Raw genomic sequence first — 83,939 nt, 5'->3', positions numbered from 1 at the left:
GGCGCTTGAGAGAACTCGGGTGAAGGAACTAGGCAAAATGGCACCGTAACTTCGGGAGAAGGTGCGCTGCCGGTGGTGAAGGACTCGCTCCGTAAGCTGCTGGCAGTCGAAGATACCAGGCCGCTGCAACTGTTTATTAAAAACACAGCACTCTGCAAACACGAAAGTGGACGTATAGGGTGTGACGCCTGCCCGGTGCCGGAAGGTTAATTGATGGGGTTAGCGCAAGCGAAGCTCTTGATCGAAGCCCCGGTAAACGGCGGCCGTAACTATAACGGTCCTAAGGTAGCGAAATTCCTTGTCGGGTAAGTTCCGACCTGCACGAATGGCGTAATGATGGCGGCACTGTCTCCACCCGAGACTCAGTGAAATTGAACTCGCTGTGAAGATGCAGCGTATCCGCGGCTAGACGGAAAGACCCCGTGAACCTTTACTGTAGCTTCACACTGGACTTTGATGTTGTTTGTGTAGGATAGGTGGGAGGCTTAGAAGCAGAGACGCCAGTTTCTGTGGAGCCAACCTTGAAATACCACCCTGACACCATTGAGGTTCTAACTCAGGCCCGTGATCCGGGTCGAGGACAGTGTGTGGTGGGCAGTTTGACTGGGGCGGTCTCCTCCCAAAGAGTAACGGAGGAGCGCGAAGGTACCCTCAGGCTGGTCGGAAATCAGCCAATGAGTGCAAGCGTAGAAGGGTGCTTAACTGCGAGACGGACAGGTCGAGCAGGTACGAAAGTAGGTGCTAGTGATCCGGTGGTTCTGAATGGAAGGGCCATCGCTCAACGGATAAAAGGTACTCCGGGGATAACAGGCTGATACCGCCCAAGAGTTCACATCGACGGCGGTGTTTGGCACCTCGATGTCGGCTCATCACATCCTGGGGCTGAAGCCGGTCCCAAGGGTATGGCTGTTCGCCATTTAAAGTGGTACGCGAGCTGGGTTTAGAACGTCGTGAGACAGTTCGGTCCCTATCTGCCGTGGACGTTGGAGATTTGAGAGGAGCTGTTCCTAGTACGAGAGGACCGGAATGGACGAACCGCTGGTGTTCGGGTTGTGATGCCAATCGCATTGCCCGGTAGCTATGTTCGGACGGGATAACCGCTGAAAGCATCTAAGCGGGAAGCCCCCCTCAAGATGAGATCTCCCTGGATCTTGAATCCTCTGAAGGGCCCTTGAAGACCACAAGGTTGATAGGTGGGGTGTGTAAGTGCTGTGAGGCATTGAGCTAACCCATACTAATTGCCCGTGCGGCTTGGCCATATAAGCTAAGAGACTTGGTTAAGCACTGGATAGACGAAGAGATTTTGTGATCGTCGCAAGCGCATGAAGATGCGAATAATCAAATTAGAGCCACCCTTATTTGAGTAAACCGGCGGCTGTGAGCACACGTAGAGTGAGCGAGCAGAGGAAGTAAGTCCGAGAGACTCAGCCAGAATTGCCTGGTGACCATAGCGACGTGGAACCACCTGATTCCATCCCGAACTCAGAAGTGAAACGCGTCAGCGCCGATGGTAGTGTGGGGGTTCCCCATGTGAGAGTAGGTCATCGCCAGGCATCTAATTACGCTCATGTAGCTCAGTTGGTAGAGCACACCCTTGGTAAGGGTGAGGTCGGCAGTTCGAGTCTGCTCATGAGCTCCATATAGAATGAAGCCCCTGATGAAAATCAGGGGCTTTTTCTTTTTCTACTCCGACTACACTTCTACCAGTAATCTGCAGTCAGCTCTCAGGAGGTGAAACATGAAGCAGACGCTGCTGGACTGGTGGCGCATTGTCCGGAGTGTGCTCTCCGCATTTCTCGGCGTGCAGAATGAGCATCGTCGTCAGAGAGACTTTGCCTCCGATAGCCCTTGGCCATTCATTATTGCTGGTGTTGTTCTGGCCTTGATACTGGTTATTGCGCTGGTTCTGATAGTCCATGTTGTTCTTGCATCTGGCTGATGTATAGAAATTGGACAACTATTGATCACTGTCTATACTCCAAAAATACTAGCACTGAGCTGAATGTTGTGGTCGCCGTTGCTAGTTCAACGGACGCTAGCCTGCGCCTGTTTATAACAAGAACAAGATCAGAGTAGGTGACATATGGTGGAGCTCAATCTTACGAAGGGCTATTGGCTCTTTATTGCTCTTTACCTTGTTGTACCTCAGGTATCAGCTGACTTGAAGTACAACATGCCTGTCGGAGTAACAGAGGTCAGCCACGCAGTTCACAGCCTTCACATGACTATATTCTGGATATGTGTTGCGATTGCTGTAATTGTGTTTGGTGTGATGTTCTGGTCTATTTTTCATCATCGTAAATCCAGAGGCGCGAAAGCGGCTCAGTTTCATGAAAATGCCCTGGTAGAAATTATTTGGACGCTAATTCCATTAGTGATTCTTGTTGCTATGGCGGTACCTGCCACGGCGACGTTAATAAAAATGTACGATACTTCTGATGCTGATGTTGATATCCAAATAACGGGTTATCAATGGAAGTGGCATTACAAATACGTCAACGACGATATTGAATTCTTTTCTACTTTATCCACTCCAGCAGATCAGATTAAAAATGAAGCACCTAAAGATACCAACTATCTATTAGAAGTGGATCAGCCACTGGTATTACCTGTAGGTAAAAAGGTGCGCTTTCTGGTGACCTCTAATGATGTTATCCACTCTTGGTGGGTACCTGATCTGGCAGTCAAAAGAGATGCCATTCCCGGGTTTATTAACGAAGCCTGGACCAAGATCGAACGGCCGGGTACTTACCGTGGGCAATGTGCTGAACTTTGCGGTAAAGACCATGGTTTTATGCCTATTGTGGTCGAAGCAAAGTCAGAGCAGGAGTACAGCGCTTGGGTTGCTAACAAGCAGGCAGAGAAGGAGGCTGCAAAGCAAGCTGCTGCTGCCTCGGCAACAAAAGAATGGAGTCATGATGAGCTGATGACAGAGGGGGAAAAGGTTTATGCCCGAATCTGCGCAGCGTGCCATCAGCCGACCGGAATGGGAATCCCCTCGGTGTTCCCTGCACTGAAGGGAAGCCCGGTAGCCACTGGGAATGTGCAGGAGCATATCAACATTGTTCTGCATGGACGACCGGGTACGGCAATGCAGGCCTTTGCCCAGCAGCTCAGTACAACAGAGCTGGCAGCAGTCATAACATATGAGCGGAACGCCTGGGACAATAACACCGGCGATACCGTATTACCGCAAGCCATTCAAGCCGTGTTGGACAAACAATAACAGGAGGCCATCATGGATGTAGCGAGCGAACACAGTACTGATCACGACGCCCATCATGGTCCAGCTAAAGGCTTCACCCGCTGGGTTTATACAACTAACCACAAAGATATTGGCACGATGTATCTGTGGCTGGCGTTTGCCATGTTCCTTATCGGTGGCTCAATGGCAATGGTCATTCGGGCAGAGTTGTTCCAACCGGGACTGCAATTAGTCCAGCCAGGCTTCTTTAATCAGATGACGACCATGCATGGTCTGATCATGGTTTTCGGTGCGGTAATGCCTGCCTTTGTCGGACTGGCCAACTGGCTGATTCCCATGATGATCGGTGCGCCTGACATGGCGTTGCCAAGGATGAATAACCTGAGCTTCTGGATCTTGCCCTTTGCGTTCGGACTGCTGCTGTTGACGTTGTTTATGGATGGGGGAGGGCCAAACTTCGGCTGGACATTCTATGCACCTCTTTCTACTCAGTATGCGCCGCCCAGTGTGACGTTCTTCATATTCTCCATTCACCTGATGGGTCTGTCATCGATCATGGGGGCAATCAATGTCATTGCTACCATCATCAACATGCGTGCGCCGGGGATGACCTTGATGAAAATGCCGCTGTTTGTATGGACCTGGTTAATTACCGCTTTCTTATTGCTTGCTGCCATGCCAGTACTGGCTGGCGTGGTGACGATGATGCTCATGGATATCAACTTTGGCACCAGCTATTTCAGTGCAGCGGGTGGTGGCGACCCGGTACTCTTCCAGCATTTGTTCTGGTTCTTCGGGCATCCCGAAGTTTATATAATGATATTGCCCGCGTTCGGAATTATTTCTCATATTGTTCCTGCCTTCAGTCGCAAGCGGCTATTTGGCTATTCCTCGATGGTTTATGCCACTGCCTCAATTGCTATTCTGTCTTTCATGGTATGGGCCCACCATATGTTTACCGTGGGATTGCCTCTGGCGGGTGAATTGTTCTTCATGTACGCGACCATGATGATCGCCGTGCCCACCGGGGTGAAAGTATTCAACTGGATTAGCACTATGTTCCGTGGTTCCCTGACATTTGAAACGCCAATGCTGTTCGCTATCGCATTTATTGTGTTATTTACTATCGGTGGTTTTTCTGGACTGATGCTGGCTATTTCACCTGCAGACTTTCAATATCAGGACACCTATTTTGTTGTAGCGCATTTTCATTATGTATTGGTGCCAGGTGCAATATTCTCCATTATTGCTGCTGCCTACTTCTGGCTACCTAAATGGTGTGGCCGAATGTATGACGAGAAGCTGGGCAAGATTCATTTCTGGTGGTCTTTCGTTGGCTTGAATCTGACGTTCTTTCCTATGCATTTCGTGGGGCTGGCTGGAATGCCAAGGCGTATACCAGACTATGCACTGCAATTTGCTGACTTCAATATGATTTCTTCTATAGGTGCTTTCATATTTGGTACAGCTCAATTGTTTTTTCTTTATATCGTAGTGAAGTGCATATTGACGGGTGAGAAAGCGCCAGCGTGCCCATGGGAGGGAGCTGAAGGTCTGGAATGGACGCTGCCATCACCCGCGCCTTATCACAGCTTCACTGTTCCTCCGAAGTTTGAGGACTGACTGGTGGATGCCCGCACTCAGCGGTCTCTTGTATGGCTGGTGTTACTGCCGGTAGCCATGTTTGGTTTCGGCTTTGCGTTGGTGCCGTTGTATGACGTGTTTTGCCGGGTGACGGGATTGAACGGTAAGGTGAACACCAGCCCTCTGGCAATGCCTGTATCGGCAAAGGTTGATTTGTCTCGCAGTATCAATATCCAATTTGTTACCCAGAATAATGCCAACATGCCGTGGACATTTCAGCCTCTGAGTACAGAAATGGAGATTCACCCCGGAGCGGACAGCCGGGCGGTATTTAGGGTGAGAAATGTCACAGACCATCCAATGAGTGCCCAAGCTATACCCAGTATCAGCCCGGCAGAGGCCGCACAGTATTTTCACAAGATTCAGTGCTTTTGCTTTAACCAGCAGCACTTGGCTGCCAGAGAGTCGCTGGATATGCCAGTCATTTTCTATGTTGACCCAGAGCTACCGGACTACATTCATACCATTACGCTGGGCTATACCCTATTCGATGTAACCAAACTAGCGGCCAGAGCCAACTAGTTTGAAAGAGATGTAAAACAATCAGTCAGGATGACCTTTACAAGCCGGGATGACTTCAACAGGCCAGCAGCTCATGCTGACCGGAGGGCTTGGATATGAATCACCAGCACTACTACGTTCCTGAGCAAAGTCACTGGCCCATAGTCGCTGCCTTTGCCCTGTTTTTCCTCGCTGCGGGTACCGCACACACCATTATTCACGGCCAGCCACTGCTTCTGATTATTGGTCTGGGGGCGATTGCCTATCTGTTCGTCGGCTGGTTTGGCGAAGTGATCAGAGAGAATCAGGCAGGCCTGCTTGATAACGATCAGGTTGATCGTTCATTCCGGTTAGGCATGGGCTGGTTCATCTTTTCGGAAGTGATGTTCTTTGCCGCCTTTTTCGGCGCCCTGTTTTATATTCGCCACTTTTCTGTGCCGTGGCTGGCTGGAGAAGGAGCGAAAGGGATATCCCATATGCTGTGGCCTGCTTTCGAGGCTAGCTGGCCAGTCATGTCACCCCCTGACAGTGCCCGCTTCCCGGGCCCTGAGGAAACTGTCGACCCCTGGCACCTGCCCTTCATCAATACCCTGCTGCTGGTGTCTTCCAGTATCACATTGACGATTGCTCACCATGCCTTGAAAAAAGGCCATCGTGCGGTGGTCATTGCCTGGATGTTTGTCACCGTAGCCCTGGGGGTATCGTTCCTGATTGTACAGGGCTACGAGTATCACGAAGCCTATACCCAGATGGGGTTGACCCTGCATGCCGGAGTCTATGGTGCCACGTTCTTCATTCTTACCGGGTTTCACGGGATGCATGTCACGTTGGGGACCATCATCCTCATCGTGATGCTGAGCCGGATTCTGCGTGGCCATTTCTCTGCACGACGTCACTTTGGCTTCGAGGCCAGTGCCTGGTACTGGCACTTTGTCGATGTCGTGTGGCTGGGGTTGTTTATCTTTGTCTATGTGCTCTGAAGCCAAAGTAAAGTGAGTCTGCTTGTGGTTACCACGGCGCCTGACTATGCAACTGGCCGGTGTAGAAGCCATAAAAGATAAGCAGCAGAAGCAGGGCTGCAAGCGTGACGCGTAATGTAAGGGAGGTCAGCAGGCGCTTTTGATGAGCCTTACCCTGATCAACCATCAGAAAGTACAGGCCGCTACCCAGACTGATCAGCATGAGCACTACCAGCAGGATAATAAGAGACTTCAGGAACATGGCTGCTACCTCGTTACGATCCTGGGGTGATAGAGCATGAGTATAGCCGGGGATAGGAGACTTAACCTGTGGCTATTAGGGTTGCTGCTATTAGGTGCTGCAGGTGTGGCTCTGGGGAGATGGCAATGGCATCGGGCTGAGCAGAAGTTGTTGTGGGAGCACACACTGACTTTGCCGATCATGTCGTTTGAGACCCTTAAGACTGACTGGCAGGGCGCCGATCAGTGGCTGGGTCGACAGGTAAGGGTAGAAGGGGAGTTGATGCCATACGCCGTCGCTTTCATTGACAACCAGTTGCTCAATGGTCGGCCCGGTCTGGATGTGCTTGGGGTGATGCGGCTGAATGATGGTCGTTATGTACTGGTCAACAGGGGGTGGTTAGCCTGGTCGGAACGTAACACACTCCCAAGCGTAGTCGTGCCTGCAGGGCACGTTGCAATAAGTGCCAGGGTTTACCCGTTTAGCCGACCGGGTCTGGAGCTGGGGGATTACCCTGATGTGAGCAGTGGACTGCAGGGCGTTCGCCTGCCGTGGGTAGATGGTGACAAGCTGGGAGCTGCACTGGGAGTCTCCCTGCTGCCGGTTGAGCTGAGGGTTGAAGACAGCCAGCCAGGTATGTTTCAGGCGCATTGGAAGATATCGGCAATGTCGTCTGCCACTCACCGCGCTTATGCCTGGCAGTGGTGGGGATTAACAACAATGACGTGGAGTTATGCGCTATGGCTGTTTCTACGACGTATAAAGCAGACCTGCAGGCAGCGCGCGGCAGAAGTAAACTCTTCATCCTCTTACTGATAGGGTTTGCCCCGGTGGTCATGGCCTGGGCACTGTTTTTGAGCGGTTGGCGGCCAGTGCATACAGTTGCCAATGGGCAGCTGCTGACGTCTCCTCTCACCATTGATCAATGGTGGCGGGGAGGCGCAGAAAAGTCGGAGTGGATGGGACACTGGTCTCTGGTCATGGTGTTACCTGAGCAGTGCAGCAGTGAGTGTCGTCAGCGGCTGGATGTGTTAACCCGTATGCATATGGCGCTTGGCAAGGATGCCAGTCGGGTGCGCAGGGTCTGGCTTGGTCAGGTCAGCTGGCAGGCAGATCCGTATCTCTCTATCTATCCGGAATACCAGCTTGGTGTTAGCGGGGAGCCGACTTGCTTTGTTGTCGACCCGCTGGGTAACTTGATTTTGGTGTACCAGAAGGAGCAGCCAGCCAAGGATATTTTGAAAGATCTGAAGAAACTGTTGGCAGCTTCAAACATCGGTTAGCGGGATTCTGCTATTCGGACCCGGTACTAACTGCTCTGCAACTCTCCATTCATAACCATAATGAGTGATGGAGGTGGCCGATGACCGCGAAACAAGTCATCCCGTATCGAGCCTGCTGGTTGGCTGTGGTGCTGGCGTCTATTGTCGTTGCACTCGGCGCCTATACCCGTTTGTCAGATGCCGGGCTGGGGTGCCCTGACTGGCCTGGGTGTTATGGCTTCGCCATTGTTCCGCACAGCTATGAGCACATGGTGCTGGCTGCCGAGCGTTTCCCGGGCGTGCCTGTCGAGTCGGCCAAAGGCTGGGCAGAAATGGTTCATCGCTATGCCGCAGGTGGCTTAGGAGTACTGATTTGCTATCTGGCGGCGGTCGGTTTGTCTCGTAATGATCCACGTTACCCACGCTGGCACAGCCTGATACTACTTTGCATGGTGCTGCTGCAGGCGATGTTTGGCATGTGGACGGTGACACTCAAACTTTGGCCCCAGGTAGTGACAATGCACCTGCTTGGAGGCGTCTCGTTACTGACGTTGCTATTTCTACTGTTATTGCGGCTTCGTACGCTGATGCATGTCAGAACTGCCCTGTCTGCACAGGTGGCCTCGCCGCTGCTGGAGTCGGATATTTCGCTGCGCTGGTTACGTGGCCTCGCCTGGGCCGCCTTGTTCATGCTGATCATACAGGTCGCCCTTGGAGGGTGGACCAGCTCCAATTATGCCGCCATGGCCTGCCCTGATTTTCCTACCTGTCAACAGCAATGGTGGCCAGCCACGATGGACATTGGCCACGGGATGAATGTGCTGCAGCATGTGGGGCCCAACTATCTGGGAGGCCAGCTGACAGGGCCCGGTCGTGTGGCAATACATGTGCTGCACCGAGTGGGAGCGCTGCTTGTCAGCGGTAGTGTCATTGTCCTGGTGGTGTTGCTATGGCAGGCAAGGGTGCAGGCTATGGCAGTCACACTCGGGGCGATGCTGGTGATGCAGGTGTGTCTGGGGGTCGCCAATGTGTTCTGGCAGTTCCCGATTTTTCTTGCACTGGCTCATAACACCGGGGCGGCCCTGTTGATGCTGACGCTGGTGTCAGTGCTTTATCACCTCTACCGTCTACGCCAGTTATAGGGGGATATCATGAGGGAGACTGTACGTGGAGGGGCTTCTGCCATAGGTGTACCGCTTGCTACGCTCTGGCATGATTACTACGCCTTGACCAAGCCCAGAGTCGTGGCAGTGATGCTACTGACGGCGGTGGTGGGGATGCTGCTGGCGACTCAGGATGGCGATATGCCCTGGCATGCGCTGTGGTGGGGAACGCTGGGCATCGGACTGGCTGCCAGCTCAGCCGCTGCGATCAATCAGATTGTGGATCGTCGTCTGGATGCGCTGATGGCTCGTACCCGCCAGCGGCCTATCCCTCAGGGTCATATCCCAGCCCATCATGCTTTGCTGTTTGCGGCAGTGTTAGGTATAGCGGGCATCGGTATTCTGGCCATTCTGGTCAACCCTCTGACTGCCTGGCTCACTCTGGGTTCGCTGCTTGGGTATGCGGTTGTCTATACGGCTTTTCTTAAACGTGCCACTCCTCAAAATATCACTATTGGTGGCCTAGCGGGTGCGGCGCCCCCGCTACTTGGCTGGACCTCTGTCAGCAATCAGATCGTGCCGGAAAGTTTGCTGCTGGTACTGATCATTTTTGCCTGGACGCCACCCCATTTCTGGGCGCTGGCGATTCATAAGAAGGCCGAGTACGCCAAAGTAGGGATACCCATGCTGCCGGTCACCCATGGTGAAGCGTTTACCCGCCTGCACATCCTGCTTTATACCCTGCTGATGGTGCTGTGTACCTTGTTGCCTTATCTCTACGGTTGCAGCGGCGTAGTGTATCTGGTTGGGGTGCTGATCCTGAATGGCCTGTTCCTGCAGAAGGCGCTGTGGCTGTGGTTATATCGCCGTCCTGCTGATCCCTATGGGCTTTTCCGTTATTCGATTAACTACATCATGCTGCTGTTCGTGGTCCTCTTGCTGGATCACTATCTGGCCCTATAAGAACCGAAAGGTCTCAGCTGTACCTGACAAGACTGAGGAGGTCGCCACAAAGGTAAGCACTGTACAAAGACGACGGTTGGGGCCGAAGAAGACGTACCGACAGAGACATTGGCGCAGGAATGGTCGTCAAGTTGTCGGACGGTTATTACTCTGGGACGAAAGAAGTGGGGAAGTAACTGACGATGAGAACATCTGGAGGCGCCTATGTTCTTTCAACACATGTTCGGGCTGATCTATCACCCGAAGCAGGAGTGGGATTCCATCCGTGAAGAGAAATACACGCTTGGTTATCTCTATAAGCATCACATACTCTGGCTGGCTGCGATTCCAGCATTGTCTTTGTTCATTGGCACCACTCAGATGGGGTGGAGCATTGCAGGTACCAACTACGTCAAGCTGACCGTATTGAGCGCCATCCCTATTGCGGCGGCATTTTATATCGCCCTGATGGTTGGCGTGGGGCTGATGGCCTGGGGCGTCTTCTGGATGGAGAAGACCTACGGTGCCGATGCCAGCTTTGACCGCTGTATGGTGCTTACCACCTTTACCGCTACCCCCTTGTTTATGGCGGGTCTGGCTGGGTTGTTGCCCATCCTCTGGTTTGACGTCTTTGTGGTGCTGGGCGCTGTGTCCTACACCGTCTATCTGCTGTACGTCGGCGTGCCTATCGTCATGCGTATCCCGGAAGAGCGCGGCTTCATGTTTTCCACCTCGGTGCTGACGGTTGGGCTGTGCCTGTTGGTGGGGGGATTAGCGATGACTGCAGTGCTGTGGGGAAGTGGTCTGGGGCCGGTATTTACCCGCTGATTGCAGTAATGCCGAATGCAGACGCCTGATTTCTCACGGGTATGAGTGGATCAGTGATGATTGTGAGTTGGGCCCGTTATGCGCGAGTATAGCGGGCTTTTTATTTGAGCCTTACGGAGCAGCAACATGGTGGGACAGCTATCAGTACCGCGATTGACAGGTGAAAGGGTCCGGTTGTCTGCCGTCCAGTGTGCCGATGTTCAGCAGGTGCTGGATTACTACCAGCGTAATCGCCAGTTTCTGCAGCCCTGGGAACCGCTGCGTGATGCGCATTTCTATACCCATGATTTCTGGATGACAGAGCTGGCTGCGCGTGAGCAACGCCTGCTCGAGGGCACAGGAATAAGCTTGGGTGTGTTTCATCAGCGCAACAATGAGCTGATAGGATTTTGCAATTTCTCCAATATCGTACGCGGTGTGTTTCAGGCATGTCATCTGGGCTATGCCCTTGATCAGCACTTTGAAGGGCAGGGGTACATGTCGGAAGCGCTGGCACTGGGGATGGGGTATGTGTTTGAGCAGCTGCACCTGCATCGGGTAATGGCCAATTACATGCCAGCCAACCTGCGCAGTGCAGCCGTGCTGGCAAGGCTGGGGTTTGTCAGAGAGGGATATGCCAGTCGCTATCTGAAGATCAATGGTGTCTGGGAGGATCATATTCTCACGGCATTGATCAATCCTGATCCGACCTTGTGACACGTAATCAGCTATGCAGGCCAAACTCCTTCAAGCGTTTATAGAGTGTGGTACGACTGATGCCAAGATGGCGGGCCAGCATGGAAATATTGCCCTCATAATGCTGATACAGCTCAGGGAGTGACTGTTCAGGAAATGACTGCTCGCTGGCATATGTGCTTTCTGCCTCAGGCGCTCCAGTTTTTTCTGCCGTTTCTACAGCCATCTCTGTATCCAGCGTGGCGGGCACTGTCGCCTGAGATTGTTCCTGCAGGTCGGCGAAAAAATCATCAGGAAGATGCTCGGCGGTAATCAGATCGGTATCTGCCATTGCCAGGGCAATCTGCAGTACGCTGACCAGCTGGCGGACATTCCCGGGCCAGGGGTGGCGATGAAATAAGTCCAGTACTTCTTCGCTCAGGCCTGCCTCCTGATCTGCTTCGCGGTAACGATCCCAGAGCGCATGGAACAATGCGGTCTTGTCCTGGCGCTCACGCAATGGTGGCAACTCCAGGTTGAGGCCGGTTACCCGGTAGTAAAGATCCTGACGGAACAGCCCCTGTTCGACATCAGTCTTCAGCGACCGGTTCGTGGCTGACACCAGCCGGATATCTACCGGGTAAGACTCTGTGCTACCCAGTGGCGTGACCTTGCGCTCCTGTAATACCCGCAGCAGACGCGCCTGTACCTTTAGTGGCATATCTCCCAGTTCATCGAGAAACAACGTGCCTTTGTGGGCTTTGCGAATAAGCCCCATGCTGCCTTTCTGACTGGCGCCGGTGAAGGCGCCTTTCTCATAACCAAACAGCTCTGACTCCACCAGATCTCCCGGAATGGCTGCACAGTTAACGGCAACCAGCGGATAGGCCGCACGGTCACTGGTTTCATGCAGAGCCTTGACGAAAACCTCTTTGCCCACCCCGGTTTCGCCATGAATCAGAATGGGAATGTCTTTATCCAGAATACGCTTGGCCTGTCGCACAGCTTTGCTGATACGCGGGTCTCCGAGGTCAATGGTATCCAGAGTAAAGGGCTGATTGGCTGGCAGGCGTTGGTGCTGGGCAAGCAGGTTAGGCAGAGGTACTTCCCTCAGAGGTAAGGATGGTTTGGCGGGCTCCGTGGTAGCTGCCCGGTGATTCTGGCGGAAGTCGCGAGGGATCACTCTGACATGGACCGGCCGTTTGACGGTGGCATAGAAACGGTACTTGCCACTGGCTGTCAGCTGCATCGGCAAACCTTCAGGGTGGTTGATGAGATTACGCAGGGTCGTGTCGAACAGGCTTTCAATGTTGACCATCGACAGCTCCAGACCAAGCAGGATATCTGCGCGCCGGTTGGCGGAAATGACCTGCCCCTGCTCGGTGAACACCAAGATGCCTGCCCATTGACTGTCCAGACTGTCCAGATTGGTGTTAAAGGTCAGGAAAAAGTGTTCACCCTTGAACAGGTTGATGATCAGACGGTTCTCCACCGACTGGGTCATCATCTTCACCATGCCGAGTGTATGGGTCTGTGGCAGATAGGTATCGCTCGATACGTCCAGCACGCCAATCAGGCTGCGGCTGGCATCGAAGATCGGTGCCGCAGAGCCGGTCATAAAGCGATTGGCCTTGAGAAAGTGTTCATCGCGGTGAATCTGGATGGCCTGCCCCGTCGCCAGTGCCGTACCTATGGCATTGGTGCCGGTATAGCGCTCGATCCAGCTGGTGCCCGCCTCGAAGCCCTGGGTGTATCCCGGCTCCAGAAAACGCTGGTCACCCCATGATTGCAGCAGCTGTCCACGGCCATCTGCCAGCATGATCAGGCAGTGGGAGTTGGACAGAATATGCTCATAGTAGGGCAGCACCTCATGATAGGTGGTTTGCACCAGAAACTGGTGAGCCTCAAGCAGCACGCCGACATCACCGGCAGAAGGACGGTGCAGCTCCGGTTGCGTACTGGGGGTCAGGCCGTAGTCACGGCAGCGTGCCCAGGAGTCGAGAATCAATTTTTCATGGTTGGCGCCGTCGGAATGCGGAGCCACTGAATTGCTGTTACTCACGTCGTGCCTTCGCCTCTGTACAGCATATGCCTGTGTTTATTGTTGTATTGGCGGTTGTCCATTCGTGTTCAGCCTGAAGTGGCAGCTGAACAGCATCCATGTGCAGATGAACAACTGGACAGATTCTGTAAAGAGAAGTGTTCAGTGTCAATGTGTTTCTGTTCTTTCTGTCGTAAAACGAACATTCAATTTATTCATGTGAAAATTGAAGGTTGAATCTATCTTATTGAAAATTAATGGTTTTAATTTTTTTTGGAGTGAAATAGCTGGAGTGTGGTCACTTTTGGCATGGTGTTCGCTTTCGTATAGGTACATTTGTCTTCTGGACAGTCGGTGTGGACACAGTCTGACTGCGTTGATGCCGGTGCGATAACAAAAATAAGGACACGCCATGTCGTTAGTACTTGAGCATGTCAGTCGGAGGGTGGATCGCACTCTCTATATTGACGATGCAAACCTGACCTTTGAGCCAGGGTCTTTCAATGTTCTGCTGGGGCGTACCCTGGCAGGAAAAACCTCACTGATGCGTCTCATGGCAGGTCTGGATCGGCCAACCGCTGGACGCATTCTGATGAATGGCGCCGATGTGACGGGCGTTCCGGTGCGTCAGCGCAACGTCTCCATGGTCTATCAGCAGTTTATCAACTACCCCAACATGACGGTGTTCGAGAATATCGCCTCGCCGTTGCGTCTGTCGGGTGAGTCCAATGCGGTGATCGACCGCAAGGTACGAGAAACCGCTGAAATGCTGCGTATCGACCCCTTCCTCAGCCGCCTGCCGCTGGAGTTATCGGGGGGACAACAGCAGCGCACGGCCATGGCGCGGGCGCTGGTCAAAGAGGCGGACATCATTTTATTTGACGAGCCGCTGGTCAACCTCGATTACAAGCTGCGCGAAGAGCTGCGTCAGGAAATGCGCGAGCTGTTTAAGGCACGCCGCACGATTGCCATCTATGCCACCACGGAACCCAACGAGGCGCTGGCGCTGGGGGGGACCACCACGGTATTGCATGAAGGTCGCATCGTGCAGAGCGGCCCCACTGCCGAGGTTTATCACCGGCCTAACTCTGTGCTGGCTGCTGAACTGTTTTCAGAGCCTCCCATCAATTTACTTGAAGGGCGCATTACTGACAGTGAAGTGACCTTTGATGAAACCGTGCACTTTCCCCTGAATCAGGATCTGCAGGGCATCGGCGCTGGCCAGTATCGTTTTGGCGTACGACCAAGCCATCTGGGGCTGGTGCCTTCCAATGATGATGATCTGGAGCTGTCGGTACTGGTCGAGCTGGCGGAAATCAGTGGCTCGGAGACCTTCCTGCACGTCCGTAATGATCATTTCTCCCTGGTGCTGCATTTGTCCGGTGTTCACGAGTATGACGTCGATGAACCCATCCGGGTCTATGTGCCGACCCACAAGCTGTTTGTCTTTGCACAGGACGGACGCTTGATTCAGGCACCACAGCGGCAGCGATAAGGAGGCACCATGGCAGAAATACGTTTACAGGCGCTGGCGCACAGCTATAGCCGCACCCCTCAGGGGCCGCAGGATTACGCCATTCGGCAGATGACCCATGTCTGGGAACAGGGAGGCGCGTTTGCGCTGCTGGGTCCCTCCGGTTGTGGTAAGTCGACACTGCTCAACATCATTTCCGGTTTGCTCAGCCCGTCCGAAGGCAAGATTTTATTTGATGGCCGTGAAGTCAATCGCCTGTCGCCGGAGCAACGCAACATTGCTCAGGTGTTTCAGTTCCCGGTGGTGTACGACACCATGACGGTGTTCGAGAACCTGGCATTTCCTTTGCGCAATCAGGGGCTGGCGGAAGGCAAGATTCGCTCCAAGGTCAATGAGATTGCAGATGTGCTGGAGTTGCATCCGGTGCTGCACAAGCGCGCCAAGAACCTGACTGCGGATGAAAAGCAAAAGGTATCCATGGGGCGTGGTCTGGTACGCGATGATGTGTCCGCCATTCTGTTCGATGAGCCGCTGACGGTCATCGATCCCCATCTCAAATGGAAGCTGCGTCGCAAGCTCAAGCAGATCCATGAGCAGTTCAACATCACCATGGTGTATGTCACCCATGATCAGCTGGAGGCATCGACCTTCGCTGACAAGATTGCGGTGATGTACGGCGGCCAGATCGTCCAGTTCGGAACGCCCCGGGAGCTGTTCGAAAAGCCGGCGCATACCTTTGTGGGATTCTTCATTGGCAGCCCCGGGATGAACCTGATTCCGGTGCAACGCTGTTCCGGCGGAGTGCAGTTCGACACCATCAAGGTGCCACTGAGCCCGCGCCTGCAGGAGCAGCTGGAGCAGCTGCCTTCCAGTCAGATCAAGATCGGTATCCGGCCTGAGTTTGTTCACGTCTGGGACGTGCCTTTTGAAGAAGGCTACGAATGCGACGTGCTGCACGTTGAAGACCTGGGCACCTACAAGATCCTCACTTTGCGTCTGGGCGAGCATACCCTCAAGGCGCGCCTGCAGGAGGATCAGAAAGTGCCGCAGCGACGGGTGCATATCAGCTTCCCTGAGCAGTGGCTGAAGGTGTACGTGGACGAGTTTCTGGTGGAGTAAGGACCATGAGCAATAAAGTCGAAAACAATAAGGCCTGGTTCCTGGTATTGCCGGTGTTCGTGCTGGTGGCCTTCAGTGCCATCGTGCCAATGATGACGGTAGTGAACTACTCGGTGCAGGATATCTTCGATCAGTACACCCGCGTTTTCGTAGGGACTGACTGGTTCCGTGACATTCTGCGTGATGATCGCCTGCACGATGCACTACTGCGGCAGGTGATCTACTCCCTCTGTGTACTGCTGATCGAAATCCCGCTGGGTATCGGTGTGGCGCTGTGCATGCCGAAAAAAGGGATATGGTCATCAGCCTGCCTGATCCTGCTGGCATTGCCGCTCCTGATCCCATGGAACGTGGTCGGTACTATCTGGCAGATTTTCGGTCGTGCTGACATCGGCCTGCTGGGCTGGTCACTGAATGCCATGGGGCTGGAGTACAACTATGCCGGCAATCCGGTGGATGCCTGGCTGACGGTATTGCTGATTGATGTTTGGCACTGGACATCACTGGTGGCGCTGCTGTGCTATTCCGGTCTGCGCGCCATTCCCGATGTCTATTATCAGGCGGCACGCATTGACCGGGCCTCATCCTGGGCGGTGTTCCGCTACATCCAGCTGCCCAAGCTCAAGAGTGTGCTGCTGATCGGCGTCATGCTGCGCTTTATGGACAGCTTCATGATCTACACCGAGCCCTTTGTACTGACCGGCGGCGGTCCGGGCAATGCCACCACCTTCATGAGCCAGACGCTGACCACGATGGCGGTGGGGCAGTTCGATATCGGCCCTGCAGCTGCCTTCTCTCTGGTGTACTTCCTTATCATTCTGCTGGTGTCCTTCGTGTTCTATACCGCGATGACCCACGCGGACAAAGACGCCTGAGGTGTGACATGACTACAAGAAAAAGCGTCCTGCTAGCGTTGTTTATTCTGTTCCTGCTGCTGCCGATCTACTGGTTGCTGAACATGTCGTTCAAGACCAACACGGAAATCCTGAGTGGGCTGACACTGTGGCCGGAAAACTTCACTCTGCATAACTACAAGGTGATTTTTACTGACCCCAGCTGGTACAGCGGGTACATCAATTCGCTGTACTACGTGTCCATGAACATGGTGATTTCCCTGCTGGTAGCCTTGCCTGCGGCCTATGCCTTTTCCCGCTATCGCTTTCTGGGGGACAAGCATCTGTTTTTCTGGTTGCTGACCAACCGTATGGCTCCACCCGCTGTCTTCCTGCTGCCGTTCTTCCAGCTGTATTCCTCTGTGGGGTTGTTCGATACCCACATAGCGGTGGCGCTGGCGCACTGTCTGTTCAACGTACCGCTGGCGGTATGGATTCTTGAAGGCTTTATGTCCGGGGTGCCGAAGGAAATAGATGAAACCGCTTATATCGACGGTTACAGCTTTCCGCGTTTCTTCCTGAAGATCTTCGTGCCCCTGATTGCTCCGGGGATCGGTGTGACGGCGTTCTTCTGCTTCATGTTCTCCTGGGTTGAGCTGTTGCTGGCGCGCACGCTTACTTCCGTAGAAGCCAAACCTATCGTGGCAGTGATGACCCGTACCGTTTCTGCGTCGGGTATTGACTGGGGAGTGCTGGCGGCAGCCGGGGTGTTGACCATTCTGCCGGGCATTCTGGTGATCTGGTTTGTGCGTAACCACGTTGCCAAGGGCTTTGCCCTGGGCCGGGTATAAGGAGCAGCGATATGAACTGGATGGCGTGGACTCTGCCTACTGCAGCTTTCTTTTCCATCATTGCCGTAATTCTGGTGTGCATGACGGTATGGGAGGTGCGTTCTCCCTGTGTGGATCGTCGTGGCTTTCTGCCCATCAGCACCACCCGTGGTGATCGGCTGTTTATCGGTTTACTGGTGAGCGCTTATATCCATCTGGCGGTTATAGGGCTGACTGAATGGAGCATCTGGATCGCCTTTGGCGTGTCTCTGGTGTGGATGTTTATCGTGATGAAATGGGGGTAACTGACGGTCGGAAAACAGGCAGATAGCCTGGTAGTGCAGTCGCCGCAGGAAGGGTTGCGGTACTGATGGTGAACGAGGGTGTGGCTGTCGTCCCTGAGGCGTGCGCTGGCACCGAGAGAGAAGTGTTTTCCTAGACAAACAACGAGATGAGGTGCATATGCACGACAATAAAAACAAAATGAAGCGCGCCGTTGTACTGAGCGCGATGTTGGTGATGTCAGGTATCAGCTGGGATGCGCTGGCAGACCAGTATCAGGATGCGGCGAAGAAGTGGGTTGGCTCTGAGTTCAGTCCTTCGACGTTATCCAAGGATGACCAGATGAAGGAGATGCAGTGGTTTATCGATGCCGCCAAGAAATTCCGCGGCATGGAAATCAATGTGGCCTCCGAAACTCTGACCACCCACGAGTACGAGTCCAAGGTGCTGGCGAAAGCCTTCACCGAAATCACCGGGATCAAGATTCATCATGATCTGATTCAGGAAGGTGACGTGGTTGAGAAACTGCAGACCCAGATGCAGTCAGGCAAGAACATCTATGATGGCTACATCAACGACTCTGACTTCATTGGTACTCATTTCCGCTACGGTAAAGTCGTCCCCATCAGCGACATGATCGCCGGTGATGGCAAGGATTACACCCTGCCAACCCTGGATCTGAAAGACTTTATCGGCCTGTCATTTACCACCGGCCCTGATGGCAAACTCTACCAGCTACCTGATCAGCAGTTTGCCAACCTGTACTGGTTCCGTGCTGACTGGTTTGCCCGTCCTGATCTGCAAGCCAAGTTCAAGGAACTCTACGGTTATGACCTGGGTGTACCTAAGAACTGGTCAGCCTATGAAGACATCGCTGAGTTCTTCACTGATAAGGTGAAAGAGATCGACGGTCAGCGTGTCTATGGTCACATGGATTACGGCAAGAAAGATCCCTCACTGGGCTGGCGCTTCACTGATGCGTGGTTCTCCATGGCCGGTGAAGGCGACAAAGGCCTGCCCAATGGCTTGCCTGTGGATGAGTGGGGTATTCGTGTAGAAGGTTGTCGTCCCGTTGGCTCCAGCGTTTCTCGTGGCGGTGCGACCAATGGCCCGGCTGCGGTATACGCCACCACCAAATATGTTGACTGGCTGCGTAAGTATGCGCCACCAGAAGCGCCCGGGATGACTTTCTCTGAAGCAGGTCCTGTTCCTGCACAGGGTAACGTTGCCCAGCAGATTTTCTGGTACACCGCCTTTACCGCCGATATGACCAAACCGGGCTTGCCTGTGGTCAATGCCGACGGTACGCCCAAGTGGCGCATGGCGCCTTCACCTGTCGGCCCATACTGGGAAGAGGGGATGAAGAAAGGGTATCAGGACGTAGGCTCATGGACCTTCATGAAGTCCACACCGGATGATCGTCGTCTGGCGGCGTGGTTGTATGCCCAGTTCGTGGTGTCTAAAACCGTATCCCTGAAGAAAACGCTGGTGGGTCTGACACCGATTCGTGAATCGGATATTACCTCACAGGCGATGACCGAAGTAGCGCCAAAGCTGGGTGGTCTGGTGGAGTTCTATCGTAGCCCTGCTCGTACCGAGTGGACGCCTACTGGAACCAACGTACCGGATTATCCAAAACTGGCTCAGCTGTGGTGGCAACATATTGCTGAAGCGGCGAACGGTGATAAGACTCCTCAGGAAGCGCTGGATGGTCTGGCCGCTGATCAGGACAAGGTGATGGAGCGCCTTGAGCGCGCCAAGGTACAGGGTGACTGCGGACCCAAGCTGAATGAGCCGAAGGATCCCGAGTACTGGCTGAGTCAGCCAGGCGCGCCCAAGCCCAAGCTTGCTAATGAGAAGCCAAAAGGCGAAACCGTCTCCTATGACGAGCTGATCAAGTCCTGGCAGAAATAAGTGCCATAGCTCGAACGCGTTCACGTTCTTGCAGGCTCAGGTCAGACAAGGCGAAAAGCACTGAGGATATGGGCGTAGTGGCCCTGCATAAGTATTCCGAGGTGTGTTTTCAACGAGGTGTGGCTAATGCGCAGCTGATCGTGAACATGTTCTGAGGCTTATTACGTCTGAACAGGCAAATCTGGCCGCAGTTCCAATAGTAGCGTCATTGGGGCTGTGGCTTTTTTGTTTGTGTGACAGGTTGGAGAAGTGAGAGGAGCCAGACGATTGCCCAGAACAGGAACAGAGGCAAGGCAGAGCCGGTTTTGCCGGTATAACGGGCTGACTGGTTTAAAACGAAGGTATCTTAAGACATTTAACCAGATAAAAAATGCTGGAGGTGTCTAGGACAGCTAACTGATGTAGCCAGAAGATTATGTGACAGAGAGGGAAGTAGAAGTAGATGAAGGATTCATCTGGTGGTGGGGGGTGGATTCGAACCACCGAAGCTCACGCGTCAGATTTACAGTCTGATCCCTTTGGCCACTCGGGAACCCCACCAGGATGAACACTTGTACGTTTGCTGAACTTCAGTTCAAGGAGGCGTAATGAACTGTCATTTTTGCGGTAGTGATGTCGTTGACATCACTTGGTGGTGGGGGGTGGATTCGAACCACCGAAGCTCACGCGTCAGATTTACAGTCTGATCCCTTTGGCCACTCGGGAACCCCACCGCGTCAAGTGAGGGCGCATAATATTGATTTCAGAGGACTTTGTAAATAGTCGTGTGTTGATTTTGTCTTGGTGCATTCGTCAGCAGAAGAGGAGAGAGCGTCTGTCAGACAGGGAGTAAAGGGGTATTGAGCATTCCCTGAACAATGGTTTTTTTGATTACATAAAATAACAAAAAGGTCTTCAGGGGCTGATCTCCGATGAATCCTGACGTTGCTCTCTCTGCCCACCGGAATACCCCAAAAGAGCTAAAAATCAAGTCTTGATGTGAGGTGGATGTACTCCTATATTTGCTGCCTATTAAATCCCTTGATACTACATCTTGTGCTTCTTCCTGACGGTGACTACTAGATAGAAGAGGCGCAAAGCTATTTGTGCGATGCTGATCAAGGTTTGAGCATTCTGGCAGCATACGTTGAGGACGGAAGACTTGAGCATGCAAGATATTATGGTGACCAAACGCGACGGGCGTAAGGAATCGATTGACCTGGACAAGATTCACAAGGTAATCGCCTGGGCCGCGGAAGGGCTGGAAAATGTCTCTGTTTCTCAAGTCGAGCTGAAAGCTCACTTGCAGTTCTTTGATGGTATTCGTACCAACGACATTCACGAGACGCTGATCAAGTCGGCAGCGGATCTGATCTCTGAAGATGCACCTGACTATCAGTATCTGGCTGCTCGTCTGGCAATCTTCCATCTGCGCAAGAAGGCATTTGGCCAGTTTGAACCACCTCACCTGTTTGATCATGTTTCCAAACTGGTGGATTCAGGTCGTTATGATCGTCATCTGCTGGAAGATTACAGCCCTGAAGAGTTTGATCAGCTGAATGGTTTTCTTGACCACTGGCGTGATATGAATTTCAGCTATGCCGCCGTCAAGCAGCTGGAAGGCAAGTATCTGACCCAGAACCGTGTCACCGGCGAAATCTACGAAAGCCCGCAGCAACTATATATGCTGGTCGCAGCCTGTCTGTTTGCGCACTACCCCAAGGCTACCCGTCTGGATTACGTGCGTCGCTTCTATGATGCCTGCTCCAACTTCAAGCTATCGCTGCCAACCCCCATCATGTCTGGAGTGCGTACGCCTACCCGTCAGTTCAGCTCCTGTGTACTGATTGAGGCGGCGGATTCGCTGGACTCTATCAATGCCACTGCTTCTGCGATTGTGAAATATGTCAGTCAGCGAGCGGGTATCGGCGTCAATATGGGTAACATCCGTGCACTGGGCAGTCCGATCCGTGGTGGCGAAGCGTTCCACACTGGCATGATTCCTTTTGTGAAACACATCCAGACTGCCGTTAAGTCCTGTTCACAGGGCGGTGTTCGTGGTGGCGCAGCTACCGTGTTCTACCCCATCTGGCATCTGGAAGTAGAGTCGCTGCTGGTGCTGAAAAACAACCGTGGTGTGGAAGAAAACCGTGCCCGTCATGTGGACCACGCTTTCCAGTTCAACCGCCTGATGTACCAGCGCTTGATCAAAGGCGAGAACATTACCCTGTTCAGTCCTTCAGACGTCCCTGGCCTGTACAAGTCTTTCTTTGATGATCAGGAAGAGTTTGAGCGTCTGTACGTGAAGTACGAGCAGGATGCCAGCATCCGCAAGAAAACGGTGAAAGCGGTCGACCTGTTCAGCATGTTTGCTCAGGAGCGTGCGCAAACCGGGCGTATCTACCTGCAGAACGTGGACCACTGCAACACCCGCAGTGCTTTCAACCCCAAGAAAGCGCCAGTACATCAGAGCAACCTGTGCATGGAAATCACCCTGCCAACCAAGCCGCTGTTCGATGTGCGTGATGCAGAAGGGGAAATTGCCCTCTGTACGCTGTCTGCGTTCAACCTGGGAGCACTGGAGAACCTCGACGAGCTGGAAGAGCTGTCTGAGCTTATCGTACGTGCGCTGGACAGCCTGTTGAGCTATCAGGACTATCCGCTGCCTGCAGCCCACAGTGCTTCCATGAAGCGCCGCACTCTAGGTGTAGGCGTGACCAACTTTGCCTATTATCTGGCCAAGCATGGAGTGAAGTACTCTGATGGTTCTGCCAATGCGCTGACTCATCGCACTTTTGAAGCGATGCAGTATTTCCTGCTGAAAGCGTCCAATAAACTGGCCATCGAACTGGGGCAGTGTGAGGCATTTGCCGATACGTTCTATGCGGAAGGCCTGATGCCTATCGACACCTACAAGAAGGATGTTGATGGTTTCTGTCAGGAGCCTCTGCATCTGGACTGGGATAGTCTGCGGGACTCAATTGTGACCCATGGCCTGCGTAATAGCACCGTGACGGCAATCATGCCCTGTGAGACATCATCACAGATTACCAACTCCACCAATGGCATTGAGCCTCCCCGCGGCTTTGTCAGTGTCAAGGCAAGCAAAGACGGTATTCTCAAGCAGGTGGTACCTGAATATGAGCGTCTGAAAGATAACTACGAGTTGTTATGGCAGATACCTAACAATGAAGGTTACCTGCAGCTGGTGGGGATCATGCAGAAGTTTGTCGACCAGTCGATCTCTGCCAATACCAACTATGATCCTTCCTGTTTTGAAGGTGAGAAAGTGCCCATGAAGCAGCTGCTGAAAGATCTGCTGACGGCATACAAATACGGCGTGAAAACACTGTATTACCACAATACCCGTGATGGCGCGAAAGACGATCAGAGCGACTCTGGCTGCGAAGGCGGAGCCTGCAAGCTGTAACAGCTGATCGTACTACTGCAGGGGCTTCGGCCCCTGTTGCTGTCTGACGGCAGCTAATTTCGCCCCTGTACGGCAAGCCTGTGCAGGTTCTGCATTTCCCGGACTTTTCAGAATAGTTTTAACCTCATCATGGCCTACTCAACCTTTAACCGAAACGTTTACGATCATCTGCGCCAACCCATGTTCTTCGGTGAGAACGTTAACGTTGCCCGTTATGATCAGCAGAAGCATCCGATCTTTGAAAAACTGATTGAGAAGCAGCTGTCTTTCTTCTGGCGCCCGGAGGAGGTCGATCTGACGACTGATCGCAAGGACTTCGTCAACCTGCCTGCCCACGAACAGCATATTTTCCTGAGTAACCTGAAATATCAGACACTGCTGGACTCGGTACAGGGGCGTTCGCCCAACGTGGCATTCCTGCCTGTGGTGTCGTTGCCAGAGCTGGAAACCTGGCTGGAAACCTGGTCGTTCAGCGAAACCATCCACAGCCGCAGTTACACCCATATCATTCGCAACGTGGTCACTGATCCTTCCAAGGTATTTGATGACATCCTGCTGAACGAGGAGATCACCAAGCGCGCTATTTCTGTAACAGCGTACTACGACGATTTTATTGAGGTGTCCTCGCTCTATACCCTGTATGGTGAAGGCCGCCATGTAGTGAATGGCAAAGAGATCGATATCAGCCTGCGAGAGTTGAAAAAGAAACTTTACCTGACGCTGGCCTCGGTCAACGTGCTGGAAGCGATCCGTTTCTACGTCAGTTTTGCCTGTTCTTTTGCTTTCGCTGAGCGTGCTCTGATGGAAGGTAATGCCAAAATCATCAAGTTCATCGCCCGTGATGAGGCGCTGCATTTGTCTGGTACGCAACAGATGCTGAGCCTGATGGCTTCTGGCAGTGATGATCCTGAAATGGTGGATGTTGCGCGCGAATGCCGTGATGAAGTTATCGAAATTTTCCGGCAGGCTGCAGAACAGGAGAAAGAGTGGGCTCAGTACCTGTTCAAGGATGGTTCCATGATCGGTCTGAACGCCAACATTCTCGGCCAGTATGTGGAGTACATCACCAATGTCCGTATGCGGGCGCTGGGGCTGGAGCCTCTGTTCAGTGTGCACAGTAATCCGCTGCCCTGGATTAACAGCTGGCTGACCAGTGATAACGTTCAGGTGGCGCCGCAGGAGTCTGAGATCAGCTCCTATCTGGTCGGTGCTATCGACAGTAGCGTGGATAGTGATGACTTTGATGATTTCGATCTGTAATTGATGCGCTGATGAGTGTGATGGGCAGGGCTCGGTGAATGGATGCAGTGCGCCGTATTCGAGTAAATGACAGCCTGGAGTTTGACTACCAGCAGGAGTTCTCTCTGCTGGATGCCCTCGAGGCGCGGGCTGTTCCCATCCTGCATAGCTGCCGTGGCGGTTATTGCGGTTGCTGTAAGGTGCGCTTGAGTAAGGGTCGTGTCAGCTGGCATCAGGATAGCCTGGTGCCTTTGCAGGATGATGAAATCCTGTGCTGTTGTTGCACACCCCTGACGGCCATTGCCATCAATGTGCCGGAATACTGAGGATGAAGATGGCCTGGTTCTGGTTGCTGGCGGTGGTAATGATTGCCGCAGGTGTCTATCACAGCCTGCGCATCAAGGATCAGGTGAAGTTAGTCGAGCAAACTGGCTTTCATGTTGATAAACGCTTCTTTTCTTCGCCATCGTTGGCGCTGGATGATCAGCATCAACAGCTGGCACTTATCTATTCTCAGCGATTTGAAGTGCGGCCTTATAAGGATGTGGTTGCGTTTCAGCGGCACTATCGCACACTGGATCATGGCAACAATCAGGGGCTTTATATTGCCCTGTACTGGCAGCAGAGTGATGAACCCATGCTGCTGAAAGCGGATCGTGAGTCGGAGTGGGATGCCTGGTCTGCCGAGTTGCGACAAAGATTTGATGAGAGGCCAACGGTAATGGCATTACATTAGCCCGAACGGCTTGGCGATATACATAAAAACGCCGCTGATTGATGAGATCAGCGGCGTTTTTTCTTGTACAGCTACACTGACTAGCGACGAGCTTCTTTCAGTGTGTCTGCAATCAGGAATGCAAGCTCCAGGACCTGATCAGCGTTCAGGCGCGGATCACAGTAGGTGTGATAGCGATCGCCCAGCTGTTCTTCGGTGATCTGGTAGGCTCCGCCGATGCATTCCGTCACGTTCTTACCGGTCATCTCGAAGTGCACGCCGCCAGCATAAGAGCCTTCTGCCTTGTGAATCTGGAAGAAGGATTTCACTTCTGACAGTACCTGGGCTACTGAGCGGGTCTTGTAGCCACTGCTGGCTTTAATGGTGTTGCCATGCATGGGGTCGCTGGACCACAGAACCTTACGCCCTTCGCGCTGAATGGCGCGAATCAGTGCTGGCATGTGCTCCTCAACCTTGCCAGCACCCATGCGCACAATAATATTCAGGCGGCCGGGGTCGTTGTCAGGGTTAAGGATGTCGATCAGATGCAGTAGCTCATCCGGATCGGTGGTCGGACCTGCTTTGATGCCAATCGGGTTATGCACTCCACGCAGAAACTCAACATGAGCACCCTCTGGCTGACGGGTGCGGTCACCAATCCACAGCATGTGGGCCGAGCAGTCATACCACTGACCTGTCAGGCTATCCTGACGGGTGAGGGCCTCCTCGTAAGGCAGCAGCAGTGCTTCATGTGAAGTATACAGAGCTGTTTCCTTCAGCTGAGGCGTATTGCTGGCATGAATGCCACAGGCCTCCATAAAGGTAAGCGCTTCATCGATACGGGTAGCCAGGCTCTGATAGCGTTCGCCAAGGGGACTTTTCTCAACGAAGTCGAGGTTCCACTGATGAACCTTGTGCAGGTCTGCCATGCCGCCCTGGGCAAAGGCGCGTAGCAGGTTCAGCGTCGCTGCCGCCTGATTGTAAGCTTTGACCATACGCTCAGGGTCAGGGGTGCGAGACTCTGTCGTGAAGTCAATGTTGTTGATAATGTCGCCACGATAGCTGGGCAGCTCAATACCATTGATGGTTTCAGTATCTGCAGAACGTGGTTTGGCAAACTGGCCAGCCATGCGAGCTACTTTTACGACTGGGCAGCTTCCGGCGAAAGTGAGTACCACCGCCATCTGTAGCATGACTTTGAAGGTGTCACGGATATTGTTTGCGCTGAACTCAGCGAAGCTCTCGGCACAGTCTCCGCCTTGCAGCAGAAAGGCTTTGCCTTCAGTAACGAGCTGAAACTGGCGGCGCAGCTCGCGCGCTTCACCGGCAAATACCAGTGGGGGAAGTGCTGCCAGTTGCTGCTCAGCCTGATGTAACGCATCGGCATTGGGGTACTGGGGGATTTGGCGAATCGGATGACTACGCCAGCTGGAGGGCGTCCACGGCTTCATTGCGGGGTATCCTGTCGTGTCTTTACATACGTCTGGGGAGCCGAACATAGTTCCAGAGTTACTGTAGATACGCAAGGTTCGAGGTCAGATAAATCAACGCTCTTTTAACTGAACGTAGCTTTTTGTGAAAGCGTAACTATTGAGTATAATTCCCCAAACATTTATAAGCTGTAGTGCGCTATATTCACTTTTTGTTCACTGCGCTTACATCAATCCGTACTCACTATAACGGTGAGCATACACTTTCCAGCATCACGGATAAGAAATGGAAACACAAGATACCAGTCATATCCTGATCGTCGAGGATGACGAGCGCCTGGCGGCGTTGACTAAGGAATATTTAGAGAACAATGGCCTCACGGTGACCGTCGAATCCAATGGTGCTCAGGCAATAGAACTGATCAAGCGCGCTGCCCCTGATCTGGTGGTACTTGATCTGATGTTACCCGGTGAAGATGGTCTCAGTGTTTGCCGGCAGGTGAGACCGGGATATTCCGGCCCCATCTTGATGCTGACATCACGCAACGATGATCTTGATCAGGTGCTGGGTCTGGAGATGGGAGCTGACGATTATGTTACCAAGCCCGTGCGCCCACGTGTTCTCCTGGCTCGTATTCGCGCGCTGCTGCGTCGGGCTCAAGGTAGTAAAGAAGCGCAGACCCCGGTGCCAGTGGTTCCCGCATCGGAGCAGAACTATTACGAGTTTGGTAATCTGGTGCTGGACAACGGCAAGCGTGAAGCCTGGCTTAACGAGGAAAGCATTGATCTGACGAGTGCTGAGTTTGACCTGCTGTGGTTGCTGGCAAGCAATGCCGGAAGAGTGCTGACCAGAGAGGAAATCTTCACTGCACTGCGTGGTATTGCCTACGATGGGCAAGATCGCTCAATTGATGTGCGCATTTCCCGTATTCGTCCCAAGATTGGCGATGACCCTATCCATCCCCGTCGTATTAAAACTGTACGTAGCCGTGGTTATCTGTTTGTAAAAGAAGCGTGATCAAACTTCGTATATCTCTCCTCATGCCCACACTCCTGTGGGCAGCATTGGGGCTTCCCCCCGTTTTTGCTGATACCTCGTTTGTGACATCCTCTGCCAGGGAGGCGAGGGTGTTTGGTTTGTATCTGGGCTCAACGGATCGTGATGAATTCTATCGAGCTATTGTTGGCTCGGGTGGAGAGCGTCTGTTCCGGCGCAGTAGCTCTGATGTTTACCTGATTACATCTATCTACCCTAAGGCCGCTAATTGTCGGGTAATCTTTGACGCAGATGAGCGTGTACAGGAGGTCATATTCAACTTTAATCCAGGCTCCCTGAGTAAGGAGGAGTTGCTGGCCATCGTTGAGCAGCGTTACGGGAAGTCACAGAGCTATGAGCCCGGCTTGCAAGGGGAGGGGAGTTATTACTGGCTGTTCCCTCACTCGGGTATAAGGCTCTACTACCTGCCGACATCAACCAGTCAGATCCAGTACTATCTTCGCTAAGCTGTGCTTGGCTGGCAGTACAAGCAAAGATTTATCTCTGCCTGGTAGTAGAGGAGGTTACTTGCTGCTATCTGGCGGGCGAATCCCATGCAAAGTCTTGAAGGACAGGTCCTGTGCAGAGCGGATGAAGTCCTGAATATATTCTGCCTCTTTCTGCTCTTCTCTCACTGCTGCGTAGAGTGTTGACCACACCCCTTTGTTTCCTAGCGGACGTGCAACCACATAATCTCTTTCCAGGTACTCAGTAAGAGCCCAGTTCGGCAAGGCGCAGACGCCACGGCCACTGGCGACCAATTGAATCATCATTAGTGTGAGTTCGGCATTACGAATGGCGTCGGGCTCGACATCTGCTGGGTCAAGAAAGCGAGTGAAGACATCCAGCCGATCACGCTCAATCGGGTAACAGATCAGCGTTTCGCTCTCTAAATCTGTTGGCTCGATATGACTCTTGCGAGCCAGTGAGTGACGTTTTCCTATGGCCAGCAGCATCTCGTAGCTAAACAGGGGGATATAGGCCAGTGTGGGGGTCACGACTGGATCGGAGGTAATCACCATATCCAGCTCGCCTCTAACCAGTGCCTGCAGCGGGGTAAAGCTGAAGCCACTCATCAGGTCCATTTCTACTTCAGGCCAATTATCACGATACTGATTGATCGTCGGCATCAGCCACTGAAAGCAGCTATGGCATTCTATAGCAATATGCAGACGGCCGGTTTCACCCCCTGCCAGACGGGCGATATCACGCTCTGCGTTTCTGGCCATAGGTAAAATGTCGTCAGCTAGTACCAGCAGACGCTGTCCGGCGCTGGTGAAGATCAGTGGTTTGGTCTTGCGAATAAACAAAGAGCAGTTGAGTCTGTCCTCCAGATCTTTGATCTGATGTGACAGAGCCGACTGGGTGAGATGTACACGTTCTGCTGCCTCAACCAAACTTCCGGTTTCTCTTAAGGCAACCAGGGTACGTAAGTGACGCAGTTCAATCATGCCTGACAATCTAAAGCTAACCTAAGGCAGTTATGAATGAGATTTATAGATCTGTCAAAGCCAAAGCAGCAGAAATGCCCGTTACAGGCCTAACTTGTCGTGCTTCTTTGCAGAACATTATGAATGGAAGTGTAGCTGAAGCGGTTACCGGGACTGGTAAGGGTAACTGCTTCAGCAAGTGGCAATAAGGAACATCGCCATGTTAGGTGGGATCAGGTGAGCAGAAACTCCAGCAGAGCCTTTTGTGCATGCAGTCGATTTTCTGCCTGAATAAACACGGCTGAGCGAGGATCGTCCAACATGTCCTCGCTGATCTCCTCTCCACGGTGGGCCGGCAGGCAATGCAAAAAGATGGCGTCAGGGTTGGCAATATCCATCAATGCAGGTGTAACCTGATAGGCGGCAAAATCCAGTTTGCGCTGCTTGGCTTCTTCTTCCTGACCCATGGAAGCCCAGACATCAGTCGTAATGAGATGGGCGCCTTTTACTGCCTCTTCAGCAGAGGTGAAAAGTTTCACTCGGTCACCCGCTTTTTCAAGCATGGCGGCGTCAGGTGCGTATCCCTGCGGGCAGGCAATATGCAGTTTAAAGTCGAACAGGTTGGCAGCATTGATATAGGAGTTGCACATATTATTGCCATCCCCAATCCACACCGCGACTTTATCTTTGATATCGCCACGCAACTCAAAGTAGGTCTGCATGTCTGCCAAGAGCTGACAGGGATGGTAATCGTCTGTCAGGCCATTGATAACAGGCACGCTCGAATACGCTGCAAAGCGTTCTACCATGGCGTGATCAAAGGTGCGGATCATGACCGCATCCACCATGCCAGACAGAACGCGTGCGGTGTCTTCAATGGGCTCGCCGCGACCTAACTGAGTATCTCGTGGCGAAAGGAAAATGGCACCGCCACCAAATTGAATCATGCCAGCCTCAAAAGACACTCGAGTCCGGGTGGAGGATTTTTCGAAAATCATCCCTAACACTCGATTTTTCAACGGCTCGTAGACTTCTCGGCGTCGGTGCATGGCTTTCAGTTCCAAGGCACGCGCAATCAATTGGCGCAGTTCCGCTGAGTTAAAGTCTGTAAGGGTTAAAAAATGCCGAGTATTCATGGTCTCTCTTCACAGTCCGAGTGCTGTCAGAAATAAAAATCCCAACCGTCATGCCCGTTTGGGGACAGTCTCTTCATGCCCAGGTTTGGTTGATTCGCTGTTTGCTGGAAATCTGATAGCCCGTTGGTTTGGTGCGCAGGTAGCCAGCAGTGATCTTGAAATCAGGCGAATGTAATTCAGTAGTGCGTCTACTGCTTTTTTGAACGGCTTCATTTTCCAGAGGTAAAAGGCAGATACAGAAGCCGAGCAGTATTATTCTCATGCCGTGAGGGATTAATCAATACCCCTAAATATTCGAAACTGCATGTATATCAAAGCTAAGTGAATGAAACTGACTGCCAGTCGGCTGGTTATATGTCGGTGAGTTGAGCTCTTGGATGAGGCTGTATATTGCAAGCCAACAGCGCGCTTCTTGGGCTGCATACGGTGCTTGCGGTGTGATACATCGCTACTGGGAATTCTTCTCTGTTACTCTTGTAAAGCGGCCGCTTTGCCCTGATATCTTGCACAGCGAGAGCGGTATGCGATGACTGACTGCCAAGTTTGGTCTTGTTATACTGCGGTCCAAACCAGCCTACCGAGTCTGTGACCATGGATATTGTTGAATCAATCAAAAAGCAAATCAGTGAAAATTCAATCCTGCTTTACATGAAGGGCACTCCCCAGTTCCCGCAGTGTGGCTTCTCTTCTCGTACTGTTGAAGCGGTCATGGCCTGTGGGCACAAGTTTGCCTACGTCAATATCCTTGAGCATCCCGATATCCGTTCAGAGCTGCCCAAATTTGCAAACTGGCCAACCTTCCCTCAGCTGTGGGTGAACGGTGAACTGGTTGGCGGCTGTGACATTGTCACTGAAATGGCTCAAAGTGGTGAACTACAACCGTTGTTGGATGCAGCGGTTAAAGCCTGATCCGGATTGATGCAATGACGGAGCGATCTCAGCTTTGAGGTTGCTCGGCTGTGCCGTAATACAATTGCAGCGCGAAGCGTTGATACTTTGGAAACGTCCCATCGCTGGGATGTTTTGTCATTAAAACACGGAGAATATTGACCCATGAGCGTACTCGTTGGTAAGCAAGCCCCTGATTTTACTGCTGCTGCTGTACTTGGTGATGGTCAGATCGTTGACAGCTTCAACTTGAAAGAAGCCATCAAAGGCAAATATGGTCTGGTGTTCTTCTATCCCCTGGACTTTACCTTTGTATGCCCTTCAGAGCTGATTGCTCTTGACCATCGTGTAGAGGCTTTCCAACAGCGTAACGTGGAAGTCATTGGTGTATCGATCGATTCTCAGTTCACGCACAATGCCTGGCGTAACACTGCTGTAAACGATGGTGGTATCGGTCCAGTCAAATACACCCTGGTTGCTGATACCAAGCATGAGATTTGCCGCGCTTACGACGTTGAAGCTGATGAAGGCGTTGCGTACCGTGGTGCTTTCCTGATCGATCAGAACGGTGTTGTTCGTTCACAAATCGTCAATGACCTGCCGCTGGGTCGTAACATGGAAGAGCTGCTGCGTCTTGTTGATGCGCTGCAATTCCACGAAGAGCACGGCGAAGTATGCCCTGCTAACTGGAAGAAAGGTGATGCCGGCATGCAGGCTAGCCCCGATGGCGTCGCCAGCTATCTGGCAGGTAATGCAGACAAGCTGTAATGGCTCTGTCTGGTTTGCATTAAAACAAAACCCGGCCTTGAGCCTAATGCCAGTCAGTTAAGCCCAACAGCTTGACCTTTTGCGCCCTGAAACGAAAATCCGATGCTTGTTTTGAGCATCGGATTTTTTATGCGACTGTCCCGCGCCTTGGCACTGACTCACGAAGCCGCTTCTACTACTCACGCCCTTGATGAACTGGGGGCGCTGCTTGATCCAGACCTGGTCAGCACCGCACTGGAAACGGCGGGAGTGGCGACCTTACGTAAGCGACGTCTCCCCCTTGAAGCCATGATCTGGTGCGTGATCGCCATGGCGTTGTTTCGCCGGATGTCAGCCTGGGATGCCGCTAGCCGTATGGGCATCATGCTGCCTGGACAGAGGCCATTGGTAGCACCCAGTGCCATCGTGCAAGGTCGGCAACGCTTGGGCAGTGCTGCGGTGCGAGAAGTCTTTTCCCTGACTCAACAACGCTGGCATGCCAGCGCCAATCACCCCACCTGGGCGGGTTTGCGCCTGCTCAGTGTCGATGGCGTGGTCTGGCGCACAGCGGATACGGACGACAACCGCAAGCACTATGGCAGCGCCAGTAATCAGCATGGCGATACCGGCTATCCCCAAGTTCGTATGGTCTGCCAGATGGAACTGACCAGCCACATGCTGGTGAGTAGCGCTTTTGCCGGTTACCACAGCAACGAGATGAAACTGGCCGAACAACTGATCGACAGTACACCCGACCACTCACTGACCTTGTTCGACCGTGGCTTCTATTCGCTGGGGCTTCTTCATCGCTGGCAACAAACAGGCACTCAGCGCCATTGGCTACTGCCGCTGCGCAAGGATGCTCAATATGAGGTGCTATACAAGCTGGGGCGCCAGGATGCCATCGTCTCGCTGAAGACCTCGCCGCAGGCGCGTAAGCAATGGCCCGAGCTGCCCGACACGCTACAGGCCAGGTTATTAAGCAAGACCATCAAGGGCAAAGTCCGGCAAGTACTGACTTCGATGATCGATCCTCTGCGCTTTCCGCCAGATGACATCGTGGATCTGTACAGCCAGCGTTGGGAAATCGAATTGGGCTATCGAGAAATGAAGCAAGGCATGCTCGCGGGTCACTACACACTGCGCAGTAAAACGCCGGAGATGATTGAACAAGAGCTGTGGGGCGTACTGCTGGGGTACAATCTGCTGCGTTATCAAATGCTGGAAATGAGTCGCCACTGCCCTGGCATCTCCCCCTGCGAAATGAGTTTCACCGCCTGCACCTGGGCGATCCTGGGCTTCTTGAACGGGGTCTCTTTGAATCATCCAGGCAACATCCCTCGCTACCTGGCTGAACTACAGGCTTCGGCCATGCACTACGTCCTGCCTCATCGACGTGAGGAGCGCAGTTACCCGCGGGTGGTCAAGCCCAAGCCGTCCAAGTATCCGACCAGAAATAAAAATGCCAGTCAGCTTAACTGACTGGCATTAGCCTTGAGCCGGGTTTTGTTTTATAGAGAAGAGCGAATGTAGTGTGTGCCAGCGAGATGGGTGTTACAGGTTCCAACCGCCCAAAGTGCGCCACTGATTGACGATTCCGCAGAACAGATGGGCCGTTTTTTCAGCATCGTATCGCGCTGAGTGGGCTGAGCGGCCATCAAACTCGATAGATGCAGCTTCACAGGCTTTTGCCAGTACGGTCTGACCATAAGCCAAACCTGCGAGGGTAGCAGTATCGAAGCTGGAAAAGGGATGGAATGGATTACGCTTGTGGTCACAGCGAGCTACTGCTGCATTCAGGAAGTTCAGGTCAAATGAGGCGTTATGGCCCACTAATATGGCGCGTTTACACCCATAGGCTTTGATAGACTTACGCACGGGTCTGAAAATGGTGTCCAGTGCTTCAAGCTCGCTAACAGCGATGGCCTTGCGCTCCTCACTCCAGGGATCGATGCCCGTAAATTCCAGTGCGCTGTTTTCCAGGTTTGCACCTTCAAAGGGGCTGACATGACAGTCGATGGCTTCCATCGGGTAGAGCCAGCCTTGTTCATCCATACCTATGACCACTGCAGCTACTTCCAGCAGAGCATCTGTCTGGTGATTGAAACCTGCGGTTTCAACGTCGATTACGACCGGAAGATAACCGCGAAAGCGGTTGGCCATCAATGCATCAGGTGTGGACACAATATTACCTTTGTCAATTAATCCATCGCGCGCGCAGGCATTCTAACAACTCCATTGAGCGCAAACAAATTGCCAGCAAGGCGCTGCATTAAACTGGCCAGATGGTGTTGAACAGAGAGTGGCGTTGTCGATCTCAAGAGATTCGAATTGACGCCGATAAATGGGGGTAGTTGTAAAACACATGCTTCGTCAGTCGTTCCAGCTGCGCAGGCATTGTTCCATAACCCCTGAATGGTGAGTAACAGCAAGTGATGCAATATTGCCGCATTCTGATGTGTGGACTGCTGATGACATGGGTGCCCAGCACCTATGCTGTTACCTTTGCTGCAGGTATGGAAAATACCAAATGGAATATTGAAGCATCGCCATTCACCTGCAAGCTCAGCCAGGATATTCCTGCCTTCGGCAAGGCAATATTTGAGCACGAGGCAGGCGAGCCCGTACTGTTTTATCTGGAGGCGCGGCAGCGCGACATGTTGCGTGGCAATGCTGAGCTTTTGGCGGAGTCTCCCTCCTGGCGTCCCGGTGATGCCAACTTGCCTATTGCCAGAGTCAATCTCGATCTGGGAGAAGACCGGGTGATGGTGGCCTCGAAAGATGCAGAGGTCATGCTGGCGGCCCTTTATCAGGGCAAATTTCCTACCTTTAACTCTCCCAAATGGTTAGGTAGCCCGAGCAGCCTGAAAGTGCAGGTATCGTCAGTCAATTTTCAGAAAGCTTATGACGATTATCAGACCTGTGTTGCTGGCCTTCTTCCCGTCAACTTCCGACAGATTGCCAGAACCGCAGTGCTGTTCAACTCAGCTGGCACGGATCTGTCTGATGAGGCGAAAGAAAGACTGGAGCTGATTTCCCGTTATGTCAAAGTGGATAAGTCCGTTGTTTCTATCTACATCGATGGTCACACGGATAGTCAGGGACGTCGTCTGCAGAACCGCGATTTGTCCAAGCGTCGGGCACAGGCTGTGACCGATTTTCTGGAGAAAAAGGGTGTCCCGAACAATATGATCGTTACCCGCTTCCACGGTGAGCGTTATCCGGTAGTAGATAACAAGACTGCTGAGCATCGTGCCCGCAACCGTCGTGTCACTATCCGACTGGACAAGGAGGCTGAAGACAACGGTGACTTCCCTGAAGAAAATCCTACTGACGCCAGCCAGCAATAGCGCGAGTAGCGGGCGAGTCTTTCTCTACTTGGGTGAAGTGGTGTGGGTCGTGTTTGGAGCAAGCACCTGCTTTGGACTTGGAAAACCCTACTCTGATCCTTACCTTACAGTCTTCGTGAAAGTAGCGGCCTGCAAAGGTACGGCTGTACTAAGGCTCAATGAGGAAAGTTGAATGCGTATTCTGCATACCATGCTGCGAGTGGGTGACCTGCAGCGTTCAATCGATTTTTATTCCAGCGTGCTGGGTATGCGCCTGCTGCGTCAATCCGAAAATGCCGAGTACAAATATACTCTGGCCTTCATGGGCTATGGTGAAGAGACTGAAACGGCCGTTATTGAGTTGACCTACAACTGGGGTGTAGATAGCTATGATCTGGGCACTGCTTATGGTCATATCGCCATTGAGGCAGATAACATCTATACCATGTGCGATGCGATCAAAGCCCAGGGCGGTAAAGTGACACGAGAGCCTGGTCCGGTTAAAGGTGGTTCAACAGTGATTGCCTTTGTTGAAGATCCTGATGGCTACAAGATTGAGCTGATTGAGAAGAAAGGCGCGGGGAAAGGTCTGGAAGGGTAGTCTGTAGTAGTTAACTGCATATCAGATTCAGAAAGCGAGGCATTGGCCTAATGCCAGTCAGTTAAGCCCAACAGCTTGACCTTTTGCGCCCTGAAACGAAAATCCGATGCTTGTTTTGAGCATCGGATTTTTTATGCGACTGTCCCGCGCCTTGGCACTGACTCACGAAGCCGCTTCTACTACTCACGCCCTTGATGAACTGGGGGCGCTGCTTGATCCAGACCTGGTCAGCACCGCACTGGAAACGGCGGGAGTGGCGACCATACGTAAGCGACGCCTCCCTCTTGAGTCCATGATCTGGTGCGTGATCGCCATGGCGTTGTTTCGCCGGATGTCGGCCTGGGATGCTGCGAGTCGTATGGACATCATGCTGCCTGGGCAGAGGCCACTGGTGGCACCCAGTGCCATCGTGCAAGGTCGGCAGCGCCTGGGCAGTGCGGCGGTGCGAGAAGTCTTTTCCCTGACGCAACAACGCTGGCATGCCAGCGCCAATCACCCCACCTGGGCGGGTTTGCGCCTGCTCAGTGTCGATGGCGTGGTCTGGCGCACAGCGGATACGGACGACAACCGCAAGCACTATGGCAGCGCCAGTAATCAGCATGGCGATACCGGCTATCCCCAAGTGCGCATGGTCTGCCAGATGGAACTGACCAGTCACATGCTGGTGAGCAGTGCTTTTGCCGGTTATCACAGCAACGAGATGAAGCTGGCCGAACAACTGATCGACAGCACACCCGATCACTCGCTGACCTTGTTCGACCGTGGCTTCTATTCGCTGGGGCTTCTTCATCGCTGGCAACAAACAGGCACTCAGCGCCATTGGCTACTGCCGCTGCGCAAGGATGCTCAATATGAGGTGCTATACAAGCTGGGGCGCCAGGATGCCATCGTCTCGCTGAAGACCTCGCCGCAGGCGCGTAAGCAATGGCCCGAGCTGCCCGACACGCTACAGGCCAGGTTATTAAGCAAGACCATCAAGGGCAAAGTCCGGCAAGTACTGACTTCGATGATCGATCCTCTGCGCTTTCCGCCAGATGACATCGTGGATCTGTACAGCCAGCGTTGGGAAATCGAATTGGGCTATCGAGAAATGAAGCAAGGCATGCTCGCGGGTCACTACACACTGCGCAGTAAAACGCCGGAGATGATTGAACAAGAGCTGTGGGGCGTACTGCTGGGGTACAATCTGCTGCGTTATCAAATGCTGGAAATGAGTCGCCACTGCCCTGGCATCTCCCCCTGCGAAATGAGTTTCACCGCCTGCACCTGGGCGATCCTGGGCTTCTTGAACGGGGTCTCTTTGAATCATCCAGGCAACATCCCTCGCTACCTGGCTGAACTACAGGCTTCGGCCATGCACTACGTCCTGCCTCATCGACGTGAGGAGCGCAGTTACCCGCGGGTGGTCAAGCCCAAGCCGTCCAAGTATCCGACCAGAAATAAAAATGCCAGTCAGCTTAACTGACTGGCATTAGGCATTGGCCTCGCTTTTTTCATTTTAGGCATCACTGCATTAAGCTGCAGCGGGTGTACTCTGCAATTGCTGGCTGCGCAGGCGCAGGTGATAGGAAAAGCCCAGTACCATGAGTGTCAGCCAGACTGAACCTATGGGAATCATCCAGTAGGCTTGCTTCAACCCGAGGTGTTCTGCCAGGAAACCCGTAATGAAGGAGAAAGCCTGCGCACCGATTGACACGGAGATAACCGCAATCCCAGATAAAATGGGCCCGCTGTCCTGATCCAGTCCCATGGCGTTGGACAGAATAAGGGGAAAGAGCCCGCCTAAACCAAGGCCCAGCATGAAGTTGCCATACTGCATCAACTCGGTTGAGTCAGCCAGTTTCAGCATCGCTCCACCTACCCCGGCCAGAATGGCCATGCCAATCATCAGCACGTACAGGTTGACGATACGCAGCAGAAAGATAAAGCCCAGCCGGCTCAGGACCATGCCACCCGTAAAGAACGCAAAGCTGTAGCGTGCAGCCTCACCATCCATGCCGACACCGTTCTGGGCATAGCTTACGAACCAGTTGCCATTTCCCCATTCCACCGCGCCATAACTGAACATCGCCAGTGCCATCAGCAGAAAGACCGGCTGCGACAAGACCGGGCCGTAGCTCAGTGTCTTGCCATGCTGTTTGCTGGAGGAGCCGCCGTAGCTATCCAGCTCGCTGGAGTGATTAAACCAGGCCCAGATACCCATCAGTGCAAGACCAACACCTAAGACACGAATCGGCCAGCGCCAGTCCAGATCCAGCAGGTACAGACCTGTTACTAGAAAGGGAACTGCCATCGTGCCGAGACTGTAAGCAAAGTCTCCCAGCCCCATCATGGTTGAGCGACGCCTGGCGTGCAGGCTGGCTGTCAACGTGTGGCCAATGGTGAACATGATCGAGTTCAGGGTGCCGATAATAAAACTCAGGATCAGCAGCAGTTGCCAGCTGCTAACCCATGACAGAATCATCAGGAAGCCACAGACCATCCAGGCTAGCACGGCAAACAGGCGCATAAAGGGGAAGCGCTGGATGTACTTTCCTCCAAGGAAGGCGCCGGCCACCATGCCGAAGGAAAAGATGGTGAAGAAACTACCGGATATCACATCACTCATGTGCAGCTCGGTTGCCAGCTCAGGCAGTACCACGCCCCATGCCAGAGCTACACAACCAAGTAAAAAGTAACCGGTATAGATAATGATGGTCACCACTAAAGGGTTCATGACCAATATGCTCCTGAAGTTCACAGATTACTGCGTCTGCAAAGACGGCAGTTAACATCAATCAAGCGCAACCTACGGTGGATATCCGTGGTAGCACACATCTGCTGCGCGAGCTGGACTCAACCACATCATGAGCAGCCGGACGTCATCAGAACGTCGAGCTATTTGGTTGTGGAGGAGTGTTCAGGGGGATTGTTATAGGTATGAACGGAGGCGCAGGCCTGATCGTCATGCAGAAGTGCAAATATTCCGTATCTTAGGGAGTTGGAACAGACGTTTTAGGCTGGCTGTATTTTAGTCGAGGGACTGCTGCAAGGTAAGTATGGAAGCACTTCTGTGCGGTTATTTTTAATGAAAATTTGTATCTGAAGCGGTTGAAAAGGTGATGCCCGTCGGCGGAGCATCACCACAGGTGTTACTTCTTCTGCCACTGGCCACTGCTGTTCTGGATATATTCACCCGGAGCGGCCTTCTCGTTCAGGCGCTGGCCGATACGGACTTCCATAACGTCCAGGCTCACGCCTGCTTTCTTGGCGTTGTCGAGATACACTGCTTTGCGTTTACTGTTGATGTCATTTACCAGTGCATCGACATCACCGTTGCCTTTGACGATGGCTACCAGATAGCCGCGATTACCTTCACCTACCAGCCCCTGACTTTTAGCGGCATCAAGACTGATGGCAAAGGCCGGGAGTGAAAGAAACAGGCTGAGAAAAGGGATAAGCCAGAAACGTTTGCTATTACTGATCATAGGGCTACCTCAGAACAGATCACTATTCTTGTCGAGCAGGGTGTCAATCTGACGGTCCAGTTTGACTAGCACTTCATGCTCAATCTTGACGTTTAAGTTGATAGTGATGGGTTTGTCAGGGGCTTCAACCTTGACGCTGGGGGTGCAGCCTGCGACAACGATCAGGGCACCCAACAGGGCCGTGAGTGTTGGCATTGTTTTCATGTTTTCTCACTTTATTGTGCCGTTAAGGAAGCATGCCGCCATGTCCGACATCGTGACGAGATGCTTGCACCAATCAGTGGATCGACTCAGCGTGACAGCTGTTGCTGAATTCGTTCTCCCAGAACGGTATTGAGCTTGCCGGTAACCTGTAGGGAGCGCAAGAGCTGCAGCAGGTTTTCCTCCACACTGATATTGAAGTTAACTGCCCGCCCTTGCTCAAAAGCAGGGTTACTGCCCTCTAGGTGAGTCTGCAGCAGCAATTTGCCATCGGCCGCATAATCGACATTGGCATCGAGAGAGTTGAAGTGAAAGTCTCCCAGCAGAGCGGAAACGGAGGCCAGCTGTGGATAGGTCTGGCTCATAGCCTCCAGACCCAGATTGCCGGTATAGCTGAGCTTACCGCCAGAGCCAGTGGCAGACAGATAACCCTGTTCAATACGCAGACCCTGCTGATCATAGTGGAAGGGGAGCGTGCCACTGATGCGCCCTTGCCCCTGCAGCGGCGAGGAAGGGTGGGTGGCCATGATTGCCGCCAGCGACATATCACTCAGCAGTAGCCGTCCGTCAACAGGGCCCGGGTAGCTGAAGCTGGTGGGATTGACGCGAATATTGCCGTCAAGAATATCGCTGCCAAGCTGATTGAGAGCAACCTGATAACGGTTCTGGTTATATCGAATGTCGGCCTGTCCACGGAAGTTCTTGATGCCTAACAGTTCATAGCGAGGCAAGGAGCTGGTCAGCGACAGGGTGCCTGTATCGGGTGATCCTTGTAGCCGGTAGTTAACCTTGAAGTCGCTCCAGGCCGGGTAACCATCCCACTCTCCGTCGCTATCCAGCTCGCCACGGCCGTTAAAGGTCAGGCCGCCAGTAAGATTGTACTGTCCGCTCCAGCTCAACTGGCCAGACAGCTGGCGGAGTTCGGGCTGGTTAAGATACGGACGCAGAGGAGCCAGTGCCAGATTAAGCTGGGCAGTGCCGGTATGGGCGGTGTCGCTGATATCGCCTGCCAGTGACAGCGATGACTGCAAGGCGTTCACCGTGACGTTGTAGTTGCCGTGGTTGGCGACCTGCAGGGCCTGAGCTGAGACCATGGCTGATACTGGTTGCTGCCTGATCGTCAGCGGCAGTGTCTGTTGTGGCAGGGAAACGTTAAACGCGACCGGGTGTTCTGGTTGCAGCAAGAACCGCTCCAGTTGGAGAGTCCAGTCAAAGGCGGACGCTTTTAACTGAGCTGCAGGCAGTTGCAGCCCCTGACTGCGCCACTGCAGACTGGCAGGTACCAGAGTGATGTCGTGGCTCAGACTGTTCCAGTTAAAGCTGATCGGAGCCGGCCAGTTCAACTGACTGGGGGCCAGTTGCAGGTTATCCAGTTGAGCACGGCCCAGGTTGATCTGACCATTGCTGTCCAGTTGCAGCTGCAAGCCCTGATCGGTATCGACCAGACTCCAGGGCAGTGCGGCATGCACAGAGTCGAGGAACATATTGCCCTGGAACCAGTGTGGCAGGGACAGCAGAATTGTACCGCCCAGTTGCTGGTCATCAATTTGCTCCAGCGACGCCACCAGCTGCTGGCCGCTGTTGTCGGGAAAGTTGGCTGTCAGGCTGATGTCGCCATTGAGCCGTGGACGCGGATGGGCGAAGTCCCAGGTTAGAGTTGAGCCTTCGCCGACACTGGCATTGAGATAGGTGAGTGGGGGCAGCGACAGGTCCAGTTCACGGGTATCCAGTGGCCATTCAACGGCGGAGGGCTGAGCAAAGCGCACCTCCATGCCCTCATTGTTGGCATCAACGTCTGCTACGATTTCTCCGTCAATCGGCTGCTGGCTCCACTGAGGTAACTGCCAGTGCCCGCGCACCCGGGTGTTTATCCGCAGAGGATAGCTGTCATTGCCTTCCAGCCAGCGCAGGCTGAGTTGCAGCTGATTGCGATTAGCCTCTGTGCTGGCCTCCTCACGAGGCTGGCTGAGGGTCATATCCAGACTGGCGGCACCGGTCAGCCTGGCCTGTACATCGAAAGGGTCATTGATGGCATCCAGCTTCAGCTGGCCATCCAGAGTGCCGCCATCCAGGTCCAGACCCAACTGACCCTGCAAGGCCCAGCCTTGTGCATCGATCTCTAATGCGTCAATTTTCAGATGGTTGGAGGGAATGCGGCGTAGCCAGTCACGCGGGGGGAGCGGCGGTATTACCGTTGTGCTGGCCTGTTGCTGAGGTTTGAGGCTGAGTTTGGCCTCTCCAATGTGCAGATTCTCGACATAGCCCTGAGCCAGAGTGGGAGGAGCATACTGGATACCCACCTGATTCAGGGACAGGCTGGCTTCCCCATTCTCCAGCACCAGATAGTCCAGATACCAATGGCGCAGATCGGGATGGCCGACCTTCACCCCTGTGACCTGCCAGCCAGGCAAAGCGCGTTGTACCAGCAGATCGAGCACTGGCGGCAGGGTGGTCGGCAGCGTCAGGTAGAGAGCCAGGACGACAAAGACAAGCCCCAGTAGGACGTACCCGATTCGCTGCATGTAACCCTCCCTGATGAAACCTTTATGGACGCACCGATTATGCCTATTCGCCCAAAAAGCATAAATGTCTTATAGCGCAAGAATCGGCGAAAGGTCTTTATATTTCAGTTTTCTCTTTGAACTCACACAGATCGGCAATGATACAGGCGCCACAGCGTGGTTTTCGGGCCACGCAGACATAGCGACCATGCAGGATCAGCCAGTGATGGGCATCCAGGCGGAATTCCCGTGGTACATGACGCATCAGCTTGTCTTCGACCTCCACCACATCTTTGCCGGGGGCAATGCCTGTGCGGTTGGAGACGCGGAAAATATGGGTATCTACCGCGATAGTTGGCTGGCCAAAGGCGGTGTTCAGCACCACATTGGCTGTTTTGCGGCCCACTCCCGGCAGTGATTCAAGTGCCTCGCGTACAGGAGGGACTTCCCCCTGATAATTCTCCAGCAAAATACGGCAGGTTTTGATGACATTCTCGGCCTTGCTGTTAAACAGGCCGATGGTCTTGATGTATTCCCTGATGCCATCAACCCCAAGATCCAGCATGGCCTGAGGAGTATTGGCGACAGGAAACAGCCGGGCAGTGGCCTTGTTGACGCTGACATCAGTGGCCTGGGCTGACAGTAGTACGGCAATCAGCAGCTCAAAGGGCGTGCTGTAGTTCAGTTCTGTGGTGGGGTGGGGGTTGTCGTCGCGCAGGCGGGTAAAAATTTCCAGACGTTTAATTTTATTCATTGGCCATTAATCACGGTGGTCGGAAGCGATGAAAAAACGTTCACGATCAACCCTGTGTCCCTGTACGGTCAGCCCTACAAGGTTTAATCGCCAAACAGACATTCAGGGTGGCGATTGCCATCCTGAATGTCAAAGCCCGGATCACTCGACATGGCCGGTGACGCGCACACGTTTGCTACCGGTGCTGGCGGTGTCTGTATGACTATGGGCTTGTGCTGCCCGCTCTTTCAGATGCCGGTCGATAATGTTTTTCAGAGAAATCAGCAGGCCTAAAGCGACAAAGGCGCCGGGTGGCAGCACCGCGAACAAGAAGCCTGGGTAGTTATGGAACACCACGATCTTCCAGTGTGCGGCCATGGGACCAAACAGCAGCTCCATCTGATTGAACAGGGTACCCTGACCAATCAGCTCACGAATACCACCGAGAAGCACCAGCACCAGCGTAAAGCCCAGGCTCATGGTGAAGCCATCCCAGGCGGATGCCAGTACACCATTCTTGCTGGCAAAGGCATCTGCGCGGCCAAGAATGACACAGTTGGTCACGATCAGCGGAATGAAAATGCCGAGAATCTCATACAGCTCATAGGTGAACCCCTGCATCAGCAGCTCTACGCAGGTCGTAAGGGAGGCGATGATCATCACGAAGGCGGGCAGACGGATGGCGTCCGTTACCTGATTCCTAATCAGCGACACCACCAGATTGGAGCTGGTCAGCACCGCCATGGTGGCGAGGCCCAGACCGAGGGCATTGACGACTGATGCCGATACTGCCAGCAAGGGGCACAGGCCCAGCAGCTGCACCAGCGCAGGGTTGTTCTTCCACAACCCCTGCAGGGTAATTTCCTTGAAATCACTCATTATTTTGTGGCTCCTGCCAGGGTCAGCAGCTGACCCTTGTTAGCCTGAAAATATTCCAATGCATCGTGAATAGCACCGACAACCGCTCGGGGGGTAATGGTTGCCCCGGTAAACTGATCAAACTCGCCGCCGTCTTTCTTGACATGCCACTGTTCGCCCGTGGTATTGGCCAGCGATTTACCCGTAAAGTTTTCGATCCAGCTGGATTTGCGGGTTTCGATTTTGTCTCCCAGCCCCGGGGTTTCCTTGTGCTCTACTACGCGGACGCCGGCCAGATCACCGTTGGACCACACGCCGACGATGATGCGAATGTCACCACTGTAGCCTTTGTGCGTCACCACCGGCAGAAATACGGCATTGACCTGCCCTTGCAGCACAGACTGCAGCACTTCAGCGGCGTGCTCATTACCCAGAGTGCCGGCCGGCAGGGTAATGACATGCTTGAAGAAGGGGCTGTCATGTTTGGCCGCAGGGACCATTTCATCCAGCGCCTTGGTTGCCGCTGACAGTTTGTTCGCTTCAATGCGCGGTGCCGTCAGGGTCTGGGTCAGGGCAATTGTCCCAGCGGTAATGACCGCGAAAATACCCAGGCCGATACTGTTACGTCTAATGGAATCAATCAGCATCTGGCACTTACCCTTTTTTCGGCAGGCCGCGTCTGGCTTTCTTGTGGCCGTAGGTGCGCGGTTGGGTGTAGTAGTCGAGGAAAGGGGCCGCCAGGTTCATCAGCAGCACACCAAAGGCCATGGCATCGGGGTAGTTACCCCAGGTGCGGATAACATAAAGCAGAATACCGATGCCTGCGCCATAGATCAGCTTACCCTTGTTGCTGGTCGCGGCGGTCACCGGGTCGGTGGCAATAAAGAATGCCCCGAACATGGTGGCGCCGGCCATCAGATGGAATATCGGACTGCTGAAATTGCTGGTGTCACCTGCGTAGAACAGGCCGGAAATGATCAGCAGGGCAGCCAGCAGACTGACCGGGATATGCCAGGTGATCACGCGGCGATACAGCATGTACAGGCCACCCAGTACCCACGACAGACTGAGCCAGATCCAGGTGGGCCAGGCGCTGTTCAGATCAGCGTTGTGTTGCCATACCTCTTCATTGGTCAGACTGCCTTTGTGGCGGATGACATCCAGTGGCGTGGCGGAAGTGATGGCGTCGGGTAACGCAAGGCTGCCCTGAAAGATCAGATGCAGGCCTTCGGCAAAGCTCGGTGGGGTGGTCAGGTTGGCTGAGGCAGCCCATTGCGTCATGGGAACAGGCAGGGCAATCAGCAGCAGGGCGTACCCGATCATAGCGGGGTTGAAAGGGTTGTAGCCCATGCCGCCATAGAGTTGCTTGGCAAAGATAATGGCAAAGGCGGTCCCCAGTACGGTCAGCCACCAGGGCGCATAGCCGGGTAGGGACAGTGCCAGTAGCCAGGCTGTCACCAGCGCGCTGGCATCTTTCAGATAGAAACTTACAGGCCGTTTACGCAGCTTCATGATGGCGGCTTCGCACATCAGAGCGGTGACGGAGGCGATCACCAGCTGGATCAGGCTTCCCCAGCCAAAGAACCAGGTCAGAGTGGCCAGACCGGGCAGGGTCGCCAGCAGCACTGTCTGCATGACCTGTGACGTGCTGATCGGCTTATGGGTAAATGGTGAGCTTGCGTGAATCATGTCTCTCAACCCTGTGCAGCAGTCAGTGCCTGACTGGCCTGTTCTGCCTGTACTTTGGCCTGTTCAACGGCCGCCTGCAGGGTGCTGATGTCGCCCCCTTCTGCTTCAGCCTGACTCAAGGCCCGCTCGGCTTTTTTCAGCGCAGCATTGGCCATTGCGGCATTGATCTTCAGCTGTTTGATATCGGCGGCAGGTGCAGCAGGCACAGGCACGTCGGCCGTCGTACTGCCGCTTTCCGCCTGTTCCAGAGCCTGCTGGGCTTCGTCGGCTTTCTGCTGCAACTGCCTGACGGTATCGCGCAGTGGCTCGCAGCCATCCAGGCCTTTTTCTTCGGCATTCTTTAATGCCTGCTCAGCCTTCTTCAGCTTGGTACGGGCAACAGCCGCTTCCGTTTTCAGGGTCTTGAGATCCTTGACCGCAACAGTGGCAGCTTCAGTCGCTGTTGCTCCCGACTCCGCCTGTTGTAATGCCTTTTCTGCCTGTTGTGCGACATGGTTCAGCTGATTGAAGTCGGCTTCCAGCTGAGCCATATCACCTTCACCACTTTCCCGGGCGGCAGCCAGTGCTTTCTCGGCTTTTTTCGCTTTGGTACGGGTAATGGCGGCATCAATTTTCAGCTGTTTGATGTCTGCCGCGGGCTGTACCGGGGCGGCTGCGACCGGTGCCTGTTCTGCCTGCCGCAAGGCTTGCTCTGCCTGTTGCGCAATGGCATTCAGCTGATTGAAGTCGGCTTCCAGCTGAGCCATATCACCTTCCCCACTTTCCCGGGCGGCAGCCAGTGCTTTCTCGGCTTTTTTCGCTTTGGTACGGGTAATGGCGGCATCAATTTTCAGCTGTTTGATGTCTGCCGCGGGCTGTACCGGGGCGGCTGCGACCGGTGCCTGCTCAGCCTGCTGCAAGGCGCGCTCGGCCTGTTGCGCAATGGCATTCAGCTGATTGCATTCGGCTTCCAGCTGAGCCACATCGCCCTCACCACTTTCCCGGGCGGCAGCCAGTGCTTTCTCGGCTTTCTTCGCTTTGGTGCGGGTAATGGCAGCATCAATCTTCAGTTGCTTGATGTCAGCAGTAGCCTGAACCGGTGCTGCTGCCGTAGCACTCTGCTCGGCCTGAGCCAGTGCCTGTTCCGCAGCCTGGCTGGCGGCGGTCAGCTGGTTCAGTTCCTGCTCCAGCTCAGCGGTATGCTCGCCTGCCTGCTGTGCAGCAGCCAGTGCTTTTTCCGCCTTCTTCACCTTGGTGCGCGCGATAGCGGCGGCTGTCTTCAGTGCTTTGATGTCACTTTCTACCGCGGCTGGCGGCGCTGCTGGTGCGGTCACCGCTGCAGGTTGCTGGCGGGCTGACTGAGCTTTGGCGGCCTCTTCGGCACGGGCCTTGCGTTTGGCTTCTTTCTCATCCAGCTCGCGTTGCAGTCGAGCCTGACGTGCTTCAAAGCGCAGACGGGCATGTTCCGCTTTTTGCTGCTCCTGACTTTCCTTGCGGATGTCATCCTTGGCATGGCGATAGTACTGTACCAGCGGAATAAAGCTTGGGCAGACATACGCACAGGCACCGCATTCAATACAGTCAAACAGATTGAACTGCTGCGCCTTTTCGTATTCTTTAGCCTTGGCAAACCAATACAGTTGCTGCGGTAGCAGATCGGCCGGGCAGGCCTGTTCACAAAGACCACAGCGAATGCACGCCTGAGCGGGTGGCGCAGCTGGAAACTCTGCCGGGGTGGAGGCGATCAGGCAGTTAGTCAGCTTGGTAACCGGGATGCTCAGGTCATTGAGGGGGAAGCCCATCATCGGGCCGCCCATCACCAGTTTGCCCAGCTGCTGAGGCTGCAGTCCAGCGAAGGCCAGCAGTTCATCAACTGGGGTGCCGATCAGCGCGTCGACATTGCGAGCTTGCTGCAGCGCCTGACCGGTCAGGGTGGTCACCCGACTGATCAGTGGTTCGCCAAGATAAACTGCGCGAAAGGCGGCAGCGGCGGTACCGACGTTACAGCAGACCACGCCAATCTCGGACGAGCGGCCGGAGCTCGGGACTTCCTTGCCGGTCAGCAGGTATGTCAGCTGCTTGGCACCACCGGAAGGGTATTTGGTAGGGACCACACCGATCTCAACCGGCACCAGGCAACGACTGGCCGCTTCGCGCATGGCGGCAATGGCTTCAGGCTTGTTGTCTTCAATACCGATAACAATTTTCGGGTTGCCCAGTAGCCAGGCCAGTATCTCGCCGCCACGAATCACTTCGTCAGCGCGCTCACGCATCAGCATGTCGTCAGCAGTGATGTACGGCTCACATTCGGCACCATTCAGAATCAGGGTGTCGATGGGGTGGTGGTCGGGGGTGTTGAGCTTCACATCGGTCGGGAAGCCCGCTCCGCCAAGGCCTGCTACACCGGCATTGCGCAGGTAGCTCAGTACGGTTTCCCGCGACTCATGGCGGTAATCATCCAGCCGCTGGCGCTCACCCCAGGTGTCCTGACCGTCAGGTTGCAGATGGATGCACAGGTCCTGCATGCCAGAGGGGTGGGGTACGGCAAAAGGCGCAATAGCCACAATAGTGCCCGAGGTGGGAGCGTGTACTGCGGCACTGACGCGGCCGAAGGGCTCGGCAAGCATCTGACCTTTGAGCACTTTGTCGCCGACCTGCACGATGGGTTCAGCCGCCGCTCCGGCATGCTGCTTCAATGGCAGGATCAGGCGCGAGGGTAACGGAGGCTGCGCAATCGGCAGAGTGGTCGACTGGGTCTTGTTCTCGGGAGGATGTACGCCACCGTTGAAATCCCAGATACGTAATGCGGTGGTCACCTGCTGTGCTGGTGCAGTGCTGTTCAGTCCCATGGGCGCGTTCATGCCGCCTGTCCCCTTCCACGATCAGTGATGATCAGTTGTTCGGGGGCTGGTGGCGCCGGCCATGACCAGTTTTCCACAGTGGTCTCGATGGGGATCATATCTATACAGTCAACAGGGCAGGGTTCGACACACAGATCACAACCGGTGCATTCACTGCTGATGACTGTGTGCATCTGTTTGGCTGCACCGAGAATGGCATCGACCGGACAGGCCTGTATGCATTTGGTACAGCCTATACATTCATCTTCACGGATGTAGGCAATGGAGCGAGGCTTCTCCACACCGTGCTCGGAGTCTAGTGGTACCGCCTCTACACCCAGCAGATCAGCCAGTGAGTCGATGGTGGACTGGCCACCCGGTGGGCATTTGTTGATGGCATCACCGCCAGCAATCGCCTCAGCGTAAGGACGGCAGCCGGGATAGCCACACTGACCACACTGGGTTTGTGGCAAGAGGGAGTCGATCTGCTCGACGATGGGGTTGCCTTCCACCTTGAATCGAATAGCGGCGTAGCCAAGCACCGCGCCAAACACCAGCGCCAGCCCCAGCAGAGCAATAATGGCATAAACAATCAGACTCATGGCGTGCTCCTCAGATCTGTACCAGGCCGGTAAAGCCAAGGAACGCCAGTGAAATCAGGCCCGCGGTGATCATGCTGATGGCGGCACCGCGAAACGGCAGGGGCACATCTGCCACGGCGATGCGCTCACGCATGGCGGCGAACAGAATCAATACCAGAGAGAAGCCCACTGCAGCACCGAAGCCGTAGAACACGGATTCCACCAGTGAGTTCTGTTTGTTGATGTTCAGTAATGCCACACCGAGTACGGCACAGTTGGTGGTAATCAGTGGCAGGAAGATCCCCAGCACCTTGTACAGCACCGGGCTGGTTTTACGCACCACCATCTCGGTGAACTGCACCACCACGGCGATCACCAGAATAAAGGCGATGGTTTTCAGGTAGCCCAGACCCAGTGGCGCCAGAATGTAGGTGTAGGTCAGATAGCTGCACAGGGAGGACAGGGTCAGGACAAAGGTGGTGGCCAGTGACATACCCATGGCGGTTTCCAGCTTGTTGGAAACGCCCATGAACGGGCACAGACCGAGGAACTGCACCAGTACAAAGTTGTTGACCAGGATCGTGCTGACGAGGATCAGGGCAAGATCAGACATTCTTAAGCATCACTTATCCGGGGTATGCGGCTGGGAACGGATATCGCCGCAACAGGTTAATCTTCACGGTCATTCGTCATACGGTGGGAGCCTGCCTGAGTTTCCTGTCTGGTAAGCCAGCGAAGCATCGGCGATCGTATGTCGGTTTTTGGAACAGGCTATTCTAATTGTCGCGGCGCCAATTTGCTGCACGTCAGTTAGAACTAAACTCACTACGTTATAAGAAAACGTTCTGTAGACATTCGCTTATAGCGCTTATGGTTATTATTGATAAAGGCCATCTTGCCATAGCTGGCTTTGCTAGATGATGGCTTTTGCTGTTGCCTGAACGGTAAGTCAACAACGGGATACCTTGGCGCTGCCTTTCATGACGCGGATATGCTGTTAGTGCGAGGGGCTCAGGCATCAAAAACGCCAAAGCGCTGACTTGCAGCGCTTTGGTATATGGCAGAACGTATCGGTTACTTGATCCGCATTCCTGGCTGGGCGCCGGTATGGGGCTCCAGCAACCAAATGTCCTTACCGCCGGGGCCTGCCGCCAGCACCATGCCTTCCGACAGACCGAACTTCATCTTCCGGGGAGCCAGGTTGGCGATCATGATGGTCAGTTTGCCTTCCAGATCTTCAGGCTTGTAGGCCGACTTGATACCGGAGAAGACATTGCGGGTTTCGCCGCCCAGATCCAGCGTCAGGCGCAGCAGTTTTTCTGCGCCTTCAACGTGTTCGGCCTTGGCGATCAGGGCTACACGCAGATCCAGCTTGGCAAAGTCAGCAATGTCGATGGTCTCGGCAATGGGTTCTTCTGCCAGTGGCCCTTTGACGGCCGGTGCAGTTGCTGCCGCCTGCTCTTCTTTGGATGCATCGATCATGGCATTGACCTTATCCATCTCTACGCGGGTCAGCAGGGCGGTGAAGGTGCTGATACGGCTGCCCAACAGCAGTGTCTCAGCACTGGCCCAGTTCAGCTGATCCTGCAGGAAGGCTTCGGAGCGTTCGGCCAGCTGCGGCAGCACCGGCTTGAGGTAAACAATCAGCAGACGGAACAGGTTGATGCCTGCGGTGCAGACGGCCTGCACTTCCGCTTCCATGCCTTCCTGCTTGGCCAGCACCCAGGGCGCTTTGTCTGCGATGTACTGGTTGGCCTTGTCAGCCAGCGCCATGATGTCGCGGATGGCACGACCGTATTCCCGCTTCTCATAGTACTGAGCGATGGTTTCGGCTGCGGCCTGGAACTCGGCGGTCAACTCGGGAGCTGCGTCGGTATCGGCCAGTGCGCCATCGAATTTCTTGCTGATAAAGCCTGCACAGCGGCTGGCAATATTGACCACCTTGCCGACCAGATCACTGTTTACCCGCTGTACGAAGTCTTCCAGGTTCAGGTCGAGGTCATCGACGCTGGAGGTCAGCTTGGCCGCGAAGTAATAACGCAGGTATTCAGGGTCAAGGTGATCCAGATAAGTACGGGCCTTGATAAAGGTGCCGCGTGACTTGGACATCTTCTTGCCGTTAACGGTCAGGAAACCGTGCGCATTGACTGCTGTAGGGGTACGGAAGTCAGCCGCATGCAGCATGGATGGCCAGAACAGCGAATGGAAACTGATGATGTCCTTACCGATGAAGTGATACAGCTCGGCTTTGGAGTCCTTATTCCAGAACTCGTCGAAGTCGACACCTTCACGGTTGCAGTAGTCCTGGAAACTGGCCATGTAACCGATAGGTGCATCCAGCCAGACGTAGAAGAATTTGTCTTTCTCGCCGGGGATTTCAAAACCGAAGTAGGGCGCATCACGGCTGATGTCCCACTCCTGCAGGCCGCTTTCCAGCCATTCAGCCAGCTTGTTGGCCACTTCGTTCTGCAGGGTGCCGCTACGCGTCCATTCCTTCAGGAAGGCGTCAAACTCAGGCAGCTTGAAGAAGAAGTGCGTGGACTCCTTGTTCACCGGCGTGGCGCCAGAGATGGCTGAGCGTGGGTTGATCAGTTCTGCCGGGGTGTAGGTCGCGCCGCAGGCTTCGCAGTTGTCACCGTACTGATCCTCAGCTTTGCAGCGTGGGCAGGTGCCTTTGATAAAGCGATCGGCGAGGAACAGGTTCTTCACCGGGTCATAAGCCTGCACGATAGTGCGTTCAGCGATATGGCCCTTGGCCTTCAGGCGATTGTAGATCAGCTCTGAGTAGTGCTTGTTCTCGGGCGAATGAGTCGAGTAGTAATTATCGAAGCGCACCAGAAAGTCAGCGGTATCCTGGCGATGCTCTGCATTCACCTCGTCAATCAGGGCTTCCGGTGTGATCCCCATTTGCTCAGCCTTGAGCATGATGGCGGTGCCATGCGCATCGTCCGCACAGACGTAGGTGCAGTTATGACCACGGAGTTTCTGGAAGCGAACCCAGATGTCAGTTTGGATCTGTTCCAGCAGGTGGCCCAGATGCAGGGAACCATTGGCGTAGGGCAGCGCACTGGTGACAAGAATCTTGCGAGTAGCGTCAGACATAATCTTTGGATGGCTCGGCATGTGTCAGGAACGAACAGCAGGGAAGGGTAAATCACGTTCTATACTGCTATGAATCAAAGCGCACGCGTATTTATGGAGACCCTTCCCGAAGTAGGGTAGGGACAGCACATTACTGTGCCATCCCCCCCGTAGAACCGTGCGTGCGGCTTTCACCGCACACGGCTCGAGCAGATTAAACTAAGCCCACTTAATGGGCCGGTTTGTTTACTGTCAGACCACGGCTGTGGAGCTGAGCGTGACAAACGGGGTGCAAGAGTACCCGATTCCTCAGTGTGTCGTCACCCCCTTGTGAGCGGTAAACGATATGATGGTCATGCCATCCTGTTTCTTTGGTAACCGGTTCCTTGCATAACGCACAGCGACCTTTCTGCTGGGTGTACAGACTGGCAACCTGCTTACGATACTTCAGCTTATTCAGCATCCGACTCATTCGCAGCGCCTCACCTGTGGCTTCCATGTCGGGATCGAAGGGATTGTAGTCCCCTGCGATCTTTCTGTGTCGTTCTATCGGTGTACTGGCCAGCGCATACAGCGCCACCACCGACTTGTCGCCCCACTCATTCTTTACCGTGGCGGCAAACACCCTTGAACGCTCCCCGATGGGCTGGAAGTATTTCTCCATGACCCATAAGGCATTCTTGTTCGGGTGCCGACGCTTGGCCCATTTTCGTACCGCCTGAAAAATCAGGTCGTCTAAACGGCTGAACGTTGCCTTGGCTACCACCGGCTGATGGTACAAAGCCCATCCTTTCAGCACCGGGTTCAGCAGGCGAATCAGATTCTCCTGCTTAGCAGTTTTATTGGCGTCGATGATTTCCTTGACCTTGCGATAGAACGCTTGCACGTTTTTCTTGCTTGGTTTGATCAGGAGCTTGCCGCCGTATTTGCGGAAATTCCATCCCAGAAAATCAAAGCCATGGTCAATGTGGACGACATGTGTCTTTTCCCCGGATAGTTGCAATCCCCGCGTATGCAGGAATGTTTCTACCCAAGGCCGGATGTCGTTCTCCAGTACCTCTTTCGAGGCGCCTGTGATGACAAAATCATCCGCATACCGCACAACATTAACCTTGAATCGTCCCGATTTGGTCCGTCCCAAGTATTGCTGGAGTTCGCGTTCCAAACCGTCCAACGCCATATTAGCCAAGGTCGGAGAAATAATTCCCCCTTGTGGCGTTCCTGCCTCTGTCGACTGGAGCTGGCCCTTGTGGACCACCCCCGCTTTCAACCACTTGGTCAGTACCTGCCTGTCCGTAGGGACATGCTGGACCAGCCAGTCGTGATTGATATGGTCAAAACAGCCTTTAATGTCTGCCTCTAACACCCATTGGGCTGACGCCTTTTTGGCGAGGCACACAAAGAGCTGACCCATGGCGTCCGCAGTTGACCGTTCGATCCTGAAGCCGTAGCTGTTGGGATCGCCCCGTGTTTCCGCGACAGGAGCCAATGCCAGCAGGTATAACGCCTGCATGGCCCGGTCATACATGGTGGGGATGCCCAGAGGACGTTCCTTCCCATTACTCTTGGGGATATACACCCTGCGCAGAGGCAGAGGGCGATACCCCCGGCGTTTCAACGTTTCCGCCGCCAGTTGTTTACTTTCGGGCGTATCCCAGAGTACGCGGTCGACTCCCGCCGTGCGCTTACCCTGGTTCTCAGTCACTCGCCGCACCGCCAGTAATCTGGCTGAACGTGAGCGGGTCAGCAGCCGTTGCAGGGCTTTCACCCTCCGCCATTTGCCTTCCTTACAAGCCTTCGCAATACGAATCTGCATTCCTCTGACGTTCCGTTGCACACGTTGCCAATCGACCTCGTGCCACACCAACGGTCCGCCGGTAGGCGCAGACATCACGCTTTCGCGCGTCAGTTCTTTCATGCTGCCTTCCTTATTCAAGACCATGATCCTGAACGAAGACAGCATTCTCCCTGACGGGAAAAACTGTCCCGTCAGGGGTAGAGCAACAGGCAGACTCAAGGTCTGCCGAGTGTGTAGTAGGGTGAACTCAGGGTTCACCGAAGTGTTTAATGGTCTCAAAGGTAAGAGGGTAACAGCCGCCTTACGACGATCTGCCAAGTGGAAGTCTGCCCGGTTTCCCGTGGGGTGACATTAAAACCCCTATCCATCCTATTACCGGATGGCCTTCGCTTTCTCCACCCTCCCATAACCGCACAGCCAACAGATTGCCTCACGGCGCTCCTGCCCCGAAGGGCGGCTATACGGTCTTACCACGTTCCCTGCTTACCACACGACTGGGTTAGGGACTGCCTTTTCGCCGATGGCTCTCATGACGACGTATCTCTAGCACTTACAGAGATAACCGGCCACACACCTTTTGGTTCAAGCCTGTCAGCAGTTTAGGCTTGTCAGTAATTACGACGTTTATCAGCAGTTCACTTACGTTTCCCCTACCAGCCAACCTAGCCCCTCAACCCGGTACTGCTCCGAGAATCCGCTGCCACTTCTCACAAAGTGCCAGCGCCCCTTGCGGGAGGGTTACATTCCGGGGGAGCTTCACACAAGGCAGTTACCCGCCCTGCATGTCCCCGTGGGTTACTGTTGGTCGTACAACAGGTCGACTTGTCCGCCGAAACGGACCCCGACAATGGTAAACAGAGCTTTAGCTCTGAACCTCTTGATTAAGTGAAAACGGAAGACGGACTTCCGCTATGGCACCTACAGCTCCTCCTGAGCGACGTCCAATTTTTCATTGTGCTGATTGGATTTGGGCTCCGATCCTTGCAGTGTCCCTTTACTGTTTCCTGATCATCCCGTCACCGGAATACACCGTACAACCCTGTACGACGACAACAATGGACCAAGGTCCATTAATCAGGTATCTCTGAACATACCGGCTAAGATATGCACTCCCGTGGCGAACCGCAGGACTGACGTGCCGAGACAGGCGTCAGGGTGGGTACATCCGTACCAAAAGGCTCTTCTCGTCCTTGCGGACAACCATCCTGCATTAGGATGGCCCCGGCAGCCGAAGCGTCTGCCCGTCCTCTGCCATATAGACCTCCAGCCGAGACTGGATTGACGTATCGAGGAGACCGTCGGGTGGGCACATCCGTGCCAAAAGGACCTTCGTATCCTTGCGGACAGCACTGCCCACTGGCAGCGCCCTGATAGCCGAAGTAACTACCAGTGCTCCTGTCTCTTCAGACAACAGCTCAACGAGCTGCCCCCACCTGCCGGAGCTGGTTGTGGGTATCAAGAGGACACGCTACACGTGTCGCACAAGTGCACTTACTATAACGACAGCAGCACGACCTTGCATCTGTTTTGCCCGAAGCGGTGCTCCGGCAGGGGCTTGAGGTTGCAGGCGGTGGCGCCATGGTTAGCAGATAGATAACGCAGGCAGTATGGAAGTCAGATAGCTATGTACTCTGAAATGACAGCAAGTCGGGGGCTGCAGCCGTCGAAGAAAAAGCGTGTCCTGTTGGTGGATGATGATCCGCTGATTCTCAGCAGCCTGCGCCGGGCGCTGCGCAAGAAGCAGGAGTCCTGGGAAATCAGCTTCGTGCAGAGTGGTCCGGTGGCACTGGCGTTGATGGAACGCGAGGAGCCCTTTGATGTGATCGTTACCGATATGCGGATGCCGGTAATGGATGGCGTGGGTCTGTTACGCCGGGTGGTCGAGCGCTTCCCCGGTGTCGCCCGTATTGTGCTGACCGGTTATGCCGAAAGTGATGATATCGCCATCGCTGCCGAGCTGGCGCACCAGTCTCTGGCTAAGCCCTGTGATATTGACACCCTGGTGGAGGCCATCAATCAGGCCTGTCAGGTGCAGGAGATGATGAGCAACTCACGCCTGCGCGAGGTCATGGGCGGCATCGGTAATCTGCCTGCGGTGCCCTCCACCTGCCAGAAACTGCAGGCCATGCTGCAGGATACCGATGTGACGGTACGGGATGTCACCTGTCTGATCGAGTCAGATCTGGGTATCTCCAGCCGCCTGCTGCGGATCGTTAACTCCGGGTTTACTGGCCAGACGCGCACTATCGACAACGTCCACGATGCGGTGGTGCGGCTGGGTATGCGGCATGTCAATGACTGGGTGCTGGTCTGTCACATGATGCATGAGCTGGAGCAGCATCACTGGCAGCGTTATTCCTTCGAGAATCTGCGCCGACGCTCGGTGGCGGTGGGTAAGTTTGCCCGCCATATGGCGCTGCAGATTGGCCTGCCGAAGGCCGTGGCTGATCAGATCATGATGGGCGGGCTGTTGCATGATCTGGGCATGTTCCTGCTCGCAGCACGCATGCCTGAGGCCTATGCTGAAGCCTTTGTCCTGTGTGAACGTCAGGGCATGAGCCTGCATGATGCCGAGCAACAGGTGCTGGGGGTCAGCCATGGTGAAGTCGGCGCTTACCTGCTTGGTTTGTGGCGCTTCCCGGCTGCCATTGTTGAGATGGTGCTGCGTCACCATTGTGATGAGGGATATAACAGCTGTTCTATCGGTGTGGTTCTGGTCAGCATCGCCGATGCGCTACTGCCGCCCTTGTTGCACGATGTGAACTACGCACTGTCTGCCCGGTTGAATGAGCAGGATCTGGCCGCGTCGGGTTTACTCGAACACTTCAAAAACTGGCAGGAACAGGCTGCCGAGTTTGTTGATGGCTGGTAAGCAGGTGGTGTTGAGCCATTGCCAGAGCGCTATCCGCTAACCCCAGTGTGGCGATAAGTGTGCTAGAATGCCGCCCCTTTTCATCACTGCCTGATGAAGGCCGGTTTTCCACTACAGCTTGCGTATGTTGAGGTTCGCCCTTGTCTCACTCTGATCTGCCCCTATCCGAACAGGCATCGTCTGCCCAGGCTCCGTCTGCACGAAGCGGCTTTACCCAGCCTGAGCGTTATGAGGCGCTGCTGACAGAAAAAGCGGCTGAGCTGGAAGCCCAGTTCGCCGAATTTGCGCCACCTGCCCTGGAGGTATTTGCCTCGGAGAAGGAGTTTTTCCGCATGCGTGCCGAGTTTCGGGTATGGCATGAGGAGGATGACTTTTACTACGTGATGTTTGAGCCTGGCGATAAGTTTACCCGTCACCGTGTGGATCAGTTTCCTGTGGCGGGTCGCCTGATCAATGAGCTGATGCCACGTTTGCTGGCTGCAGTTAAACAGCACGACGTGCTGCGGCGTAAATTGTTTCAGGTGGACTTCCTGACCACGCAGTCCGGGCAGGCGCTGATTTCCCTGCTTTATCACAAGGCACTGGATGACAGCTGGCTTGAACCTGCCCGCTGGCTCAAGCAGGAGCTGGGCGTTGAGCTGGTGGGGCGCAGCCGTAAGGTCAAACATAAGGTGGATCAGGACTGGGTGGTGGAAACCATGACCGTGGCGGGCAGGACCCTGCACTATAAACAGGTCGAAAACAGCTTCACCCAGCCCAATGCTGGTGTGGCAGAGAAAATGTTGAACTGGGCGGTGGATGCCAGCCGGGGACTGAGTGGCGATCTGCTGGAGCTTTACTGTGGCAATGGCAACTTCAGTCTGGCTCTGGCCGACAGTTTTGACCGGGTGGTTGGTACCGAAATCGCCAAGAGTTCAGTTCAGGCTGCACAGTACAATATCGAGCGCAACGGTATCAGCAATGTACGCATTGCCCGTATGGCCAGTGAAGACTTCAGTGCAGCGATGCTGGGGCAGGGAGGCGGCCGCCGCTTCCAGGAGCTCAATCTGGCGGAATATAACTTCACCACCGTGCTGGTGGATCCGCCCCGTGCCGGGCTGGATGACGACACGGTGGAGCTGGTGCGTCGCTACGACCACATTCTCTATATTTCCTGTAACCCCGATACCCTGCATGCCAATCTGACTGCCCTGGCAGACAGCCACGGCATTGAGCGCTTTGCACTGTTTGATCAGTTCCCTTACACCCATCACAAAGAGTGTGGTGTGTTGCTGAGTCGGCGCCAGTCACGGTAGAGTTTGCCCCACTGAAATACTCGGGTAATACGGCATCCGGTGCAGAGGTTTTTCATCCCTGTCCCGAGTGATTGCCGACCCGGGTGGAGCGAGCCCCGGAGGGACGATGGCAAACTGGTTGTCTAACCCTTTCAAACGCAGGAACAGAACTATGTCTTCACCGCAGGACTCTTCAACCCAGCAGGCGTCAACCCAGCAGGCTGCGTTGGTGGCGATATTGGAAGCGCTGGTGGATCCGCTGTTGCAGCGCCCCTGGCAGGAACTGGCGGCGGTGGAGTCAGTCAGTATCGTGGCAGGCCAGTGTCAGGTGGTAATTGGGCTGCCATACCCTTGGTTGAGTGTTGAGGCGGACTTGCGTCGTAGGGTGGAAGCTGCCGTGGCTCCGCATCTGCAGGGCGCCACCCTGACGCTGGAGCTGGTCAGCCGTATCCCCGAAACCACTGCACGAGCCAGTGTGGCCGCGTTGCAGGGGGTGAAGAACGTTATCGCGGTGGCCTCAGGCAAAGGCGGTGTCGGTAAGTCCACCACCACCGTCAATCTGGCACTGGCCATGGCGCAACTCGGTGCCCGAGTCGGCATTCTGGATGCGGACATCTACGGCCCCAGTCAGGGCATGATGCTGGGCGTGCCCAGCGGCACCCGGCCTCAGCAGATCAATGACAACACCATGGCACCTATCGATGTTCACGGTGTGCAGGCCATGTCCATGAGCTTCCTGATTGATGAGCGTCAGCCCATGGTCTGGCGTGGCCCAATGGCCAGTGGTGCCCTGCAGCAGCTGATGACGCAGACGCAGTGGCAGGATCTCGACTATCTGTTTGTCGACATGCCTCCCGGCACCGGTGACATCCAGCTGACACTGGCACAGAAGATGCCGGTAGCTGGCGCGGTGGTGGTAACGACGCCGCAGGACATTGCCCTGCTGGATGCACAGAAAGGCATCGAGATGTTCCGCAAGGTGGAGATTCCGGTGCTGGGTGTGGTGGAAAACATGAGCCTGCATCGCTGCACGCAGTGCGGCCATGAGGAGCATATCTTCGGTGAAGGCGGTGGCGAGCGGATTGCCACGGAGTACCAGACCCAGCTGCTCGGTAGCCTGCCTCTGACACTCAAGATTCGCCAGCAGGCTGACAGTGGCCAGCCGACAGTCATTGCCGATCCTGACAGCAGTGAAGCCGGGCATTATCGGGCGATTGCCCTGAAAGTGGCACTGGCTCTGATTGGTCAGGCTACACCGGCCATGCCCGTGTTCAGCGTCAGTGATGACTGATCCTGTCGCTGGTCAGGACTGAGCTGACCTTATTTTGCCTGCAGGCAGCGTGTCTGCAGGCATTCAGAATGATTGCAATGGAGCCAATGGCTCAAGACGGACAATATGGCTATCAAATCAGACAAGTGGATTCGCCGTATGGCTGAATCGCATCAGATGATCTCTCCCTTCGAATATGGCCAGGTGCGCCATACCGATGGCGGTAAAGTGATCTCCTATGGCACTTCCAGCTACGGCTACGATGTGCGCTGTGCCAATGAATTCAAGATTTTTACCAACATCAACTCATCCATCGTTGACCCCAAGAACTTCGATGACAAGAGCTTTGTCGATGTGGTGTCGGATGTGTGCATTATCCCGCCGAACTCCTTTGCTCTGGCGCGTACGGTGGAGTACTTCCGCATTCCCCGCAGTATCCTGACCGTGTGTCTGGGGAAAAGCACGTATGCCCGCTGCGGCATTATCGTCAACGTCACTCCTCTGGAACCTGAGTGGGAAGGGCACGTGACGCTAGAGTTCTCCAACACCACGCCGCTGCCTGCCAAGATTTACGCCAATGAAGGCGTGGCACAGATGCTGTTCTTTGAATCCGATGAAGTCTGCGACGTCAGTTATTCTGACCGTAATGGTAAATATCAGGGACAGACGGGCGTCGTCGTTCCTCGCACCTGATCTCTGTGTGCCACCTGCTACCTTCGGCGTTGTGCCGGGGGTAGCACGCTGTACCTGCCTTGCTATCCCCCTGACGCTCCCACCGATTCCATATTTGCTGCTGACCTGTGTCAGCCTGTCGCACACTACACACCATGCCTCGTTACTGTGGTTGTGCCGGTAGCGGTTCCTTGCTGTATTGCAACTGGAAGGCATCGGCGTTGAGCAGCAGGTTGTCCCAGAAGGTAAAGCGCCCAGTCACGCACTGGCGCAGTTGAGCGGTGATGTCATCATCCCCGACGCCTTGCGCTGCCAGTTTGCCGGGCTCGATCTGCTGCTGGCAGCTGGGGATGTACACTGACGCTACCTGCCTGGCGTGATAAATACCGGCAAACTCCCAGATGGCAAACACCACGGCGGCTACGCCAACGGCCTGAATCAGCCTGTTAATGATCATTCCTGCTTCCTCTGTGTACGGCTGCGACACACCTTAAAATCTTGCCGATGGCCAGGCAATCCCTGTCTCTCCTCCGGTAGAAGACTGCTGATCAGGATCAAGTGCAGGGATATGCAGGAGGAGGGCATGGGCGCGAGCAGAAGATGACACCCTGATGAACTAACCATGGCAGATATTCATATCTATAAAAATTAGTTATCTCTGTTCGGATAGTGTCCTGTCGTGCTGCCGGGTTCTGCTGATATGAATGACAGACCGACGATTCATTGCTGTTTTCGTCATTGTGCAGGTCAGAGCACTGGTATGCATGGCTATTACGGTGAGGCGGGTCTGCTGGGTGCACTGGCCGTCAGAGACAAGGTGCTGCCCGATGCTGGTGCAGGGGTGAGAAAGAGGTAAGAAATACCGTCATTTGCTGGCGCAGATAGACCAGTAGATGACTCTGGTCTAATAAGAAAAGGTGATAGCTATAAATAATGTTCAGATGTCACCGCCGTAGCACTTTGTAATATCGGACAGAACCAGCTGGCGCACCTCTCCATAATCCTTGGAAATAAAGAGGACCTAACCGTGACCATCAGTTCTGACATGAGTGCAGATCCCTCTGTACTGACGGCGTCGCCCCAGGCCACGCAGACTCGTAAATCATCCGCCTCCAATGTGGTGGCAATCGTGCTGGGTAATGGCCTTGAGATGTATGATTTCACGGTCTACAGCTTCTTTGCTGCCATTATCGGCAAGCTCTATTTCCCTGTTTCCTCATCTCTGGGTGCATTATTGCTGTCGCTGGCGACCTTTGGTGTCGGCTTCTTCATGCGTCCTCTCGGTGCAGTGCTGATTGGTAACTACGCCGATAAACGTGGCCGCAAAGCGGCGCTGACCCTGACCATCCTGCTGATGACCATCGGTACGGCGCTGATCGCCTTTACCCCGACCTATCACCAGATCGGTATTGCCGCCACCCTTTTACTGGTGATGGGACGACTGTTGCAGGGGTTATCTGCCGGTGGCGAAATCGGTGCTTCCTCCGCCATGCTGATGGAGAGTGGTCTGGCTCATCGCCGCTGCTTTCTGGTGAGCTGGCAAACCGCCAGCCAGGGCGCCGCCGCACTGTGTGGCGCTCTGATCGGCGTTGGCCTGTCCACTGCGTTCACTCCTGCTGAGCTGGAGTCAGGCTGGTGGCGACTGCCCTTTATCCTCGGGCTGTTGATTGCTCCGGTGGGCATGTACATTCGCCGTCAGCTCGACGAAACCCATGTGGTGACTGCAGAGCATGAGCACAAAGTCAGCCTGCGGGACGTGCTGCGACAACATTACCGGACACTGCTGCTGGGCATTCTGCTGATGGTAGCAAGCACCTCTTCCATGTATCTGGAGGTGTTCTACATGCCGACCTATCTGATTCGTAATCTGCACTTCCCCAGCTCTACCGCGTTTGCGGTGGCGAGTCTGGCAGGAGCCATTCTGTTTCTGGTGCCGCCTTTCGTTGGCAAATACTGCGACACCCTGAAAAGCCGCAAAACCCTGCCGGTCTGTGCCATGGTGCTGTCCCTGCTGGTGACCTATCCCGCGTTCCTGCTGTTGCAACAGTCCACAGAGTTGCTGCAGGCCATGCTGATTATTGGCGGCCTGATCCTGATCATGACCGCTGTCGCCAGTACCATCTTTGTACTGATGATGGAGGCTTTCGAGCCGTTCTCCCGTGCCACCGGCATTTCCATCATGTATGCCTTTGGCGTGACCATCTTTGGTGGTTTCGCCCCCTTCTTTGTTACCGCGCTGATGGCATGGACCGGCAGTGCACTGGTCCCGGCCTGGTACCTGATGGCGGCTACCTTTATCAGCCTGATTGCCATGCTGCTGTTCCCTGAGCGCCGGTTGCCCTGACGCGCCTGCCTTTCACCTGATTGTTTCTGTTCACCTGATTGTTTCTGTTGTCGGGTAATCGTGGCGGTGCTGCGGTTACCTGCGCCTTGCCCAAGTGTTACCGGAGGTTCCCATGACTCGTCTTATCAATGACCCGGCCTTCTTGCGTCAGTGCGAAGACTTTGTCTCCATCCGTCAGGATATTCACAGCTACCCTGAGCTGGGTGCCGATGTGCCCCGTACTTCACAGTTAGTCGCCGACCTGCTGAAGGAGTGGGGCTACGAGGTACATACGGGGATTGGCGGGCTGGGAGTGGTCGGAGTGCTACGCCAGGGTAACGGCAGCAAACGCCTCGGCATTCGTGCCGACATGGATGCCCTGCCTATTCTGGAAAAGACCGACGTCCCCTATCGCAGCAAATGTGATGGTCATATGCATGCCTGTGGCCATGACGGACACACGGCCATTCTGCTGGCCGCAGCCCATTATCTTGCCCGTCACCGTGGCTTTGATGGCACGCTCAACCTGATCTTTCAGCCTGATGAAGAAGGGCTGAGTGGCGCCAAAGCGATGATTGAGGATGGTCTGTTTAGCCGTTTCCCCTGTGATGCGGTGTACGCATTACACAATATGCCCGGCATTGCTGAAGGGGTGGCTGCTGTGCAGACCGGCATCATGACCAGCTCTTCTGACCGCGTCACCATTACTTTCCGTGGTAAGGGCGGGCACGGTGCACTGCCTCATCGTGCGATTGACCCCACCGTCGCCATGGCCGCCACCATCATGGCGCTGCAGACGGTAGTGTCACGTAACCTGTCGCCGATGGAGTCGGGCGTGGTCAGTATCGGCACGGTCAGGGCGGGTACGACCTCCAATGTCATTCCGGAGACGGCTGAAATGGTATTGAGTGTCCGGGCGATGGCCGTGGATACCCGTCAGACGCTGGAACGGCGTATTCGCGCCATCGTGGAGGGGCAGGCCGCGGCCTTCGGTATCGAAGCAGACATTCGCTATGACCACATGGTGCCAGCGATGCTCAACACCGAGGAGGAGACGGCGATCTTGCGTCAGGCAGTGGCTGCGGCACTGGGAGAGGAGCGGCTGGCCAGGGAGCATCTGCCAGCCTATGGCAGCGAAGACTTTGCCTGGATGATCGAAGAAGTACCTGGCAGTTACTTCATGCTGGGCAATGGTCTGGAGGGGGCAGTGGGTTGCTCAGTGCATAACCCGCACTATGACTTCAATGATCAGCTGGTGCCTGCAGGCGCAGCGTGCTGGATTGAGCTGGCGCGTACTTTTCTTGTCTAAAAAGGCAGGTGAGGCAATTGCCCGGGCAGGGGCATGAATCATGCTAGACTCGCGCCATTGGCGGTGTCTTACCGCCCTGTGCCGGGATCTGTAGTAATGAAAATCCAGCAACTGAAAGCCTTTCTGACCATTACCGAGGTGGGGAGCCTGCAAGAAGCTTCCCGCCGTCTTCACCTGACCCAGCCAGCCCTCAGCAAGTCCATCAAGGAGCTGGAAAGTGAGCTGGGCATCAGCCTGTTTATCCGTGGTGCACGTGGAATCACCATTACTGAATACGGTCAGCGTCTGCTGGGCCATGCCCGCCTGATCGTCGAGACGGAAAAGCGCGCACGTCAGGATATTGAAGACATGAAGGGCATGATGGTCAGTGAGGTGGTGCTGGGGGTAACTCCCATCACCTCGGTGCTGCGCCCTCTGGCCGATGGCATCGTGGCGTTTCGCCAGCAGCATCCCGGTGTGACTTTGCGGGTGCTGGAAATGCGCCCCTATCAGTTACTGGAACATTTGCGCGAAGGCCGGGTCGATTTCGCCATTACCTCTCAGGTGCCGGCGGTGGGCCATGCGCTGGAGTGGATACCCATCTGCCGCATTCCCAATCTGGTCGCCGTTCGTCGTGGCCATCCGTTACAGGGCGTCAAATCGTTGCGCGTGCTGCAACAGGGCGACTGGATCAGCCTTGATCCCCTGAGTGATCAAACCACCTACTTCCACCAGATGTTCAGCATGAATGGTCTGCCATTGCCGCTGAAGGTGCAGGAATGCTCGTCAATGACGCTGGCACGTACCCTGGTTAACACGACGGATGTGATCGCACTCTATACCAAAGAGGCCTTCGACAGTCCTGATCTCAGGAATGACATCAGCGCAGTGCCGATCATTGAGCCGGTGCCGGACAGTGTTATCTCGCTGGTCACTCCCAAGCGCGACCTGCTGACCCTTAGTGCCACCCAGCTATTCGAGATGATCCAGTCTAAACTGCAGTTGCGTTATCCCCATTTCACCTGAGACACCCGGCAACCGGGAGCAAGGAGCTGGATTGTGCTGATCATGCAGACTGACCGTCTGGCACTGCGAGAAGTGCAGGTCGATGACGCCGGATTTATTCTGGCGCTGATCAATGATCCTGACTGGATCCGCTTTATCGGTAACAAGGGCATCCATAGTGAACAGCTGGCGCGTGACTATATTCGTCAGGGGCCGCAGCAGATGTATTTGCGCCATGGTTTTGGCCTGTGGCTGGTCAGTGACCGGCTTAGCCGGACACCCATGGGCATGTGTGGTCTGATCAAGCGCGACAGCCTTGAGGATGTCGATCTGGGATTTGCCTTTATGCCGGCCTTTCGCGGTCAGGGTATTGCTGAGGAAGCGGCGTGGGCCTGTATGACCTTTGCCCGGCAGCAGCTGGGTATGCAGCGACTGGTCGCCATCACGACCCCGGACAATATTGCCTCGGGGCGTTTACTGGAGCGTCTGGGCTTTGTACTGGAGGGGATGCAGCCGGGTGAAAACGGCCAGCCGCTGAAGCTGTTTGCGATTTCACTGTAAGTTGGCGATGTCGCTGTGATCAGCCCGATTTCATCAGTCGGTCGCGTAAACCTTCCAGCTGTGACTTGATACTGGCCAGCTCATCAAGGCTGCAGGCCATGGAGCACACCATTTCCTGGGGAACGGTTTCAGCAGCCTGCTGCTTCAGGTTTTTGCCCTTGTCGGTCAGGCTGATGATGACCTGACGTTCATCCTGCGGGGCGCGATTGCGTTCAACCAGGCCGGCGCTTTCCATACGCTTCAGTAGCGGTGTGAGGGTGGCGGAGTCCAGATACAGGCGTTCGCCAATTTCAGACACCATACGCTGGTCGTTTTCCCACAGCACCATCATTACCAGATACTGCGGATAGGTCAGGTCCAGTGCCTTGAGCACCCGGCGGTAGACCTTGTTCATGGCCAGTGAGGTGGAGTACAGGGCAAAGCAGATCTGATCATCGAGTTTCAGTGACATGGTGCGGTCCTCTGGCCCGGTTATTACTGGCGTGATGGTATATAGCGAGCGATTTAACCGCAAGTTTCAGGAGGCTACGGCCTCTGTGGGCGCGGCGGGCCCTACTTGCGCCAACGTATCCGACAGCGACATTTTGGTAATTGCCAAGTGACGTGAACCGTGATCTGCACTATCTTCTGTCGCTTCGTATTTTTCGACCTGACTTCAAACTGGCGGGAACAGAGAAATTCAGAACGGGTCGAGAACAATCCTAAACAGGAAGCCACACAGGGAGATGAGGGTGAGCAGAGTGCAGGAGTGGGATCGCTAGTGATAACGCGTCGATTGCGCAGGGAAGGCCTGTTTCGGCAATGCAGCTGCTGGCTCGCTGGCGTGCTGTGCTTCTGGTGGCTGGCCGCCAGCGTTGCCGCGGCCGTGGTGCCGCTGGACGATAAGGAGCGCGCCTGGCTGGTGAAGCACCCGGTGATCACCGTGCACAACGAAATGAACTGGCCACCGTTCAATTTCAATCAGAATGGTCAGCCCACCGGCTTTTCTATCGATTACATGAATCTGCTGGCAGTTAAAATGGGCCTCAATATCCGCTATGTCTCGGGGCCTGAGTGGGATGAGTTCATGGCGATGATCAGAGATGGGCGTCTCGACGTCATGCTTAATATCGTCAATACCCCCGGTCGCCGGGAGTTCATGAGCTTTACCGAACCTTATCTGTCTTCACCTTCGGGCATCTTCGTCACCCGCGACAACGACAGTATCCACAGTCTGGAAGATCTCAATGGCAAGACGGTGGCTATTCCCCGTGGCTTTTTCTTTCAGGAAGTACTGGAAACCAGCTACCCCAAGATCAAACTGCTGCTGGAAGATGACACCCTCGATAATCTGGAGTCAGTTGCCTTTGGCCGGGCCGATGCCACGGTCGGCGAGCCGGGGGTGGTGCAGTATCTGATCGATACCCACTTTCTGACCAACATCAAGCTGGCCGGGCAGGCAACAGACCGGCGTTTTACCAGCGTCATGAGTATTGGCGTCAACAAGGATCAGTCCATTCTGCGTGGTATTTTGCAGAAGGGGGTGGATTCCATCACCCCGCAGGAAATGCAGCATATGTTCGCCCGCTGGAATCTGGCTGCCGCCGGCCAGGCGGATGCTACGACCCTGAGTGATGAAGATCAGCGCTATCTTGCCGGGCTGAATGACGTGCAGGTCTGTGTGCAGTCCGATCATATGCCCTATGAGGGACAGTCAGGGGATCAGCTAAATGGTATCAGCGCCGATCTGCTGCGCCAGCTCAGCCAGACGCTGAAACTGTCCTTTCACCCCCGCTTTTACTCAACCAGTGCTGAACTGCTGGAGGCCGCTGGCCGGGGCGACTGTGATCTGGTGCCACTGATCGCTACGGCAGCCGGGCAGAGCGGGTTACGGTACAGCAAACCCTTTCTCGACATTCCTATCGTTCTGGCAACCGGTTCGGATGAAATATTTGTCGGTGATGTACAGCAACTGAAAGACCGCAAACTTGGCTATGTACCCGGGCTGTTCAGTTTTGACGCACTGAAGAAGCGTTATCCGCAGCTGCAGCTGGTGGCGGTGAGCAGTATGGCGGATGCAGTACGGCGCATCCGTGATGGTGAGCTGTATGGCTATGTTGATTCAGTCGCGGCCATTGCGTACGGCATGCAGCAGCATGGCTGGTATGACATCAAGATTGCAGGTCGCTTTGACGAGCAGTTGCACATTGCCATGGGCGTACACAGTACCGCTCCCCATCTGCTGGGAGTGATACAGAAAACCCTCAATGCCATGGGAACAGAAGTCCCCAAACGTATTTATAACCAGTGGGTATCAGTGCGTTATGTACAGTCCGTTGACTACACCTGGATCTGGCGAGCCGGGCTGGCGCTGGCGGTGCTGATGGCGTTTCTGTGGTACCGCAACTATCAGCTGAAGAAGTTCAATCGCAAGCTGGAGCGGATCACTATCACCGACCCTCTGACGGGAGTGAACAATCGCAAGCTGCTGGATGAAGTGCTGGCCCGCGAAGTCGATCTGTGTGCAGCCGGGCAGTACAGTGTCGGCCTGATTCTGCTCGATCTGGATCATTTCAAACTGGTGAATGATCGCTATGGCCATCAGGAGGGCGACGCGGTACTGAATATGGTGTGCCGCAGTGTCGAGCAGGTCATCAACCATAAGCATGTTTTCGGCCGCTGGGGCGGAGAGGAGTTCATGGTTATCTGCCCCGGACTGAATCTGGCCGCGACCGGTCATCTGGCGGAAATCCTGCGACGGGAAATCAGTCAGGCAGTGCAGGGGCCTGCTGGTAATCAGACGGCCAGCTTTGGCGTGACAGCCTATCAGCGTGGCGACAGCGGTAACGATCTGATTCGCCGTGCTGATATGGCGCTGTATCAGGCCAAAGAAGCGGGGCGCAACCGCGTCCAGCTCCATACCCCGGCAAAACAGACAAGTCGTGTCACCAGCAGCTTTGAGGTGTGACCGTCTCTTCGTTAAATACCCTTTTCAGATCAATCTGTTGCCGCATCTTTGCCGGTAATCCATGAGGCGGCTATCGCCAATCACAGAGGGCTGGCCGATAATCCTCGCCTGAACCTAAAACGGGATGAGGAATACGCATGCAACCGCATTTTGATTGCATCGTGGTGGGTGCCGGGTCCATGGGCATGGCCGCTGGTTATTATCTGGCTCGCGACGGGCATCAGGTGGCACTGTTCGACAGCTTTGACCCGCCCCATACGCAGGGGAGCCACCATGGGGAAACCCGTATCATTCGCCATGCCTATACCACCGAAGGTGATACCTATGTGCCGCTGGCCAAACGGGCTCAGCAGCTGTGGAATGAGCTGGCGGAGCTGACCGGTAAACCCTTGTTTCTCAATACCGGCAGTATCTGCATCGGTGCCCCGGGCTCAGGCTTTGTTGCCGAAGTGGAGCGCAGTGCCCGTGCTCATCAGATTCCACTGGAAGTGCTGACAGGAGCGGAGGTGCGCGCGCGGTTCGAGGGTATCAACGTGCCGGATGACTACATCGGCTGCTATGAACCTGAAGCCGGGGTGCTGCGCTGTGAAGACTGCATCAGTAGCTATCGTGAGCTGGCGCTGGCGGCCGGAGCAGAGCTGCATACCCACACCCGGGTAACCGCCATAGAGGTTCAGCCGGAGGGGGTGACCGTGCAGACTAGTAAGGGGGTATTCACGGCCCGCCGGCTGATTGTCAGCGCCGGCGCCTGGAGCGAGCAGTTGCTGCAATCACTCTACGGCCATTCCCTGCCACTGCGCCCTACCCGCAAGACAGTAGGCTGGTTCCAGCCCGCCGGTACCGCTTATAACGCCCCGCAACACGCCACCGATGCCGGTGAGTTTCCGGTATTTATCTTCGATCTGCTGCAACGTCAGTACTATGGCTTTCCGGTGCTGGACGGGCTGGGCCTGAAGATCGGGCGTCACGACAGCGGTGAGCGGATCAACCCGGATGACGACGACAGAAGCTTTATCGCCGAGGATGAAGAAGAGCTGCGCTGGCTGTTGCAGCGGCATATGCCGGGCGCGAACGGCGATCTCACTCAGGGTAAGGTCTGTATCTATACCTTTACCCCGGATGAGCATTTCATCATCGACACGCTGCCAGATCATCCTCACGTCGTGGTAGCCGCCGGTTTCTCCGGCCATGGCTTCAAGTTTGTCAGTGTGATGGGCGAGGTGCTGCGTGATCTGGTGCTGACGGGGCAGAGTGAGTTCGATCTCAGCCTGTTCCGCGCAGACCGCTTTGATACTAACGACTGATTTCCGTTATCTCGATTTCAATGGCGCCGGCAGGTTTGGGCCACAGTACTGTGTCTCCCTGCTGTTTGCCGAGCAGCGCTCTGGCCAGCGGGGAGGCCCAGCTGATGGTGCCCTGTTCGGCATCCGCCTCATCTTCGCCGACGATACGAAACTGAAAGTGGCGCTCGTCGGCATCAACAAAACCGACCTGACAGCCAAAGCTGGCCTTATCTGTTTGCGCCGGAGGGGGCAGCAGCTGGGCTGACTGCAGACGCTGGCGATAGTAGCGCAGGTCGCGCTCCAGCATCGGCCGTTCGGCGTTGGCGGTAAAGCTGCTGCTAGCCTTTAGCTGGTCAAGTTTTTGCTCGAGTTCAGCCAGGGTCTGCTGCATCTGCTGATAACCCGTTGCGGTCATATAGTTGGGTAAATCACTGATGGGGCGATCCGGCAGGGTTTCAGGCTGATCGCTGTCTTCTTTGACGAATGCTCGGCTCATGATGATGACTACGACTGATAGGGTGGATGTCGGCTGTGCCCTGACAGGCCAGCGCCTCACTGACAGTGCGCGATAGTCGCTTGCCGGGCAATGCCTGAGCCTTGCAAGCTCCGCAACGGGTCGCGGCTGTGCGGCAATCTGTCGCTTATGGCTATGTCCGGGGGGGGGGTAGAAATAACTCTTAGTCTGAGTGGTCGGCAGGTGCGTCACTGGTCGAAGGCTCCTCATATTGAGCAGCAGCAAGCATGGCCAGACGCTCGGCTAACAGGGATGCCAGCAGGGGCGTCACTATAGGGCTGACGAAGCCCCACACCATGCTCAGTCTGGAAGGGCGGGTGTGAGTGGTGGGGGGTATTTCATCGTCCTGATAGACCACCGTCTGTTTGATGGGGCGCAGCAGGCCCGCGATAATGCCTGCGCCGAACACGGTGGCCAGTGCCTGCCTGCTGGTGATGGCCTGATACACTCGGGCCTTGCTGGCGGTGAGGCTGATGTCCTGTCTGACCTTGCCGTCATGCAGGGCAAGGCGCTGGTCCTGAATGTGCTGCTTCAGGGGTGATTGTCCAAACATGGCCGAAGCTCCTGCCTTACTCTGCGGTGTCGTGCTGAGGCTGAGTGTATTCCCTGAACACCGAACGGGTTGCCGGGAATGTGGCGTCTGCCGACTTGCGCCGGATGCGTAGCACTATCCAGAGACAGGCTGCCAGATTGGTGACCAGCAGCACTGTGACGCTTAACCAGAGCGGCATGCCAGCGGCCATCAGCGCCAGGGCGATCAATACCAGCACCAGTAGCCACGCTGTGATGGCAAGCACCGCCAGAGTAATCGCCAGTGCCAGCATCTCCAGCAGACTCAGTGCTGCCAGCCGGGCTTCCAGTGCGGCAAGATCGATGGCACCGGAAATCTGCGACAGCACGGCATACCAGCTGTCAGATAACTGTGCCAGCAGCGAAACCTGTGCGGTTTCGCTGCTGTCTGCCTCCTGTTCGGCCTGAGATTGCATATCAGGCTCGGGTGGGCTCAGGGGGGATTGGGAGGGCTGCATAGGGTTTATTTACGACGCAGCAGTGCAGTCAGTAACACACCGGCCCCAAAGGCGATCCCAAGCGACGTCATGGGGTTTTCCTTAACATAGGTGGAGACGGCATCACAGGCCTGCTGGCCTTTTACCTTGGCCTGGGCGTACTGCGCCTTGACGCTGTCATCCACTTCACCCGCCTTGGTGCGGATGTTCTCCTCGGCTTTCTCTGCATGTACCGCAATACGGTCAATGGTTTCATGTGCTTTGGCAGCGGCGGCAGCAGTAGTGGTGGTCTGGGTTGCTTTTGCTGTACTCATGGTAAGTCCCTCTAAGGTTGAGTCGCGGTTTAAAAGTCGGTGTTCAGTGTCCTGTGCAGAAGCCGTCATGGCGGAGTGATCTGACAGGGACGCAGAATCTGACTGGTCGTTGCAAAGCGCGGTATGTGCAATGCAGACAGACGTTCAACGGCCAGCTAACTATAGCTGAGCTGATCCGGGGGTTAGATGACAATAAGCAGCGGCTGTTTTCATAGTGTTTCCCCGGTTCCATCCAGCAGCATAGCCTGTACTTTCTTCAGAGGCGGTAAGTCGCCTTCAGTTGTTTGAGCCGGTGATGGCTTTCCAGAACCAGCACGATTTGCTCGCTCAGCTCTTTCGCCAGCAATCCGCTCTCGATCTGACGAATGGTTTTATAAAGCATGTTCAGCGTGTGGTCCTCCAGCTTCTCCAGCTGGCTGAATAGTACGCTCAATGCGGCGTGCTCACTGCCGAATCGCTGGCCCAGTTCAATACACCATTGCTGCAATAGACCCTGAACGGAACGTGGATGATGTAGTTGCTCGCCACTGTGCAGTTCGTAGCGTGGTTTGAGTGCATTGATAGTCTTGCTGCGGGTGCTGGCCTGATCGGTCAGTAATTTCTGAAGCCCCGGATCGTCCGTGTGTGCAGCTGCTTCTTCATAGATCTGCCTACCGTCTTCACAGACCATGAGAAAACCATGCAGCCTACGGGCATCCGTGGCAGATAGCGTGCGGTGGTACATCGGCTCCTCCTGAGTGTTTCTGCTACTGGCCATCCCCTGGCCGGAGAGTCCCTTCCAGTCCCTGAAAATCCGTCGTAATCGTCCCTGAATCGTTCTTCCCTGCCAGCATTCCCTGATTTTCCATCTTTCCCTGAGGAGCCATCTCTGAGCCAGGCTTCCTGCTGTCGTTTGCTTCCTGCGGGTCCCTGCACCGACTCGTCCTTAAGTCCTTTTCCCTGGCGACCTCTGCTGTCCTGCTTTGGCCTCTGGTTCTCATCCCTGAAGGCTGCTGTCCGTTGCAGATGCGACGTCTGTTACAGACATCCCTGATCACGCAGCTTGGGCGGACGATCTGGCACAGGGCTGAATCGCTGGCAACTCGTGCACGGTAGCGGCCTGAGCGGCGGTGCGTATGTGACGATAGAGTTTACGTATCAGCCGCATTCGTTGTTCCGGACTCAGTGTCATGATCGTCTCTCCTTGCCTTCAGCCTTCCCTGGCTCGCCGGTTGTGCCGTCAGCAACCTTGCTGTGGCACCTGGATACTTATTAGCTGTGTGCTGCTTCTGCCGACACCGTCAGGTTGTCGATCACTTTGGATACGCCATCGACTCTGGAAGCGACGGCGACAGCCAGATCTTTCTCGGCATCGCTGCCAACACTCCCTGATAGAGTGACAACGCCACCTGTGGCGGTATCCACATTGATGTCAGTCGCGGTGACATCTTTCTGCATGAACAGCTGGGTTTTGACGCTGGCGGTTGTACTGGCAGCTTTCACTTTGTCCATAAAGGAACTGCCGTCTTTCTGGCGGTCAGCATGCTCACCGTCTGCTACGACGACCAGCTGGTTGTTGACGCCTTTAACCCCGTCGACACCCTTGGCGAGCTGACCGGCAAGCTGCTTCTCAACATCGCTATCGACCTTACCAGTAAGGGTGACATTACCTTGATCTACCTGAGTATCAATTTTGAAAGGGTTAAGGTTTTCATTCATCAGGTAGATGGTTTCGATTTTTCCATCCAGCCATGCATCATTCATTTTGCCTTCCCATTGACCGCTGTTCTGGCTGGCGAAAGCAAAAACAGGTGCAGTAGTAAGAAGAGCAGTCAGTGCAGTTTTTTTAATGATGTGATTCATGGTCATATCCTTCTGTTGATTCACGTATATATCTAAGCAATGGTTATGCCAATTTATAAACTATTGATTTATAAGGTTTTGTATATTTTAGGTCGACGCTTAATTAAGTAATTACAGGGTAAGGGAAGAAATAATTACAGGCGTTTTTTTAAGCAATCTTATAAAAGTAATTTATTTAAAAAAAGAAAGGCGACAATTGTTTTTTATTGCCTGAAAGTGTTTCGGTTTTTTTCTTGTGGGTGGTGTTTTTTTACTGATGGAATTTTCTGTGAGTGCAGAAAGCATGGCATTGTATTTATGCTGTAAGTAATGGTCGTTTGGGTTTTATTTAAGAGTGGGGAGTATTTGTGGGGGCTATTTTTTGGAGTTCATACGGAGAGAAATTAAGGGGTATAAAAAGAAAAACCCATAGGTGATAAATCTTTATTACCTATGGGCTTTGATATCGAGATAGATTGTGCAGGGTAATATCAGTCCAGCGCGAGTTCCTCTTTTATTTTATTCAGGCGGTAGTAGTAAAAGCGCTCCATGAAAAGGCAAAGAGCGACTGCTGTTAATAGCATGGTCAGGCAAATACCAACAAGGCTTACCGAAACCGTAGAAAAAATGCCGAGAGTAAAAGCCAGTGAGAGCATGCCACCAACGAAAAATACAAGCAGTAATTCCACCATGATAGATATCCTTTCAAATTCTTGGTCTATGGCTACCTGACGAACATCTTTGCTTTGCTGCTGACTGATGAAGTCAGGGTGTTATCTCAATAAAGCATATTTAATGCCAATTTTATAAATTATTGATATTTAATGGTTTTTACATTTTTTTGAAATTTCCACCCATCAAGTTTCCGATTTTTACCGGCAGTCAGCGCAGTTTTTACAGGTTAATTGTGCCAGATCATCTACCTATCATGACAAATGTCATCTGTATTGATAGTGATCAATGAAAGAGTGAGTTCGTCAGGCGAAAGAAGGAATGCTAACGGCGGTGTTTTTGAAAATATTACTCACATTGTTTTATGCCAGATCAGAGGAAACATATGCAACAGCGGGCCGGAGGATCGAGTGTGGATATCAGAGCAGAAGGGAGAGGCGCGTAAAAACTGAAGGTGAAAAGTGGGAGAAAAACAGACTGATACGCTCCACTTCTTTATGAGGTACCAGTCTTTACCATGAGTTGCTGAGGGTTTATTGGCGCACCTTACGTATTATATTGCCCACACAGAGAGCCGACCGTTAATGGGCGCGAGCACGCAGGTCTTCACCAATTGACTTCATGCGGTCATGTGCCAGCTGGATAGAGGCCAGGTGTGAGCCAAGCTGGCGGGCCAGAGCAGGGTCCTGCAAGCTTCTTACGGCTCGCTTCAGCTCTCCCAGGGTCTGGTTTTCGGTTTCCTCCAGTTGCTGGATAAACACATGGTCCTGAGAGTGGCTGAGCCGTGCCCGAATGTCGGTGTACCACTGTTGCAGCGTTCCCTTCAGGGTGCCGGAGTGTAGCGGGCTGCCGTGCCGCTTATGTACTTCGTTGCTGAGCTGTTGAATGGCTTCGGAGCGTATCTGGGCCTGCTCCCGGAATATCTGCCTCAGGGTAGCGCTTTCCGCCTCCTGGGCTGCGTGCTGGTAGAAACTGCGGCCATCTTCGCAGACGGCCAACACCCGGTTCAGCACGCTGAGTTCGCTGGTTTTCTCGTCATTGATCAACATAACTGACTCGCGTGAATTAGGGGGTGATTAATCCACTTTCAGTCTGCCGGTGTGGGACTGAAAAGCCGATCACGAATGCTCGAACAGGATGAGATCGCATTTCGTGGTATCACATCGCCCCTGTTGGTCGTCCTGAAGGGGCAGCTGGGGTGATCGTGATCATCCTGCCGAGTGGCCATCCTGACGGGTCGTGCTTATCTACACTGCGATAGATGAACAGTCAGGCGGCATATCAAACAAAGCAGAATGTGTGCCAATGGTTAAGTCATTGAAATTAAATAATATATTTTCGAAGTGGTAGCGGAAGGAGGGTTGCTGTCTAAATTTTTTATAGAAGAGCAGGCAGATTTTACAGGGTGACTCATCTGCCTGCTGCTGAGCCGGATCAGTAACGCAAGGCAGGCTGAGTGGCAGTGCCTGACGTGGAGCTGCTGTCTGAGCCTGAACTGCCAGCGTTTGAGCTGTCAGTAGCGGAACTGTCACTGGTCTGTGCGGCGTCGCTGCTGGTCGCGGGTTGGCTGTTCATATCCAGACAGCCGCTGAGTACCAGAGTCAGAGACATAAGCAGTACGGGCAGGGTAGGGCGCATGGGGGACTCCAGAGATGCAGATAGATGTCGATAGTTGAAGCGCTTGCAGCCGCGCTGCCAGCTGCAAGTAAGGTGTTCTATTTTGCCCACGGCTATCTGTGGCTGTGGTTTGCGGACGCTACGAATCGTGTCTGTTGGTAACAGAGATAAGGGCGTGTTCACGCTCTTGGCGGCAATGCTGGTGGCTGAGACGAGACAGGCGCCACTGTTGAAGCGTGAAGTGCTGGAAGTGAAAAATGCCATCCGTGGCCAAGGGGTGATTCCTCACCCAGGGTGTATTCAGGTGGTCGGGGTCTCAAATGCCGCCGATATGAGCAATAAATGCAGGCTGAATGGCTTTGGCATCCACTCTGGTATCCATGAACAGTTCAAACGCATCAATGCCCTGATAAAAGAACAGCTGGAAGCCGGTGAGAATGCTCAGATCATGCTGCTTGGCCTGCAGCAGGAATTCCGTTTCGATCGGTGTGTAGACCGCATCGAACGCCCACTGTTGTTGTGCCCAGCCATCTTCGGGGAAAGGCTGTCCGGGTGTTTTGTAGTGGCCTATGGGCGTGGCATTGACCAGCCCCTGGCAGCTGCGCATGGTATCGACCAGACGCTCCTGAGTGACAACTTCTGCCTTTGCTCCCGCTGCCTGCAGGCTGCTGACCAGATCGTCTGCCTGCGCCGTGCTGGTATCAAAGATATACAAGGTGTCCAGCTGCAGCTGAGTCAGGGCAAAGGCGATGGCACGGCCCACGCCGCCAGCACCCAGCATCAGTACCTTGCCTGCGGGCTGCCGACCGAAGTTTTCCCGATAGGCGCGGGCAAAGCCGCTGAAGTCGGTGTTGGAGGCGGTAATGCCGTTATCGCGGAATACCAGTGTATTGGTCGCACCGACCAGCGCTGCGCTTTGTGCTTTGTGATCAACAAAGCCGAGTGCCTTCTGTTTGAACGGGAAGGTCACGTTGGTGCCTGCGTAGCCTTCGCTGGCGCAGCGGGCAATACGCTGCTGCAGGAAGTCTTCGGGGAAGTCATCGCCCGCTTCCAGCAGCTCATAGGTACAGGGCATGCCCAGTGTCTCGCCGAGAAAGACATGCAGCCGGGGCGAGGTGGACTTGAGAATGTTCTTGCCGATCAGACCGAGTTTGGTGACGTTATTTTTCATGGTGATACCTGTGTGCCAGTCAGAGACGGTCATCAGTTGTTCTGCAGCAGCGCGTTGATGCGCTCCTGACGTTCTTTGTATTCCTTGGTCTGACAGGCCATACGTACATGGGCGTTGGCTTCGCCATAACGCTCGTAGCCATTGCGCTGCAGAATCTCGAAGAACACGCCGTGCACTTCCTTGGTATAGAAGTGGAAGAACTCCCCTTTGGCATCACGGTCATAGAGGATGTTCAGCGCCTGCATCTGCGCCAGCTGTTCGGCAGGCAGAGAGTATTTGGCATCCAGATCTTCGTAGTAGTTGGCAGGAATCTGCAGCACATAGCGCTGGTCGACCCGGCGGGCGGCAGCAAAGATGTCGTCGCATTCACAGGCAATCTGCTGGAAGCCGGATCCTTTTGACTGCCGCATGAAGCGCTGGGCGCTGGTTTCGATACTGGCTGACATGTTCAGTGGAATGCGGATGCTCTTGTCAGCATTGGTCAGGGTCTTGCTGACCACCAGACCGTACAGGTCGTTCAGGTCCTGATTCAGATCGCAGTTGAAATTGAATACGGATTTGTAGAAGAACGATGCCGAGAGAAAGTCGCTTGGTGTGACTGTCTGGGAAATGTGGTCGATACGTTTGAGCCCGGCACCGGTGCTGGCGCCAGCAATCTCGTTGAAGTCCACATCATAGAATGCCGGTTTGACGGCAGTGCTCTCGTCCTCAGCTCCTTTGCTGTTATCAACAAAGTAAATCAGGCTGTCACCGACGCCCTTGATGGCGGGGATATTCAGCTCACCGGGGCGCGTCTGGTGACGGAATTCCGGGCAAAGATAGTGCCGTGCCCGATCCAGCATCTGCTGCGGGTTGGGCGTACCCAGCCCAAGGGCGCAGACGGACACGCCGTGCAGCAGAAAATGGGTATGCGCAATACTCTCAATTTCCTTGTTGATGACCAGATTGATGCCGCCCTGACGGTAGAGGCTGACATTCTTGCTCTTGTGTCGGTGGGTTTCGGTAAAGCCCAGCTGATCGAGCAGGGTGACCAGTGGCTGTCCGGATTTTTCTTCAATGGCAAACTCAACAAAGGCGATGTCGAGGTCAGTAGCCGCCGGAGCATGGGAGCTGGAGGTGTTTTTGACTTCAATGTGCGGCGCCTGCGCGCGGGTCTGGTCTTCCAGCCAGATCAGTGAGCGCATGCCGTCAACGGCCTTGGCGCGGGCAGAGGAAGCGCGGAATTCGTCGTTGAAGATCTCGTGCGAAACGTAGTCGTTGTAACCCAGCTGCTTGAGCACCTGCATAAACTCCACAACGGCGAAGTCGCCCTGCCCCGGGAAGCAGCGGAAGTGGCGGCTGAACTGCAGTACATCCATCATTTTCAGGTCCGGTGCATCGGCCAGTTGCACCAGAGTGATCTTGTCCGCGGGAATCTGCTTCATCAGATCGAGCGTGCTGTGGCGGGCATAGATATGAAAGCTGTCGAGAATGATGCCCAGATGCGGGTGATCGGCTTTGCTGACAATGTCCCAGGCCTGCTCGTAGGTATAGGTGTGCTTGCCCCAGGCCAGCGCTTCAAAACCGATCTGCATGCCGTATTCAGCCGCCATCTGCGCCAGCTTGTGCAGGTCTTCCGCGGCTTTATCGGTGCTGTCGATGGTGTGCGGAGAAACGTTACTGCAGATCAGCAACTTGTTGGTGCCCAGCTCCCGCATCAGCTCAAACTTGCGCCGGGCACGTTTGAAGTTGTTGGCCATCATCTCATCAGGCAGGGCTTCGAAATCGCGGAAGGGTTGCAGGGCGATGATTTCCAGCCCCAGATCTGCGGCGATCTGGCGCACCTCTCCGGCTTTGCGATCAGACAGCAGGAAGTCATTCTCGAAAATTTCCACGCCATGGAAGCCGGCTGCAGCGCAGGCTTCCAGCTTTTCCAGCAGGTCGCCGGACAGGGTCACAGTAGCTAGAGAGGTTTTCATCAGCAGTTACTCCAATCTATCCCCGCTCGCGCAGAGCGGGCATCGACAGCGTCGTTAAATCTTCAGCCGCTAAAGGCCTGATGCAAGTAGTCCAGTGCCAGCCGGTAACCCGTCACGCCCAGACCGGCAATGACGCCGTCGGCACGCAGGGAAACGTAGGAGTGGTGACGGAATGACTCGCGTTTGTGGACATTGGACAGGTGGACTTCCACCACCTTGCCTTCATAGGTATTCAGCGCATCGAGAATGGCCACCGAGGTATGGGTGTAGGCCGCGGGGTTGATGATGATGCCGCGTGTGGTGCCACGTGCCTGATGGATGCGATCAATAATGGCCCCTTCGTGATTGCTCTGAAAAAACGCCAGGGTCAGACCGTGTTCCGCTGCCCGCTGGTTGAGCATCGCGGCAATACTGTCGAGGGTGTCATAGCCGTAAATTTCAGGCTGGCGTGTCCCCAGCAGGTTCAGATTGGGGCCGTTGATGATCAGTATGTCAGTCATGTGCCTGAATCCTGGATAGCCGCCCCCGCACCGGTATTGTAAATACCAGTCGGAGCAGGGTGGTTCGGGAAAAAGCGGTCTGATCGAAACGACAGATCAGACCGAACACGTGTAGCTGCGAATTAGTTCAGAGACCAGGCTCCGAGACAGTGCGGGCCCGACGGGCTATGGGGAGCCTCGTCGGGGTAACGATGTATTACTTGCGAGTTTTCTCGATATCGTCATACATGGTTTTCACCAGATCCTGATCCAGATCCTTGGAGAACTGTTCGATCACTGGCTTCACCTTGTCACGGAAACGTGCCATTTCTGCTGGAGTGATGTCGTTGATCTCCATGGATTTGGCCAGGTTTTCACGGGCTACGTCCTGCGCTTTGACAGAGACGTCACGCTCATAGGCTTCGGCTTCTTTGGCCACTTCGCTGACCAGTTTCTGCTCATCAGGATTGAGCTTGCTCCAGCTCTTGGCGCTGATCAGGAACGACTGTGGGTTATAGATGTGACGGGTAACCGACAGGTACTTCTGGACTTCGTTGAACTTGTTGCCTGCGATGGTGGTGAAGGGGTTTTCCTGACCATCTACGACCTTTTGTTCCAGCGCGGTGTATACCTCGGGGAAGGGCATGGGAACAGGGTTAGCACCCAGTGCCTTAAAGGTTTCGATGTAGATGGGAGACTGAATAACACGCAGTTTCAGGCCTTCAACATCCTCAACCTTGGTGATGGGGTGTTTGCTGTTGGTCATGTTGCGGAAGCCCAGGTCCCAGTAGCCCAGGGTATGCAGACCCTTGTCTTCCAGGCGCTTGGCCAGCTCCTGACCCACTTTGCCGTCGATCACGGCAAAGGCCTGTTCATTGCTGTCGAACAGGAAGGGGAAGTCCAGCATGGCGAAGTCTTTCACCTGCGCAGACAGAATTCCGGAGTTCAGTACGGTCATATCCAGCGTACCGCCCTGCAGAGCGGAGACGGTTTGCAGGTCACCACCCAGCACACCACCGGGGAACAATTTGACGGTCATCTTGCCGCCGCTTTTCTCACTCAGCAGTTCTGCGAACTTCTGTGCGCCCTGGCCCTGGGGATGCTCTTTTACGTTCTGGAAGGCAAAACGGAAGGTGTGCTCGCCAATGTCGTCAGCCTGAGCACCGGCAGCAGCGATCAGAGTGGCAGCGCAGGCGCTGGACAGCAGGGTTTTCAGCCATTTTTGCATGATGTACTCCTGGTTGTTGTTGTACTGGTTGATGCTTTCTGGTTGTCGCATCAAGGGTGTTGCATCAGCGAAGTTCGCTCGGTTTCAACTCAGCGCAGCTGTAGCCACGCGGTGATCTGCAGGGCAGATTCTGGTTGGGTATGAACACATGTTCATACCCGGTATTACATTCACGTCTGATGTCGCTCAGCCATGGAAAAACTGCATGGGAATGGTGACCAGACCCGGGAACAGAATCAGTAGCAGCAGCACGAGAATCTGGGCCAGCAGGAAGGGCCAGACGCCCCGTACCATTTCTTCCATGCGCAGTTTTGACACGGCGCAGACGACGTTCAGCACAGTACCGACGGGGGGGGTCAGCAGACCGATGGAGGTATTGAGGATGAACAGCACGCCGAAATACACCGGATCAATCCCTGCCTGCTTGATGGCGGGCAGCAACACCGGGGTCAGTATCAGGATGGCCGGGGTCATATCCATCACCATGCCTACAGCCACAATCACCGCCATCACGATCAGCAGCAGAATGGTGGGGTGCTCCATGAACGGCTCCAGCACCGACGCCAGCTGGCCGGGCAGGTCGGCGATGGTGACCAGCCAGGCCGATACCATGGCGGCGGCAACCAGTAACATCACGCCGGAGGTGGTTTTGGCGGCAGTTACAATGACTTCGAAGACCTGACTCAGTTTCAGCTCACGATAGATCACTGTCGCGACGAACAGGGCGTAGACCGCTGCCACTACTGCCGCTTCTGTCGGGGTGAAAATGCCGAACTTCAGGCCGAAGATGATGATAAAGGGCAGACCGAGGGCCCAGCTGCCATCTGCCAGCGCATGCAGGATTTCCTTGCGGCTGCGTTTTTCCTGCACGGGCACTTCTTCTGTGCGGGTGGTGTACCACCAGGCAATAGCCAGGGCAGCACCAAGCATGATGCCGGGGACAATACCGGCCAGGAACAGCTTGGAGATGGACACACCGGAAGCCACACCGAAGATGATGAAGCCGATACTGGGCGGGATAACCGGAGCAATGATGCCACCAGCAGCGATAAGGCCTGCAGAACGACCGCGGCTGTGGCCAGCGGTAACCATCATTGGTACCAGCAGGGCTGCCAGAGCAGCCGCATCGGCTACCGCAGAGCCAGACAGGGAGGCCAGCAGGCAGGAGGCGATGATGGCCACGTAACCCAGACCGCCGCGTTTGTGTCCGACCAGTGTCATGGCAATGGTGACGATGCGTTTGGACAGGCCACCTGCGTTCATGATCTCACCGGCCAGCATGAAGAAGGGCACGGCCATCAGTGGGAAGCTGTCTGCACCGTTAAGCAGGTTCTGAGCAATGATCTGTGAGTCAAACAGATCGAGCTGGAACATCAGCGCGACACTGACCAGCAGCAGCGCGAAAGCGATAGGTATACCGATGGCCATGGAGCCCAGCAGCGTGCCGAGGAAAATTGTCAGTGTCATCAGTGAGCCCTCCGCGCGTGATTACCCTTGTTGAGCTGCTCTTCACTGACGTCATCAGGAATCAGCCCATGTTGTGGCTCGCCACCCAGCTTGCCGGTGATCACCAGCAGCAAATCGACCAGCAGGATCAGGCCCGCAGTGACACCGAAGAACACGCCGGTGCCGTAAAACCAGCCCATGGAAAGGCCAGAGGCAGGTGCGGTGACACTCATGTTGATCTGCATCTGTACCCAGCTGCCGGAGGTAATCAGCCAGGTGATGTAGAGCATCGCCAGATAGCTGATAAACAGGCAGATGCGGCGGCCAATGGCAGGGAACTGCTTGACCAGGGTGTCTACTCCCAGATGGGCACGTTCTTTCAGCAGAATCAGGGAACCGGTGAAAACCATCCAGACGAAGAACCAGCGTGACAGCTCTTCAGACACGGAAATACTGGAGTTGAAGGCATAACGCAGGACAACGTTGGTGAAGACCAACGCCACCATGGCAATCATGCAGAAGGCGATAATCAGCTTGAGCAAGCTGAAGTAAAGATCGACGACCTTACGCATCGAGGACACCTCTTGGCCCGCAGGGGCTTTTTCACGCTCGTAATGAGCGCCGCATCAATCTCCCATCTCTGTGACTGGCAGTCAGAAATGATGAAGACCGGTGGTTTGAAAAATGACTACTGATGGAGTGGGGTCAGTGGCTGTCTGGGAGGGGAACAAGGCAATAGGGGGTCGGGGCTTTTGTTGTTGTGATCATGGTCTCGGGCTCCGCAGCTATCCGGCAATTCGGACTCATTCTTATGGTTATGTCAGCAATAGGGCTTGACTGTTTGTATAGGAAAAGTAGCAGTGCTATCTGGTCAAGTCAATAATCAATGATAAAAATCAAAGTATCCTATACTTTTTGTTTTGTATGGTTGATTGAGCTGAGGGTGAAAAAAACCAGAGTCTGTGCTCTGGTTCCTTTTGTAAGTTTCGGAATGCGTTGCCGATACCTGTTAACTGTAATCAATATCCTCAGGCTGGCGAGTGCCGCGGGTGATATGGGCTTCAAGCAGGGTGCAAGCCTCATCCACTTTATCTTCGAGAATCATGTTCAGCAGCACCTTGTGCTCCTCTTCCGCTGCATGGCCGCGGAACGGCCGTTTACTCAGCGCCAGTACCTGATAACGCATGAAGAGTTCCAGCACTGAAGAGTGATAGCGAATCAGCTGGCGGGAGCCGCTGTTGGCAACCAGCGTCATATGAAAGTCGCGGTCGGCGCGCTCCCATTCTTTGACGAACTGAGTTTCGTCAGTCTCCATCAGCTTTTCCATGCATGACAGCCGGTAATGGGCGCTGACCAGATTGGATTTCCAGTCCATGGTCACGCGTTGCATGGACTTGCGCAGGCCAAGCAGTTCCATGCTGATACGTAGTTCGGCAAGTTCAAGCAGTTCATCGGGAGAGATGGGGGCAACGCGAAAACCTTTCTGGTCCTCGAATAGTACAAAGCCATCGGATACCAGTCGCATCAGGACTTCACGCAGGGTGTTGACACTGACGTCGTAGCGATCGCGCAGTTCGTTCAGTTTTAGTTTGGCGCCAGGTTTAAGTTTGCCGGTGACGATATCGTCGCGCAGCATGTCGTAGGTCGCCTGGCCTACGAGTTTTTTATCGATCACGGTGCTCATGGAACTACTCGCCAAGGTCTTTTGCGGGAAAAGTGCTGCAGGCAGCCAGACTAATTATTTTTCTAATAAGCCTATAAAGTGAAAAATATAGGGTGAAACGGATTTTACATCTTTTCCTTTACAGGCCCAGCAATAAATTTGCTTGATGACCCAAGGCTGATGCAGCAGGTAGGGGCACCAGAGGGCGTAGTGATAGGTAGGAAATTGAGCAACAGCAGGTCCATGCTGATTGCTGCAAAGTGATAAGAGGTCTGCTTGGCTCAGCGTAAACAAAAGAACAAAGGAGCCTGATATGGCTCCTTCTAGAGTGAAGTGAAACTGAGGGCTGTCAGGTTTGACAGTCAGGCGTGTGTGGCACGTTTCCGCTGGATATGGGATTTACGGAGTTCAAACGCCAGCATGCCTGTCATCATGGCCGCGACAAAGATCAGAGCCTGAGGAACGCCAGCGCCCATTGCCACAATGGCAGGCCCCGGGCAGACACCGGCTATCCCCCAACCGATGCCAAATAGTAAGGCACCGACGACCAGTGGCTGATCAATCACACGGCTGTTGGGGAGCTGCATCCTGACCTGCAGGAGTGAATAGCTGCGCCGTTTGGCCAGGGTGAAAGCGATCAGGCCAACAGCAATGGCACCTCCCATCACCAACGCCAGTGACGGGTCCCAGACTCCGGCCAGATCCAGAAAACCTAACACTTTGGCAGGATTCGCCATGCCAGCCAGCAACAGGCCAATGCCAAAGACCAGTCCGCTGATAAAACTGCTCAGATTTTTCATCGTTCAAACCTCGGCAATCAGCTTATCAGGTGTCGAATAACAAACACGGTAGCAAAACCTGCTGCCATGAACGTCAGGGTGGCGGCCAGAGAGCGCGGTGACAGGCGGGATAGTCCACATACGCCGTGGCCACTGGTGCAGCCAGAGCCTAAACGGGTACCGAAACCAACGATAAGGCCCGCAATGGCAGTCATTATTGGTGAGGTCTGCCAGTCAATCTCGGGTGGGCCGGCA

Annotated in this window: 79 protein-coding genes, 3 tRNA genes and 2 rRNA genes (2 of these 84 only partly in view); 42 read left to right on the top strand and 42 right to left on the bottom strand. The window is 54.5% G+C overall.

The genetic code is table 11. From position 1 onward, the window contains the following. The 8 genes from QCD60_RS03210 to QCD60_RS03175 all read left to right on the top strand — a co-directional run. Positions 1-1,259 (top strand): 23S ribosomal RNA (locus tag QCD60_RS03210) (it extends 1,619 nt beyond the left edge of the window). A 178-nt stretch (positions 1,260-1,437) separates the two neighbouring features. Next, positions 1,438-1,553, top strand: a 5S ribosomal RNA gene (rrf, locus tag QCD60_RS03205). Between the two features lie 10 nt (positions 1,554-1,563). Then, positions 1,564-1,639, top strand: a tRNA-Thr gene (locus tag QCD60_RS03200). A gap of 99 nt (positions 1,640-1,738) precedes the next feature. After that, positions 1,739-1,939 carry a DUF2970 domain-containing protein gene (locus tag QCD60_RS03195; RefSeq protein WP_279782351.1) on the top strand — a complete coding sequence of 67 codons (201 nt, stop codon included), beginning with the start codon at positions 1,739-1,741 and terminating at the stop codon, positions 1,937-1,939. A 144-nt stretch (positions 1,940-2,083) separates the two neighbouring features. Then, on the top strand, positions 2,084-3,226 hold the full coding sequence (coxB, locus tag QCD60_RS03190) for a cytochrome c oxidase subunit II (RefSeq protein ID WP_279782349.1): 1,143 nt from the start codon (positions 2,084-2,086) through the stop codon (positions 3,224-3,226). 12 nt (positions 3,227-3,238) lie between these two features. Beyond that, positions 3,239-4,828 carry a cytochrome c oxidase subunit I gene (ctaD, locus tag QCD60_RS03185; RefSeq protein ID WP_104155010.1) on the top strand — a complete coding sequence of 530 codons (1,590 nt, stop codon included), beginning with the start codon at positions 3,239-3,241 and terminating at the stop codon, positions 4,826-4,828. 3 nt (positions 4,829-4,831) lie between these two features. Continuing rightward, complete coding sequence (locus QCD60_RS03180; protein WP_279782347.1) at positions 4,832-5,371, top strand: cytochrome c oxidase assembly protein; 540 nt, start codon at positions 4,832-4,834, stop codon at positions 5,369-5,371. 95 nt (positions 5,372-5,466) lie between these two features. After that, on the top strand, positions 5,467-6,330 hold the full coding sequence (locus QCD60_RS03175; RefSeq protein ID WP_279782345.1) for a cytochrome c oxidase subunit 3: 864 nt from the start codon (positions 5,467-5,469) through the stop codon (positions 6,328-6,330). Between the two features lie 28 nt (positions 6,331-6,358). Here QCD60_RS03175 and QCD60_RS03170 read toward each other — a convergent pair whose 3' ends face one another. After that, positions 6,359-6,571: a twin transmembrane helix small protein gene (locus QCD60_RS03170; RefSeq protein ID WP_104155008.1), complete on the bottom strand. Its 213-nt coding sequence runs from the start codon at positions 6,569-6,571 to the stop codon at positions 6,359-6,361. Between the two features lie 36 nt (positions 6,572-6,607). On the opposite strand from QCD60_RS03170, the gene QCD60_RS03165 reads away from it, so the two are divergent. From QCD60_RS03165 to rimJ, 6 genes are all read left to right on the top strand, one after another. Then, the gene (locus tag QCD60_RS03165; protein WP_279782344.1) at positions 6,608-7,366 is read left to right on the top strand and encodes an SURF1 family protein; all 759 of its coding nucleotides are present in this window, start codon (positions 6,608-6,610) and stop codon (positions 7,364-7,366) included. Positions 7,367-7,422: 56 nt separating this feature from the next. Further along, on the top strand, positions 7,423-7,833 hold the full coding sequence (locus tag QCD60_RS03160) for a hypothetical protein (protein ID WP_279782343.1): 411 nt from the start codon (positions 7,423-7,425) through the stop codon (positions 7,831-7,833). A gap of 80 nt (positions 7,834-7,913) precedes the next feature. After that, on the top strand, positions 7,914-8,954 hold the full coding sequence (locus tag QCD60_RS03155; RefSeq protein ID WP_279782341.1) for a COX15/CtaA family protein: 1,041 nt from the start codon (positions 7,914-7,916) through the stop codon (positions 8,952-8,954). 9 nt (positions 8,955-8,963) lie between these two features. Beyond that, positions 8,964-9,878: a heme o synthase gene (cyoE, locus tag QCD60_RS03150; RefSeq protein ID WP_279782339.1), complete on the top strand. Its 915-nt coding sequence runs from the start codon at positions 8,964-8,966 to the stop codon at positions 9,876-9,878. A gap of 204 nt (positions 9,879-10,082) precedes the next feature. After that, the gene (locus QCD60_RS03145; protein ID WP_104155003.1) at positions 10,083-10,685 is read left to right on the top strand and encodes a Yip1 family protein; all 603 of its coding nucleotides are present in this window, start codon (positions 10,083-10,085) and stop codon (positions 10,683-10,685) included. Positions 10,686-10,811: 126 nt separating this feature from the next. After that, positions 10,812-11,381: a ribosomal protein S5-alanine N-acetyltransferase gene (gene rimJ / locus QCD60_RS03140; RefSeq protein ID WP_279782336.1), complete on the top strand. Its 570-nt coding sequence runs from the start codon at positions 10,812-10,814 to the stop codon at positions 11,379-11,381. Between the two features lie 7 nt (positions 11,382-11,388). Here rimJ and QCD60_RS03135 read toward each other — a convergent pair whose 3' ends face one another. Continuing rightward, positions 11,389-13,401 carry a sigma-54-dependent Fis family transcriptional regulator gene (locus QCD60_RS03135; protein ID WP_279782334.1) on the bottom strand — a complete coding sequence of 671 codons (2,013 nt, stop codon included), beginning with the start codon at positions 13,399-13,401 and terminating at the stop codon, positions 11,389-11,391. Between the two features lie 391 nt (positions 13,402-13,792). Between QCD60_RS03135 and QCD60_RS03130 the strand changes: the two genes are divergently transcribed. From QCD60_RS03130 to QCD60_RS03105, 6 genes are all read left to right on the top strand, one after another. Further along, the gene (locus tag QCD60_RS03130; protein WP_104155000.1) at positions 13,793-14,875 is read left to right on the top strand and encodes an ABC transporter ATP-binding protein; all 1,083 of its coding nucleotides are present in this window, start codon (positions 13,793-13,795) and stop codon (positions 14,873-14,875) included. A 9-nt stretch (positions 14,876-14,884) separates the two neighbouring features. After that, positions 14,885-15,973 (top strand): ABC transporter ATP-binding protein, encoded by a 1,089-nt coding sequence (locus QCD60_RS03125; protein ID WP_104154999.1) that lies wholly within the window; start codon positions 14,885-14,887, stop codon positions 15,971-15,973. A 5-nt stretch (positions 15,974-15,978) separates the two neighbouring features. Beyond that, positions 15,979-16,848, top strand: a complete 870-nt coding sequence (locus QCD60_RS03120; protein WP_104154998.1) for a sugar ABC transporter permease — start codon at positions 15,979-15,981, stop codon at positions 16,846-16,848. A gap of 8 nt (positions 16,849-16,856) precedes the next feature. Further along, positions 16,857-17,657, top strand: coding sequence for a carbohydrate ABC transporter permease (locus tag QCD60_RS03115; protein ID WP_104154997.1), 801 nt, complete (start codon positions 16,857-16,859; stop codon positions 17,655-17,657). Between the two features lie 11 nt (positions 17,658-17,668). Beyond that, entirely contained in the window at positions 17,669-17,941 is a 273-nt protein-coding gene (locus QCD60_RS03110; RefSeq protein ID WP_104154996.1) for a DUF2160 domain-containing protein, read from the top strand. Between the two features lie 157 nt (positions 17,942-18,098). Next, a complete protein-coding gene (locus QCD60_RS03105) occupies positions 18,099-19,832 on the top strand; it encodes an ABC transporter substrate-binding protein (protein WP_279782327.1) in 1,734 nt (577 codons plus the stop codon). A gap of 456 nt (positions 19,833-20,288) precedes the next feature. Here the strand turns inward: QCD60_RS03105 and QCD60_RS03100 are convergent. Together QCD60_RS03100 and QCD60_RS03095 are read right to left on the bottom strand one after the other, a co-directional pair. Further along, a tRNA-Tyr gene (locus QCD60_RS03100) sits at positions 20,289-20,372 on the bottom strand. A gap of 89 nt (positions 20,373-20,461) precedes the next feature. Next, a tRNA-Tyr gene (locus QCD60_RS03095) sits at positions 20,462-20,545 on the bottom strand. A gap of 434 nt (positions 20,546-20,979) precedes the next feature. Between QCD60_RS03095 and nrdA the strand changes: the two genes are divergently transcribed. The 4 genes from nrdA (at position 20,980) to QCD60_RS03075 (ending at position 25,216) form a co-directional block, all read left to right on the top strand. After that, positions 20,980-23,241: a class 1a ribonucleoside-diphosphate reductase subunit alpha gene (gene nrdA / locus QCD60_RS03090; protein ID WP_279782325.1), complete on the top strand. Its 2,262-nt coding sequence runs from the start codon at positions 20,980-20,982 to the stop codon at positions 23,239-23,241. A 129-nt stretch (positions 23,242-23,370) separates the two neighbouring features. Continuing rightward, positions 23,371-24,501: a class Ia ribonucleoside-diphosphate reductase subunit beta gene (gene nrdB, locus QCD60_RS03085; RefSeq protein ID WP_104154993.1), complete on the top strand. Its 1,131-nt coding sequence runs from the start codon at positions 23,371-23,373 to the stop codon at positions 24,499-24,501. 38 nt (positions 24,502-24,539) lie between these two features. After that, positions 24,540-24,806: a class I ribonucleotide reductase maintenance protein YfaE gene (gene yfaE, locus QCD60_RS03080; RefSeq protein ID WP_279782322.1), complete on the top strand. Its 267-nt coding sequence runs from the start codon at positions 24,540-24,542 to the stop codon at positions 24,804-24,806. 2 nt (positions 24,807-24,808) lie between these two features. Continuing rightward, positions 24,809-25,216, top strand: a complete 408-nt coding sequence (locus QCD60_RS03075; RefSeq protein WP_279782320.1) for a hypothetical protein — start codon at positions 24,809-24,811, stop codon at positions 25,214-25,216. Positions 25,217-25,296: 80 nt separating this feature from the next. Here the strand turns inward: QCD60_RS03075 and QCD60_RS03070 are convergent, their stop codons facing one another. Continuing rightward, complete coding sequence (locus QCD60_RS03070; RefSeq protein ID WP_279782318.1) at positions 25,297-26,646, bottom strand: 3-deoxy-7-phosphoheptulonate synthase class II; 1,350 nt, start codon at positions 26,644-26,646, stop codon at positions 25,297-25,299. A 265-nt stretch (positions 26,647-26,911) separates the two neighbouring features. Here QCD60_RS03070 and QCD60_RS03065 point away from each other — a divergent pair, with 265 nt between their 5' ends. Together QCD60_RS03065 and QCD60_RS03060 are read left to right on the top strand one after the other, a co-directional pair. Further along, a complete protein-coding gene (locus QCD60_RS03065; RefSeq protein WP_279782316.1) occupies positions 26,912-27,643 on the top strand; it encodes a response regulator in 732 nt (243 codons plus the stop codon). A gap of 110 nt (positions 27,644-27,753) precedes the next feature. Then, on the top strand, positions 27,754-28,128 hold the full coding sequence (locus tag QCD60_RS03060; RefSeq protein WP_146074307.1) for a hypothetical protein: 375 nt from the start codon (positions 27,754-27,756) through the stop codon (positions 28,126-28,128). A gap of 57 nt (positions 28,129-28,185) precedes the next feature. Here QCD60_RS03060 and QCD60_RS03055 read toward each other — a convergent pair whose 3' ends face one another. Continuing rightward, positions 28,186-29,112, bottom strand: coding sequence for a LysR family transcriptional regulator (locus QCD60_RS03055; protein ID WP_279782313.1), 927 nt, complete (start codon positions 29,110-29,112; stop codon positions 28,186-28,188). Between the two features lie 212 nt (positions 29,113-29,324). Beyond that, complete coding sequence (gene argF / locus QCD60_RS03050; protein WP_279782310.1) at positions 29,325-30,227, bottom strand: ornithine carbamoyltransferase; 903 nt, start codon at positions 30,225-30,227, stop codon at positions 29,325-29,327. Between the two features lie 591 nt (positions 30,228-30,818). Between argF and grxD the strand changes: the two genes are divergently transcribed. From grxD to QCD60_RS03035, 3 genes are all read left to right on the top strand, one after another. Continuing rightward, entirely contained in the window at positions 30,819-31,136 is a 318-nt protein-coding gene (gene grxD, locus QCD60_RS03045; protein WP_104154985.1) for a Grx4 family monothiol glutaredoxin, read from the top strand. A 144-nt stretch (positions 31,137-31,280) separates the two neighbouring features. Then, on the top strand, positions 31,281-31,883 hold the full coding sequence (locus tag QCD60_RS03040; RefSeq protein WP_104154984.1) for a peroxiredoxin C: 603 nt from the start codon (positions 31,281-31,283) through the stop codon (positions 31,881-31,883). 129 nt (positions 31,884-32,012) lie between these two features. After that, entirely contained in the window at positions 32,013-33,344 is a 1,332-nt protein-coding gene (locus tag QCD60_RS03035; RefSeq protein WP_279782306.1) for an IS4 family transposase, read from the top strand. A gap of 72 nt (positions 33,345-33,416) precedes the next feature. Here QCD60_RS03035 and rnt read toward each other — a convergent pair whose 3' ends face one another. After that, on the bottom strand, positions 33,417-34,025 hold the full coding sequence (rnt, locus tag QCD60_RS03030; protein ID WP_110189965.1) for a ribonuclease T: 609 nt from the start codon (positions 34,023-34,025) through the stop codon (positions 33,417-33,419). A 308-nt stretch (positions 34,026-34,333) separates the two neighbouring features. Between rnt and QCD60_RS03025 the strand changes: the two genes are divergently transcribed. The 3 genes from QCD60_RS03025 (at position 34,334) to QCD60_RS03015 (ending at position 37,257) form a co-directional block, all read left to right on the top strand. Continuing rightward, positions 34,334-35,212: an OmpA family protein gene (locus tag QCD60_RS03025; protein ID WP_279782302.1), complete on the top strand. Its 879-nt coding sequence runs from the start codon at positions 34,334-34,336 to the stop codon at positions 35,210-35,212. A gap of 172 nt (positions 35,213-35,384) precedes the next feature. After that, complete coding sequence (gene gloA, locus QCD60_RS03020) at positions 35,385-35,792, top strand: lactoylglutathione lyase (protein WP_279782300.1); 408 nt, start codon at positions 35,385-35,387, stop codon at positions 35,790-35,792. 133 nt (positions 35,793-35,925) lie between these two features. Next, positions 35,926-37,257, top strand: coding sequence for an IS4 family transposase (locus tag QCD60_RS03015; RefSeq protein ID WP_279781589.1), 1,332 nt, complete (start codon positions 35,926-35,928; stop codon positions 37,255-37,257). 48 nt (positions 37,258-37,305) lie between these two features. Here QCD60_RS03015 and QCD60_RS03010 read toward each other — a convergent pair whose 3' ends face one another. The 13 genes from QCD60_RS03010 to ltrA all read right to left on the bottom strand — a co-directional run bounded on the left by QCD60_RS03010 (position 37,306) and on the right by ltrA (position 53,640). Beyond that, positions 37,306-38,508: an MFS transporter gene (locus tag QCD60_RS03010; protein WP_279782298.1), complete on the bottom strand. Its 1,203-nt coding sequence runs from the start codon at positions 38,506-38,508 to the stop codon at positions 37,306-37,308. A 415-nt stretch (positions 38,509-38,923) separates the two neighbouring features. Continuing rightward, the gene (locus tag QCD60_RS03005; RefSeq protein WP_279782296.1) at positions 38,924-39,259 is read right to left on the bottom strand and encodes a YdbL family protein; all 336 of its coding nucleotides are present in this window, start codon (positions 39,257-39,259) and stop codon (positions 38,924-38,926) included. Positions 39,260-39,268: 9 nt separating this feature from the next. Further along, entirely contained in the window at positions 39,269-39,463 is a 195-nt protein-coding gene (locus QCD60_RS03000; protein WP_104154978.1) for a YnbE family lipoprotein, read from the bottom strand. Positions 39,464-39,549: 86 nt separating this feature from the next. Next, positions 39,550-41,982: a YdbH domain-containing protein gene (locus QCD60_RS02995; protein WP_279782294.1), complete on the bottom strand. Its 2,433-nt coding sequence runs from the start codon at positions 41,980-41,982 to the stop codon at positions 39,550-39,552. Positions 41,983-42,079: 97 nt separating this feature from the next. After that, positions 42,080-42,715 (bottom strand): endonuclease III, encoded by a 636-nt coding sequence (gene nth / locus QCD60_RS02990; RefSeq protein ID WP_279782291.1) that lies wholly within the window; start codon positions 42,713-42,715, stop codon positions 42,080-42,082. A 141-nt stretch (positions 42,716-42,856) separates the two neighbouring features. Further along, positions 42,857-43,573 carry an electron transport complex subunit E gene (locus QCD60_RS02985; protein WP_279782289.1) on the bottom strand — a complete coding sequence of 239 codons (717 nt, stop codon included), beginning with the start codon at positions 43,571-43,573 and terminating at the stop codon, positions 42,857-42,859. Then, positions 43,573-44,199 carry an electron transport complex subunit RsxG gene (gene rsxG / locus QCD60_RS02980; RefSeq protein WP_279782287.1) on the bottom strand — a complete coding sequence of 209 codons (627 nt, stop codon included), beginning with the start codon at positions 44,197-44,199 and terminating at the stop codon, positions 43,573-43,575. The genes QCD60_RS02985 and rsxG overlap by 1 nt, the downstream gene beginning before the upstream one ends. A 7-nt stretch (positions 44,200-44,206) precedes the next feature. Beyond that, complete coding sequence (gene rsxD, locus QCD60_RS02975) at positions 44,207-45,241, bottom strand: electron transport complex subunit RsxD (RefSeq protein WP_279782285.1); 1,035 nt, start codon at positions 45,239-45,241, stop codon at positions 44,207-44,209. Positions 45,242-45,246: 5 nt separating this feature from the next. Beyond that, entirely contained in the window at positions 45,247-48,069 is a 2,823-nt protein-coding gene (rsxC, locus tag QCD60_RS02970; RefSeq protein WP_279782283.1) for an electron transport complex subunit RsxC, read from the bottom strand. A gap of 8 nt (positions 48,070-48,077) precedes the next feature. Further along, a complete protein-coding gene (gene rsxB, locus QCD60_RS02965; RefSeq protein WP_279782281.1) occupies positions 48,078-48,662 on the bottom strand; it encodes an electron transport complex subunit RsxB in 585 nt (194 codons plus the stop codon). 10 nt (positions 48,663-48,672) lie between these two features. After that, positions 48,673-49,254: an electron transport complex subunit RsxA gene (gene rsxA, locus QCD60_RS02960; RefSeq protein WP_104154971.1), complete on the bottom strand. Its 582-nt coding sequence runs from the start codon at positions 49,252-49,254 to the stop codon at positions 48,673-48,675. 461 nt (positions 49,255-49,715) lie between these two features. Beyond that, on the bottom strand, positions 49,716-51,743 hold the full coding sequence (gene metG / locus QCD60_RS02955; RefSeq protein WP_279782278.1) for a methionine--tRNA ligase: 2,028 nt from the start codon (positions 51,741-51,743) through the stop codon (positions 49,716-49,718). A gap of 208 nt (positions 51,744-51,951) precedes the next feature. Beyond that, positions 51,952-53,640 (bottom strand): group II intron reverse transcriptase/maturase, encoded by a 1,689-nt coding sequence (ltrA, locus tag QCD60_RS02950; protein ID WP_279782276.1) that lies wholly within the window; start codon positions 53,638-53,640, stop codon positions 51,952-51,954. 1,516 nt (positions 53,641-55,156) lie between these two features. On the opposite strand from ltrA, the gene QCD60_RS02945 reads away from it, so the two are divergent. From QCD60_RS02945 to dcd, 4 genes are all read left to right on the top strand, one after another. Further along, positions 55,157-56,392, top strand: coding sequence for a response regulator (locus QCD60_RS02945; protein ID WP_279782274.1), 1,236 nt, complete (start codon positions 55,157-55,159; stop codon positions 56,390-56,392). Between the two features lie 140 nt (positions 56,393-56,532). Next, positions 56,533-57,687 carry a tRNA (uridine(54)-C5)-methyltransferase TrmA gene (gene trmA / locus QCD60_RS02940; protein WP_347949951.1) on the top strand — a complete coding sequence of 385 codons (1,155 nt, stop codon included), beginning with the start codon at positions 56,533-56,535 and terminating at the stop codon, positions 57,685-57,687. Positions 57,688-57,838: 151 nt separating this feature from the next. After that, positions 57,839-58,957 (top strand): iron-sulfur cluster carrier protein ApbC, encoded by a 1,119-nt coding sequence (apbC, locus tag QCD60_RS02935; RefSeq protein ID WP_279782272.1) that lies wholly within the window; start codon positions 57,839-57,841, stop codon positions 58,955-58,957. Between the two features lie 105 nt (positions 58,958-59,062). After that, positions 59,063-59,629: a dCTP deaminase gene (dcd, locus tag QCD60_RS02930; RefSeq protein WP_104154967.1), complete on the top strand. Its 567-nt coding sequence runs from the start codon at positions 59,063-59,065 to the stop codon at positions 59,627-59,629. 142 nt (positions 59,630-59,771) lie between these two features. Here dcd and QCD60_RS02925 read toward each other — a convergent pair whose 3' ends face one another. After that, positions 59,772-60,065, bottom strand: coding sequence for a hypothetical protein (locus tag QCD60_RS02925; RefSeq protein ID WP_279782270.1), 294 nt, complete (start codon positions 60,063-60,065; stop codon positions 59,772-59,774). Positions 60,066-60,635: 570 nt separating this feature from the next. Here QCD60_RS02925 and QCD60_RS02920 point away from each other — a divergent pair. From QCD60_RS02920 to QCD60_RS02905, 4 genes are all read left to right on the top strand, one after another. Further along, the gene (locus tag QCD60_RS02920; RefSeq protein WP_279782267.1) at positions 60,636-61,952 is read left to right on the top strand and encodes an MFS transporter; all 1,317 of its coding nucleotides are present in this window, start codon (positions 60,636-60,638) and stop codon (positions 61,950-61,952) included. A 112-nt stretch (positions 61,953-62,064) separates the two neighbouring features. After that, a complete protein-coding gene (locus QCD60_RS02915; protein ID WP_279782265.1) occupies positions 62,065-63,240 on the top strand; it encodes a M20 family metallopeptidase in 1,176 nt (391 codons plus the stop codon). Between the two features lie 96 nt (positions 63,241-63,336). Then, the gene (locus QCD60_RS02910; protein WP_279782263.1) at positions 63,337-64,245 is read left to right on the top strand and encodes a LysR family transcriptional regulator; all 909 of its coding nucleotides are present in this window, start codon (positions 63,337-63,339) and stop codon (positions 64,243-64,245) included. 42 nt (positions 64,246-64,287) lie between these two features. After that, a complete protein-coding gene (locus tag QCD60_RS02905; protein ID WP_279787871.1) occupies positions 64,288-64,785 on the top strand; it encodes a GNAT family N-acetyltransferase in 498 nt (165 codons plus the stop codon). Between the two features lie 19 nt (positions 64,786-64,804). Here the strand turns inward: QCD60_RS02905 and QCD60_RS02900 are convergent, their stop codons facing one another. Continuing rightward, positions 64,805-65,236: a MarR family transcriptional regulator gene (locus QCD60_RS02900; protein ID WP_279782261.1), complete on the bottom strand. Its 432-nt coding sequence runs from the start codon at positions 65,234-65,236 to the stop codon at positions 64,805-64,807. A gap of 309 nt (positions 65,237-65,545) precedes the next feature. On the opposite strand from QCD60_RS02900, the gene QCD60_RS02895 reads away from it, so the two are divergent. Together QCD60_RS02895 and solA are read left to right on the top strand one after the other, a co-directional pair. After that, the gene (locus tag QCD60_RS02895) at positions 65,546-67,732 is read left to right on the top strand and encodes a transporter substrate-binding domain-containing protein (protein ID WP_279782259.1); all 2,187 of its coding nucleotides are present in this window, start codon (positions 65,546-65,548) and stop codon (positions 67,730-67,732) included. Between the two features lie 137 nt (positions 67,733-67,869). Then, positions 67,870-69,036 carry an N-methyl-L-tryptophan oxidase gene (gene solA, locus QCD60_RS02890; RefSeq protein ID WP_279782257.1) on the top strand — a complete coding sequence of 389 codons (1,167 nt, stop codon included), beginning with the start codon at positions 67,870-67,872 and terminating at the stop codon, positions 69,034-69,036. Here solA and QCD60_RS02885 read toward each other — a convergent pair. The 19 genes from QCD60_RS02885 to QCD60_RS02795 all read right to left on the bottom strand — a co-directional run. After that, positions 69,026-69,511: a GreA/GreB family elongation factor gene (locus QCD60_RS02885; RefSeq protein WP_279782255.1), complete on the bottom strand. Its 486-nt coding sequence runs from the start codon at positions 69,509-69,511 to the stop codon at positions 69,026-69,028. The two genes, solA and QCD60_RS02885, sit on opposite strands and share 11 nt — an antisense overlap. Positions 69,512-69,692: 181 nt before the next feature. Continuing rightward, a complete protein-coding gene (locus QCD60_RS02880) occupies positions 69,693-70,082 on the bottom strand; it encodes a hypothetical protein (protein ID WP_279782253.1) in 390 nt (129 codons plus the stop codon). Between the two features lie 16 nt (positions 70,083-70,098). Beyond that, the gene (locus tag QCD60_RS02875; protein WP_279782251.1) at positions 70,099-70,515 is read right to left on the bottom strand and encodes a hypothetical protein; all 417 of its coding nucleotides are present in this window, start codon (positions 70,513-70,515) and stop codon (positions 70,099-70,101) included. Positions 70,516-70,562: 47 nt separating this feature from the next. Next, positions 70,563-70,850: a hypothetical protein gene (locus tag QCD60_RS02870; protein WP_279782249.1), complete on the bottom strand. Its 288-nt coding sequence runs from the start codon at positions 70,848-70,850 to the stop codon at positions 70,563-70,565. Positions 70,851-71,106: 256 nt separating this feature from the next. Beyond that, on the bottom strand, positions 71,107-71,574 hold the full coding sequence (locus tag QCD60_RS02865; protein ID WP_165838451.1) for a DUF2383 domain-containing protein: 468 nt from the start codon (positions 71,572-71,574) through the stop codon (positions 71,107-71,109). A gap of 309 nt (positions 71,575-71,883) precedes the next feature. Then, a complete protein-coding gene (locus tag QCD60_RS02860) occupies positions 71,884-72,021 on the bottom strand; it encodes a hypothetical protein (protein ID WP_279782245.1) in 138 nt (45 codons plus the stop codon). Positions 72,022-72,101: 80 nt separating this feature from the next. Further along, positions 72,102-72,692 carry a BON domain-containing protein gene (locus tag QCD60_RS02855; RefSeq protein WP_279782243.1) on the bottom strand — a complete coding sequence of 197 codons (591 nt, stop codon included), beginning with the start codon at positions 72,690-72,692 and terminating at the stop codon, positions 72,102-72,104. A 470-nt stretch (positions 72,693-73,162) separates the two neighbouring features. After that, positions 73,163-73,363 carry a hypothetical protein gene (locus tag QCD60_RS02850; protein WP_104155555.1) on the bottom strand — a complete coding sequence of 67 codons (201 nt, stop codon included), beginning with the start codon at positions 73,361-73,363 and terminating at the stop codon, positions 73,163-73,165. A 561-nt stretch (positions 73,364-73,924) separates the two neighbouring features. Further along, complete coding sequence (locus tag QCD60_RS02845) at positions 73,925-74,392, bottom strand: PA2169 family four-helix-bundle protein (RefSeq protein ID WP_279782240.1); 468 nt, start codon at positions 74,390-74,392, stop codon at positions 73,925-73,927. A 385-nt stretch (positions 74,393-74,777) separates the two neighbouring features. Then, entirely contained in the window at positions 74,778-74,981 is a 204-nt protein-coding gene (locus tag QCD60_RS02840; protein WP_279782238.1) for a hypothetical protein, read from the bottom strand. A 295-nt stretch (positions 74,982-75,276) separates the two neighbouring features. Continuing rightward, positions 75,277-76,131 (bottom strand): shikimate dehydrogenase, encoded by an 855-nt coding sequence (locus QCD60_RS02835; protein ID WP_279782236.1) that lies wholly within the window; start codon positions 76,129-76,131, stop codon positions 75,277-75,279. 32 nt (positions 76,132-76,163) lie between these two features. Further along, positions 76,164-78,089 (bottom strand): sugar phosphate isomerase/epimerase and 4-hydroxyphenylpyruvate domain-containing protein, encoded by a 1,926-nt coding sequence (locus tag QCD60_RS02830; RefSeq protein ID WP_279782234.1) that lies wholly within the window; start codon positions 78,087-78,089, stop codon positions 76,164-76,166. Positions 78,090-78,151: 62 nt separating this feature from the next. Next, positions 78,152-78,589, bottom strand: coding sequence for a type II 3-dehydroquinate dehydratase (gene aroQ, locus QCD60_RS02825; RefSeq protein ID WP_104155551.1), 438 nt, complete (start codon positions 78,587-78,589; stop codon positions 78,152-78,154). Positions 78,590-78,785: 196 nt separating this feature from the next. After that, entirely contained in the window at positions 78,786-79,796 is a 1,011-nt protein-coding gene (locus tag QCD60_RS02820) for a TRAP transporter substrate-binding protein (RefSeq protein ID WP_104155550.1), read from the bottom strand. Between the two features lie 186 nt (positions 79,797-79,982). Further along, positions 79,983-81,263 (bottom strand): TRAP transporter large permease subunit, encoded by a 1,281-nt coding sequence (locus tag QCD60_RS02815; protein WP_279782229.1) that lies wholly within the window; start codon positions 81,261-81,263, stop codon positions 79,983-79,985. After that, the gene (locus QCD60_RS02810) at positions 81,263-81,814 is read right to left on the bottom strand and encodes a TRAP transporter small permease (protein ID WP_104155548.1); all 552 of its coding nucleotides are present in this window, start codon (positions 81,812-81,814) and stop codon (positions 81,263-81,265) included. The genes QCD60_RS02815 and QCD60_RS02810 overlap by 1 nt, the downstream gene beginning before the upstream one ends. 437 nt (positions 81,815-82,251) lie before the next feature. Beyond that, entirely contained in the window at positions 82,252-82,926 is a 675-nt protein-coding gene (locus tag QCD60_RS02805; RefSeq protein WP_104155547.1) for a GntR family transcriptional regulator, read from the bottom strand. A 341-nt stretch (positions 82,927-83,267) separates the two neighbouring features. Continuing rightward, positions 83,268-83,705: a YeeE/YedE family protein gene (locus tag QCD60_RS02800; protein ID WP_279782224.1), complete on the bottom strand. Its 438-nt coding sequence runs from the start codon at positions 83,703-83,705 to the stop codon at positions 83,268-83,270. A 17-nt stretch (positions 83,706-83,722) separates the two neighbouring features. After that, positions 83,723-83,939: the 3' portion of a YeeE/YedE family protein gene (locus tag QCD60_RS02795; RefSeq protein ID WP_279782222.1), read on the bottom strand. 215 nt of this gene lie beyond the right edge of the window; the window shows 217 of its 432 coding nt (coding positions 216-432); its start codon lies off the right edge, out of view; its stop codon occupies positions 83,723-83,725.

Source organism: Pokkaliibacter sp. MBI-7 (assembly GCF_029846635.1).
GTDB lineage: Bacteria > Pseudomonadota > Gammaproteobacteria > Pseudomonadales > Balneatricaceae > Pokkaliibacter.
This window is presented reverse-complemented; position numbering and strand designations above follow the sequence as displayed.

Bases quoted from the DNA above. Each gene is read 5' to 3' on its own strand.
- QCD60_RS03175 (WP_279782345.1), top strand. From the start codon at position 5,467: ATGAATCACCAGCACTACTACGTTCCTGAGCAAAGTCACTGGCCCATA.
- QCD60_RS02845 (WP_279782240.1), bottom strand. From the start codon at position 74,392: ATGTTGATCAATGACGAGAAAACCAGCGAACTCAGCGTGCTGAACCGG.
- QCD60_RS02815 (WP_279782229.1), bottom strand. From the start codon at position 81,263: ATGACACTGACAATTTTCCTCGGCACGCTGCTGGGCTCCATGGCCATC.
- QCD60_RS03015 (WP_279781589.1), top strand. From the start codon at position 35,926: ATGCGACTGTCCCGCGCCTTGGCACTGACTCACGAAGCCGCTTCTACT.
- QCD60_RS02855 (WP_279782243.1), bottom strand. From the start codon at position 72,692: ATGAATCACATCATTAAAAAAACTGCACTGACTGCTCTTCTTACTACT.
- QCD60_RS02905 (WP_279787871.1), top strand. From the start codon at position 64,288: ATGCAGACTGACCGTCTGGCACTGCGAGAAGTGCAGGTCGATGACGCC.
- QCD60_RS03170 (WP_104155008.1), bottom strand. From the start codon at position 6,571: ATGTTCCTGAAGTCTCTTATTATCCTGCTGGTAGTGCTCATGCTGATC.
- QCD60_RS02805 (WP_104155547.1), bottom strand. From the start codon at position 82,926: ATGAGCACCGTGATCGATAAAAAACTCGTAGGCCAGGCGACCTACGAC.
- QCD60_RS02915 (WP_279782265.1), top strand. From the start codon at position 62,065: ATGACTCGTCTTATCAATGACCCGGCCTTCTTGCGTCAGTGCGAAGAC.
- rimJ (WP_279782336.1), top strand. From the start codon at position 10,812: ATGGTGGGACAGCTATCAGTACCGCGATTGACAGGTGAAAGGGTCCGG.
- QCD60_RS02865 (WP_165838451.1), bottom strand. From the start codon at position 71,574: ATGTACCACCGCACGCTATCTGCCACGGATGCCCGTAGGCTGCATGGT.
- rsxD (WP_279782285.1), bottom strand. From the start codon at position 45,241: ATGATTCACGCAAGCTCACCATTTACCCATAAGCCGATCAGCACGTCA.
- grxD (WP_104154985.1), top strand. From the start codon at position 30,819: ATGGATATTGTTGAATCAATCAAAAAGCAAATCAGTGAAAATTCAATC.
- QCD60_RS02870 (WP_279782249.1), bottom strand. From the start codon at position 70,850: ATGAGTACAGCAAAAGCAACCCAGACCACCACTACTGCTGCCGCCGCT.
- QCD60_RS02810 (WP_104155548.1), bottom strand. From the start codon at position 81,814: ATGCGTAAGGTCGTCGATCTTTACTTCAGCTTGCTCAAGCTGATTATC.
- rsxG (WP_279782287.1), bottom strand. From the start codon at position 44,199: ATGCTGATTGATTCCATTAGACGTAACAGTATCGGCCTGGGTATTTTC.
- QCD60_RS02840 (WP_279782238.1), bottom strand. From the start codon at position 74,981: ATGCGCCCTACCCTGCCCGTACTGCTTATGTCTCTGACTCTGGTACTC.
- rnt (WP_110189965.1), bottom strand. From the start codon at position 34,025: ATGGCCAACCGCTTTCGCGGTTATCTTCCGGTCGTAATCGACGTTGAA.
- QCD60_RS03105 (WP_279782327.1), top strand. From the start codon at position 18,099: ATGCACGACAATAAAAACAAAATGAAGCGCGCCGTTGTACTGAGCGCG.
- QCD60_RS03025 (WP_279782302.1), top strand. From the start codon at position 34,334: ATGACATGGGTGCCCAGCACCTATGCTGTTACCTTTGCTGCAGGTATG.
- gloA (WP_279782300.1), top strand. From the start codon at position 35,385: ATGCGTATTCTGCATACCATGCTGCGAGTGGGTGACCTGCAGCGTTCA.
- QCD60_RS02835 (WP_279782236.1), bottom strand. From the start codon at position 76,131: ATGAAAAATAACGTCACCAAACTCGGTCTGATCGGCAAGAACATTCTC.
- QCD60_RS02875 (WP_279782251.1), bottom strand. From the start codon at position 70,515: ATGCAATCTCAGGCCGAACAGGAGGCAGACAGCAGCGAAACCGCACAG.
- QCD60_RS02910 (WP_279782263.1), top strand. From the start codon at position 63,337: ATGAAAATCCAGCAACTGAAAGCCTTTCTGACCATTACCGAGGTGGGG.
- QCD60_RS03040 (WP_104154984.1), top strand. From the start codon at position 31,281: ATGAGCGTACTCGTTGGTAAGCAAGCCCCTGATTTTACTGCTGCTGCT.
- QCD60_RS03110 (WP_104154996.1), top strand. From the start codon at position 17,669: ATGAACTGGATGGCGTGGACTCTGCCTACTGCAGCTTTCTTTTCCATC.
- QCD60_RS03155 (WP_279782341.1), top strand. From the start codon at position 7,914: ATGACCGCGAAACAAGTCATCCCGTATCGAGCCTGCTGGTTGGCTGTG.
- cyoE (WP_279782339.1), top strand. From the start codon at position 8,964: ATGAGGGAGACTGTACGTGGAGGGGCTTCTGCCATAGGTGTACCGCTT.
- QCD60_RS02860 (WP_279782245.1), bottom strand. From the start codon at position 72,021: ATGACACTGAGTCCGGAACAACGAATGCGGCTGATACGTAAACTCTAT.
- QCD60_RS02880 (WP_279782253.1), bottom strand. From the start codon at position 70,082: ATGTTTGGACAATCACCCCTGAAGCAGCACATTCAGGACCAGCGCCTT.
- nth (WP_279782291.1), bottom strand. From the start codon at position 42,715: ATGAATAAAATTAAACGTCTGGAAATTTTTACCCGCCTGCGCGACGAC.
- QCD60_RS02800 (WP_279782224.1), bottom strand. From the start codon at position 83,705: ATGAAAAATCTGAGCAGTTTTATCAGCGGACTGGTCTTTGGCATTGGC.
- QCD60_RS02885 (WP_279782255.1), bottom strand. From the start codon at position 69,511: ATGAGCCGAGCATTCGTCAAAGAAGACAGCGATCAGCCTGAAACCCTG.
- QCD60_RS03130 (WP_104155000.1), top strand. From the start codon at position 13,793: ATGTCGTTAGTACTTGAGCATGTCAGTCGGAGGGTGGATCGCACTCTC.
- QCD60_RS03070 (WP_279782318.1), bottom strand. From the start codon at position 26,646: ATGAAGCCGTGGACGCCCTCCAGCTGGCGTAGTCATCCGATTCGCCAA.
- argF (WP_279782310.1), bottom strand. From the start codon at position 30,227: ATGAATACTCGGCATTTTTTAACCCTTACAGACTTTAACTCAGCGGAA.
- QCD60_RS02985 (WP_279782289.1), bottom strand. From the start codon at position 43,573: ATGAGTGATTTCAAGGAAATTACCCTGCAGGGGTTGTGGAAGAACAAC.
- QCD60_RS03075 (WP_279782320.1), top strand. From the start codon at position 24,809: ATGAAGATGGCCTGGTTCTGGTTGCTGGCGGTGGTAATGATTGCCGCA.
- QCD60_RS02830 (WP_279782234.1), bottom strand. From the start codon at position 78,089: ATGAAAACCTCTCTAGCTACTGTGACCCTGTCCGGCGACCTGCTGGAA.
- QCD60_RS03065 (WP_279782316.1), top strand. From the start codon at position 26,912: ATGGAAACACAAGATACCAGTCATATCCTGATCGTCGAGGATGACGAG.
- QCD60_RS03115 (WP_104154997.1), top strand. From the start codon at position 16,857: ATGACTACAAGAAAAAGCGTCCTGCTAGCGTTGTTTATTCTGTTCCTG.
- QCD60_RS02925 (WP_279782270.1), bottom strand. From the start codon at position 60,065: ATGATCATTAACAGGCTGATTCAGGCCGTTGGCGTAGCCGCCGTGGTG.
- rsxB (WP_279782281.1), bottom strand. From the start codon at position 48,662: ATGAGTCTGATTGTTTATGCCATTATTGCTCTGCTGGGGCTGGCGCTG.
- QCD60_RS02945 (WP_279782274.1), top strand. From the start codon at position 55,157: ATGACAGCAAGTCGGGGGCTGCAGCCGTCGAAGAAAAAGCGTGTCCTG.
- QCD60_RS03120 (WP_104154998.1), top strand. From the start codon at position 15,979: ATGAGCAATAAAGTCGAAAACAATAAGGCCTGGTTCCTGGTATTGCCG.
- QCD60_RS03005 (WP_279782296.1), bottom strand. From the start codon at position 39,259: ATGATCAGTAATAGCAAACGTTTCTGGCTTATCCCTTTTCTCAGCCTG.
- QCD60_RS02820 (WP_104155550.1), bottom strand. From the start codon at position 79,796: ATGCAAAAATGGCTGAAAACCCTGCTGTCCAGCGCCTGCGCTGCCACT.
- ltrA (WP_279782276.1), bottom strand. From the start codon at position 53,640: ATGAAAGAACTGACGCGCGAAAGCGTGATGTCTGCGCCTACCGGCGGA.
- rsxC (WP_279782283.1), bottom strand. From the start codon at position 48,069: ATGGGACTGAACAGCACTGCACCAGCACAGCAGGTGACCACCGCATTA.
- QCD60_RS03035 (WP_279782306.1), top strand. From the start codon at position 32,013: ATGCGACTGTCCCGCGCCTTGGCACTGACTCACGAAGCCGCTTCTACT.
- rsxA (WP_104154971.1), bottom strand. From the start codon at position 49,254: ATGTCTGATCTTGCCCTGATCCTCGTCAGCACGATCCTGGTCAACAAC.
- QCD60_RS02900 (WP_279782261.1), bottom strand. From the start codon at position 65,236: ATGTCACTGAAACTCGATGATCAGATCTGCTTTGCCCTGTACTCCACC.
- QCD60_RS02995 (WP_279782294.1), bottom strand. From the start codon at position 41,982: ATGCAGCGAATCGGGTACGTCCTACTGGGGCTTGTCTTTGTCGTCCTG.
- QCD60_RS03125 (WP_104154999.1), top strand. From the start codon at position 14,885: ATGGCAGAAATACGTTTACAGGCGCTGGCGCACAGCTATAGCCGCACC.
- QCD60_RS03165 (WP_279782344.1), top strand. From the start codon at position 6,608: ATGAGTATAGCCGGGGATAGGAGACTTAACCTGTGGCTATTAGGGTTG.
- QCD60_RS03055 (WP_279782313.1), bottom strand. From the start codon at position 29,112: ATGATTGAACTGCGTCACTTACGTACCCTGGTTGCCTTAAGAGAAACC.
- nrdB (WP_104154993.1), top strand. From the start codon at position 23,371: ATGGCCTACTCAACCTTTAACCGAAACGTTTACGATCATCTGCGCCAA.
- dcd (WP_104154967.1), top strand. From the start codon at position 59,063: ATGGCTATCAAATCAGACAAGTGGATTCGCCGTATGGCTGAATCGCAT.
- QCD60_RS02850 (WP_104155555.1), bottom strand. From the start codon at position 73,363: ATGGTGGAATTACTGCTTGTATTTTTCGTTGGTGGCATGCTCTCACTG.
- metG (WP_279782278.1), bottom strand. From the start codon at position 51,743: ATGTCTGACGCTACTCGCAAGATTCTTGTCACCAGTGCGCTGCCCTAC.
- aroQ (WP_104155551.1), bottom strand. From the start codon at position 78,589: ATGACTGACATACTGATCATCAACGGCCCCAATCTGAACCTGCTGGGG.
- yfaE (WP_279782322.1), top strand. From the start codon at position 24,540: ATGGATGCAGTGCGCCGTATTCGAGTAAATGACAGCCTGGAGTTTGAC.
- nrdA (WP_279782325.1), top strand. From the start codon at position 20,980: ATGCAAGATATTATGGTGACCAAACGCGACGGGCGTAAGGAATCGATT.
- QCD60_RS03145 (WP_104155003.1), top strand. From the start codon at position 10,083: ATGTTCTTTCAACACATGTTCGGGCTGATCTATCACCCGAAGCAGGAG.
- QCD60_RS03010 (WP_279782298.1), bottom strand. From the start codon at position 38,508: ATGAACCCTTTAGTGGTGACCATCATTATCTATACCGGTTACTTTTTA.
- QCD60_RS03195 (WP_279782351.1), top strand. From the start codon at position 1,739: ATGAAGCAGACGCTGCTGGACTGGTGGCGCATTGTCCGGAGTGTGCTC.
- solA (WP_279782257.1), top strand. From the start codon at position 67,870: ATGCAACCGCATTTTGATTGCATCGTGGTGGGTGCCGGGTCCATGGGC.
- ctaD (WP_104155010.1), top strand. From the start codon at position 3,239: ATGGATGTAGCGAGCGAACACAGTACTGATCACGACGCCCATCATGGT.
- QCD60_RS03000 (WP_104154978.1), bottom strand. From the start codon at position 39,463: ATGAAAACAATGCCAACACTCACGGCCCTGTTGGGTGCCCTGATCGTT.
- apbC (WP_279782272.1), top strand. From the start codon at position 57,839: ATGTCTTCACCGCAGGACTCTTCAACCCAGCAGGCGTCAACCCAGCAG.
- coxB (WP_279782349.1), top strand. From the start codon at position 2,084: ATGGTGGAGCTCAATCTTACGAAGGGCTATTGGCTCTTTATTGCTCTT.